Source organism: Novosphingobium aerophilum (assembly GCF_014230305.1).
GTDB classification, from domain to species: Bacteria; Pseudomonadota; Alphaproteobacteria; order Sphingomonadales; family Sphingomonadaceae; genus Novosphingobium; species Novosphingobium aerophilum.
Genome location: NZ_JACLAU010000004.1, coordinates 1 through 112708, shown reverse-complemented (window position 1 = coordinate 112708; position 112708 = coordinate 1). Strand labels below are relative to the sequence as shown.

108 protein-coding genes and 2 tRNA genes are annotated in these 112708 nt (G+C 69.2%); 42 read left to right on the top strand and 68 right to left on the bottom strand.

The features are described 5' to 3' along the window. The first annotated feature begins 46 nt into the window (after positions 1-46). Positions 47-220, top strand: a complete 174-nt coding sequence (locus tag H7F49_RS04920) for a hypothetical protein (RefSeq protein ID WP_185682458.1) — start codon at positions 47-49, stop codon at positions 218-220. A gap of 66 nt (positions 221-286) precedes the next feature. Here the strand turns inward: H7F49_RS04920 and der are convergent, their stop codons facing one another. Next, the gene (gene der, locus H7F49_RS04915; RefSeq protein ID WP_185682457.1) at positions 287-1666 is read right to left on the bottom strand and encodes a ribosome biogenesis GTPase Der; all 1380 of its coding nucleotides are present in this window, start codon (positions 1664-1666) and stop codon (positions 287-289) included. Between the two features lie 151 nt (positions 1667-1817). Between der and H7F49_RS04910 the strand changes: the two genes are divergently transcribed. Beyond that, complete coding sequence (locus tag H7F49_RS04910; RefSeq protein WP_185682456.1) at positions 1818-2468, top strand: CHAP domain-containing protein; 651 nt, start codon at positions 1818-1820, stop codon at positions 2466-2468. 194 nt (positions 2469-2662) lie between these two features. Here H7F49_RS04910 and H7F49_RS04905 read toward each other — a convergent pair whose 3' ends face one another. Further along, on the bottom strand, positions 2663-2950 hold the full coding sequence (locus H7F49_RS04905) for a DUF3297 family protein (RefSeq protein ID WP_185682455.1): 288 nt from the start codon (positions 2948-2950) through the stop codon (positions 2663-2665). Positions 2951-3027: 77 nt separating this feature from the next. Between H7F49_RS04905 and H7F49_RS04900 the strand changes: the two genes are divergently transcribed. Further along, positions 3028-3102: transfer RNA gene (locus H7F49_RS04900), tRNA-Val, on the top strand. Between the two features lie 52 nt (positions 3103-3154). Here the strand turns inward: H7F49_RS04900 and H7F49_RS04895 are convergent. Next, complete coding sequence (locus H7F49_RS04895) at positions 3155-3532, bottom strand: DUF1428 domain-containing protein (protein WP_185682454.1); 378 nt, start codon at positions 3530-3532, stop codon at positions 3155-3157. 201 nt (positions 3533-3733) lie between these two features. On the opposite strand from H7F49_RS04895, the gene serS reads away from it, so the two are divergent. From serS to H7F49_RS04880, 3 genes are read left to right on the top strand one after another with little or no spacing between them, the layout of a single operon-like run. Then, positions 3734-5014 (top strand): serine--tRNA ligase, encoded by a 1281-nt coding sequence (serS, locus tag H7F49_RS04890; RefSeq protein WP_185682453.1) that lies wholly within the window; start codon positions 3734-3736, stop codon positions 5012-5014. Positions 5015-5029: 15 nt separating this feature from the next. Then, positions 5030-5791, top strand: coding sequence for a 5'/3'-nucleotidase SurE (gene surE, locus H7F49_RS04885; RefSeq protein WP_185682452.1), 762 nt, complete (start codon positions 5030-5032; stop codon positions 5789-5791). After that, positions 5791-6789: a peptidoglycan DD-metalloendopeptidase family protein gene (locus H7F49_RS04880; protein WP_185682451.1), complete on the top strand. Its 999-nt coding sequence runs from the start codon at positions 5791-5793 to the stop codon at positions 6787-6789. Before surE ends, H7F49_RS04880 begins: the two co-directional genes overlap by 1 nt. A 226-nt stretch (positions 6790-7015) precedes the next feature. Here H7F49_RS04880 and H7F49_RS04875 read toward each other — a convergent pair whose 3' ends face one another. Together H7F49_RS04875 and H7F49_RS04870 are read right to left on the bottom strand one after the other, a co-directional pair. After that, entirely contained in the window at positions 7016-7426 is a 411-nt protein-coding gene (locus H7F49_RS04875) for a DUF1761 domain-containing protein (RefSeq protein ID WP_185682450.1), read from the bottom strand. Between the two features lie 3 nt (positions 7427-7429). Then, complete coding sequence (locus H7F49_RS04870) at positions 7430-7981, bottom strand: hypothetical protein (RefSeq protein WP_185682449.1); 552 nt, start codon at positions 7979-7981, stop codon at positions 7430-7432. Positions 7982-8004: 23 nt separating this feature from the next. Between H7F49_RS04870 and rimO the strand changes: the two genes are divergently transcribed. After that, on the top strand, positions 8005-9384 hold the full coding sequence (gene rimO / locus H7F49_RS04865) for a 30S ribosomal protein S12 methylthiotransferase RimO (RefSeq protein ID WP_185682448.1): 1380 nt from the start codon (positions 8005-8007) through the stop codon (positions 9382-9384). 265 nt (positions 9385-9649) lie between these two features. Here the strand turns inward: rimO and H7F49_RS04860 are convergent, their stop codons facing one another. The 3 genes from H7F49_RS04860 to H7F49_RS04850 form a co-directional block, all read right to left on the bottom strand. Further along, positions 9650-10285, bottom strand: coding sequence for a DJ-1/PfpI family protein (locus H7F49_RS04860; protein ID WP_185682447.1), 636 nt, complete (start codon positions 10283-10285; stop codon positions 9650-9652). Positions 10286-10309: 24 nt separating this feature from the next. Continuing rightward, positions 10310-12088: a cation:proton antiporter domain-containing protein gene (locus tag H7F49_RS04855; RefSeq protein WP_235981851.1), complete on the bottom strand. Its 1779-nt coding sequence runs from the start codon at positions 12086-12088 to the stop codon at positions 10310-10312. A gap of 130 nt (positions 12089-12218) precedes the next feature. Further along, a complete protein-coding gene (locus tag H7F49_RS04850; RefSeq protein WP_185682445.1) occupies positions 12219-13193 on the bottom strand; it encodes a magnesium and cobalt transport protein CorA in 975 nt (324 codons plus the stop codon). 106 nt (positions 13194-13299) lie between these two features. On the opposite strand from H7F49_RS04850, the gene H7F49_RS04845 reads away from it, so the two are divergent. Both H7F49_RS04845 and H7F49_RS04840 read left to right on the top strand, forming a co-directional pair. Beyond that, a complete protein-coding gene (locus tag H7F49_RS04845; RefSeq protein ID WP_185682444.1) occupies positions 13300-14073 on the top strand; it encodes a competence/damage-inducible protein A in 774 nt (257 codons plus the stop codon). A gap of 25 nt (positions 14074-14098) precedes the next feature. Further along, a complete protein-coding gene (locus H7F49_RS04840; protein WP_185682443.1) occupies positions 14099-14641 on the top strand; it encodes a chorismate--pyruvate lyase family protein in 543 nt (180 codons plus the stop codon). Positions 14642-14692: 51 nt separating this feature from the next. On the opposite strand, the gene H7F49_RS04835 is transcribed toward H7F49_RS04840, so the two are convergent. Both H7F49_RS04835 and H7F49_RS04830 read right to left on the bottom strand, forming a co-directional pair. Continuing rightward, positions 14693-17680 carry a M16 family metallopeptidase gene (locus H7F49_RS04835; protein ID WP_185682442.1) on the bottom strand — a complete coding sequence of 996 codons (2988 nt, stop codon included), beginning with the start codon at positions 17678-17680 and terminating at the stop codon, positions 14693-14695. Between the two features lie 160 nt (positions 17681-17840). Continuing rightward, complete coding sequence (locus H7F49_RS04830) at positions 17841-18368, bottom strand: FKBP-type peptidyl-prolyl cis-trans isomerase (RefSeq protein ID WP_185682441.1); 528 nt, start codon at positions 18366-18368, stop codon at positions 17841-17843. A gap of 243 nt (positions 18369-18611) precedes the next feature. On the opposite strand from H7F49_RS04830, the gene H7F49_RS04825 reads away from it, so the two are divergent. The 6 genes from H7F49_RS04825 to H7F49_RS04800 all read left to right on the top strand — a co-directional run bounded on the left by H7F49_RS04825 (position 18612) and on the right by H7F49_RS04800 (position 22498). After that, positions 18612-19190, top strand: a complete 579-nt coding sequence (locus tag H7F49_RS04825) for a NifU family protein (RefSeq protein ID WP_185682440.1) — start codon at positions 18612-18614, stop codon at positions 19188-19190. Positions 19191-19198: 8 nt separating this feature from the next. Beyond that, positions 19199-19897 carry a tRNA (adenosine(37)-N6)-threonylcarbamoyltransferase complex dimerization subunit type 1 TsaB gene (gene tsaB / locus H7F49_RS04820; RefSeq protein ID WP_328806521.1) on the top strand — a complete coding sequence of 233 codons (699 nt, stop codon included), beginning with the start codon at positions 19199-19201 and terminating at the stop codon, positions 19895-19897. Then, positions 19894-20373 carry a GNAT family N-acetyltransferase gene (locus H7F49_RS04815; RefSeq protein ID WP_185682439.1) on the top strand — a complete coding sequence of 160 codons (480 nt, stop codon included), beginning with the start codon at positions 19894-19896 and terminating at the stop codon, positions 20371-20373. The genes tsaB and H7F49_RS04815 overlap by 4 nt, the downstream gene beginning before the upstream one ends. A gap of 171 nt (positions 20374-20544) precedes the next feature. After that, positions 20545-20985, top strand: a complete 441-nt coding sequence (locus tag H7F49_RS04810) for a MucR family transcriptional regulator (protein WP_185682438.1) — start codon at positions 20545-20547, stop codon at positions 20983-20985. Between the two features lie 164 nt (positions 20986-21149). Beyond that, positions 21150-21605, top strand: coding sequence for a Fur family transcriptional regulator (locus H7F49_RS04805; protein WP_185682437.1), 456 nt, complete (start codon positions 21150-21152; stop codon positions 21603-21605). Further along, positions 21605-22498: a lysophospholipid acyltransferase family protein gene (locus tag H7F49_RS04800; RefSeq protein WP_185682436.1), complete on the top strand. Its 894-nt coding sequence runs from the start codon at positions 21605-21607 to the stop codon at positions 22496-22498. The genes H7F49_RS04805 and H7F49_RS04800 overlap by 1 nt, the downstream gene beginning before the upstream one ends. 24 nt (positions 22499-22522) lie before the next feature. Here H7F49_RS04800 and queF read toward each other — a convergent pair whose 3' ends face one another. Continuing rightward, entirely contained in the window at positions 22523-22981 is a 459-nt protein-coding gene (gene queF, locus H7F49_RS04795; protein WP_185682435.1) for a preQ(1) synthase, read from the bottom strand. Positions 22982-23269: 288 nt separating this feature from the next. Between queF and sseA the strand changes: the two genes are divergently transcribed. The 7 genes from sseA to H7F49_RS04760 all read left to right on the top strand — a co-directional run bounded on the left by sseA (position 23270) and on the right by H7F49_RS04760 (position 29947). After that, positions 23270-24136, top strand: coding sequence for a 3-mercaptopyruvate sulfurtransferase (gene sseA / locus H7F49_RS04790; protein ID WP_185682434.1), 867 nt, complete (start codon positions 23270-23272; stop codon positions 24134-24136). 49 nt (positions 24137-24185) lie between these two features. Beyond that, entirely contained in the window at positions 24186-25421 is a 1236-nt protein-coding gene (gene metC, locus H7F49_RS04785) for a cystathionine beta-lyase (protein WP_185682433.1), read from the top strand. A gap of 456 nt (positions 25422-25877) precedes the next feature. Beyond that, entirely contained in the window at positions 25878-26663 is a 786-nt protein-coding gene (cobA, locus tag H7F49_RS04780; RefSeq protein WP_185682432.1) for a uroporphyrinogen-III C-methyltransferase, read from the top strand. Positions 26664-26681: 18 nt separating this feature from the next. Beyond that, on the top strand, positions 26682-26978 hold the full coding sequence (locus H7F49_RS04775; RefSeq protein WP_185682431.1) for a DUF2849 domain-containing protein: 297 nt from the start codon (positions 26682-26684) through the stop codon (positions 26976-26978). A 92-nt stretch (positions 26979-27070) separates the two neighbouring features. Next, a complete protein-coding gene (locus H7F49_RS04770) occupies positions 27071-28711 on the top strand; it encodes a nitrite/sulfite reductase (protein ID WP_185682430.1) in 1641 nt (546 codons plus the stop codon). Then, positions 28711-29145, top strand: a complete 435-nt coding sequence (locus H7F49_RS04765) for a DUF934 domain-containing protein (RefSeq protein WP_185682429.1) — start codon at positions 28711-28713, stop codon at positions 29143-29145. Before H7F49_RS04770 ends, H7F49_RS04765 begins: the two co-directional genes overlap by 1 nt. A 13-nt stretch (positions 29146-29158) precedes the next feature. After that, positions 29159-29947: a phosphoadenylyl-sulfate reductase gene (locus H7F49_RS04760; protein WP_185682428.1), complete on the top strand. Its 789-nt coding sequence runs from the start codon at positions 29159-29161 to the stop codon at positions 29945-29947. A 221-nt stretch (positions 29948-30168) separates the two neighbouring features. Here H7F49_RS04760 and H7F49_RS04755 read toward each other — a convergent pair whose 3' ends face one another. The 30 genes from H7F49_RS04755 to H7F49_RS04610 form a co-directional block, all read right to left on the bottom strand. Further along, on the bottom strand, positions 30169-31083 hold the full coding sequence (locus H7F49_RS04755; protein WP_185682427.1) for an NAD-dependent epimerase/dehydratase family protein: 915 nt from the start codon (positions 31081-31083) through the stop codon (positions 30169-30171). A gap of 24 nt (positions 31084-31107) precedes the next feature. Then, complete coding sequence (gene proB / locus H7F49_RS04750) at positions 31108-32238, bottom strand: glutamate 5-kinase (RefSeq protein WP_185682426.1); 1131 nt, start codon at positions 32236-32238, stop codon at positions 31108-31110. A 294-nt stretch (positions 32239-32532) separates the two neighbouring features. Further along, positions 32533-33588, bottom strand: a complete 1056-nt coding sequence (obgE, locus tag H7F49_RS04745; RefSeq protein ID WP_185682425.1) for a GTPase ObgE — start codon at positions 33586-33588, stop codon at positions 32533-32535. A gap of 226 nt (positions 33589-33814) precedes the next feature. Next, a tRNA-Ala gene (locus H7F49_RS04740) sits at positions 33815-33890 on the bottom strand. Positions 33891-34288: 398 nt separating this feature from the next. After that, the gene (locus tag H7F49_RS04735) at positions 34289-35029 is read right to left on the bottom strand and encodes a hypothetical protein (protein ID WP_185682424.1); all 741 of its coding nucleotides are present in this window, start codon (positions 35027-35029) and stop codon (positions 34289-34291) included. A gap of 174 nt (positions 35030-35203) precedes the next feature. Further along, positions 35204-35944 carry a Bax inhibitor-1/YccA family protein gene (locus H7F49_RS04730; protein WP_185682423.1) on the bottom strand — a complete coding sequence of 247 codons (741 nt, stop codon included), beginning with the start codon at positions 35942-35944 and terminating at the stop codon, positions 35204-35206. A gap of 122 nt (positions 35945-36066) precedes the next feature. After that, positions 36067-36867 (bottom strand): pyrroline-5-carboxylate reductase family protein, encoded by an 801-nt coding sequence (locus H7F49_RS04725; protein ID WP_185682422.1) that lies wholly within the window; start codon positions 36865-36867, stop codon positions 36067-36069. A gap of 5 nt (positions 36868-36872) precedes the next feature. Then, positions 36873-37361, bottom strand: coding sequence for a type III secretion system chaperone family protein (locus tag H7F49_RS04720; RefSeq protein ID WP_185682525.1), 489 nt, complete (start codon positions 37359-37361; stop codon positions 36873-36875). A gap of 212 nt (positions 37362-37573) precedes the next feature. Next, a complete protein-coding gene (locus H7F49_RS04715) occupies positions 37574-39625 on the bottom strand; it encodes an SPOR domain-containing protein (protein ID WP_185682421.1) in 2052 nt (683 codons plus the stop codon). 140 nt (positions 39626-39765) lie between these two features. Beyond that, positions 39766-41340, bottom strand: coding sequence for a cell division protein FtsZ (ftsZ, locus tag H7F49_RS04710; protein ID WP_185682420.1), 1575 nt, complete (start codon positions 41338-41340; stop codon positions 39766-39768). A gap of 144 nt (positions 41341-41484) precedes the next feature. Then, positions 41485-42765 (bottom strand): cell division protein FtsA, encoded by a 1281-nt coding sequence (ftsA, locus tag H7F49_RS04705; RefSeq protein ID WP_185682419.1) that lies wholly within the window; start codon positions 42763-42765, stop codon positions 41485-41487. A 16-nt stretch (positions 42766-42781) separates the two neighbouring features. Continuing rightward, positions 42782-43846 carry a cell division protein FtsQ/DivIB gene (locus tag H7F49_RS04700; protein WP_185682418.1) on the bottom strand — a complete coding sequence of 355 codons (1065 nt, stop codon included), beginning with the start codon at positions 43844-43846 and terminating at the stop codon, positions 42782-42784. Then, positions 43843-44811 (bottom strand): D-alanine--D-alanine ligase, encoded by a 969-nt coding sequence (locus H7F49_RS04695; RefSeq protein ID WP_185682417.1) that lies wholly within the window; start codon positions 44809-44811, stop codon positions 43843-43845. Before H7F49_RS04695 ends, H7F49_RS04700 begins: the two co-directional genes overlap by 4 nt. Beyond that, positions 44808-45290 (bottom strand): DUF4262 domain-containing protein, encoded by a 483-nt coding sequence (locus tag H7F49_RS04690; protein WP_185682416.1) that lies wholly within the window; start codon positions 45288-45290, stop codon positions 44808-44810. Before H7F49_RS04690 ends, H7F49_RS04695 begins: the two co-directional genes overlap by 4 nt. Before the next feature lie 23 nt (positions 45291-45313). Then, positions 45314-46210, bottom strand: coding sequence for a UDP-N-acetylmuramate dehydrogenase (gene murB / locus H7F49_RS04685; protein WP_185682524.1), 897 nt, complete (start codon positions 46208-46210; stop codon positions 45314-45316). Next, positions 46204-46437 (bottom strand): hypothetical protein, encoded by a 234-nt coding sequence (locus tag H7F49_RS04680; protein ID WP_185682415.1) that lies wholly within the window; start codon positions 46435-46437, stop codon positions 46204-46206. The genes murB and H7F49_RS04680 overlap by 7 nt, the downstream gene beginning before the upstream one ends. Before the next feature lie 12 nt (positions 46438-46449). Beyond that, on the bottom strand, positions 46450-47868 hold the full coding sequence (murC, locus tag H7F49_RS04675; RefSeq protein ID WP_185682414.1) for a UDP-N-acetylmuramate--L-alanine ligase: 1419 nt from the start codon (positions 47866-47868) through the stop codon (positions 46450-46452). Positions 47869-48013: 145 nt separating this feature from the next. Further along, on the bottom strand, positions 48014-49261 hold the full coding sequence (gene murG, locus H7F49_RS04670; protein WP_185682413.1) for an undecaprenyldiphospho-muramoylpentapeptide beta-N-acetylglucosaminyltransferase: 1248 nt from the start codon (positions 49259-49261) through the stop codon (positions 48014-48016). Then, on the bottom strand, positions 49258-50520 hold the full coding sequence (locus H7F49_RS04665; RefSeq protein ID WP_185682412.1) for an FtsW/RodA/SpoVE family cell cycle protein: 1263 nt from the start codon (positions 50518-50520) through the stop codon (positions 49258-49260). Before H7F49_RS04665 ends, murG begins: the two co-directional genes overlap by 4 nt. Continuing rightward, positions 50517-51869: a UDP-N-acetylmuramoyl-L-alanine--D-glutamate ligase gene (gene murD / locus H7F49_RS04660; RefSeq protein ID WP_185682411.1), complete on the bottom strand. Its 1353-nt coding sequence runs from the start codon at positions 51867-51869 to the stop codon at positions 50517-50519. The genes H7F49_RS04665 and murD overlap by 4 nt, the downstream gene beginning before the upstream one ends. Positions 51870-51879: 10 nt before the next feature. Further along, a complete protein-coding gene (gene mraY / locus H7F49_RS04655; RefSeq protein ID WP_185682410.1) occupies positions 51880-52950 on the bottom strand; it encodes a phospho-N-acetylmuramoyl-pentapeptide-transferase in 1071 nt (356 codons plus the stop codon). Positions 52951-52962: 12 nt separating this feature from the next. Then, positions 52963-54426 carry a UDP-N-acetylmuramoyl-tripeptide--D-alanyl-D-alanine ligase gene (locus tag H7F49_RS04650; RefSeq protein WP_185682409.1) on the bottom strand — a complete coding sequence of 488 codons (1464 nt, stop codon included), beginning with the start codon at positions 54424-54426 and terminating at the stop codon, positions 52963-52965. Further along, positions 54423-55874, bottom strand: a complete 1452-nt coding sequence (locus tag H7F49_RS04645) for a UDP-N-acetylmuramoyl-L-alanyl-D-glutamate--2,6-diaminopimelate ligase (RefSeq protein WP_185682408.1) — start codon at positions 55872-55874, stop codon at positions 54423-54425. The genes H7F49_RS04650 and H7F49_RS04645 overlap by 4 nt, the downstream gene beginning before the upstream one ends. Further along, positions 55871-57601, bottom strand: a complete 1731-nt coding sequence (locus H7F49_RS04640) for a peptidoglycan D,D-transpeptidase FtsI family protein (RefSeq protein WP_185682407.1) — start codon at positions 57599-57601, stop codon at positions 55871-55873. The genes H7F49_RS04645 and H7F49_RS04640 overlap by 4 nt, the downstream gene beginning before the upstream one ends. Further along, positions 57598-58134: a hypothetical protein gene (locus tag H7F49_RS04635; protein WP_235981842.1), complete on the bottom strand. Its 537-nt coding sequence runs from the start codon at positions 58132-58134 to the stop codon at positions 57598-57600. The genes H7F49_RS04640 and H7F49_RS04635 overlap by 4 nt, the downstream gene beginning before the upstream one ends. A 38-nt stretch (positions 58135-58172) precedes the next feature. Further along, the gene (gene rsmH, locus H7F49_RS04630) at positions 58173-59123 is read right to left on the bottom strand and encodes a 16S rRNA (cytosine(1402)-N(4))-methyltransferase RsmH (RefSeq protein WP_185682405.1); all 951 of its coding nucleotides are present in this window, start codon (positions 59121-59123) and stop codon (positions 58173-58175) included. Continuing rightward, on the bottom strand, positions 59120-59620 hold the full coding sequence (locus H7F49_RS04625; protein WP_328806516.1) for a division/cell wall cluster transcriptional repressor MraZ: 501 nt from the start codon (positions 59618-59620) through the stop codon (positions 59120-59122). Before H7F49_RS04625 ends, rsmH begins: the two co-directional genes overlap by 4 nt. Positions 59621-60019: 399 nt before the next feature. Next, entirely contained in the window at positions 60020-60364 is a 345-nt protein-coding gene (locus H7F49_RS04620; protein WP_235981841.1) for a hypothetical protein, read from the bottom strand. Between the two features lie 737 nt (positions 60365-61101). Next, positions 61102-62115, bottom strand: a complete 1014-nt coding sequence (locus H7F49_RS04615) for a cysteine synthase A (RefSeq protein ID WP_185682404.1) — start codon at positions 62113-62115, stop codon at positions 61102-61104. Between the two features lie 31 nt (positions 62116-62146). Further along, on the bottom strand, positions 62147-62464 hold the full coding sequence (locus H7F49_RS04610) for a 2Fe-2S iron-sulfur cluster-binding protein (RefSeq protein WP_185682403.1): 318 nt from the start codon (positions 62462-62464) through the stop codon (positions 62147-62149). 111 nt (positions 62465-62575) lie between these two features. Between H7F49_RS04610 and H7F49_RS04605 the strand changes: the two genes are divergently transcribed. Together H7F49_RS04605 and purT are read left to right on the top strand one after the other, a co-directional pair. Further along, complete coding sequence (locus H7F49_RS04605; protein ID WP_185682402.1) at positions 62576-63193, top strand: DNA-3-methyladenine glycosylase family protein; 618 nt, start codon at positions 62576-62578, stop codon at positions 63191-63193. Between the two features lie 591 nt (positions 63194-63784). After that, complete coding sequence (gene purT / locus H7F49_RS04600; protein ID WP_185682401.1) at positions 63785-64963, top strand: formate-dependent phosphoribosylglycinamide formyltransferase; 1179 nt, start codon at positions 63785-63787, stop codon at positions 64961-64963. On the opposite strand, the gene H7F49_RS04595 is transcribed toward purT, so the two are convergent. Next, the gene (locus tag H7F49_RS04595; RefSeq protein ID WP_185682400.1) at positions 64954-65907 is read right to left on the bottom strand and encodes a M48 family metallopeptidase; all 954 of its coding nucleotides are present in this window, start codon (positions 65905-65907) and stop codon (positions 64954-64956) included. The genes purT and H7F49_RS04595 overlap by 10 nt on opposite strands. Before the next feature lie 104 nt (positions 65908-66011). On the opposite strand from H7F49_RS04595, the gene ccmA reads away from it, so the two are divergent. Next, the gene (gene ccmA / locus H7F49_RS04590) at positions 66012-66590 is read left to right on the top strand and encodes a heme ABC exporter ATP-binding protein CcmA (protein WP_185682399.1); all 579 of its coding nucleotides are present in this window, start codon (positions 66012-66014) and stop codon (positions 66588-66590) included. Beyond that, entirely contained in the window at positions 66587-67273 is a 687-nt protein-coding gene (locus tag H7F49_RS04585; protein ID WP_185682398.1) for a heme exporter protein CcmB, read from the top strand. Before ccmA ends, H7F49_RS04585 begins: the two co-directional genes overlap by 4 nt. Before the next feature lie 197 nt (positions 67274-67470). Here the strand turns inward: H7F49_RS04585 and map are convergent, their stop codons facing one another. Next, positions 67471-68295, bottom strand: coding sequence for a type I methionyl aminopeptidase (gene map / locus H7F49_RS04580; RefSeq protein WP_185682521.1), 825 nt, complete (start codon positions 68293-68295; stop codon positions 67471-67473). A 106-nt stretch (positions 68296-68401) separates the two neighbouring features. Between map and H7F49_RS04575 the strand changes: the two genes are divergently transcribed. From H7F49_RS04575 to H7F49_RS04550, 6 genes are all read left to right on the top strand, one after another. Then, a complete protein-coding gene (locus H7F49_RS04575) occupies positions 68402-69787 on the top strand; it encodes a leucyl aminopeptidase family protein (protein ID WP_185682397.1) in 1386 nt (461 codons plus the stop codon). A gap of 148 nt (positions 69788-69935) precedes the next feature. Continuing rightward, positions 69936-70277, top strand: a complete 342-nt coding sequence (locus tag H7F49_RS04570) for an SH3 domain-containing protein (RefSeq protein WP_185682396.1) — start codon at positions 69936-69938, stop codon at positions 70275-70277. 11 nt (positions 70278-70288) lie between these two features. Beyond that, positions 70289-71212: an N-acetyl-gamma-glutamyl-phosphate reductase gene (argC, locus tag H7F49_RS04565; RefSeq protein WP_185682395.1), complete on the top strand. Its 924-nt coding sequence runs from the start codon at positions 70289-70291 to the stop codon at positions 71210-71212. A gap of 269 nt (positions 71213-71481) precedes the next feature. Then, on the top strand, positions 71482-71820 hold the full coding sequence (locus H7F49_RS04560; RefSeq protein WP_185678187.1) for a P-II family nitrogen regulator: 339 nt from the start codon (positions 71482-71484) through the stop codon (positions 71818-71820). Between the two features lie 104 nt (positions 71821-71924). Then, positions 71925-73334, top strand: a complete 1410-nt coding sequence (gene glnA, locus H7F49_RS04555; RefSeq protein ID WP_185682394.1) for a type I glutamate--ammonia ligase — start codon at positions 71925-71927, stop codon at positions 73332-73334. Positions 73335-73671: 337 nt separating this feature from the next. Next, positions 73672-74172 carry a CHAP domain-containing protein gene (locus H7F49_RS04550; RefSeq protein WP_185682393.1) on the top strand — a complete coding sequence of 167 codons (501 nt, stop codon included), beginning with the start codon at positions 73672-73674 and terminating at the stop codon, positions 74170-74172. Between the two features lie 7 nt (positions 74173-74179). Here the strand turns inward: H7F49_RS04550 and H7F49_RS04545 are convergent, their stop codons facing one another. From H7F49_RS04545 to H7F49_RS04520, 6 genes are all read right to left on the bottom strand, one after another. After that, positions 74180-76441 (bottom strand): putative bifunctional diguanylate cyclase/phosphodiesterase, encoded by a 2262-nt coding sequence (locus H7F49_RS04545; RefSeq protein WP_185682392.1) that lies wholly within the window; start codon positions 76439-76441, stop codon positions 74180-74182. A 168-nt stretch (positions 76442-76609) separates the two neighbouring features. Next, positions 76610-80800, bottom strand: coding sequence for a translocation/assembly module TamB domain-containing protein (locus H7F49_RS04540; RefSeq protein ID WP_185682391.1), 4191 nt, complete (start codon positions 80798-80800; stop codon positions 76610-76612). Further along, positions 80800-83052 carry an autotransporter assembly complex protein TamA gene (locus H7F49_RS04535; RefSeq protein ID WP_185682390.1) on the bottom strand — a complete coding sequence of 751 codons (2253 nt, stop codon included), beginning with the start codon at positions 83050-83052 and terminating at the stop codon, positions 80800-80802. Before H7F49_RS04535 ends, H7F49_RS04540 begins: the two co-directional genes overlap by 1 nt. Before the next feature lie 16 nt (positions 83053-83068). Next, a complete protein-coding gene (locus H7F49_RS04530) occupies positions 83069-83908 on the bottom strand; it encodes an arginyltransferase (RefSeq protein ID WP_185682389.1) in 840 nt (279 codons plus the stop codon). Positions 83909-84077: 169 nt separating this feature from the next. Continuing rightward, positions 84078-85331 carry a threonine ammonia-lyase gene (locus H7F49_RS04525; protein ID WP_185682388.1) on the bottom strand — a complete coding sequence of 418 codons (1254 nt, stop codon included), beginning with the start codon at positions 85329-85331 and terminating at the stop codon, positions 84078-84080. 43 nt (positions 85332-85374) lie between these two features. Beyond that, positions 85375-85767 (bottom strand): VanZ family protein, encoded by a 393-nt coding sequence (locus H7F49_RS04520; RefSeq protein WP_185682387.1) that lies wholly within the window; start codon positions 85765-85767, stop codon positions 85375-85377. Positions 85768-85854: 87 nt separating this feature from the next. On the opposite strand from H7F49_RS04520, the gene H7F49_RS04515 reads away from it, so the two are divergent. Then, positions 85855-86754, top strand: coding sequence for an NAD(P)-dependent oxidoreductase (locus tag H7F49_RS04515; RefSeq protein WP_185682386.1), 900 nt, complete (start codon positions 85855-85857; stop codon positions 86752-86754). Between the two features lie 56 nt (positions 86755-86810). After that, positions 86811-88502: an amidohydrolase gene (locus H7F49_RS04510; RefSeq protein ID WP_185682385.1), complete on the top strand. Its 1692-nt coding sequence runs from the start codon at positions 86811-86813 to the stop codon at positions 88500-88502. A 33-nt stretch (positions 88503-88535) separates the two neighbouring features. Here H7F49_RS04510 and tatC read toward each other — a convergent pair whose 3' ends face one another. From tatC to H7F49_RS04460, 10 genes are all read right to left on the bottom strand, one after another. Next, on the bottom strand, positions 88536-89351 hold the full coding sequence (gene tatC / locus H7F49_RS04505; protein WP_185682384.1) for a twin-arginine translocase subunit TatC: 816 nt from the start codon (positions 89349-89351) through the stop codon (positions 88536-88538). Between the two features lie 2 nt (positions 89352-89353). Beyond that, entirely contained in the window at positions 89354-89776 is a 423-nt protein-coding gene (tatB, locus tag H7F49_RS04500; protein ID WP_185682383.1) for a Sec-independent protein translocase protein TatB, read from the bottom strand. A 21-nt stretch (positions 89777-89797) separates the two neighbouring features. Further along, positions 89798-90031, bottom strand: coding sequence for a twin-arginine translocase TatA/TatE family subunit (locus H7F49_RS04495; RefSeq protein WP_214647657.1), 234 nt, complete (start codon positions 90029-90031; stop codon positions 89798-89800). A gap of 80 nt (positions 90032-90111) precedes the next feature. Next, entirely contained in the window at positions 90112-90798 is a 687-nt protein-coding gene (gene scpB / locus H7F49_RS04490) for an SMC-Scp complex subunit ScpB (protein ID WP_185682381.1), read from the bottom strand. After that, positions 90795-91547 (bottom strand): segregation and condensation protein A, encoded by a 753-nt coding sequence (locus tag H7F49_RS04485; protein WP_185682380.1) that lies wholly within the window; start codon positions 91545-91547, stop codon positions 90795-90797. The genes scpB and H7F49_RS04485 overlap by 4 nt, the downstream gene beginning before the upstream one ends. After that, positions 91544-92557 carry a beta-N-acetylhexosaminidase gene (nagZ, locus tag H7F49_RS04480; RefSeq protein ID WP_185682379.1) on the bottom strand — a complete coding sequence of 338 codons (1014 nt, stop codon included), beginning with the start codon at positions 92555-92557 and terminating at the stop codon, positions 91544-91546. Before nagZ ends, H7F49_RS04485 begins: the two co-directional genes overlap by 4 nt. A 78-nt stretch (positions 92558-92635) precedes the next feature. Then, positions 92636-93148: a DUF922 domain-containing protein gene (locus tag H7F49_RS04475; protein WP_185682378.1), complete on the bottom strand. Its 513-nt coding sequence runs from the start codon at positions 93146-93148 to the stop codon at positions 92636-92638. Positions 93149-93212: 64 nt separating this feature from the next. After that, a complete protein-coding gene (locus tag H7F49_RS04470; protein ID WP_235981839.1) occupies positions 93213-93968 on the bottom strand; it encodes an SPOR domain-containing protein in 756 nt (251 codons plus the stop codon). Between the two features lie 45 nt (positions 93969-94013). After that, positions 94014-95774: an arginine--tRNA ligase gene (gene argS / locus H7F49_RS04465; protein ID WP_185682377.1), complete on the bottom strand. Its 1761-nt coding sequence runs from the start codon at positions 95772-95774 to the stop codon at positions 94014-94016. Positions 95775-95873: 99 nt separating this feature from the next. Next, on the bottom strand, positions 95874-96539 hold the full coding sequence (locus tag H7F49_RS04460) for a hypothetical protein (RefSeq protein WP_185682376.1): 666 nt from the start codon (positions 96537-96539) through the stop codon (positions 95874-95876). A 66-nt stretch (positions 96540-96605) separates the two neighbouring features. Here H7F49_RS04460 and ispH point away from each other — a divergent pair, with 66 nt between their 5' ends. From ispH to H7F49_RS04440, 4 genes are read left to right on the top strand one after another with little or no spacing between them, the layout of a single operon-like run. After that, the gene (gene ispH, locus H7F49_RS04455; RefSeq protein WP_185682375.1) at positions 96606-97583 is read left to right on the top strand and encodes a 4-hydroxy-3-methylbut-2-enyl diphosphate reductase; all 978 of its coding nucleotides are present in this window, start codon (positions 96606-96608) and stop codon (positions 97581-97583) included. A gap of 21 nt (positions 97584-97604) precedes the next feature. Then, positions 97605-98576, top strand: a complete 972-nt coding sequence (gene thrB, locus H7F49_RS04450) for a homoserine kinase (RefSeq protein WP_185682374.1) — start codon at positions 97605-97607, stop codon at positions 98574-98576. Then, on the top strand, positions 98573-99040 hold the full coding sequence (gene rnhA / locus H7F49_RS04445; RefSeq protein ID WP_185682373.1) for a ribonuclease HI: 468 nt from the start codon (positions 98573-98575) through the stop codon (positions 99038-99040). Before thrB ends, rnhA begins: the two co-directional genes overlap by 4 nt. A gap of 52 nt (positions 99041-99092) precedes the next feature. After that, the gene (locus tag H7F49_RS04440; RefSeq protein WP_185682372.1) at positions 99093-99857 is read left to right on the top strand and encodes a sterol desaturase family protein; all 765 of its coding nucleotides are present in this window, start codon (positions 99093-99095) and stop codon (positions 99855-99857) included. Between the two features lie 7 nt (positions 99858-99864). Here H7F49_RS04440 and H7F49_RS04435 read toward each other — a convergent pair whose 3' ends face one another. The 9 genes from H7F49_RS04435 to rplO form a co-directional block, all read right to left on the bottom strand. Further along, positions 99865-101976, bottom strand: a complete 2112-nt coding sequence (locus H7F49_RS04435; RefSeq protein ID WP_235981832.1) for a prolyl oligopeptidase family serine peptidase — start codon at positions 101974-101976, stop codon at positions 99865-99867. 267 nt (positions 101977-102243) lie between these two features. Further along, on the bottom strand, positions 102244-102663 hold the full coding sequence (gene rplQ / locus H7F49_RS04430) for a 50S ribosomal protein L17 (protein ID WP_185682370.1): 420 nt from the start codon (positions 102661-102663) through the stop codon (positions 102244-102246). Positions 102664-102868: 205 nt separating this feature from the next. Further along, positions 102869-103927: a DNA-directed RNA polymerase subunit alpha gene (locus tag H7F49_RS04425; RefSeq protein WP_185682369.1), complete on the bottom strand. Its 1059-nt coding sequence runs from the start codon at positions 103925-103927 to the stop codon at positions 102869-102871. A gap of 103 nt (positions 103928-104030) precedes the next feature. Further along, positions 104031-104420, bottom strand: a complete 390-nt coding sequence (rpsK, locus tag H7F49_RS04420; protein ID WP_007011846.1) for a 30S ribosomal protein S11 — start codon at positions 104418-104420, stop codon at positions 104031-104033. 63 nt (positions 104421-104483) lie between these two features. Then, a complete protein-coding gene (gene rpsM, locus H7F49_RS04415; RefSeq protein ID WP_185682368.1) occupies positions 104484-104852 on the bottom strand; it encodes a 30S ribosomal protein S13 in 369 nt (122 codons plus the stop codon). Between the two features lie 278 nt (positions 104853-105130). Beyond that, entirely contained in the window at positions 105131-105736 is a 606-nt protein-coding gene (locus tag H7F49_RS04410; RefSeq protein WP_185682367.1) for an SRPBCC family protein, read from the bottom strand. A gap of 80 nt (positions 105737-105816) precedes the next feature. Further along, positions 105817-106464 carry an adenylate kinase gene (locus H7F49_RS04405; RefSeq protein WP_185682366.1) on the bottom strand — a complete coding sequence of 216 codons (648 nt, stop codon included), beginning with the start codon at positions 106462-106464 and terminating at the stop codon, positions 105817-105819. Positions 106465-106585: 121 nt separating this feature from the next. Then, on the bottom strand, positions 106586-107953 hold the full coding sequence (gene secY / locus H7F49_RS04400) for a preprotein translocase subunit SecY (RefSeq protein WP_185682365.1): 1368 nt from the start codon (positions 107951-107953) through the stop codon (positions 106586-106588). Between the two features lie 131 nt (positions 107954-108084). Then, entirely contained in the window at positions 108085-108555 is a 471-nt protein-coding gene (gene rplO, locus H7F49_RS04395) for a 50S ribosomal protein L15 (RefSeq protein ID WP_185682364.1), read from the bottom strand. A gap of 158 nt (positions 108556-108713) precedes the next feature. Here rplO and H7F49_RS04390 point away from each other — a divergent pair, with 158 nt between their 5' ends. The 4 genes from H7F49_RS04390 (at position 108714) to H7F49_RS04375 (ending at position 112546) form a co-directional block, all read left to right on the top strand. Then, entirely contained in the window at positions 108714-109130 is a 417-nt protein-coding gene (locus H7F49_RS04390; protein ID WP_185682363.1) for a GtrA family protein, read from the top strand. A gap of 61 nt (positions 109131-109191) precedes the next feature. Further along, positions 109192-110295 carry a glycosyltransferase gene (locus H7F49_RS04385; RefSeq protein ID WP_235981831.1) on the top strand — a complete coding sequence of 368 codons (1104 nt, stop codon included), beginning with the start codon at positions 109192-109194 and terminating at the stop codon, positions 110293-110295. Continuing rightward, the gene (locus H7F49_RS04380) at positions 110292-110930 is read left to right on the top strand and encodes a methyltransferase domain-containing protein (protein WP_185682362.1); all 639 of its coding nucleotides are present in this window, start codon (positions 110292-110294) and stop codon (positions 110928-110930) included. Before H7F49_RS04385 ends, H7F49_RS04380 begins: the two co-directional genes overlap by 4 nt. Next, positions 110927-112546 carry an ArnT family glycosyltransferase gene (locus H7F49_RS04375; protein WP_214647654.1) on the top strand — a complete coding sequence of 540 codons (1620 nt, stop codon included), beginning with the start codon at positions 110927-110929 and terminating at the stop codon, positions 112544-112546. The genes H7F49_RS04380 and H7F49_RS04375 overlap by 4 nt, the downstream gene beginning before the upstream one ends. Positions 112547-112708: the final 162 nt, after the last annotated feature.

Below are 112708 nucleotides of genomic sequence, written 5' to 3'. Positions count from 1 at the left end.
CCACGCGACCAACGCGCGATTCGTGTTTTCCTGAAGGAAACGAAGCATGGCGCGCACCTCATCTCCCCGCCGCAAGGCGTCCCCCCGGTCCTATCGCAGCGGCACGATCGCCTTGCCCCATTCCTCGTGGCGGCGGGCGGTCGAGGGAAAGGCCGGCACCGGCTCTCCGCGCGTGCTCAGCGCCGCGGAGTTCTGGGCCGCGCTGGGGCTGGAACCGTGAACGGGCGCGACGAGCCGGAACGCTGGCGAACGGCCTCCCGCCCCGCCGGGTCGGAGCCTGCGCTGTTCAGTCCTTGGCGAAGGGATTCTTCGGGCTGCGCAGGGTAAGCCGGATCGGCACCGCATCGAAGCCCAGTTCGCGCCGGATCCCGTTGATCAGGTAGCGACGATAGCTTTCCGGCAGCATGTCGAGCCGGGTGCCGAACATGACGAAGCTGGGCGGACGCGTCTTGGCCTGGGTGATGTAGCGCAGCTTGATCCGCTTGCCGCCCGGCGCCGGCGGCGGGTTGGCCGACAGGGCATCGTCGAACCAGCGGTTGAGCGCGGCGGTCGGCACGCGCTTGGACCAGGCATCGCGGATCGAGAAGGCCGCGCCGATCAGCGCATCGAGCCCCTTGCCGGTGCGCGCCGAGACCGAGAGCAGCGGCACGCCGCGAACCTGCGCGAGGCCTTCGTCCAGCGCCGCGCGGATCCCGTTGAATAGGCCCGAGGCGTTCTCCGCCACGTCCCACTTGTTGATCGCGATGATCAGCGCGCGGCCCTCTTCCAGCACCAGCGAGGCGATCTTGAGGTCCTGATGCTCAAGCCCGCGCGTGGCGTCGAGCAGCAGCACGACCACCTCGGCGAAGTCGATCGCCCGGCGGGCATCGGCGACCGAGAGCCTTTCGAGCTTTTCGACCACCTGGGCCTTTTTGCGCATCCCCGCGGTGTCGATCAGCCGCACCGGCCGCTCCTCGCCGCTTGCCGGATCGGTCCAGGCCCAGTCGACCGCGATCGAATCGCGGGTGATCCCGGCTTCGGGCCCGGTCAGCAGGCGGTCCTCGCGCAGCATCGCATTGATCAGGGTGGACTTGCCCGCATTCGGCCGGCCGACGATGGCCAGCTTGAGCACGGCCTTGGGATCGTAGTCTTCCTCGTCGGCGCTCGCCTCGTCCGCGGGATCGGGCTGCTTGTCCTCGATCAGCGGGAGCAGCGCTTCGAACAGGTCGCCCAGCCCCTGGCCATGCTCGGCCGAAAACGCGATGGGCTCGCCGAAGCCCAGCGAGAAGGCGTCGTAGAGCCCCCCATCGCCCTGGCGCCCCTCGGCCTTGTTGGCGAGCAGGACGATCGGCACGCTTTGTTCGCGCAGCCAGCGGGCGATCTCCTCGTCGAGCGGGGTCAGCCCCGCGCGCGCGTCGATCACGAACAGGGCGACGTCGGCCCCCTCGAGCGCGGCCTCGGTCTGGGCGCGCATGCGGCCGGGCAGGCTGGCAGGATCATCGTCCTCCCACCCGGCGGTGTCGACCACGGTGAAATCGAGCCCGAGCAGGTGAGCCTCGCCGAAGCGGCGGTCCCGCGTGACCCCCGGCTGATCGTCGACCAGCGCCAGCTTCTTGCCGACCAACCGGTTGAACAGGGTCGACTTGCCGACGTTGGGACGCCCGATGATGATGACCTGGGGGAGCATGGAAGCGCCGCCCTGCCGCTTTTCCGCGCCGGGCGCAAGCACGACCGGCCGCGGGCGGGTTGCCCCGGCATTCCCCTTATTGCATTGCAAGGATCGCGTTAACCATTTTCCGCGACCCTCGCTTAACCACAAACCGCGCAAGAGCCGGACGATGCGAACTGCCCATCCGCGCCTTTCTGCCCTGCTGGGCGCCTGCGCTCTCCTTGCCGCGACCGCCCCGGTCCACGCCGAATCGGCCATCGATGTCGAGCGCGCGCGGGGCGACCGCCACGACGACGACGAGCGGGACAGCGTGTCTGGCGGCGGCGGCAGCGAACTTCCGCCCTACCTGCAGTGCGTGCCTTACGCCCGGCAGGTCAGCGGCATCCAGATCCGCGGCGATGCCTGGACCTGGTGGAGCCAGGCCGAGGGCCGCTATGCCCGGGGCAACCGGCCGCGGGTCGGTGCGGTGATGACGTTCCAGCCCTATGGTCGCATGGAACTGGGCCATGTCGCTGCGGTCAGCCGGATCGTCGATTCGCGCACCGTGCTGCTGCGCCATGCCAACTGGAGCCCGATCAACGGACGCCGCGGCCAGATCGAGGACAATGTCCGCGCGGTCGATGTTTCGCCCGACAATGATTGGAGCCAGGTGCGCGTGTGGTTCGCCCCGATCCAGAACCTGGGGTCCACCGCCTGGCCGGTGCAGGGCTTCATCTATCCCAAGCGGATCGACCAGACCCCCAGGGGCACCCGCGTGATCGATTCGGTGTCCGATCCGATCGGCGCCATCATCGCCGCGCGGCTGGCGGTGAAGCGCTGAGCCCGGTGCTGCGCCAGCGCGTGGGCTTCGACAAGCTCAGCCTGAGCGGATCTTGTGCCGGCGGACGACGGCAGGCGCCTGTTCCCCGGTCACCGCAACCCACTCCGCCAAGGCGGAGGGACCGCACCATTCAGCAAGGCCCGCTCGGCCTGAGCCTGTCGAAGGCCATGCGCCAGGCTTGGCCCCAGCCGCTCTCAGGCCTTGGCGACTGGCGCGTTCGCGCCCAGATCCTCGAACCAGGCCTCGACCGGGCCGCTGAGCTTGATCGTCAACGGCTGCCCCTTGCGATCCAGCGTCTTGCCCGCCTGGACGCGCACCCAGCCTTCGGAAATGCAGTATTCCTCGACATTGGTGCGCACCACGCCCTTGAAGCGGATGCCCACGCCGCGCTGGAGCTTGTCCGCGTCGAAAAAGGGGCTGCGCGGATTGATCGCGAGGCGATCGGGCGGGGTGTCCGGACCGGAGGAGGTTTCTTCGCTCATGGCCAAGCGCCTCTAGGCTCCATTCCCCGCTTGTCAATTCGTGCGGAGGCCTCTATGGGCGCTGCTCCCGGCGGAATGGGCGCGTAGCTCAGCGGTAGAGCACACCCTTCACACGGGTGGGGTCACAGGTTCAATCCCTGTCGCGCCCACCATTCCCTCCGGGCTTTCCCCAAGGATCGTTGCGACAGGGCTGGCATGCGCCGGTCAGCGGTCGAGCACCAGCACCGGCTCGAAACCGCCGAACACCAGCCGCTTGCCGTCGAAGGGCATGTCCGGCTGGCTCCCCGCCGTCTCGGCCCATTCGCCGGAGGCCATCTTCTCGGCGAAGCGCGCGTGGGCCGCATCGCGGGTGGCGCGATCGGGCCATTCGACCCAACTGAAGCACACCGCCTCATCCTCGCGCGCATCGACCGCGCGGCGGAAATCGGTGTGCTGGCCCGCCTGCACATCGACCCCCCAGCATTCGACCACGCGCAAGGCGCCCTCGGCCATCAGCATCTCGTCGAAGTGGCGGGCATGCTCCACGAACTGTTCCTTGTTGGCATGCGGCACGGCAATCACGAACCCATCGACAAACGACATGGCCTCTCTCCTCTCCCGACTACCCTCTCCCGGCTACGATGCCGCAGCTGGGCCTTCGTTCCGAGCCCTATTCGCCGAGTGGTGGCGGACTCGCGGCGGCGACCGGGCTCCGGCCGGGTCATCGCCCCTTCCCCACAAGTGAGCGCCCCATGGACCCCGCCCCGGCTTGCGCCTGCGCGGCGGCTGCGGCATGGCGCGGCCATGCATGACATCAAGCTGATCCGCGACAATCCCGAGGCCTTCGACGCAGGCCTCGCCCGGCGCGGGGTTGAGCCGCAAGCTGCCGCGATCCTCGCGCTGGATGCCGAACGCCGGGCCGTGGCGACCCGCATGCAGGAGGTGCAGAGCCGCCGCAACGAGGCCTCCAAGGCGATCGGTGCGGCCATGGGCAAGGGCGACAAGGACGAGGCCGAGCGGCTGAAGGCCGAAGTGGCTGAACTGAAAGATGTTCTGCCGAAGCTGGAAACCGAGGAGCGCGACCTGACCGCCCGGCTGCAGGACGAGCTGGCCCGCTGGCCCAACCTGCCCGATGCCGCCGTGCCCGAGGGCGAGGACGAGGCCGGCAATGTCGAGGTCAGCCGCTGGGGCACCCCACGCAGCTTCGCCTTCGCGCCGAAGGAGCATGCCGACCTGGGTCCGGCGCTGGGCCTGGACTTCGAGACCGGGGCGCTGATCTCGGGCGCGCGGTTCACCTTCCTGCGCGGCCAGATGGCCCGGCTGCAGCGCGCGCTGGGGCAGTACATGCTCGATACACAGACCCTGCAAGCGGGCTACACCGAGTGTGCAACCCCGCTGCTGGTGCGGGACGAGGCCGCCTTCGGCACCGGCCAGCTCCCCAAGTTCGCCGAGGACCTGTTCCGCACCACCGACGGCCGCTGGCTGATCCCCACCGCCGAGGTCTCGCTGACCAACTCGGTGCGCGAGCAGATCCTCGCCGAGGCGGACCTGCCGCTGCGGCTGACCGCGCTGACCCCCTGCTTCCGCTCCGAGGCGGGCGCGGCGGGGCGGGATACGCGCGGCTATATCCGCCAGCACCAGTTCGAGAAGGTCGAGCTCGTCACCATCTGCAAGCCGGAGGACTCGCCCGCCGAGCACGAGCGGATGACCGCCGCCGCCGAGGCGATCCTGCAGGGGCTGGACCTGCCCTATCGCAAGATGCTGCTGTGTTCGGGCGACATGGGCTTCACCGCGCGCAAGACCTACGATCTGGAAGTCTGGCTGCCGGGGCAGGACGCCTATCGCGAGATTTCTTCGTGTTCCAACTGCGGCGATTTCCAGGCGCGGCGGATGAACGCGCGGTTCCGCCCGGAAGGCCAGAAGGGGACCGAGTTCGTCCACACGCTCAACGGATCGGGCCTGGCGGTGGGTCGCACGCTGGTGGCCGTGCTGGAGAATTACCAGGAGGCGGACGGCTCCGTCACGATTCCCGCCGCCCTGCTCCCCTACATGGGCGGGATCACCCGCCTGACCCCCGCCAACTGATCGGACCCTCACCCCTTGCGCATTCTCCTGACCAACGATGACGGCATCAACGCTCCCGGGCTGACCGTGCTGGAGCGGATCGCCCGGCAGTTTTCCGACGATGTCTGGATCTGCGCCCCGGCCGAGGAGCAGTCGGGCGCGGGCCATTCGCTCACCCTGACCAAGCCGGTGCGGCTGCGCCAGCATGCCGAACGGCGCTTTTCGGTGTCGGGAACGCCGACCGACGCGGTCACCATGGCGCTGCGCAAGGTCATGCCGCAGGCGCCCGACCTGATCCTGTCGGGGGTGAACCGCGGGGCCAACCTGGGCGACGACGTGACCTATTCGGGCACGGTCGCGGCGGCGATGGAAGGGACGCTAGCGGGCATCCCCTCGATCGCGCTGAGCCAAGTCTACACCAAGGAAGGCGTGGGCAACAACGTGCGGTTCGATGCTGCCGAGGACTGGGGCGCCAGGGCCATTGCCCCGCTGCTGGAAACCCCGTTCGCCGCGCGCACCCTGATCAACATCAACTTCCCGCCCCTGCCCGCGGCCGAGGTGCGCGGCATCAAGGCGGTGCGCCAGGGCTTCCACGACTACGCCCGCGGCTCGCTGGTCGAGGCGGTCGATCCGCGCGGCTTCCCCTACTTCTGGTTCGGACTGCACGGGATCGAGCACACCCCCGGTCACGACACCGATCTGGAAGCGATCGCGGAAGGCTTCGTCACGGTGACCCCGCTCCAGCTCGACCTGACCCACGAGGGTTCGCTGACCGGGCTCAAGGCCCGCTACGCCTGATGCGCCGGGGCCTGATGCGCCGGGCGGGTCGCCTGATCGCGGGACTGGCGCTGGCCGCGGCGCTGCCCGCACTGGCGGCGACCGACAAGCCGACCAGGTCCCAGGCCAAGGCTAAGCCCAAGGCCCCTTCCAAGGCCGCCCCCAAGACCCCCGCCAAGGCTGCCCCCGCCGCCGACACCGATCCCACCACCGAGACCCGCCACAAGGTCCTCGCCGGCGAGACCCTGGGCGGGATCGCGGGCCGGGCCGAGGTGCCGCGCATCCTGATCATCGAGGCCAACGGGCTGAAGCCGCCCTATGCCGTGCGCGAAGGCCAGGTGCTGGTGATCCCGCGCCGCCGCAGCCACACGGTCAAGGAGGGCGAGACCGGCTTTGCCATCGCCATGGACTATGGCGTGTCGTGGAGCGCGATCGCCGTGGCCAACGGGATCGACCCCAAGGGCCGGGTGCGCGCCGGGCAGACCCTGGTGATCCCGACCCTCACCAAGGCCCCGCCCCCCGTTGCCGCTCCCGCCACCCCGGACAGCGACGACGAAGCCGACGAGACCAGGTCCGCCGCCCGCGCCGACCAGCCGGCGGCGCTGCGCTTCGCCTGGCCCGCGCCGGGCAAGGTCCGCCGCGGCTTCGTCCTGCGCGCCAAGGGGGTGAGCAGCAGCGAAAGCCGCGCCCGCCGCAGCAAGACCAGCCCGCACGACGGGATCGACATCGCCGGGGCCAAGGGCGACCCGGTCCGCGCCGCCGCGCCGGGGCTGGTGTGGTTCGCCGGCAAGGAACCCAACCTCTATGGCAACGTGGTGATCATCGATCACGGCCGGGGTTGGTTCTCGGCCTATGCCAAGCTGTCCAGGGTCACCGTGAAAAAGGGCGAACTGGTCCGCGCCGGCGAGCGGGTCGGGCTGATCGGCAACACCGGATCGACCAGCACCACCGAACTCCACTTCGAAATCCGCCGCAACACCGTACCCCGCGATCCCGAGGCGCTGCTGCCGAAGCGGTGAGGGTTGCGAGCGAGCGTTTCACAAGTGCGGTGGCCTGACGTCTCGTCATCCTGAACTTGTTTCAGGATCCATCGTGCCATGAAGGCAGGTCCGGCTGCGATACGCCACCGAGGCCAATGACTTCCACGATGGCTCCGCGCCACAGGAGAGATCGATCCTGAAACAAGTTCAGGATGACGAAGACAATCGGAGGATCAATCCTCGTCTCGGCTGCCCTTTGGCACCCTTACCCCAGCGTCCAGAACACCGTGCCCATGGCGAGGTAGGCCACCAGCCAGAAGCCGGCGTCGACCAGCGCCTCGCGCAGGGTCACGCCGTGGCGGGCCTGGTTGATCCACACCGCCGGGATCACGAAGAACAGCGCCACGCCGCCCGACTGCATCCAGTAGAGCCACGGCTTGACCGCCAGGGTCTCGGCCCCGATCCGGGCCAGGCTGTGCCCCAGCATCAGCGCGGGAAAGGCCAGCAGGAACAGGCCCGCGATGGCATCGCGCACCGGGCCGGCGTCCGGGCGCCGGTCGGTCTGCATGAAGGCGAAGGGGGGAAGGCCGCCGAACAGCGGGCCATACCAGACCCGGCCGATCGCGGCGGCCAGTCCGGGGGCCAGCAACACGGCCAGCCAGTTGATCGCACCCATGGCTCAGTCTCCCTCGCGCCATTCGATGGTTTCGCCATGCCCGGGCGCAGCGGGCAGCCACCGGGCCGAAAACCCGCGGATCTGGTCCCGCACCGCCGCCACGTCGGCCGGGCCGAACGTGGGCAGCGGCACGAACGAATCGGCGCAGGCCGTGGCGGCCACGGCAATCAGCAGCGCCGGATCGCCCTTCCCGCCCGACCACAGGTCGGCCTCGAAGCATTCCACGATCCGTTCGGCCTGGAGCAGTTCGACGATATGCGCTTGGGGCACCTGGGCGCGGCTGGCGCTGGCGTGGCCGGCGGCATGGGCGATCGCGGCGATCTCTTCCGGGTGATAGCCCCCGGCGACCATGCCCCAGAAGGCCCCGCGCAGGCCCAGTTCCTGTTCGACGAACAGGTGCACGGCATCGTGCGGCAGCGGCCCTTTCTTGGGGAAGCGGGTGGCGAAACGGCTGCCATCATCGCGAATCCCGGCGATCCCGTCGTCGGCCTGCCCCTTGGTGATGGTGATGCGCATGATCGCCGCTTCATACGCGGCAATCGACGCGGGCGCCAACTGCGTGTAGGGGCGCGCGGCATATGGCACTGGAAATCCCCTCTCCGCGCAAGGTCGGCATGGTCAGCCTGGGCTGTCCCAAGGCGCTGGTCGACAGCGAGCGCATTCTCACCCGGCTGCGCGCCGACGGCTATGCGATGAGCGCGGACTATGCCGGCGCCGACGTGGTGCTGGTCAACACCTGCGGCTTCCTCGATTCGGCCAAGGAGGAAAGCCTGAGCGCGATCGGCGAGGCGATTGCCGAGAACGGCCGGGTCATCGTGACCGGCTGCATGGGGAACGAGGCCGAGCTGATCCGCGCTAGGTTCCCCGACGTGCTGGCCGTCACCGGAGCGCACCAGTACGAGGCCGTGGTCGAAGCGGTGCATCAGGCGGCCCCGGCCAGCCTGGGCCCCTATATCGACCTGATCCCGCAGGCCGATCCCGGCGAAGTGAAGCTGACCCCGCGGCACTACGGCTATCTCAAGATTTCCGAGGGCTGCAATCACGCCTGCTCGTTCTGCATCATCCCGCAACTGCGCGGCAAGCTGGCCAGCCGGCGGATCGATGCCGTGCTGCGCGAGGCGGAAAAGCTGGTCGCTGCGGGCACGCGCGAGCTGCTGGTGATCAGCCAGGACACCTCGGCCTATGGCGTCGACGTGCGCCACGAGGAGCGGACCTGGAAGGACCGCGCCGTGCGCACCCACATGACCGACCTGGCCCGGGAACTGGGCCAGCTCCGCAGCCCGGACGGGCAGACGCCCTGGGTGCGGCTGCACTACGTCTACCCCTACCCCCATGTCGACGCGGTGATCCCGCTGATGGCCGAGGGGCTGCTGACGCCTTATCTGGACATCCCGTTCCAGCACGCCGCGCCCTCGGTGCTGAAGGCGATGAAGCGTCCGGCGAACGAGGCCAAGGTGCTGGAGCGGCTGCGCCAGTGGCGCGCAATCTGCCCGGACATCGCGATCCGATCGTCCTTCGTGGTCGGCTTCCCCGGCGAGACCGAGGCCGACTTCCAGTACCTGCTCGACTGGCTGGACGAGGCCCAGCTCGACCGCGTCGGCGGCTTCCGCTTCGAACCTGTCGCCGGGGCCAGCGCCAATGACCTGCCCGGGGCCGTGCCCGAAGCGGTCAAGGAAGAGCGCTATGCCCGGCTGATGGAAAAGACCGAGGCGATCAGCGCCGCGCGGCTGGCCGCCAAGGTCGGTCGCACCCTGCCGGTGATCATCGACGAGGTGGGCGAACCCGACGAGGACGGCGATGTTGGTGCCACCGGCCGCAGCCAGGCCGACGCCCCGGAGATCGACGGCGCGGTCTACCTGCGCCAGGTGCCCGCCACGTTGCAGCCGGGTGACATCGTCCAGGTCACCGTGGAAGAGGCCGATGCCCACGATCTCTACGGCTTTGTTGCAGGATCATGACGCCGCAGTTGCGTTTCATGCAATCGTGTACGCACTATTCGCACTTGCAGCAAAACCGAGTCGGGCCCACATAGGGGGTGCCTTTCAGGCATCCTCTCCCAAAACTTCCAAAGGCCCGGTCGGCAACGACCGGGCCCTTTTTTTGGTCATCGTCATCCCGGGCTCGACCCAGGACCGCGGGCCGGATCGGACCGGCCTCGCGTCGATGAGGCCAGCGGTCCTGGGTCGAGCCCGGGATGACGGCAGCCACACGCCATCGCCGCGCTCACCCTGCTTCCGGACGCCAGTCGTACTGCATCTGCCGCGCGGTCAGCCGGGCGAGCTCCGGGCTGACCAGCCGACCGACCAGATGGAGACTCATCCCGATCCCGGCCGAGATCCCGGCCGAGGTCACCACGGCGCCTTCGTCCACGTAAGGGACACCCCCGATCACGCTGACCCGGGGATAGGCGGCGCGCAGATCTGCGAGATCCTCCCAATGGGTGGTGGCGCGCCGGCCATCGAGCAGGCCGAGCTCGGCCAGCAGGAAGGCGCCGGTGCAGACCGAGGCAGTCAGGCCCGCGGTGGCGGCGGTCTGGCGCAGCCAGTCCAGCGTGGTGCGGCAGCCCAGCGGCTGGTCGACCACCCCGCCCGGAACGATCAGCACGTCGATCGGTGGCGCATCGGCGAAGCCGTGGCCGGGCACGACGATCAGCCCGTGGCGTGCGCAGACCGGCTGCGCATCGCGAGCGACCGTGAACACCGCAAAAGGCGGCGTGGGCAGCCCGAGCAGGCGCGGGGCAATCCGCGCGGCGACCGAAAAGACCTCGAACGGGCCGGCAAAGTCGAGCACCTCAACCTCCGGAAAGAGCAGGATTCCCACCGAGCGGACGGCCGAAGGGGATGACGCGGACAGGTTCATCGTGGCGGCCTCCCGGCGCGGTCGTTAGCCCCCACCGCTCTCGCGCACAGGCTGGGTGATGATCTTGTCCCGCGCAACCCGCATGTCGCCGGTTTCGATCTGCAGGCGCAGCCGTTCGCGGTCGCGGGCGCGGAACATCGATTCGGCGCGGTCGATCTCGGCCAGGGCAACCCCGCTGTCCTCCAGCGCGCGGCGGGCCATGACGATCGCCGATTCGAGCACCTCGCGCACGATCCGCCGGGCCGGGCTGCCCTTGAGCCGCACCACCGCCCGCCGATCGTAGGCGCGGACATAGATCGCGGCATTGGGAAAGGCTTCGTGGACGGCCTCGAGGAATTCGGCGCTGAGCTGGTCCCCGTCGATGCAGAACAGGATCAGTTCGGCCTCCTCGGCCCCGGCCTGGCGCAGCAGGTCCAGCCGGGTGCCGTCCCCGAAATAGACCTTGGCGCCGAAGGTCCCGGCGACATCGATCATCTCGATGTCCGAATCGATCAGCGTCACCGGCACGTCGCTGGCGATCAGCATCTGCGCCACGGTCTGGCCGAAGCGGCCATAGCCGACCACCAGCGCGTTGGCGCCATCGGCCTGGGGCCCTTCCCGCTCCTCGGTGCCGGCGGTGACCGGTTCGTCCCGGATGCGGCGGGTGACGGTCATCAGGAAGGGGGTGGTCGCCATCGACAGGGTCACCACCGCGCCGAACAGGCTGGCGGCCTCGGGCGAGATCAGCAGCGCGTTCTGTGCCTGGGCGAACAGGACGAAGCCGAACTCGCCGCCCTGGCTGAGCAGCAGGCCAAGGCCCAGCGCGGCCCGGCTGGTCATGCCGAAGACCCGCGCGATGGCGAAGATCACCAGGGTCTTGGCGGCGATCAGCGCCAGCGCCATGCCGGCGACGAACAGCGGCCGCTCGGCGATGGCGTGGAGGTTGAGCATCATGCCCACGGCCAGGAAGAACAGGCCGAGCAGGATCGAGCGGAACGGCTCGACATCGGCCTCCAGCTCGTGCCGGTACGGCGAATCGGCGAGCATCACGCCCGCGATGAAGGCCCCGAGCGCAGTGGACAGCCCCAGCAGCTCCATCACCGCGGCCGAGGCCATCACGGTGAACAGGGCCGCGGTGACGAACATCTCGCGCTCGCCCAGGTTGCCGATCAGGCGGAACAGCGGGCGCAGCAGGTAACGGCCGGCCAGGATCAGCCCCAGGATCGCGCCGATCGTGGAGAGCCCCAGCAGCCAGCCCGGCGGACCACCGGCATCGGCCGGATTGCGGCTGAGCGCGGTGATGATCGTGATCATCGGGATGATCGACAGGTCCTGGAACAGCAGGATGGCAAAGGCGCGCTCGCCAAAGGGGGTGCGCAGCCGGCCGGAAGACTGGAGCATCGGCAGGACCTGCGCGGTCGACGACAGTGCCAGCGGCAGCCCCAGGGCCAGCGCGGCGGCCGGGGTGAAGCCGACGCCGAGCGCGACGATCGCCGCGATGGCGATGCCGCAGGCGGTGACCTGCAGCAGGCCCAGCCCGAAGATCTCGCGCCGCAGCCGCCACAGCCGCGCGGGGTTCAGCTCCAGCCCGACGATGAACAGCAGCAGGGTGATGCCCAGCTCGGCGATGCCCAGCTTGCCCTCGGGATCGCCCACCAGATGCAGCGCTTGCGGTCCGACGACGGCGCCGGCCAGCAGGTAGCCCAGCGTCGCCCCCAGGCCGAGCCGGCGGAACACCAGCACGAAGGCCAGGGCGAAGCCGAGCAGCAGGAACCCGTCGCGGACGAGCGAGACGTGGCCTTCGGCGCCGCTCATTGCGGCCATAGCGATGCGATGGGCATGGCACGCAGTCTAGAGGATCGCGGGGACTAGCCAAGCCCCGACGGCAGCCCGGCCGGCACCCTTCCCGCATCCGGCACCGCCGGCAGCGGAGGCCGCCGCCATGGCTTCGCCGTTACAGCCAGCCGATGCGCCGGAACCGCCACCACAGCCCGGTGCAGACCGAGACGATCAGCCCCAGCGCCATGAAGTAGCCGTAGCGCCACTTCAGCTCGGGCATGAAGCTGAAGTTCATCCCATAGATCCCGGCGATCGCGGTGGGCACGGCGAGGATCGCCGCCCAGGCGGCGAGCTGGCGGGTCATTTCGCCCTGGCGGTGCTGTTCGAGCAGGCTGGCGGTCTCGACGATCGAGGCCAGCGTCTCCTTGAGCCCGCGCATGCGCGCCAGCGCGCGGCGCGAATGGTCGAGCACGTCGCGGAACCAGATCCGCGCCCCGGGATCGATCACCGGCAGGTCGGTGGTGGCCAGCCGTTCGCAGACCTCCTCCATCGGCCCGGCGATCCGTTCGAAGCGGCGGATCTGGCGGCGCAGGCGGAAGATGCGGCGGATGGTCGAGGGCTGCGGGAAGGTGTCGATCGCCCGCTCCTCCATGACCTGGACCGCCTCCTCGAACCGGTCGATGATCGGCTGGAACCCGTCGACGATGAAGTCGAGGATGGCGTGGGCGACATAGTCCACCCCTTCGGCCATGCGCTCGGCATTGGCCTCGAGCCGATCGCGCACGGGGTTGTGCGCGCGGGACGAGCCGAACCGGACGGTGACCAGGTAATCGCGGCCCAGGAACAGCGCGGTCTGGCCATAGGCGATCTTCTCGCCCTCCTCGAGCTCGGCCGTGCGCGCGACGATGAACAGGCTCTGGCCATAGATCTCGACCTTGGGCATCTGCGTCGGGTTGAGCGCGTCCTCGACCGCCAGCGGGTGAAGATCGAACTGGCGGCGCGCCTGCTCCATCTCGGCCGTGGTCGGCTCGCACAGCCCGATCCAGTCGAAGCTGTCAGGCGGCAGCGGCACGCGGGGCTGCCCATCCAGCGCGAGCGCGTGGTCTTCGGTGCATCCGGCGGAATAACGGCGCGCGGCGATGATCGGCATGGCGCAGGGTGTGGCAAAGTCGATGCGCTCTGGCAATCACCGCGCGGCGCCGACCTGTCCCCTCAGCGCGCTTGCCCGCAGGCCCGGGCTGACCTAACCAGCCGCCATGTCCGACCAGAGCGCCACCCCCGCCCGCATCTTCACCGCCGCGCTGATCGTGATCGGTGACGAAATCCTGTCCGGCCGCACGCATGACAAGAACATCGCGCAGGTCGCCACCTGGCTGCAGGTCCAGGGGATCCGCCTGAAGGAGGTCCGCGTCGTCGCCGACGAGGAGCCCGCGATCATCGAGGCGGTCAACGCCCTGCGGGCGCGGAACGATTATCTGTTCACCACCGGCGGAATCGGCCCGACCCATGACGACATCACCGTGGACGCGATCGCCGCCGCGCTGGGTGTGGCGGTCGAGGTCCATCCCGAGGCGCGGGCCATCCTGGAAGACTATTACACCACCCGCGGCGGGCTGACCGAGGCCCGCCTGCGCATGGCGCGCGTGCCTGCCGGGGCCGATCTGATCCCCAACCGCTTCACCGGCGCTCCCGGCATCCGCTGGGGCAACATCTTCATCATGGCCGGCGTCCCCTCGATCACCGCCGGCATGCTCGAGGCCCTGACCGGCACGCTGGAGGGCGGCGCCCCGCTGCTGAGCGAGACGATCGGCTGCTGGGTGGGCGAGAGCGAAGTGGCCGACCTGCTGCGCCAGACCGAGAAGAGCCACGAGGGGTGCCAGATCGGCTCCTACCCGTTCTGGCGCGAGGGACGCACCGGGGCGAACTTCGTGGTCCGCTCAACCGACGCAGACCGGCTCGCGGCCTGTTGCGCGGCCCTGTCGCTCGGGCTGGAAGCGACCGGCCGGGCTGCGGTCCCCGGGGGCATCTGAGCCGGTGATGCCTGGCCGGTGCCGGATGGCCCTGCTGGGCCTTGCCGCCGCGCTCCATGGCTGTGCCGGAACCCCGGACCCACGCCTGGCCCCCTTTGCCGCGACGCTGGCCGCCAACGACAGCGCCACCACCGCGCTGGAGCAATGGTGCGCGGCCCGGCACATCGCCGATCCGGCCCGGGTTACCGCCAGCGTGCTGAACTCGGCGCCCGCGACGGCACCGGCCGATGCCCGCCACCTGCTGGACCTGCCGGACACCGAGCGGCTCGGCTATCGCCACGTGCGCCTCGCCTGCGGCGGCACCGTGCTGTCCGAAGCGCACAACTGGTACGTGCCGGCGCGCCTCACCGCGGAGATGAACCGCACGCTGGACACCAGCTCGGTGCCCTTCGGCAAGGTTGCCGCCCCGCTCGGCTTCCGGCGCGAGCGGCTCGGCACCCTGCCGCGCGGCCACCGCGATTGCCCGCGCGGCACGATCCTGGCGCACCGTGCCCTGCTCCGCCTGCCCGACGGCCGCCCGCTGGCGCTGCTGGTGGAATGCTACACGCGGGCGAATCTCGCCCCGTAGCCCAAGGGATGGACGACCGCGGCGAGCAGACGGGTCAACGGGCTCCCGTCATCACCCCCGCGGCTGCGGCACGATCTGGGCCCGCCAGGCGCGGTCCTTGACGAGGAACTGCTTGGCCAGCTCCTGCATGATCGCGGGCGTGGTCACGGTGTAGTCCGGGATGATCGTGCGGATGCCGACAAAGCGGGTGGGATCGCGGGTCGCACCTTCGAGCAGGTTCATGAAGAAGGCGCTGCTGGTCGCGGCGCGGGTGACCTGCTGCTTGAGCGGCTCGGTCACCCGGGCCAGCTCATCGGCGGTCGGCGGATTGGCCACCAGATCGGCCGCGATCTCGTCGGCGGTCTGGAAGAACACCGGGACATCGCGCGGCTGCAGCTGGGCCACGGCGGTGATCGATCCCCCCGCGTCGAGGTCCATCGGCCAGCTGGAGAAGACCTGCGGCGCATAGCTGGCCCCCAGCTTCTCACGCAGGCGATCGAGCAGGCGGTTCGACAGCAGATTGGTGAGGATCTCCAGCTGGCGCGAGACGCGCACCCCGGCCGATCCGCCTCCGGTCGGCCACGAGACCAGCACCGCCGCCTGGTTGGCATCGCCATGATGGGGAATCACGATCGGCGCGCCGCCGCCGCGCGGGACCAGCCCGGTCATCGAAGCCTTGAGCCCCGGCGCCTCGTCCCGCGGCGCCAGGGCGCCGAAGGTCCGCACCAGGGCCTCGACCGTGCTGTCGCGGTTGATGTCGCCGAACACCTGCACCTCGATCGGACCCGAGGCGAGGATCGGGGCCCAGACCTGGCGGAAGCCGGCGGGAGTGGCCGCGTCGAGATCGGCCGGCGCCGGGGTGCGATAGCGGGGATCGCCATTGTGCTGCAGCAGTTTCAGATCGCGTTGAAGCACGCCCTGCGGCGAGGTGGCCAGGCCATCGTACTGCAATCGTGCGGCCGCCCGGGCGCGCAGCACCGGGGCCTCGTCCCAGCGCGGCAGCGCCAGCTTGGCGGCGAAGAGGTAGAGCTGGTCGGCCAGATCGGCCTGGCGGGTGTCGGCGCTGAAGGTGAAATCGGCATCGTCGATGCGGAAATCGAACCCCATCTTGCGCCCGGTGGAGATGCGGTCGAGCTCTTCCTGGCCCAGCGTCGCCTCGCCCGAGCCGACCAGTGCCATCTGGCCCAACTGGATATAGGCCGCATCACCCGGGGCAAAAGCGCGATAGCCCGCGCCGAAGCGGACTTTCACGGTCACCCGGCCCGGCTCGTCGTTGCTCGGCCAGATCAGCGCCTTGACCCCGTTGGCGAGTTCGATCTGCTCGATCTGCCCGATCCCGGTCGGGATCGCCGCGACAACCCGACCGGGCGTGCCGATCGGCGGCAACTGGTCGAACGAGATCGACTTGTTGGCCAGCCGCGCCTTGCCGTCGGCGATCACCGGGGCGGCCAGGGCCTGGCGCAGGGTGACGGCGGTGCCGTCGCTCGCCCGCGGGGTGACCAGCGCGGCGCGGGTGACCGTGCCGTTGAACAGTTGGCGGGTGTGCTGCAGCACGGCCTGGGGGGTGATCAGCGGGACCGACTGGCGGAAGATGCGCAGCACGGCTTCCGGATTGGCCACGGTCTCGCGAATGTCGACCGCCTGGACAATGTCGTCAGCCAGGCGCGAACCGGGCTGCAGGGTCTGCTGCTCCTGCGCGCTGGCGAAGGCCACGTCGAGCTCGGCCACTTCGCGGGCGATCTCCTCGGCGGTGGGCGGAATGGCCATGGCGTCGGCGATCACGGCGCGCACGTCCTTGACCGCCGCCTGCCAGTCCTCGCCCAGCGGGGTGACGCTGACGAAGGTGGCGTCGGTCGAGCGCGACACGTCCTGCTGGTTGACCTGCGCGATCAGGAAGCTGCCCCCGGCCCGCGCCCGCGCCTCGAGCCGGCGGTTGATCACCGCCTGGGCAACCTGATCGATCATCAGTCCCTGGTTGTAGGCGATCGTGTCGTTCACCTGGCGCCACGGCCGCAGCGTGGCCCAGGTCACGTTGCGCGGCAGGTCGGGCTCGACGATCACGCGGGTCTGGCCGAGCAGCCCACCAATCCCCGCGGCCCGCACGGCCCCCGGAGGCGCGACGGGATCGCCGAAGCTGGGCGCGGGAACATGGGCGCCGGAGGGATTCCACCGCGCGAACCACTTGCGCACCAGCGCCTCCAGCTCGGCCGTGGGGCGATCCCCGGCGAGCACGACCACGGTGTTCTCGGGCCGGTACCAGCGCGCGTGGAACGCCCGGACCGATGCCTGGGTGGCGGCCTTCAGCGTTTCCTCGGTGCCGATCGGCGAACGCAGGGCCAGCGGCTGCCCGGCATAGAGCACTTCGCGCAGGGCATCCTGCACCCGCGCGGCCGCTCCACCCCGCTCGCGCTTTTCGGCGAGCACGATCGGCAGATCGGTCTGGATGTTCTTGTCGCTGAGAGTCGGCGCGATGACCATGCCCGACAGGTACTTCATCGATTCGTCGAGCCCGGCGTCGGTCGCCTCGGGCAGGTCGATCGAATAGGTCGTCCCGGTGGGGGTGGTCTCGGCATTGGTGTCGCTGCCGAACGAGGCGCCCAGCCGCTGCCAGGCGTGGATCGCCTCGCCCTCGGCCAGATGCTCGGACTGGCGGAACACCAGATGCTCGATGAAGTGGGCATAGCCACGCTCGTCGTCCCGCTCGTTCAGCGAGCCGACATCGACGCGCACCCGGATCGAGACCTGCCCCGGGGGCACGCCATTGGTCCGCACCGCATAGCGCAGGCCGTTGGGCAGCTCGCCGAAGACCCAGGCGGGATCCTGCGGCACGTCGCTGCCGCGGTAGAGCCAGGGACCGGTGTAGGGCTTGGCTGCCGGCGCGACGGCTGGTCGGGCTGGAGCGGCTGGTCGGGCCGGGGCGGCGGCGGCCGGAGCGGGCTTGCCCCGGGCCGGACGGGCCGCGACCGCGCCCGGCAGCGAGCCGAGCGAGAGGATTGTTGCGACCGTGGCGATCGACAGGGCGGACAGCAGGGCTCGGGCGGCGCGGGACGTCTGGTTCATCACCGCCGGTATAGGAGGACGAACGGTGAAGGACCAGTGAATAGGCCAACCCGGTCCGGGCGTCGCCCCAACGGGAGCAGACCGGTCAGCGCGGGCCGCGCCGGCGCGACCGCCCCGCTGGCCCCGTTTCCTCTGTCCGGTCCCCCGGACTGGTCCCTGGTCAGGGCTTCGCCGGCTCGGCCGGGGCGGCGGCGGCGCTGCCCTGGCGCATCGCCTCGACCTCGGCGGCGGTGCGCGAATCCAGCAGTTCCACCTGGAACACCAGATTGGCGTCGGCCGGGATCGGGCCGGCCCCCTGCTTGCCATAGCCCAACGCCGCCGGGATGCAGAACCGGTAGACGCCGCCGCGCGGGATCATCTGCAGGCCCTCGCTGAAGCCGGGGATCACCCCATCGGCCTTCATCGGGGTGCGGGTGTTCTGGTCGAACACCTTCCCGTCCGCCGCCAGATAGCCGATGTAATCGATCAGCACGTAATCCGATGCACCCGCCTTCGGACCGGTGCCCGGACGCAGTTCGGTATAGCCCAGGCCCGACGGGGTCAGCTTGGCGCAGGTGCGCTTGTCGGCCTCGACCACCGGCTGCAGCGGCAGGGGAATGATCCCGGTCAGATTCTGGCCGATCGCGACGGCTGCGGTGGTGGCGGCGGCCAGCCCGACCAGAACGAACGCGGCGGTGGTCTTCTTCATCGGTTGTCCTTTTCTGGTCCCAGCGGGTCTGATCCGCCCGGGCAGTCTGCCCCGGTCACCCGATGCACCGATCAGGCCGCCGCCGCTTAGGCCAGCCGGCGACAGGCAGCAAGCCGGGTCATCGATCCGCTGGCTGGCCGCTCTGGACAGGTTCTCCAAGACGGTTCTCTGGGCCCATTCTGCGGAGCCTCGCACGAAGTGCCCCTTGACCGGCCGACCCGCGCGCCTACATGCGCGAGGGCCATGTACATCGAAACCGAACCCACGCCGAACCCGGCCACGCTCAAGTTCCTTCCCGGTCAGCCGGTGATGGCCGCGGGCACGCGCGAGTTCACCTCACCCGAGGATGCCGCCGCCTCGCCGCTGGCCGAAGCCTTGTTCGATCTGGGCGAGGTGACCGGGGTGTTCTTCGGCCGCGATTTCGTGTCGGTCACCGCGGCCCCCGGGGTGAGCTGGGCGACGCTGAAGCCGCAGGTCGTGGCCATGCTGCTCGACCATTTCGTGTCGGGCGCCCCGCTGTTCACCGGGGGCGATGCGGCCGGGATCGCCGTTCCGGCCGACGATGACGAAACCTGGGGTCACGATCCCGCCGACGCCGATATCGTCGAACAGATCAAGGACCTGATCGAAACACGGGTCCGTCCCGCCGTCGCCAACGATGGTGGCGACATCATCTATCGCGGGTTCCGCGAGGGCGTGGTCTTCCTGACGATGCAGGGCGCCTGCGCCGGCTGCCCGTCCAGCTCGGCCACGCTGAAGCACGGCATCGAGTCGCTGCTCAAGCACTACGTGCCTGAGGTCAGCGAGGTCCGCGCGGCCTGACCGGCCCGGTGCCCGATACGCTCGTCATCGACGCTGCCACGGAAGCCTGTTCGGTCGCGCTGATCCGCGCGGGCGCGGTGATCGCCGCCGACTTCCGCCTGCTCGGCCGGGGCCATGCCGAACAGCTCGTGCCGATGATCGCCGCCCTGCCCGGCCGCGGGCGCGCCCCGCGCATCGCGGTGGCCCGTGGCCCCGGGAGCTTCACCGGACTGCGCGTTGGCCTGGCAGCGGCCCGCGCCCTTGCCCTGGCCTGGGGTGCCGAACTGGTGGGCTACCCCACCCTCGCGCTGATCGCGGCCCAGGCTCGGGCCCAGGCCCAAGCTGGTGCGGCCATGGCGGGTGGAGGACGGTCCGGTGAAGCGCCGGACGCCGCCGCCCGGGCGGTCTGCGTGGCCACGACCGGCGGGCACGGCGAATGGTTCGTGCAGGAGTTCGATGAACAGGGCCAGGCCCTGGGCGAACTGGTGTCGGCGACCCCGGCCGCCGCGGCCGCGCTGGCGCAGGCCGGCCTGGTGGCCGGCAGCCAGGCCGAGGCCCTGGTCGAACGCCGCGGGTACGGCCAGGCGCTGGCCTGCTGGCCCGATGCCCGGGCCTTTCCCCTGCTTCCGGCCCACCTGCTGACCGGCGACACCACGCCGTTGTACGGCCGCGCGCCCGATGCACGGCTGCCCGCCGCAGCGCGCGGGGGAGAGGTTGCCGCGCGATGACGCCCGAGGCCGACGACATCGACCGGATCATGGCGGTGATGGACTGCGCCTTCGATCCGGAGTTCGGCGAGGCCTGGACCCGGCGTCAGGTGGAGGATGCCCTGATCCTGGGACAGTGCCACTATCTGCTGGCCGGTCCGGACGGGGAACCGCTGGCCGCCGAAGCGCCGGTCGGGACGGCCGCCGGCTTCGCCCTCAGCCGCAGCAATCCCGACGAAGAAGAACTGCTGCTGTTCGGAGTGGTCCCGCAGTCACGCCGCCGCGGAATTGGTGATCGTCTGTTGTCGCGCTTTGCCTCCGAGGCGCGCGAGCGCGGGGCCAATCGCCTGCTGCTCGAGATGCGGCGTGGTAATGCTGCAGAATCCCTTTATCGCCGCCACGGCTTTGTACCGATGGGCGTGCGGTCAAATTATTACCGGACGTTAAGCGGTCCCAGACTTGATGCGATCACGTTCGTCCGCATCTTGGGCGATTGAACGGCCGCTTCGGCGCGAATAGGCCTTTCACCTCCATTTTGGTAGGCATTTCATCTTTTTCTACTTGTGCTTAGCCCAATGTGGGTTCAGGAGAAACTTTCTCCGCAGTTGACCCTTTATAGGTTTATCGGCCGGAGCAATCATAAGGTCGTACACTTCGAGGATTTCACCATGGACAGCCCACAAAGCGATTTGAGCGAAACGCTCATCACCCTCACTTCCGACATTGTGGCCGCGCATGTCAGCAACAACAGCGTGTCGGTGGGTGATCTCCCGACGCTGATCAGCAACGTGTACAATGCTCTCTCCGGTCTTGGTCAGGCTGCCCCGGTGGTGGAAACCCCGCCCGAGCCGGCCGTGTCGATCCGTTCGTCGGTCAAGCCCGACCACATCGTGTGCCTGGAAGACGGCAAGAAGCTGAAGATGCTGAAGCGTCACCTGATGACGCACTACAACATGACCCCGGAACAGTATCGCGCGCGCTGGAACCTGCCCGCCGACTATCCGATGGTCGCGCCGGACTATGCCGAAAAGCGGCGTGAACTGGCGAAGAAGATCGGGCTGGGCCGCAAGCCCGGCGCCAAGGCCACGCGCGGACGCGCCAAGGGCTGATCCTGACGCCCGTTTCGCCCGGCACGGGCGATGCGGGCGGCTGGCAACGGTTGCAGAACGGCCTCGCCCGGTCCATATCGGGCGAGGCCGTTTCGTCGGTGTGATGACCGCGCGCAAACGATCCCGCCCAGCCGACCCGCCCAGCCGACCAGGACAGATCCACCGTGCACCAGCCGATCGACATCGAAGCGCTCTGCAATGAACGCGGGCTGCGGATCACCGAACAGCGCCGGGTGATCGCCAAGGTCCTGTCGGAAAGCCAGGACCACCCCGACGTCGACAAGCTCTATGAGCGGGCCTCGGCGCTCGATCCGGGGATCTCGATCGCGACGGTCTACCGCACTGTCCGCCTGTTCGAAGAGGCCGGGATTCTCGACCGCCACGATTTCGGCGACGGGCGCGCCCGGTACGAGGCCGCGCCGGAAGCGCATCATGATCACATGATCGATGTGGAGACCGGCAAGGTGATCGAATTCGTCGATCCCGAACTCGAAGCCCTCCAGCGCCAGATCGCCGAGCGGCTGGGCTATCGCCTGGTCGATCACCGGATGGAGCTCTATGGCGTGCGGATCGACCGCGAAGGGGCGCCGATCGCGCCGATGGGTCCGCGCAGGCGCTGATGGTGCCGCCCCTCGTGGCCGCGCAGGACTACCCGGCCGCTCCTTCCACCCCTCCGCTCGTGCTTGGCCCGATCGCGATCATCCGCATCGGCCTGCGCCTGGCCATGATCGCGCTGGCGCTGCTGGTCTGCGTGCCGCTGCACTACGCTTACCGCGTGGTGGCTTACGGCTCGCCACTGCCCAAGCTGTTCCTGTTCCTGACCACCCGGATCGTCGGGGCCCGGCTGAAGGTGTTCGGCACACCGCTGCGGCGGGACGTGTTCTTCATCGCCAACCACATGTCCTGGGTCGACATCCCTGCCCTCGCCGGCAGCAGCGGCACGGCCTTCGTCGCCAAGGCGGAGATCGCCAAGGCCCCGATCCTGGGCTGGCTCTGCCGGCTCAACCGCACGGTCTTCGTCCAGCGCGAGGCGCGGCTCAACGTGGCCGAGCAGATCAACTCCGTGCGCGAGGCGCTGGCCGACAACTGGTCGATCACGGTCTTCCCCGAAGGAACGACCACCGATGGCTGGTCGTTGCTGCCGTTCAAGTCGTCGATCCTCAAGGTGCTCGACCCGCCACCCGCCGGGATCCTGGTCCAGCCGGTGGTGCTCGACTATGGCCCGGCCAGCGAATGGATCGCCTGGGTCGGGGTCGAACCGGGCCTCCACAACGCGCTGCGCATCCTCTCGCACCCCGGCTCGTTCGAACTGCGGGTGCACTACCTGGAACCCTTCGCCCCGCAGGAGATCGGCGGACGCAAGGCCATCGCGGCCGAGGCGCGGCGCCGGATCGAAGCCGCGCTGGTGACGATCCGCGGCCTGCCGCTGCGCCCCTTCGCGCTGGACGTGGAAGCCGTCCGCTATGCCGCGCCGGCGGCCTCCGGAGAGCCGGACCCGGTCGATCCGGCCTGACCGGACCGGCCCCCGCGGAGCAGCTCAGCCGCGTCCGCGATAGGGTGCCACGCCCTGATCGGGCACCCACAGCCCGGCCGGCGCAGCGCCGCTCTGCCAGAACACGTCGATCGGTATGCCGCCGCGGGGATACCAGTATCCGCCGATCCGTAGCCAGGCCGGGGCCATCTCCGCGAACAGCCGCTGGCCGATCCCCACGGTCACGTCCTCATGGAACCCGGCATGGTTGCGGAACGAGCCGAGGAACAGCTTGAGCGACTTCGATTCGACGATCGTCTGGCCCGGGGCATAGTCGATCACCAGATGCGCGAAATCGGGCTGACCGGTGACCGGGCAGAGCGAGGTGAATTCCGGCGCGGCGAAGCGGATGCAGTACAGCGCGCCGGGGCGCGGGTTGGGCACATAGTCGAGCACGGCCGCCTCGGGCGAGGCGGGCAGATCGCTCTGGCGGCCGAGGTGCAGCGGTTGGGGAGAGTCGGTCATGGCCGCGCCATGCCCGCGCCGCACGGTCCGCACAAGCCGCCTCTGTGGTCAGGGCCCCGCAGGGGACAACCGCGCGCGTCGTGGATGGCCTCCCGGTTGCCCCACAGGTCACCTCGCCCATCGGTTCGCGCGAGCGGGCCGATCGCAGCCGCAGGCCGGACATCGGCTGCAACAGTTCCCCTGCATCTCTGCAATCGAACGCAATTTCAGCGCAATAGGCCTCGACTGCGGAGCGCGGTGAGGCTAGTCCTGTTCGCAGGCGCAGCGAATGAGGGAGGTCGCGCGGCAATGGAGAGTCTGGTCTCGACCGACTGGCTGGCCAACGAAATGGGCGCCAGCGACCTGCGAATCGTCGATGCGAGCAAGCACCTGCCCGAGGCCGGGCGGGATGCCGCAGCCGAGTATCTGGCCGGACACATTCCCGGTGCGGTGTTCCTCAACCTCGACGATCTGGTCGATCAGGGCGCTCCGGTCGAGAACACCTTGCCCTCCGCCGAGAAGTTCGCCAGCCGGATGCAATCGCTGGGCCTGGGCGACGGCAGCCGTATCGTGCTCTACGACGATTCGGCGATCCGCACCGCGGCGCGGGCCTGGTTCATGCTGCGCATGTTCGGCGCCACCAATGTCGCGATCCTCGACGGCGGCATCGCCAAGTGGCGCGCCGAGGGCCGCCCGCTCGAAACCGGTCAGCGCACCCTGCGGCATCGCCACTACACCCCGTGGCGCGACGAGGGCCAGGTGCGCGACAAGGTGCAGATGCTGGCCAATATCGCCAGCGAGGCCGAGCAGGTGATCGACGCCCGCGGTGCCGGGCGCTTCACCGGCGAAGTGGCGGAAACGCGTCCGGGCCTGGCCAGTGGCCATATCCCCGGATCGCGCAACGTGCCCTACACCGGGCTGTTCCAGGTGGACGGGACCTTCAAGGACCGGGCGAGCCTGCGGCGGGTGTTCCTGGACGCCGGGATCGATCTGTCACGGCCGGTGGTGACCAGTTGCGGCAGCGGCGTGACCGCCTGTGTGGTGGCCTTCGCCCTCCACCTGATCGGCAAGGACGATGTGGCGCTGTACGACGGCAGCTGGGCCGAATGGGGCGCCGATCCGGCGACGCCGAAGGCGCAGGGTCCGGCCGGGCCGCGCCCCACCGTCGGGGCCTGACCTCACCTCGCGGCTTGCCGCCATGCCGCGCGCTGGCTAGCACCCGGACATGGTCAAGACCCCGTCCCGTCCGCTCGCCCCCGCCACCCGCCTGGTCACCGGAGGGCGCCGGGCCGAATGGACCGGAACCGCGGACCAGCCGGGCGCGGTGGTCAATCCTCCGGTCTATCGCGCCAGCACGCACCTCTACCCCGATACGGCCTCGCTGAAGACCGGCCCGGCGAAGAACGAGGACGGCCGGTTCTACTATGGCCGGCGCGGCGCTCCAACGCAGTGGGCCCTGGCCGAGGCGCTGACCGAGCTGGAACCCGGCGCGGCCGGGACGATGCTTTATCCCTCGGGCGTGGCCGCCATCTTCGGCGCACTGCTGGCCGCGCTGCGCCCGGGCGACGTGCTGCTGATGACCGACAACGCCTACGAACCCAGCCGCACCCTTGGCCGGCAGTGGCTGCACGAATTCGGCATCGAGACCCGCTGGTTCGATCCGCAGGACCCGGGCGCCTTCGCCGCGGCACTCTGCCCGCGCAGCAAGGCGGTGCTGCTGGAAAGCCCGGGCAGCCTGACCATGGAGGTGCAGGACGTGCCCGGCTTGGCTGCCACCGCGCACGAGCATGGTCTGTGCGTGATCGTCGACAACACCTGGGCCGGACCGCTGGGCTTTCCGGCGCTCGAAAAGGGCGCCGACATCACGGTGATGAGCCTGACCAAGCACGTCGGCGGCCACAGCGACCTGATGATGGGCAGTGCCTCCGCCGGGCCCGAGTGGTACGGGAAGCTGCGCCGGATGGCCCAGCTCACCGGGCAGGTCGTGTCGCCCGACGATGCCGCGCTGGCCCTGCGCGGGCTGCGCACGATGGGGCTCAGGCTCCAGCAGGAAACCGCCAGTGCCCTGGCCCTGGCCGAATGGCTGGGGACCCGTGACGAGGTGGCCCGGGTGCTCTGCCCGATGCTGCCGGGATCGCCCGGGCATGACTTGTGGCGCCGCGATTTCTCCGGCGGCTGCGGGCTGTTCAGCGTGGTGCTGCGCGGCAAGGACGCGGCAGCGCGCAACGCCCTGATCGACGCGCTGGAACTGTTCGGGATCGGCTATTCGTGGGGCGGGTTCGAAAGCCTGGTCACTCCGCTCGACCCCGCCGGCACCCGCAGCGCCACTCCCTGGCCCCTGCCCGACATGGACCCGGCCGACCGCTTCGGTGTGCGTCTGTCGATCGGGCTCGAGGCGTTGGAGGACCTGCAAGCCGATCTGGAACGCGGCCTCGCGGCCTGGCGGGGGGCGACCGGGTAGATCAGAACAACCTTTCCCCCCGATTCCCGTCATGCCAGCGCAGGCTGGCATCTCTTGCGGCTCGGCTCCCGCGGCATGTGCGTTCTGGACGCGGCGCGATCCGGTGAGAGATCCCAGCCTTCGCTGGGATGACAGCGCAGGATGCGGGGTGGATCTGGCTCAATGACCGCTGGCGCCCGAAGTCGGACGATTGCTCTCTCCCCTTCAGGGGAGAGATACGCAGGCTTGCCACGCAGTGGCTAGCCGGAGTTGAGAGGGGCTTGGTGCCGGCGACGTCGCGCCTGCCCCTCTCCCAACCCTCTCCCCTGAAGGGGAGAGGGCTTTGGCAGCTCCCCACCCATTCCCGCCACCGCCCGGCGGCTCCCCCGTCAGCGTCCCCTCCCCCCAAGCTTTCCTTCACCCCCCGCAACCCATTCTCGCTGGCAAGTCGTGCCATTCGCGACCATCTGCGCCGGCATGAGCAATATTGCCCCCCCTGCCGGTAAGGTCTGGCTGGTCGGCGCCGGTCCCGGTGATCCCGACCTGCTGACGCTGCGCGCCGCGCGGCTGCTGATGAACGCGCGGGTGATCGTCCACGACGGGTTGGTCGAACCCGCGATCCTCGAACTCGCCCCCAAGGGTGCGCGCTTCGTCTCCGTCGCCAAGAGCCGGTCGCGCCACACCCTCCAGCAGCACGAGATCAACGCCCTGCTGGTGCGCGAGGCGCTGGCCGGGAACGAGGTGATCCGGCTGAAGGGCGGCGATCCCTTCGTGTTCGGACGCGGTGGCGAGGAGGCCGAGGCCTGCCGCGCCGCCGGGGTGCCGGTGGAAGTCGTCCCCGGGATCAGCGCCGCGCTGGGCGCGGCGGCGGCGGCCCAGATCCCGCTGACTCACCGCGATGCGGCCAGCATGGTCACCTTCGTGGCCGGGCAGTGCAAGGGCCTGACCGAGCAGGACTGGTCGGGGCTGGCTGGCAAGGGCCGGACCCTGGTGATCTACATGGGCGTCGCCACCGCCGAGCCGATCGCCGAGAAGCTGATCGCCGATGGTCTGGCCCCGGACATGCCGCTGGCGGTGATCGAGAACGCGACGCGGCCGTCGATGCGCGTGCTGCGCGGGCCGATCGCGGGCCTGGCCGATCTGGTGCAGCGCCACCGCGTCAAGAGCCCCGCGCTGATCGTGATCGGCGAGGTCGCCGCGCGCGAGGATAACGCACTGCGCGCCCTGGCGCGGGAACAGGCCCCCCTGGGGCACGCATTCTGAGGGAGCGGGTCGGACGCAATGAAGATTCTGACGGGAAATGATCTGAAGACCGGGGCCGTGACCTGGTGGACCGGCGAAGGCTGGTCGCTGCACGTCGCCGAGGCCACCGACGTCGGCGAGCATGGCGACGAGATCGCCGCGCGCGAGAACGCCGCGCGCCGCGTGGTCGCGCCTTACGTGATCGATGGCGAGAACGGCCCGGACGGCCCCCGCCCCGCCCACATCAAGGATCGCATCCGCGCCCTTGGTCCGACCGTGCGGCTGGACCTGTCGGTCAAGCCGGCCGATCCGGATGCGGGCAGCTACGTGATCTGAGGGTTCCACAGCAGCCGTTCGTGTCGAGCGCAGTCGAGACACGCCGCGCAACGCCTCGCCACATCTGTCGAGGCGAACGGGGTAAGGGTTAGATGTACAAGTACGATTCCTATGATCAGGCCATGGTCGACGCCCGCGTCGCCGAGTTCCGCGACCAGGTCCGCCGCCGGCTGGATGGCAGCCTGGCCGAGGAGCAGTTCCGCCCGCTGCGGCTGATGAACGGGCTGTACCTGCAATTGCACGCCTACATGCTGCGCGTCGCCGTGCCCTATGGCACGCTGAACTCGGCCCAGATGACCATGCTGGGCGACATCGCCGACAAGTACGATCGCGGCTATGGCCACTTCACCACCCGGCAGAACATCCAGTACAACTGGATCAAGCTGGAAGAGGCACCCGACATCCTGGCCGATCTGGCCAAGGTGGAGATGCATGCCATCCAGACCAGCGGCAACTGCATCCGCAACACCACCAGCGACCAGTATGCCGGGGCGATCGCCGACGAGGTGGTGGACCCCCGGCCCTATGCCGAACTGATCCGGCAGTGGTCCACCTTCCACCCGGAATTCAGCTTCCTGCCGCGCAAGTTCAAGATGGCGGTGATCGCCAGCGACACCGACCGGGCGGCGATGCGGCTGCATGACATCGGCATCCAGATCGTGCGCAACGATGCGGGCGAGCTGGGCGCGGCCTTCTATGTCGGTGGCGGCATGGGCCGCACCCCGATGATCGCGCCCTGCATCAACGCCTTCGTGCCGATCGACCAGATGATCACCTATTCGGAGGCCTGCCTGCGGGTGTACAACCGCCATGGCCGGCGCGACAACAAGTACAAGGCGCGGATCAAAATCCTGGTCCATGAGCTGGGCAAGGACGAATACACCCGCCAGGTCGAAGCCGAGTTCGCGCACCTGCTCACCCAGAACATCGAACCTCCGCTGGCCGAGCTGGAGCGGATCAAGGCGCAGTTCGCCGATCCTCCGTTCGAGATCGCGCTGGATGAGACAGTGGACCGCAGCGACCCCGATTTCGCCGTCTGGCTGGACAACAACGTCCAGGTCCACAAGGCGCCCGGCTATGCGATCGTCACAATCAGTCTGAAGCCGGTCGGCGGCATTCCGGGCGACGCCTCGGCCGACCAGATCCGCCTGATGGCGCGACTGGCCAAGCGGTACTCGTTCGACGAACTGCGCGTGACTCACGCCCAGAACATCGTGCTGCCGCATGTCCGCAAGGCCGATCTCCACGCCGTCTGGCAGCAGCTCGACGAAGCGGGCCTGGGCACGCCCAACCTCGACAAGATCGGCGACATCATCGCCTGTCCGGGGCTCGACTACTGCTCGCTCGCCAACGCGCGGTCGATCCCGGTGGCGCAGAAGATCAGCGAGCGCTTCGCCGGGCGCGAGCAGGAGATCGGCGAGCTCAAGCTCAAGATCTCGGGCTGCATCAACGCCTGCGGGCACCACCACGCCGGCCACATCGGCATCCTCGGCGTCGACCGCAAGGGCGTCGAGAACTACCAGTTGCTGCTCGGCGGCAGCGAGGGGGCGGACACCTCGCTCGGCACGATCACCGGGCCCGGCTTCAACGAGGAGGGCATTGTCGACGCGGTCGAGAAGGCCACGTCGGTCTATCTCGCCAACCGGCAGGACGGCGAGCGCTTCCTCGACACCTATCGCCGGATCGGCATGGCGCCGTTCAAGGACGCCATCTACGCAAAGGACGCCGTGTAATGGTCGAGACCCAGCTTCGCTTCCGCGATGACGAGCCGGCCGGCGATCCGGCGGTGACGGTCGATTCCTTCGGCGAGCAGACCAATGCCTCGGCCGTGCGCATCGAACCGGGCGACGATGCCCGCGTGCTGCTGCCGCATCTGGACCGGATCCGGCTGGTCGAGGTCAACTTCCCGGTCTTCGGGGATGGCCGCGGCTATTCCGCCGCCCGCATCCTGCGCGAGGCCGGCTACGCCGGCGAATTGCGCGCCGTGGGGGACGTGCTGATCGATCAGCTCGCTTTCCTGCGCCGCTGCGGGTTCGACAGCTTCGCGCCGGAGCATCCGCTCAACGCCGCCGATGCCGAGGCCGCCCTGGCGCGCTATCCCGAGGTCTATTCGCCGACCGTCGACGGGCGCCCGGCGATCTGGGCCAAGCGGCACGGCCTCGCCTGAACGGCACACGGCGATGACCGCCCCGATCCGCAAGGTCGATCTGCTCGACACCGGCCCGCGCTTTACTGCGGCTGACGCCGCGCGGCTCAATGCGCGGTTCGCCGGAGCGGCGACTGCGGACTGGCTGGCCACGGTCCTGCGTGAAGGGCTGGTCGGGCGCGCGGCCGCGGTGTCCAGCTTCGGGGCGGAAAGCGCGGTGCTGCTGCATCTGCTCGCGCAGATCGATCCCGGCACGGCCGTGCTATTCCTCGACACCGGCAAGCATTTTGCCGAAACGCTGGCCTATCGCGACCGACTGGTGGCGCAGCTGGGGTTGACCAACCTGCAGGTGCTGGTCCCCGATCCCGAAACGATGGCCCGGCGCGATGCCAACGGGCTGCGCTGGTCCTATGATCCCGACGGCTGCTGCGAAATCCGCAAGGTCGCGCCGCTGGCCGGGGCGATGGCCGGGTTCGATGCCTCGATCACCGGGCGCAAGGCCTTCCAGGCGGCGACCCGCGCCAACCTGCCGCGCTTCGAAATCGACACCACCGACGCGGCCGGGCGGCTCAAGGTCAATCCCCTGATCGACTGGACGGCCGAGGACGTGGCCGCGTACTTCCGCGCGCACGACCTGCCGGCCCATCCGCTGGTGGCCCAGGGCTATCCCTCGATCGGCTGCTCGCCCTGCACCAGCAAGGTCGCCCCGGGCGAGGACCCGCGGTCGGGCCGGTGGAAGGGCTGGGACAAGACCGAATGCGGCATCCATGTGCCGGGTGCCGCCGACGGCGAACTGCCGCCGGGGTTCGATCCGGTGTTCTGAGGCCATCGGCCCTTCCGGCTATGGCCTCCTGAGTTCGCGCAAAGGCGCAAAGGCGCGAAAAGGGGCGTTCCCGATCGCCGCGCAAGCGGCTCACAACTGAATTGGCTGCGTATCGGAAGGCCCGACTGGCAGGGTGACGTCGTCGCGAGTTCGGCACCTTCGCGCCTTTGCGCCTTTGCGCGAACCCATGAATCTCCGCGCCACTGCGCGAAGCAAGACCCTCAGAGCCAACCCTGCGCGCGATACCAGTCCGCCGTGCTGCACAGCCCCTGGCGGGTTTCGATCCGCGCGGTCCACAGGCGCTTGGGCGGGCGGGCGCGTTCGCGCACGACCCAGTCGGGGTGGACCATGTAGCCGACCCGGTCAGCGGTGAGCTTGGCCTTGGCCCCGCGCAGCGCCACGTCCAGGCGCGAGGCCCAGCCCAGCACCCGCGGCGCGAGGTGCAGCACCCAGGGCCGGCGGCCGACCGCCCAGCCGATCGCCCGGGCCATCTCGTAATGGCTCCAGCCACCGGGCCGGCCATCGTCGGGTTCGAAGGTCTTGTGCACCACGGTGGCCAGCGGCGGCACCAGGGCGAGCAGCAGCCGCGCCAGATCGTCGACATGGATCACCGATGTCCGGCCGACCTTGGGCGGCATCGGCACGACGTGCCACTTCGCCGCCTTGAACATGTCGAGCGTCTCGCGGTCGCCGGGTCCGTAGATCCATGGTGGCCGCACCACCGTCCAGTCGAGCCCGCTGGCCTTGAGCAGCTTTTCCGCCTTGGCCTTGGATGCGCCATAGGCGGACAGCTTCGGCTCACGCGCCGAGAGCGACGAGACGAAGATGAAGCGGTCCACCCCGGCCTGCTTGGCCGCCTCGACCACATTGAGCGTTCCGGCGACGTTGCCCGCCTCGAACCCGGCCGGATCGGCCGCGTTGACGACCCCGGCGACATGGATCACCGCCTCGGTCCCGCGCACCAGCCGGGCGAGCGCGGCGGGGTCCTCCAGATCGCCCCGAACCCAGGTCAGGTTCGGACGCGCGGGCTGCTCGCGCCGGGTCAGGGCGCGCACGGCGTAGCCTTCGGCGAGGGCGCGGTCGAGCAGGGCCTGGCCGACGAAGCCGGTGGCACCGGTGATGGCGACAAGGGTCATCGGGCCAGAATCATCGTGGGAGCGTCACAGCAGCACGAGCTGGTCGCGGTGGACCACGGCCGAGCGCGGGGCATAGCCGAGCAGACCGGCCTGTTCGCTGGTGTGGGTCCCGATCAGGCGCAGGCACTCTGCGGCGTCGTATTCCGACAGGCCGTTGGCCAGCGCCGCGCCATCGGGGCCGAGAATCGCCACGGCATCGCCGCGGACGAAATCGCCGGTTACCGCGGTTATCCCCTTGGCCAGCAGGCTGGCGCCGCCGGCCAGGGCCCGTGCCGCTCCGGCATCGACCGCCAGCGTGCCTTTCAGCCGCAATCGCCCGCCCAGCCAGGCCTTGCGCGCGGCCGCCTTGCGGCGGGGCAGGAACAGCGTGCCCACGCCCTGTTCGATCACCCGGGCGACCGGCGCGTCATGGGTTCCGTTGCCGATCACCAGCGCGATCCCGGCGCGCTCGGCGATCTCGGCGGCCTGGAGCTTGGAGGTCATCCCGCCGGACCCCAGCCCCGAGGCGGAGCCGCCATCGGCCATCGCGCGGATCTCGGCGGTCACCCCGTGGACCACCGGCAGGCGCACCGCCGCCGGATCGGCCGGGTTGCGATCATAGAGCCCGTCGACGTCGGACAGGAGCAGCACCGCGCTCGCCCGCGCCGCCTGGGCGACCCGCGCGGCCAGGCGATCGTTGTCGCCGAAGCGGATCTCCTCGGTGGCGACCGAATCGTTCTCGTTGATCACCGGCACGGCCCCGGCATCCAGCAGCCGCCCGAGCGTGGCGGTGGCGTTGAGGTAGCGGCGGCGATCCTCCAGGTCCTCGAGCGTGAGCAGCAGCTGCGCCGCGGTCAGGCCATGTGCGCCGAGCAATTCGGCCCACAGCCCCGACAGGGCGATCTGGCCCACGGCGGCGGCGGCCTGGGCATCGGCCAGACTGCCGCGCCCGCCCTTGTCGAGCCCCAGCGTGCGCGCGCCCAGCGCGATCGCGCCCGAGCTGACCACGATCACGTCCTGCCCGCGCGCCCGCGCCGCGGCGAGTTCGCCGACCAGCGCCTCGATCCACGCCCGCCGCGGCCCGTCACGCGCGACCAGCAGCGCCGAGCCCACCTTGACCACAAGGCGCGGGCAGCGGGCCGGATCGGCCAGATCGGAGAGCGTCGTGATCTTCATCGGCCCCGGCGCTTAGCGGGTGCAGCGCGGCATGGCAAAGGGGGGTTGAGACAGGTGACGGGATTCGGGGGTCGATTGACAGGACAACGTTGCACAGGTCGCCGCATGTGAGCCCATGTCATCCTGAACTAGTTTCATGTCATCCTGAACTTGTTTCAGGATCCATTCTGCCGCCAGGCAAGGAGCTATCCGGACTCGCCGCTCGGCCGCGTCGCCTGATCGAACGGTTCGCGCGCGAGGATGGATGGATCCTGAAACAAGTTCAGGATGACGAACGCCAAAGCGATGAGACCCTCAGATCGGCGACCAGGGCGTCTCGTCGGTCTCCTCGCGCTCACCGGCGGGACGTTCGGTCACGGTGGCGGCGGGCAGATAGGCGCTCACCGCATCGAGCAGCGCATCGATCCCCTTGCCGGTCGCGCCCGAAATCGGGAAGACCTCGGCCGCGCCGGCCTCGATCAGCTCGGCGCTGAACGCCTGGACCAGTTCGGCATCGACCAGATCGATCTTGTTAAGCGCGATCAGCCGCGGCTTGTCGTCGAGCCCGGCACCATAGGCGGCAAGCTCTTCCTCGACGATCTCCATCGCCTCGACCGGATCGGTGCCCTGCACGTCGATCAGATGGATCAGCACCCGGCACCGCTCGATATGGCCCAGGAACCGGTCACCCACCCCGGCACCGTCGGCGGCGCCGGCGATCAGGCCCGGGATATCGGCCAGCACGAACTCGCGGTCGCGGTGGCGCACCACGCCCAACTGCGGGCGCAGGGTGGTGAAGGCATAGTCACCCACCTTGGCCTTGGTGTTGGTGATCTGGTTGATGAAGGTCGACTTGCCGGCATTGGGCAGCCCGACCAGACCGGTGTCGGCGAGCAGCTTGAGCCGCAGCCAGACCCACAGCTCCTCACCGGGAATGCCCGGCTGATGCTGGCGCGGGGCGCGGTTGGTGCTGGTCTTGTAGCTGGCATTGCCGCGCCCGCCCATCCCGCCTTCAAGCAGGACCACGCGCTGCCCGGCTTCGGTCAGGTCGGCCAGAACGGTCTCGCGGTCCTCGTCCGAGATGATCTGCGTGCCCACCGGAACCCGGATCACCAGATCCTCGCCGGCGGCCCCGGTCCGGTTCTGGCCCTGGCCATGCCCACCGCGGGGGGCCTTGAAATGCTGGGTATAGCGGAAGTCGATCAGCGTATTGAGCCCGGCCACAGCCTCGAAGACGACATCGCCCCCCTTGCCGCCATTGCCGCCGTTGGGTCCGCCATACTGCACGTACTTCTCGCGCCGGAACGCCACGGCTCCCGGGCCACCGGAGCCCGCGCGGATGTAGATCTTGGCCTGGTCGAGAAAATGCATGGGATCAATCTAACCTGTTCAGCCGCAAGTGTCGCGCGTGGCCTTCGACAAGCTCAGGCTGAGCGGGTTTGGCGTCCGGAGGAGCGCCAGTGCGTTGAGAATTTCGTCAGGCCGAGCCGAGAAGGGCTGGCTTCGAGAACCGGCGTGCAGCGACCACAAGGTCGTGAGCACCGGAAGCGCAGAAGACGGCTCTTCGCAGGCCGGGCTGGCGGAATTATCAATGCACTGGTGGAGCCGAGGGGGATCGAACCCCTGACCTCGTCATTGCGAACGACGCGCTCTCCCAGCTGAGCTACGGCCCCGTTCCAGTGCGAGTGCGGACTGGCGGCAAGCCCCCGGTCCGCGGGAGCGGCCCCCTTAGCGAAGCGGGCCGCGGAAGAAAAGTCCTAAGTTGCCCCACCGACACGCCCCTGCCCCCGCCATCCGGTGAGGACCAATCCGGTGGTGGCACCGCCCGGGGATCATGGAACGGCGTTATCGGGTGGGGAGCTGCCTTAGCCCTCTCCCCTTCAGGGGAGAGGGTTGGGAGAGGGGCCAGCGCGCATCACTGCCCAAATCCCCTCTCAACTTCGGCTAGTCCCTTTGGGACAAGCCTCCGTATCTCTCCCCTGAAAGGGAGAGAGCAAAAGTCCGCAACCCGCCAGAACCGGCCATACGGACCGAAGCCCCGGCGAAGCGCAGCGCCGTGCGCCCGTGCCGGTCAGCGCGATCCGCTGGCGGCCGGCACCGTGACGGGCAGCATCACCCCGGGCGACGGGGCGGTGGTCGGCGCGGGCTGGCCATAGCGGGCGTACCAATCGGCCAGCGCGGTGCGATAGGCATCGTAGCGGCGGTAGAAATCGTCGAAGACCACCTCGATCGAAGGCAGACTGCGCTGGGCAAAGGCCTCCAGCTCGGCCGGCTTCAGCGTCAGGCCGTCGCGGCTGACCGCCAGCACCGCGGTGCAGAATTCGGTCATCGTCGGCGGCAGGGCGAAGTGGTTGTAGACCTCGGTCATGTAGCGTTCGCGCGGGACGATGAAGCCCGCGCCGTACTTGCCCTTGAACTCGGCATCGACCGTCCGGTTGGCCTTGGCCAGGCCCTTGTCGTGAGCCTTCAGGAAGGCGCGGTAATTGGGGACGATCTCGGCATGTTCGGGCGCGCGGCAGTTCAGTGCGGCGACGTTGTAGGCCGACCGCAGGTTCCACACCGTCTGCGCCGGAGTGATGTTGCGGTTGACGCTCACCCTCAGGCCGGTGGCGTCGGTCTGCGGCACCGTCAGATCGGGGGAAGCCTGGTTGGGCGGGGTCGGCTTGGGCGGGATCACCACCACGACCGGCGGCGGGGGTGGCGGCGGCAGGGGCCTGGGCGGCGGCGCCTTTTCACCGCAACCAGCGACCAGCAGGGTCGCGCCCGTGGCGGTCGCGATCAGCCACCGGGTCTGGGCTGGGGATCGGATCATCGTCGCACTTTCTCTGGTCGCCGCGGCCGAGGCCGCTGAATCAAGGGATGAGGCAGGACGGCGGCCTTATCCCGCGTCGCCGCAAATGAAAATGCCCGGCGCGCAAGGTGGCGCGCCGGGCAGTGGTTTTTGTGCGTCCGGTCAGCGCTTTGGGCGCCGGACCGATGGTCTCCGTCAGCGGCGATCGCCGAGCAACTGCAGCAGGAACGTGAACATATTGATGAAGTCGAGGTAGAGGCTCAGAGCCCCCATGATCGCCGCCTTGCCGGCGAACTCGGTGCCCGCGACATACTGGTACATGCCCTTGATCTTCTGCGTGTCATAAGCCGTCAGGCCCGCGAATATCAGCACGCCGAGCAGCGAGATGGCGAGACCCAGCCCCTGCGACGGCCAGATCATGTTGATGATCATCGCCGCCAGCAGGCCCCACACGCCCATGATCAGGAAGCTGCCGAAGCCCGACAGGTCCTTCTTGGTGGTGTAGCCAACCAGGCTCAGCCCGGCGAAGGCCGCCGCCGTGGCGAAGAAGGTCGAGGCGATCGACGGGCCGGTGTAGACGAAGAAGATCGACGACAGCGACAGGCCCATCGCCACGCTGAACGCCCAGAAGCAGGCCTTGAGCGTTGCCGTGGTCATGCGGTTCAGGCCGAAGCTCATCGCCATGATGAAGCCCAGCGGGGCGAGCGCGATCAGCCAGCGCAGCGGGGTGGCGAAGACCGCCTCGGCCGCGCCCGAGCGCGCGAAGACCAGGGCGACGATGCCCGACAGCAGCACGCCCGAGGCCATGTAATTGTAGATCGACAGCATGTACCGGCGCAGACCCATGTCATAGGTCGCGCTGCGGCCGGCCGGATTCAGGCTCGGGGACGCGCCAAAGCCCGTCCGGGTGGGCTGGGGGTCGTTCCAGTTTGCCATGTCAGCTCTTGCTCCAATTCCGGCCCGGAAGTGGGCCGATGAAGGGAATATCGCCCTTCACCCCTAACGATTCAAGAACAACCGGCGAAGCCATTTGTGACAAAATGTGTCGGAGGCCGGCCCTACCCGGCCGCGCGCGCCTCTTCGGCCATCTCGATGTTGCGATCGCGCGCCGCACGCAAGGTGTCGGTCATCAGCGCCAGCATCCGATTCTCGGCGTCCAGCACGTTCATCCCGGCGCGGGTGACCCCGCCCGGGCTCGCGACCCGGTCAGCCAGCTCGCCCGGCGAATGCTCGGATGCGGCGGCCAGCGCGGCGGCGCCCTCGACCATCGACAGGGCAAGCCGGTCCGCCTGATCACGCGGCAGGCCCAGGGCGGCGGCCCCGGCAGCCAGGGCATCGATCATCCGGTAGACGAAGGCCGGGCCCGAGCCGGCGAGCGCGGTGACCAGATGCATGGTCTCCTCGTCGACCAGCCATTCGGCCTGGCCAAGCGGCGCCATGAGCCGGTCCACCGCGGCGCGATCCGCCTCGTCCACCTCGCCGACCAGCCCGATCGGCGACTTGCCGAGGGCCGCGGCCAGGTTGGGCATGACCCGCACGATCCCGCGCGCACGGGGAAAGCGCGCGCGCAGGGTCGCCAGCTCGACCCCGGCAAGGACCGACAGCACCACCGTCCCCTCGCCGGCCAACGGCTCGAGCCCGGGCGCGATCTGGGTGAACTGCTGCGGCTTGAACCCCAGCAGCAGCATGTCGAACGGCGCCTCGCCGCTTGGCGCCTGACGCAGCAGTCGCACCCCCGGGGGGGCCTCGGCCAGAACCGGATCGACCACGGTAAAGCCATCCGCCGCCATCCCGCCCGCCAGCCATCCGGCCAGCATGGCGCCGCCCATGTTGCCGCAGCCGATCTGGAGCATCCGCATGACGACTAGGCCTCGCCGGCCGCGTCGACCAATGCGCTGGCCAGGGCCTCGGCCGGGGTCTTGTCCCCCCACAGGATGAACTGGAAGGCGGGATAGAAGCGGTCACACTCGTCCACCGCCGCCTCGACCGCGGTCTGCGCCTGGGCGATCGACAGCAAGCCGTCATCGCCCAGCATCAGGGCATGGCGGTAAAGCAGGACCATGCCGTTGGACCAGACGTCGAAATGGCCCAGCCACATCTGCTCGTTGACCAGGGCCAGCACCTCGAACATGGCTTGGCGCTTGTCATCGGGCACGCGGATGTCGGGCAGGCACAGCAGCTGGAGGACGTGATCCTCGCGCCGCCAGATGCCACGGACCTGGTACTTGGCCCAGGACCCCTGGACCTCGCCGGTCAGCTCGTCGTCACCCACATATTCGTGGGGCCAGCCCCGGGCCTCGAACAGCGAGGCCAGCATGTCGACAGGGGCAGCATCGTCATCGTCGCGTTCCATGTCGTTCTGAACGGTCCTCACATCAACTCCTGTCGGCACCCGGCCAGTCTGTTGCCACCGCGGCGCTTGCGACCGGGCCAGCGATGGATGCGTCCTCGGGACGTTCAGCGACAATCCACCCCCTGCGCTTGCCTGCGCAAAACTCCATAACCCTGTTTACAAGGTGTGGAAAAGCTGGGGGTTCCCGCAGCCGCTCCGGACAGGCCGGGGCCCTAGAGATCGTCCACCACCTGGCCTGCTGGGCTGAGCCACAGGAAGGCGTCCAATCCGGCCTTTTTCAGTTTGGAAAGAAAGGCTTCCGCCTGAGCCTCAGTGCCGAACGGGCCGGTCAGCAGGCGGTTGGTGCGCCCCCAGTCGGTGGTCAGGGCCGACTTGCCACGGAACAGGTCGGGGTTGTCCTTGACCAGGCCCTTCCAGGTGAAGGCCAGCGCCGACAGGTTGCGCCCGGTCCCGACCTGAACCCAGATCCGGCTGGGATGGACCGGCTTGGGCGGTTCGACCGGCTTGGGCTTGGCGGCCGCGATCTTGCGCACGTCGACCGCGCCGGGTGCGGGGGCTGCGGGGCCCTGGGGCACAGCCAGGTCGGCGAAGGCGTCAGCCAGGGCGCGCCGCGCCGGCTGCGGTCGCGGCGCCGGGGGGACGGCCGGAGTTGGCGCCGGAGCCGGAAGCGGACTGGCCGCCGCCCCGGCGACGCCAGCAGGACCGGTTCCCGCCGGCGGGGTGACCCGCGGCCCTTCGCCCAGGGTTGCCGGCACCGACGGAGCCACCCCGGCCGCAGGCGGCGGACTGGCCAGAGCCAGGCTGGGCGGAACCGCCGTGGCCGGTGCGGGCGGGACCGGGGCTGGCTGGACCGGGGCTGGCTGGACCGGGGCTGGCTGGACCGGGACTGGCGAGACGGGCGCCGGTTGGCCTTGAGCCGCAGGGGCGATCGCCGTGGCGGGAGGCGGTGGCGCAACCTGAGCCGGTGCAGAGCCAGGGGACCGGGTCGCGTCGAGGCGTGCCAGGTCGAACCCGCCCCCGGGCACCAGCGCGGCCCGGCCAGGACCCGTCTGGCCGGACGCGGTCTGGCCCGACGCGGTCTGGCCCGGTGTCGCACTGCGCTGGGCGGAGGGTGCAGCTGCGGACGGGGCGAGCGCCACTTGCGGCGGAGGGGCCGCCGCGGCGGGCGTTGCGGGTTGCGGCGCCGCACTCGCCCGGCCGCTGCGGGTGGACGACACCGGCGGAGGCGGCGTGCTGACCGCCAGGGCCGGAGCCGGAGCAACCTCCCGCGTGGGCATGGGATCGGGCGGGGCACTGCGCGGCGCGGCCAAAGCGGCGAGGACGGGCGGCTCGGCAGGCTTGGCCCTGCCCCGCCGATCGTCACGCCGATCTTCCCGCGCCGGCTTGCTGCGCCCCAGCGGCTGCCCCGACGGCACCAGCGCCTCGGCCACCGCCACCCGCTTGGGCGGGGCATAAAGCGCGACGCGGGGATCGTCGCGACCGATCTCCGCGGCCCGGGGGAAGCGTCCGAAATTGGCCGCCGCCGCCTGCTGGGCCGGGGTCAGGCGCGGCATGTAGCGCAGATAGGGCGCGATGCTCTGCGCCATCTCGTCGGGCATGGTCTGATCGGCGATGGCGATCGCCTCTTCGGGCTTCTGCAGGATCGCGAGCGCGAAGGCCCGGGTCCGCCACGCCGCCTTGTCCTGGCGCTGCAGCAGGGGGGCCAGGGTCAGCTCCATCCCGGCGCGATCCCCGGCGATTGCCTGGCTCAGCGCGAGGCGCCGGATCGTATCGTCATTCGGCTGGGCGTTGAGCGAGTCGCGGTAGTAGCGCTGCGCCGTGGCATTGTCGCCGACCAGGTCATAGGCCAGGCCGCGATCGGCGATCAGCATCGGATCGAGCGAGCCGGCCCGGTCCGCCTCGGCGAACAGGGGGATCGCGTCATAGGGGTTTTCGCTGCGGACGAGCGCCCCGGCGAGCCCGCCCTTGACCCGCATGTTGTCGGGCGAAAGCTGGTCGGCGCGGGCGAAGAAGCCGATCGCGGCATCGATATCGCCCATGCCCAGCGCGGCCTTGCCGGCATCGATCAGCGCATCGAGATCCTTGGGATCACGCCCCAGCCGCGCCAGGGCCGCATTCAGCGCCTGGCTGGCGGAGACCCGGGGCAGCGGCTGGACCACCGGCTGGGCCTGCGCCGGACCGCCCGGCCAGACACCGGGCATCGCCGTGGCGCCGGAGAGCAGCATGGCCGCCAGCAGCAGCCGCTTGCCACCGATCATCGTCATCGCCGCGTCTTCAACCCCGCGTCTTCCACAAGTTCACCATGGTCCCTGCCGTGCCGACGCTTGCCGGTCGACGCCTGAACCGGCGCGGAACGGGCCCGGGACGGGAACGACCTGCAGGTCGCAGCCCGCCCCGTCAGGCCTTACTGGTTGTTCTGGCGCCCGAGAAAGCGCGGGATCGAGATCGACTGGCCTTCGCCCGTCTCTTCTCCGCCCTCCTCCTCCAGGTCGGGACGTGCGGCGCCCCGGCTGAGGTTGGCCATGCGCTCGAACAGGGTGCTGCCCCCCCCCGACAACCGCGGCGCACGGTCCTCCTGTTCGGACACCAGCGGCCGCCGGCGCGCGACCAGCGGGGATGCCGGATCGTCGGAGACCGGAATCCCGCCGCTCATGCCATAATCCTCACCCTCGACCGCGGGAGCCGGCGGGCTCTGCGGCATGGGCGGGGCGAAAGCCGCGCCGCCGAGCGACGGGGCCGGCGTGGCGCCGTCCGGTTCGGCCATGTCGTCGAGTTCGAGCTCCAGCGGCTCAGCCGACATCTGCTCGGGACCAAGCTCAAGCGGCTCGGGCTCGGCATAAGCCTCGGCCTGCGGGGGCGGCGGAGCAGGCTCGGCCGGGGCAGCGAAAGGCGCGGGCTCGGCCGCCGGAGCCGGAGCCGGAGCCGCCTCGACCTGCGGACCAGGACGGGCGATACCGCCACGGGTGCCACCGAGCGGGAAGCCGGTGCGGGCAATGTCCTGCTGCTGCTGCGCGGTCTGCTCGATCCCCGTGGCAACCACCGAGACGCGGATCTTGCCCTGCAGATCGGGATTGAAGGCCGAACCCCAGATGATGTTGGCGTTGGGATCGACCAGATCGCGGATATGGTTCGCGGCCTCGTCCACTTCCAGCAGCTTCATGTCGTCGCCGCCGATGATCGAGATGATCACGCCCTTGGCGCCCTGCATCGATACGCCGTCGAGCAGCGGGTTCGAAATTGCCTGCTCGGCCGCTTCCAGCGCGCGATTGGCCCCGGCGCTCTCGCCCGTGCCCATCATCGCCTTGCCCATCTCGCCCATGACCGAGCGGACGTCAGCAAAGTCGAGGTTGATCAGGCCCGGCATGACCATCAGGTCGGTGATCGAGCGGACGCCCTGCTGCAGCACCTCGTCGGCGAGCATGAAGGCTTCCTTGAAGGTCGTTTCCGCCTTGGCCACCAGGAACAGGTTCTGGTTGGGGATAACGATCAGGGTGTCGACGTGCTTCTGCAGCTCCTCGATCCCCGCCTCGGCCGAGCGCATCCGGCGGGTGCCCTCGAACAGGAAGGGCTTGGTCACCACGCCCACGGTCAGCACGCCCTTGTCGCGCGCGATCTTGGCGATGACCGGCGCGGCGCCGGTCCCCGTGCCGCCGCCCATGCCGGCCGCAATGAAGACCATGTGCACGCCTTCCAGCGCCCGTTCGATCTCGGCCAGGGTTTCCTCGGCCGCGGCCCGGCCCACTTCGGGCCGCGATCCGGCGCCAAGGCCCTGAGTGATGTCAGGGCCAAGCTGGATGCGATGCTCGGCGATCGAGGCGTTGAGCGCCTGGGCATCGGTGTTGGCCACGATGAAGTCGACGCCCTCGATCTGGGCTTCGATCATGTTCGCGATGGCATTGCCGCCGGCCCCACCAACGCCGATCACCGTGATCCGCGGACGGAGCTCTTCGACAGCCGGAGGTCCGATATTGATGCTCATCTTGCTCTCCACGCAGGGCCTGCCGCGCGCAGCCTGCCGATCCTTCGCCAATTACAGACAATTGCACGCTTCGAATCGGTGGACCAAGGGGGTCAAAGGCTTTGTCCACAATCCCAAGCCCAGGCGCGGGCCCGGGATGGGGCATCAGAAATACTCCAGAATGGCATGATATATCCGGCCAACCAGGCCGGACCACCCGTTACCGTCGGCCGCCTGGCCCGGCGGCCCGATCTTGCGGATGTCGACCGGCTCGCTGGCGGCGTGCAGCACCAACCCGACCAGCGTGGCGAAGCCCGGCTTGGCATGGGTTTCGGGCAGGCCACGCAGCTGTGGCGGGCGCCCGATCCGCACCGGCTTGCCCAGGGCCGACTGGGCGAAATCGGCCAGCCCGACCAGCTCGGCCCCGCCGCCGGTGAACACCACCTGCTGCCCGCGCTGACCGGTGAAGCCCAGCCCCTTCAGCGCACGGTTGATCTCCTCCATGATCCGCCCGAGCTGCCCCGTGATCACTGAGACCAGTTCGGCCCGCGGGATGCGCCCCGCATCGTCGGCATGGCGCGCGGGCGGACCGGACGGCTCTTCGCCGGGGCCATGGACCGGGATCATCTCGCGATGGTCGGACGGACTGGCGAGGGCCGATCCGTTCACGCACTTCAGCCGCTCGGCCTGGAAGCGGCGGATGCCGAAGGCCGAGGCGATCGCGTCGGTGATGTCGCCCGAACCCAGCGGGATCGAGGCGAGGCCGAGCAGCATGCCCCCGGCGTAGACCGCGACATTGGTCACGTCTCCGCCGAACTCCACCAGGGCCACGCCCAGATCGCGCTCCTCGGCGTTGAGGCAGGCATGGCCCGCTGCGACCGGCGAGCCGACCACCGCCTCCACCTTGAGATGGGCGTTCTGCACCGCCTCGGTCAGATTGCGGACCGGGGCACCGTCGGCCAGCATGATGTGGATGTCGACCCCGAGACGCTCGGCATGGAGGCCGCGCGGATTGGCCACCCCATGCGCGCCGTCGAGCGTGTAATGGGTGGGCTGGGCATGGAGCACCAGCCGCCCGTCCGGCTGGATCACGTCGCGCCCGGCCAAGAGCAGGTGATCGATGTCGTCCTGTTCGATCCGCCGCCCGGACACGTCGATCTCGACATGGGCAACCTGGCTGGCGAGCCCTGCCCCGGCCGTGCCGATCAGCACGGTGTCGACGCTGGTCTGGGCAATCTTCTCGGCCCGTTCGATCGCGTCGCGCACGGCATAGGTCGCCGCGGTCATGTCGGTGACGAAGCCGCGCTTGAGACCCTGGGCGGCGCGATGGGCCGATCCCAGGACGATCAGCTCGCCGGTCTCGGTGATCCCCGCAAGCATGGCCGAGACGCGGAATGAACCGAGGTTCACCGCGCCGATGACGCGGTCGATCCGGGGGCCGGTCATGAACGGTCACCAGGCATCAGGTGTTGTCCCGCTGGCCTGCCCTGCCCGAGGCGGCCGCCTTCTCGGGCTTGGTCGCCTTGCCCGTCCCGGCCCCATCGCTGCCAACTCCGTCGCTGCTAACCCCGTCGCTGCCAGCATCGGCCCGCTCGGCCGCGGCCTGGGCCTTGGCCGCGGCGGCGGCGCCGGCGGCGCGGGCCTCCTCGTCGGTGCGGCCGGGAACGCGCAGATAGATCCGGTCAGGCGCGCGCATGTCGAAGGCGGCAACCTTGCCGCCCAGCAGGCGGTTGACCCCGTCGAGCCGGGCGAAGGCGATCAGCGCCCCGGCCGACTGCTTCTCGCCCTCGGGCAGGGCCAGCACCTGGCCAGTGCCGAACTTCAGGTTCCAGCGCCGGTTGCCGACCCATTCCGCCTCGGCCACCTGCGGCTTGAGCGCGGGCGCGGCATCGAGCAGCGCGGTCAGGTCCTCCACCCGCGCGCCCGCGCCGGGCCCCGAGATCACCAGCCGATCACGTGCCGCGCGGGAGGACACCGGCTCCAGCTCATGACCCTGGGCATCGATCAGCACCAGGCGATCCGGCTTGCGCAGTACTGCGTGGGGCTTGCGCTCGACGATATCGATCACCAGCGTGTCGGGCAGTTGGCGCGAGACGCGGGCGTCCTCGACCCAGGACAACTGCAACAGCTCGGCCCGCAGCCGCTCGAGATCGACCTGCGGCATGGCCGCGTCGCGCTCGGCCAGAGCCTTTTCGTAAACCTTCAGCTCGTTGAGGTGATTGACCCCGCGCACGTCGACCCGGTGCACGGCGAAGCCTGCGTCGGCGGCCACCGCCGCGAACTGCTGGCTGGCCAGCGCGGGCAGCCCGGCCATGCTCGCGACAATCCACGCGGCGATGGCCGCCAGCGCCAGGATCGTCGCCACGAAGATGCGGTGAAGCTGCTCGTCGCTGAAGGGCAGGGCCTCGAGCACGGCATCGAAGGCGGAGCCGGTGCGGGCGCGGGCCGCGTTGACCTTGCGGGCCTTGCCCTGCCGCGCCGCCGCCTTGCGCGCCCCGGAGGCCTTGCGCCGGATCGTCTGGCTCATGCCGGGACCCCTTCCGTCTGCGGCGCGCGGGCCGCGGCATCGGCCAGAGCCTCGGCGACGATCGCCTCGACCAGATCCTCATAGCTCATCCCGCAATGCCGCGCCTGTTCGGGCACGAGGCTGAGCGGCGTCATGCCGGGCTGGGTGTTGACCTCGAGCAGGAACAGCCCTTCCACCCCGCGTTCGTCATCCCAGCGGAAATCGGACCGGCTCGTCCCCTTGCAGCCGAGCAGACGGTGCGCGCGCAGGGCGATGTCCTTGCAGGCCTCCATCACCGCGTCCGGGATCTCGGCCGGGCAGATGTGGTCGGTCATGCCATCGGTGTACTTGGCATCGAAATCGTAGAACTCGGTCTTGGGCTTCAGCTCGGTGGTGGTCAGGGCGCGGTCGCCGATCACCGCGGTGGTCAGCTCCTTGCCGCGGATGAAGGGTTCGGCCAGCAGCGTCTCGAAGCGCTGCCACGGCCCGGCGACGTCGCGCCCGATCGGATTGCCGTAATTGCCCCCCTCGGTGACGATCGCCACGCCGACCGAGGACCCCTCGTTGACCGGCTTCAGCACATAGGGGCGCGGCAGCGGATCGCGCTGGAACAGCTCGTCGCGGTGGACCATGCGCCCGCCGGGCATCGGGATGCCGTGCGGGACCAGCGCCTGCTTGGTCAGCTCCTTGTCGATCGCGATGACCGAGGTGGCGAGGCCCGAATGGGTGTAGGTCAGCCCCATCAGGTCCATCAGCCCCTGCACCGTGCCGTCCTCGCCCGGCGCGCCGTGGAGCGCGTTGAACACCACATCGGGAGCGGCCTCGGCCAGCTTCAGCGCGACATCGCGGCCCATGTCGATCCGCGTGACCCTGTGGCCCCGCGCCTCGAGCGCCTTGGCCACGCCCTCGCCGCTCATCAGCGAGACCGGCCGCTCGGATGACCAGCCACCCATGAGAACCGCGACATGGAGCTTGGGGAGGGTCATGAATTCAGTCTCGGCTGGTAGAGGGCGGGCTGGAGGGCGATCACGTCGGGGTGGCAGCCGGAATCCCACGGGAAGAGGCCGGTGGCAGCGGAAGGCCAGACCAGCTGATAGACTTCGGTCAGAGGCTGATGGCACATGAACAGACTGCACCACATCGCGAATCTTAGATGATCGGTGTGGATGTTGCTCACATGAACCTTGCGGGCAATGACATCGAAGCCCTGCAGCAGCCCGTCTATGCGGACGCCATCGGTCAGGCGCAGCCCCGCACCCTGGCATTTGGCAAAGACCTCGCAAATCATGTGGCGGTGCACGTCATCGGACAGACCGAACACGATAACCTCGCCCTGACCGAGCGACTTCGGAAATCCGACCGAATAGCCCCAATCTGGCTCATCGCTGTCCGGATCTGATATCAGCATCGCGCAGTAGCCGTGCTCTGTAACCAGATCTAACACCTGACCATGACGCTCGGTCATCGGTTCACCAAATGGGTGGTCTATCATGGCCGCCCCACTCTCTGAATTTCCCACTCCAGCTCCACGCCGGACTGCGCCTTCACCCGCCGCCGCACCTCGTCGCCCAGCGCCTCGATCTCGGCGCTGGTCGCTTCGCCGGTGTTGATCAGGAAGTTGGTGTGCTTCTCGCTGACCTGCGCCCCGCCCAGTTGCAGCCCGCGACAGCCGGCGCGGTCGACCAGTTCCCAGGCCTTTTCGCCGGGCGGGTTCTTGAAGGTGCTACCGCCGGTCTTGCTGCGCAGCGGCTGGCTGGCCTCGCGGCTGGCGGAGATGCGGTCCATCTCGGCCTGGATCGCCGCGGGCTCGCCCGGACGGCCGCGGAACCGGGCGGCGACCACGATCGCCTGCTCGGGCAGTTCGGAATGGCGGTAGGTGTAATGCAGGTCCGCCACCGGCAGGGTGACCGGCTCACCCGAGCGGAGGATCACGTCGCAGTCGATCAGCACGTCCTTGACCTCGCCGCCATAGGCGCCGCCGTTCATGCGGACGAAGCCGCCGACCGTGCCGGGGATCGAGCGGAGGAACTCCAGCCCGGCGATCCCCGCGTCCCGCGCGGTGGAGGAGACCAGGATGCCGCTGGCCCCGCCGCCGCAGTCGAGCGTGAGGGGATCAACCGCCGCGACCTTCGCGAAAGCCTTGCCCAGCCGCACCACCACCCCCGGCACGCCGCCGTCGCGGACGATCAGGTTCGATCCCAGCCCCAGCGCCATGACCGGCACCGCCGGATCGAGCCCGCGCAGGAAGGCGGACAGATCGTCGGCATCCTGCGGTTCGAACAGCCACTGCGCCGCGCCGCCCGCCTTGAACCAGACGAGCGGAGCCAGCGGCGCATCGGCGGTCAACTTGCCGCGCACCTGGGGAAGCGGGGGCGCGGTCAGCATCGCCAGAAGCTGAGCCACTCGATCTGGGCGCGGGCCAGGGCCTCGGCGGCGTCGAGCGCCTGCTTGCCAGCCTCCTCCAGCTTGCGCGCGGCTTCGTCGGCCTTGCTCGGATCGAGCATCGCGGCCCCGGCGTCGACCATGGTCTTGGTCACGTCGATCTGCGCCTGCTGCGCATCGACCAGCAGGCGCATCCAGTCGGCCGGATTGGGGAACATGCCTTTCGTCATGCCTGTCTCCTGTCATGCCCTCCGGGCGCGGATCGCGTCGGCCAGGCCGGCGGCCCACTTGGTGATGTCGCCCGCACCCAGGCACACCACCATATCACCTTCCTGCAGGCTTGGCGCCAGGCTGTCGGCCAGCGCGGCCGGTCCATCGATGACGAAGGCGGCGCGATGCCCACGGGCCTTGACGCCGTCGATCAGGGTGGCGGAATCGATCCCCTCGATCGGCGGCTCGCCGGCCGGATAGACCGGCGCGGCGTAGACCACGTCGGCATCGTTGAAGGCGCCCTGGAAATCGGCCAGGTGATCGCGCAGCCGGGTGAAGCGGTGCGGCTGGACCACCGCGATGACCCGCCCCCGTGCCCCTTCCCGCGCGGCCGAAAGCACGGCGCGGATTTCCACCGGGTGATGGCCATAGTCGTCGATCACCACCGCGCTGCCCGCGCCGACGGCCACCTCGCCCACCTTGGTGAAGCGCCGCTTGACCCCGCCGAACTTGCCGAAGCCGGTGCGGATCAGATCGTCCGACACCCCCATCTCCACCGCCACGGCCACCGCGGCGAGCGCGTTCTGGACGTTGTGCCGCCCGGGCATGGGCAATTCGATGTCCTCGATCCGGCGGAACAAGCCGTCGCGCTGGCGCAGCACGGCGGTGAAGCGGTTGCCGCCGGGATAAGGCGTCACCCCTTCCCCGCGCACGTCGGCCTGGGCCGAGAAGCCGTAGGTCACCACGCGGCGATCACGCACCTTGGGGATGATCGCCTGGACCTCCGGGTGATCGATGCACAGCACCGCCGCGCCATAGAACGGCACGTTCTCGATGAACTCGACAAAGCAGTCCTTGACCCGGTCGAACGACCCGTAATGGTCGAGATGCTCGGGATCGATGTTGGTCACCACGGCGATCGTGCCGTCGAGCCGCAGGAACGAACCGTCGCTCTCGTCGGCCTCGACCACCATCCAGTCCGAGGCGCCGAGCCGGGCGTTCGAGCCGTAGGAATTGATGATCCCGCCGTTGATCACCGTGGGATCGACCCCGCCCGCGTCGAGCAGGCAGGCGACCATCGAGGTGGTGGTGGTCTTGCCGTGGGTCCCGGCCACGGCGACCGTGTTCTTGAGCCGCATCAGCTCGGCCAGCATCTCGGCCCGGCGCACCACCGGAATGCGGTTCTCCAGCGCGGCGACCACCTCGGGGTTGTCGCGCTTCACCGCGGTCGAGGTGACCACGACGGCGGCATCGCCCAGGTTCTCCGCCGCATGGCCGATCATCACCTTGATCCCCCGGCTGCGCAGCCCCTCGACCACATAGCCCTCGGCGATGTCCGATCCCTGCACCGTATAGCCCAGGTTGTTCATCACCTCGGCGATCCCGGACATGCCGATCCCGCCGATGCCGACGAAGTGGATCGTGCCGATTTCGGTGCCGACGCCTTTCACTGGTTTGCTCCGGTGGCTGCTGGGCTGGTGTGGTGCGTGGCCTTCGACAAGCTCAGGCCGAGCGGATGTTGAGAAGAGACTAGGAACCAAGCCCGCTCAGCCTGAGCCTGTCGAAGGCTGCACGCGATCATCAGCCCCATGCGCATCACGCCGTCGCCTCCCGCCCGGCCGCGGCCGGGGCAGCGCCCCCCATCCGGATCACGTCCATCAGCGGAGCGGCGCCGAAGCTCTCGACCAGATCGGCCAGGTCGCTGGTGGCATTGGGATAGCCGCAGTTCCACGCGGCATGAGCGGCATTGCCCAGGCTGTGGGGATCCTGCGCGATCGCCTGGATCTGCCGGCAGATGTCCTTTGCCATGTCGTGGAACAGTCCGGCCTGCTGGCGCAGCATCTGGTTCCGTCGGTCACCGTCATAATTGGCCGGATTGGGCACCGTCGCCATGGGCTGCCGGATCGCCCGCGCGCCGCCGGCCTCGACCATCTCGCGCGTGTTGGCGGCCTGGTGGTCGTCGGTGGCGATCGGCAGCGGGATCAGGATCGCGGGGCGGCCCACCGCGGTCAGTTCGGCGATGGTCGAGGCGCCCGAGCGGCCGATGAACAGATGGGCATCGGCCAGACGTTCGGCCATGTCCTCGAAATAGGTGGCCAGCTCGGCCGGGATGCCATGGCTGGCATAGCGCTGCCGCACCGCGTCGATATCCTCGGCGCGGCATTGCTGGGTCACCTGCAGACGGGTGCGCAGCGCGGGCTGGAGCATGGCCAGGCCATCGGGCACGACCTCGGACAGGACGCGCGCGCCCTGGCTGCCGCCGGTCACCAGCACGCGCAGCAGGCCGTCCTCGGTGAACGGCGGATAAGGCTGCTCACGCAGGGCCAGCACGTCCTCGCGCACCGGGTTGCCGACCAGGTGGACCTTGCCCTCGTGCTTCGGATCGAGCCGCGCGATCTCGCGATAGGCCGTGGCAATCGCGTCGACCTTGTCGGCGAGGAACCGGTTGACCCGCCCGAGCACGGCGTTCTGTTCATGGATGATCGTCGGCAGGCCGGCCTTGTGCGCGGCGATCACCGCCGGAAAGGCGGGATAGCCGCCGAAACCGATCACCGCGCTGGGCTGAAAGCTTTCGAACAGGCGCAGCGCCATGCGCCGCCCTTCCATGATCGCGCGCAGTCCGCGCAGCCAGTTCAGGGGGTTCTTGCCGCCCAGCCGCCCGGCGGGGATGACGTGGGCGGGCAGGAAATCGGGCTTGCCGGGAATCGCGGCGCCGCGGCTGTCGGTCACCAGCGCGACATGATGGCCGCGCTTCACCAGTTCGGTGGCCAGCGCGAAGGCGGGGATCAGGTGCCCGCCGGTCCCTCCGGCCGCAAGGACATAGTGGCGGCTGACGACGGTCATCGGGAAAACACTCCGGCGTCCCGCCCTACATCCCTCAGGGTCAGACGCTCGCGCTGGATGAACGGATTGCGGCGGGTGATGGCCAGCAGGAACCCCACCCCCAGGCACAGGGCGATGGTGGACGAGCCGCCGTAGGAGATCAGCGGCAGGGTCATGCCCTTGGACGGGAACAGCCGCAGGTTGACCAGGATGTTGATGAAGGCCTGGCCCCCCAACTGGGCGGTGAGGCCCGTCGCGGCGAGCACGGTGAAAAGGTCCTCCTCGTCGGTCAGACGCAGCAGCACCCGCACCACCAGGGCCATGTAGAGCACCACGATCAGCGCGCAGATCAGCAGCCCGAACTCCTCGCCGATGACCGAGAAGATGTAGTCGGTGTGAGCTTCGGGCAAGGCCAGCTTGCGCGTGCCGAGCCACAGACCCGACCCGGTCCAGCCCCCGGCATTGAGCGTGCGCGAGGCCAGGTCGACCTGGTCGTAAGCGGTGCCGCCGCCCAGGAAGCTGTCGATCCGGTGGCGGGCGTTGTCATAGAGGAAGTAGGTCGCGACGATCCCCGCGATCCCGCCGCCACAGGCCATCGCGATGCGCTTCATCGGCAGGCCGGACAGCAGCACCAGCACGAACCAGACCCCGACGTAAAGCACGGTCGAGCCGAAATCGGGCTGCATCATCAGCAGCGCCGCGACCAGCAGGGTGATGGTCCCGGTGATGGCGACGACCGGCAGCTTCGGATCACGCACCCGCCAGGACAGGACCCAGGCCATGGCGATGGCATAGGCCGGCTTGAGGAATTCCGACGGCTGCAGCGACACGCCGAGGTTGAGCCAGCGCTTGGCCCCGTTGACGTTGGTGCCAATCACCGGGACCAGCATCAAAGCGAAGATCATGCCGAAGCCAAGCAGGATCCCGGCCCGCCGCGCCGTCTCCCGCGGGAGCGCCGAGGCCACGACCATCGCCACCAGGCCGACGAACTGCCAGCGCAGGTGGATCACGAAAAAGTGCAGATCGTCCAGCCGGACCGCCGCTGTCGACAGGCGCCGGGCGCTGGCCGGCGAGGAAGCGGCCACGGCAGCGGCGCCGATCGCCATCAGCGACAGCACCAGCAGCAGCAGGACCCGGTCGATCTCGCGCCACCACACGCCGATATCGTGCCGCCGGTTGCGCCGCCGCCGCAACCCGGTGACGCTGCCGGTGCCGGGCACGAAGGGGGTCTGCGCGGCCAGCGGGGCCAGAGGGCTGAGGGTGGACCCGGGGGTGGTCATGGCGTGCCGTCCCCTTCCAGCAAGGCGGCCACGATCTGGCGGAAGGCATCGCCGCGGGCCTCGTAGTCGCGGAACTGGTCAAAGCTGGCGCAGGCCGGAGAAAGCAGCACCACGTCGCCGGGCCGCGCCGCGGCGATGGCATGGCGGATGGCCTCGGCCATCATTTCGGCGCGATGGACCGGCATGTACGGATCGAGCAGCTCGGCAAAGCGCGGGCCCGCGTCGCCGATGGTGTAGGCAGCGGCAATGTTGCCGAACCACGGGGCGCATTCGTCCAGATCGTCGCCCTTGGGCAGGCCGCCCAGGATCCAGTAGATGCGGCGATGATCGGGCGCCTCGGGCAAGGGCGGAAAGGCCGCCAGGGCCGGTGCGGTCGAGGCCGGGTTGGTCGCCTTGCTGTCGTTGATGAACAGCACGCCATTGGCCTCGGCCACCCGCTCCATCCGGTGCGGCAGGCCCCGGAAAGTGGCCAGCCCGGCCCGCCACTGCGCCTCGTCCAGGCCCAGCGCCTCGACGATGGCCACGGCCGCGGCGGCATTCTGCAGGTTGTGCGGCCCCTGCAGCGATGGCCACTCGGCCTGGAAGGCGGCGATCCGCGTCCCGTCGACCCGGTGGATCCCGTCCTTGCCGCGGCGCAGCTCCTCGACGATCGCCACGTCCAGGGTTTCCTGATCGGTCACGCCGAACACGGCCTGCTGGCCGGGCTCCTGCATCGCGAACAGCCGCGCCTTGGCCGCGGCATAGGCCGGGAAGGTGCCATAGCGATCGAGGTGATCCGGCGTGATGTTGAGCAGGGCAGCCACGTCGCAGGCCAGGCTGTGGGTCAGGTCGATCTGGTAGCTCGACAGCTCCAGCACATAGACCCCCCCTTCGGGCAGGGGCGCCTCGCCCAGGATCGGCAGGCCGATGTTGCCGCCCATCAGGCTCTTGACCCCGGCGCTCTGCAGCAGGTGATAGACCAGCGCCGTGGTGGTGGACTTGCCGTTGGTGCCGGTGATGCCGACCACACGATGCGCCGGCAGGGCAGCACGCGCCTGGGCGAACAGCTCGATATCGCCGATCAGCGGCACGCCATAGCGGACCGCGGCTTCCCCGATCGGGTGGCGATTGATCGGCACCCCGGGCGACACCACGATGCCGTGATAGCCCGACAGGTCGGCCGAAACCGGATCCGCCAGCTCCACCCGGTCCCCGAAGGCATTGGCCAGGGTCTGACGCGGCTCGTCCCGGCTATCCCAGGCGGTAACCTGCGCCCCGCTGGCCAGCAGCGCGCGGACCACCGCCAGCCCGGTCCGGGCCAGGCCAAGCACCGCATAGCGCCGTCCGGCAAAAAGGGGCGAGCAGATCATCGCGGCCCGGTCACCGCAGCTTCAGCGTCGACAGGCCGATCATCGCCAGAATGATCGAGACGATCCAGAAGCGGATCACCACCGTCGATTCCGCCCAGCCGAGCTTTTCGAAGTGGTGATGGATCGGCGCCATAAGGAACACCCGCTTGCCGGTGCGCTTGTAGACGAAGACCTGGATGATCACCGATACGGCCTCCATCACGAACAGCCCGCCGACGATGGCCAGCACGATCTCGTGGTGCGCGGCCACGGCGATGGCCCCCAGGGCGCCACCCAGCGCCAGGCTGCCGGTATCGCCCATGAACACGGCGGCCGGTGGGGCGTTGAACCATAGGAACGCCAATCCCGCGCCCATGATCCCGGCGCACAGGATCGCCAGCTCCCCCGCGCGCGGCACATAGGGAATGCCCAGGTAATGGGCATAGTCGATGCGGCCGGCCAGGTAGGCGATGATCGCGAAGGTGCCGGCCGCGATGATCACGGGCATGATCGCCAGCCCGTCAAGCCCGTCGGTCAGGTTCACCGCGTTGCCCGCGCCGACGATCACCACCGCGGCGAACACATAGTAAAGCGGGCCCAGCGGGATGTAGCGGCCCGACAGGAACGGAATGTACAGGTTGGTGCTGATCTGGCTGACGATGATCCAGGCGGCGATCCCGGCAACGACGAATTCCATCATCAGCCGCACCCGCCCGGGCACGCCCTTGTGGCTGTACTTCGTCACCTTGTCGAAATCGTCCATGAAGCCGATCGCGCCGAAGCCGACCGTCACCGCCAGGCACGCCCAGACGAAGGGGTTCCTGAGGTCCATCCACAGCAGCATCGACAGGACCAGCGCGATCAGGATCATCAGCCCGCCCATCGTCGGCGTGCCGCGCTTGGCGAGGTGGCTCTGCGGCCCGTCGTCGCGGATCGGCTGACCCTTGCCCTGCCGCACCCGCAGCATGCTGATGAAGCGCGGGCCGATGATCATGCCGATGACCAGGGCGGTCATCAGTGTCGCGCCGGCGCGGAAGGACTGGTAGCGGATCAGGTTCGCGATGCCGGGGAAATGCATCCATTCGGCCATGAGGTAGAGCATCGGTGCGCGAACCTAACCTTGTTGCGTGGTGAGCGCTTCGACGACCCGGCCCAGCCCCACCGAATTCGATCCCTTGACCAGCACGACGTCGCCATCGTTCAGGCCCAGCGCGGCGAGGATGTCGAGAGCCTCGGCCGCTGTCCGGCAATGGGCGAAGGGCATGGCTTTGCCAAGCGCGTTATCGCCCGATTTCCCCAGTTGCTCGGCCAGCGCGGCCATCTCCTCGCCGACCAGCACCGCCTGATCGACCCTGGCGGCAATCAGCGGCGCGGCCAGTTCGGCATGGAAGCGCGGACCATGCTCGCCCAGTTCCTTCATCGCCCCCAGCACCGCGATGCGCCGCCGCGCCGGGCTGTTGCCGAGCTGGGCCAGCGTGGCCTCCATCGAGGCCGGGTTCGCGTTGTAGCTTTCGTCGATGACCAGCGCGGTCCCGCCGGCGACGGGGACCACGTGCCGCGCGCCGCGCCCCTTCAGGCCCTCCAGCTCGGCCAGGGCCAGGCCCGCCGCACCCAGATCGCCCCCGACAGCGCGCACCGCAGCCATCACGGCCAGCGAATTGACCACCCAGTGATCTCCCGGCGAGGCGATGGTGTAGCACAGCCGGCGATCACCCATGTCGGCGGTCACCAGCGAACCGCCACCCGGGGCAGGCACGGCATCGAGCAGCCGAACGTCGGCCTCTGCCGACCGGCCGAACGACACCACCTGCGCCCGGACCAGCAGCGCCGCAGCGCGCAGCCGGGCGAAATGGGGGCTGTCGGCCGGAAGGATCGCCACGCCGCCAGGTTCGAGCCCGCGGACGATCTCGGCCTTGGCATCGGCAATCGCCTCGATCGAACCGAGGTTTTCGATATGCGCCGGAGCGATGGCGGTGATCATGGCGACGTTGGGCCGCACCTGCACCGTCAAGGCGGCGATTTCGCCGGCGTGGTTCATGCCCATCTCGTAAACGCCGAAAGTGCTGCCGGCCGGGGTGCGGGCCAGGCTGAGCGGAACGCCGACATGGTTGTTGTAGCTCTTGACCGAGCGGTGGGCCCGGCCGTGGCTCGCCCGGTCGAGCGCGGCGAACAGCGCTTCCTTGACGCTGGTCTTGCCGACCGATCCGGTCACCCCGATCACCCGGGCATCGGGCGCCAGGCGTGCGCGCGCCGCCGCACCCAGCGCCTCGAGCGCGCGGGTGGTATCGGCGACCAGCACGTGCGGCCAGGGCACCGGGCGATCGACCACGGCCGCCGCCGCCCCTTTGGCGAAGGCCCCCTCGAGGAAGCGGTGGCCGTCGGTGGTCTCGCCCTTCAGCGCGAAGAACAGATCCCCCTCGCGCACGTCGCGGCTGTCGATCTCGACTCCCGAAACCTGAAAGTCGCCGCTGGCCTGGCCGCCCGTTGCGGCGGCGATCTCGGCCGAAGTCCACAGGGCCAGCGGATAGGATTCGAAGGCCTCGACCGGCCAGTCGATCAGGGCTGCATGGGCATTCATGGCTGCGCGCACTCCCGTGCTACGGTGACGTCGTCGAAGGGCAGGACCCGCATCGCCTCGCCGCGGCCGATGATCTGGCCCTGTTCGTGCCCCTTGCCCGCGATCAGGACGATGTCGTCGCGGCCGGCCTCGGCCACGGCCGCGGCGATCGCCTCGCGCCGGCCCGCGATCTCGCGGGCACCGGGCGCGGCCGCCAGGATCGCGGCGCGGATCGCGGCCGGGTCCTCGCCGCGCGGATTGTCGTCCGTGACGATCGCCAGATCGGCCTGGTCGGCCGCGACCTTGCCCATCTCCGGGCGCTTGCCGGTATCGCGGTCGCCGCCTGCTCCGAACACCACGATCAGCCGCCCGCGGACGTGGGGGCGCAGGGCCGCAATGGCGGCGACGAGCCCGTCGGGCGTGTGGGCATAGTCGACATAGATCGGCGCGCCGGTGCGGGTTATCGCCGCCCGTTCGAGCCGTCCGCGCACCGGCTGGAGGCGCGACAGGCTTTCGAAGGTCCGCGCCGGATCGCCGCCCGTGGCCAGGACCAGCCCGGCCGCGACCAGCACGTTGGCGGCCTGATAGGCCCCGATCAGCGGCAGCTCGACCTTGAACGTGCGGTCCGCGCAGGCGATCTGGAGCGTCTGTCCGAGGTTGCCGGGAACCCGCGAGACCAGCCGGATGCCATCCCCCTTCTCGCCAACGCCCAGAACCCGCAGCCCGCGCGCCCGGGCCGTCGCCATGGCGCGATCGGACCACTCGTCGTCGGTCCAGATCACGGCCGTGCCATCGGCTGCGACCACTTCGGTGAACAGCCGCATCTTGGCCGCGAAATAGGCCTCCATCGTCCCGTGATAGTCGAGGTGGTCGCGGCTCAGGTTGGTGAAGGCCGCGGCCGCGACCCGCAGGCCCTCGTTGCGATACTGCGACAGGCCGTGGCTCGACGCCTCATAGGCGACGTGGCTCACGCCCTCGCGGGCGAGGCCGGCCATGTTGGCCAGGAAGGTGACGATGTCCGGGGTGGTCAGCCCGGTCGAGACGCTCTCGTCCGGGGTGGTGACGCCCAGGGTGCCGATCGACGCGGCGCGGTGCCCGGCCATGCGCCACAGCTGGCGGGTCATCTCGACGGTCGAGGTCTTGCCGTTGGTCCCGGTCACCGCGACGATGGTGTCCGGAATCGGGGTGAAGAACCCGGCCGCGAGGCGGGCGAAGGTCTGACGGGGCTGGTCGGACGCGATGTGGACCGCGCCATCGACCCGCGCCTCGGGCCGGGCGACCACGGCCACGGCCCCGCTGGCGACGGCGGCGGGAATGAAGTCCTCGCCGTTCACCGCCGAGCCCTGGAACGCGCCGAACACGGTGCCGGGAGCGACCTTGCGATGATCGATGGCGAAACCGGTGACGTTCTGCTCGGCCGCACCCGGCAGCCCGATCCCGGCCTCTGCGGCAAGGACACCCAGTTTCATTCACCTTCTCCGTTCGCGACCAGGGGGGACAGATCGGAGATGTCGATATCACGGGTCGCATCGGGCATCACCCCCAGCAGCGGCCCGATCCGGGGGACAACGCGGCCGACGATCGGGGCGGTGTTCCAGGCGGCGGTGCGCTGGCCCGAAGTGGCCTGGGTGCCCTGCGGCTCGTCGAGCATGGCGATCACCACGTAGCGCGGACGGTCCATCGGGAAAGCCGCGGCGAAGGTCGCGATCAGCGAGGTCTTGCGATAGCCGCCGGCCCCCGGCTTTTCGGCCGATCCGGTTTTCCCGCCGACGCGGTAGCCTGCCGCGTCGGCCTTCTTGCCGGTGCCGTCGACCACGATCATCCGCAGCAACTGGCGCATCCGCGCGCTGGTCGCGGCCTTGAACACGCGACGGCCCGCCGGAATCTGGTTCGGGGCAAGCTTGTGCAGCGTCGCGGGACGCCAGATCCCGCCGTTGACCAGCGCGGCATAGGCCGAGGCCAGGTGCAGCGGGGTGACGGCCAGGCCGTGCCCGTAGGACACGGTCATGGTGGTGATCCGCGCCCATTGCCCCTTCTCGCCGCGCGGCCACAGCGGGAAGCCCTTGGCCGGCAGTTCGATCTGCGGCCGGGCGTTCATCCCCAGCGATTCCATCACCGCCTTGAGCCGCAGCCCGCCGAGCTGGTCGGCGATCTGGGCGGTGACGATGTTGGACGAATGGATCAGCGCCTCCGGTACGTTGAGCGAGGCCCCGAAATTGTGGCTGTCGTGGATCTCGTACCCGCCGATCTTGAGCGGTGCGCCCGAGGGGTAGCGCCGCGACATGTCGGCGATCACCCCGGCGTCGATCGCGGCGGCGACGGTGATCGGCTTGAAGGTGGAGCCCAGTTCGTAGACCTGGTTGGTCACGCGGTTGAAGATGTTGCCGACATTGGCCTGGTCGATCAGGTTGGGATTGAACGAGGGCAGCGAGGCCAGGGCGACGATCTCGCCGCTGTCGACGTCGAGCACGATCCCGGCCGCGCCCTTGGCCGCGGACATCTGGATGCCGCGCATCAGCTCGTCCTCGAGCGCGCCCTGCACGCGGGTGTCGAGCGACAGCACCGCCGGATTGCCCCGGGTCGCGGGATCGGTCAGCGCCTTGTCGTAGACCTGCTCCATCCCGACATGGCCGCGCCCATCGGCCGAGACATAGCCGAGCACGTGCGCCGCCATCGAACCCTGCGGATAGTACCGCTCGTTCTCGCGCGGGAATTCGAGCGCGGGCTCCCCCAGGGCGTGGATGCGGTTGGCGTCCTCCGGCATGATCCGGCGGCGCAGGTATTGCGGCTTGCCCGAGGCCAGCTTGGCGGTCAGGGCGGCCAGGTCCTCGTCGGGGAAGATCCGCAGCAGGGCCGCGGCGACTTCGGCGGGCGACTTGACCAGGGCCGGACCATCGCCCAGCGCCCTGGGATTGAACCACAGCGAATAGGCGGGAAAGGCGCGGGCCAGCGGCACGCCGTTGCGATCGACGATCTCGCCGCGCGGCACCTGTCCATCGAACTCGGCCGTGCGGTCCGCGCCCTCTCCGGCCAGACCCAGCCAGGCGATCCGGCACAGCGCGACCACCCCGATGAAGGTGAACAGGGCGGCGACCAGGTAGACCCGCAGCTTGGCCACCAGCAGCGACCGCTGCCGGACGTTGACGAGCTGGACCCGTCCGGTCGAAATCGCGGTCGAGACGGTGATCGAGGTCATTCTTCCAGGGCCACCCGCGTGCTGCGGCCGGCAGCCTTCGCCGCCTTGGCCGGCTTTTCCACGTGCGACAGGCGCTCAACCGTCGCGGCCGGGCCGGCGATCGGCGTAACCCGCGCGATCCGCTGCGGACCCTGGCCCTTTTCCCCTTCGGCCCGGTGCGGGGTCTCGGCGGCCATGGCCTTGCCGGTCAGCGGATTGACCATGGCCGGAAAGCCGCTGTCCTCGGCCGGCGGCTCGGCCGCGGCGACCCGGATCATGTCGGGTGCGCCGGGGCCACGCGGCTTGCCCAGGGCAGCCAGCTGGCGTTCGCTCTCCAGATATTGCCCGGCGGTCGGCGCCTGATAGCCAAATTCCACATCGTTCAGCGCGGTCAGCTGCTGCTGGTTGGCGCGCGTCTCGAATTCGGTCTCGAGCAGGGTCTTCTCCTGCTTCAGCGCGGCGATCCGGCGCTCGGTCAGCCTGACCTGGCTCTTCACCGCATTGACCTTGAAGGTCAGGGCGATGGTCAGGGCAAAGCACACGACCAGGATCATGGCCCAACCGATCGACCTTGCGCGTGAGCGGGATAGCATCAGGCGGCCCTCCTGGCGGGTGCGGCGGTCCGCACGGCGGCACGCAGCGTGGCCGAACGGGAGCGCGGGTTGGCGGAGACTTCGTGGTCGGACGGACGGATCGCCTTGCTGACTGCCGCGAAGGTCGGCGCGAAAGCGGCGCGAGCGGCCGGGAGGTGGCGCGATCCGGTCGCGGTCGCCCCGCTCGCCTCGCGCAGGAACTGCTTGACGATGCGGTCTTCCAGGCTGTGGAAGCTGACCACCGCCAGGCGTCCGCCCTCGCCCAGCAGCGTTTCGGCCGCGGCCAGACCGGCGTGCAGCTCGTCCAGTTCGGCATTGACGTGGATCCGGATCGCCTGGAACGACCGGGTCGCCGGATCCTTCGGCGCGCCCGGCTTGTGGCCCAGGGCGCGGCGCACCACCGCGGCAAGCTGCCCGGTGGTGGTCAGCGGCCGCGCGGCGACAATCGCCCGGGCGACCCGACGCGACTGGCGCTCCTCGCCGTACTGATACAGCACGTCGGCGATCGCGCCCTCGGCGGCGGTGTTGAGGAAGTCAGCGGCGCTCTCGCCGTCCTGACCCATCCGCATGTCGAGCGGGCCGTCCGCGGCAAAGGCGAAGCCGCGCTGCGGCTGGTCGAGCTGCATCGAGGACACCCCGATGTCCATCACCACGCCATCGACCCGCGCCACGCCGGCCTCGGCCAGGCTGGCGACCATGTCCGAGAAGCGGCGCGGGTGCAGCACCAGGCGCGGCGGGTCCTCGCGCGTTTCCGGCCAGAGCGTGCCCGCGGCGATCGCGTCGGGATCGCGGTCGAAGGCATGGACCGTGGCCCCGGCGGCGAGCAGGCGGCGGGTGTAGCCCCCGGCGCCGAAGGTGGCGTCGACGATCACGTCACCCGGCTGCGGATTGAGCGCGGCAACCACCTCGTCGAGCAGCACGGGAATGTGAGCAGCCCCGACCGCGCTCATCGCTTGGCCTTTGCCAGGGCGTCTTCGGCCAGGTCCTCGCAGGCCAGTTGCGCGTGACGCCAGTCGGTCGGGTCGAGCGTCATCAGCTCGTCCGGATTGAAGATCAGGAACTCCGGCCCGGCCCCCTGAAAGTACAGGCGATCGGTGATGCGCGCGCCCTTGACGAAGCGCGCGGGGAGCACGAAGCGGCCGCTGTCGTCGAACGGCACCTTGAGGAAGCCGAACAACTGGGATGACCGCAACTGGCGATTGAACGGCTCGCCGCGGCGCAGCGCGTTCTCCTCCTCGCGGTCGAGCTGGAGATCGAGCTCGGCCTCGCGGCTGAGCCCGAAGGCGACCAGGCAGGTCAGCGTGGGGTGAAGCTGCAGGCACAGCTCCTTGCGACCGTCGCCCGATTCCTTGAGCGCCTTGCGGAAGTCCGGCGGCAGCACGAAGCGGTCCTTCTCGCCCTTCAGCGAGAAGCCCTGCCCGTTGTATCTGACGCGCCTGGTCTCCACCAGCCCCTGCCCCCACCCAGGGTTGATCCGAACACGGCCTCAAAAAGGAGCCTCACGCCGACGTGCGCTGGGACGCTGCCGGCCGTGCCGCCCGCCGAAACGGGCTCCTTCCTGTCCGATGGACCATATCCATAACCCGCATGCCGCGGGGTGGGAAGGTGTTTTTGCGGGAAAACGCGGGAAAACGCGTTCGAGTGATGGCTTATCAAGGATTTCCGTCACTTGCGTAGGGCACACGGCCGCTGCGACGCCACCGCACCGCCCAGAATAATCTTCGATATTTCTGATATTTAGCCGATACGGAAAACCCGATCCCGCATTTTCCCCGAATCTCCGCGCGGACGCGACGAGACCCGGCGCCCAGGCCGGGGAACGGAGAATCGGGGGCTCAGCGGGGAATCAGCGGACCGGAGTCGGCGTGCCGGATTCGGTGGGGCGGGCCGCCTCGGGCGAGGGCACCACACCGATGTCGGCCAAGGGATCGCCCTTGGCCGCGGGACTGGGTGCGCGGGCGCCCGGCGCCGGGACGACAGCCCCCTCGGCCATGCGGGCGCGATCCATGATGATGTTGGCCAATCCGACCAGCAGCAGCATCAGGCAGAGCCCCAGCAGGCCCACCTGCAGCCGGTGAATGGCCTGGGCGCGCAGCTCACGCGCGGTCGGCGGCATGAACACCTGCGGTCCGCTGCTGCCCGGGACCGAACCCTGGGGCTCGCGGGAAGGGCTGTTGGGCTTGGAGGCCATCGGGGCCAAGAGATAGTCGCAGTGGCGACGATCTGCAACCGGGGCGCACCGGGCCGTCGCGGCCGCGGGGTTCCAGGCCAGATCCGGGCCGGCCGCTCAGGGTGGGGAGCGGATGTTCTTCGATCCTCCCCCAGCGGGGGAGGGGGACCACCGAAGGTGGTGGAGGGGCACCCCGCCTTGACCAACTGCCGCGCCCCAAGGAGAGTGCCCCTCCACCATCCTGCGGATGGTCCCCCTCCCCGTGCCGGGGAGGAAGCAAAGGGCCGTTGAGCGCAATCGGTCGTTGAAATCTGTCCACGCAGCACACCCCTCGTCGTCCCGGGCTTGCCTGCCCTGACGCAGGTCAGGGACCCGGGACAGGGCTGTTCTTTCCCCACTGTCGCCACGCCAGCACTGCCCCGGGTCAAGGCCGGGGTGACGAGGGAGGGGGTATGCGTGATGGCCGTGTGAGGTGGGGAGCTGCCGTTCATCGATCCTCCCCTGTTTCATCCGCAGGATGCAACGGGGGAGGTGTCAGACGGCGAATGCCGGCTGACGGAGGGGGCCGGTTGCGGTCCCCCTCCACCCCGCTGCCTGCGGCAGCGCGGTCCCCCTCCCCCGTTGTGCTGCGCAAAACGGGGGAGGATCGGAATGCCCGCAACCGGGCGCCACCCGTCCTCGGCTGCCGCCCCGGCCCTACCCCTCACAGACGCCCTGTCCTTTTCGGCGCGTTGGGGGCAGCCGGTTACGCGAACGCTTCACCCGGCCGGGGCCGCGCTCCCGCTGAGCCAGGGAAACACCGGCAGGCCCTTCGCCCGCAGCCAGTCAGGATTGTAGAGCGTGGAAAGATAGCGGAAGCCGGTGTCGCAGAGGATCGTGGCGACGCGGCTGCCCTTCCCGAGCTGCCGGCCGAGCGCGACCGCGCCGGCCACGTTGATCCCGGACGACAGGCCCAGGCAGAGCCCTTCCTCCTGCAGCAGGCGGGTGACCCATTCCAGTCCTTCCTCGTCCGAGATGCGGAACTGGGTGTCGACCGGCGCGCCTTCCAGGTTGGCGGTGATCCGGCCCTGGCCGATCCCTTCGGCGACCGAACTGCCCTCGGCGCTCAGCTCGCCATGGGCGAAGTAGTTGTACAGCGCGGCACCGTGCGGATCGGTCAGCGCGATCGTGACATTGGGATCGAAGGCCTTCAGCCCCATCCCCACCCCGGCGAGCGTCCCGCCGGTGCCCGCCGCGCAGGTGAACCCGTCGATGCGGCCTTCGAGCTGGGCCCAGAGCTCGGGCGCGGTGCCTTCGATATGGGCCTTGCGGTTGGCGATGTTGTCGAACTGGTTGGCCCAGATCGCGCCCTCGGTCTCCTCGGCCAGGCGGCGCGAGGTGTGGACGAAGTGCCCGGGGTTGGAAAACGGCGCGGCCGGAACCAGGACAAGCTCGGCCCGCAGCGCGCGCAGCGTGTCCATCTTCTCGCGCGACTGGGTCTCGGGCATGACGATGATCGTCCTGTACCCGCGCGCATTGGCGACCAGGGCCAGGCCGATGCCGGTGTTGCCGGCCGTGCCTTCGACAATGGTCCCGCCGGGCTGCAGCGCGCCCCGCGCCTCGGCATCGCGGACGATCCACAGGGCAGCCCGGTCCTTGACCGAGGCGCCGGGATTGGCGAACTCGCACTTGCCCCAGATCTCGCACCCGGCGGCCTCGCTGGGGCCGCGCAGGAGGACAAGGGGGGTGTTGCCGATAAGGTCGAGGGTCGAGCGAACCGCAGGATTGGTCATGCAGCAGACCTAGGCGGCCCCGCCCGGAATCTCAATCCTCGGGCGCGATCGTCACGCGCAGCCCGTCGAGCGCGGGGCTCACGGTGACCTGGCACGACAGGCGCGAGGTTTCGTTGCGATGGTCCGAGCTGTCGAGCAGGTCGTCCTCGTCGGGGCTGATCGCCGGAAGGCTGCCAGCCATCGCCGGATCGACGTAGACGTGGCAGGTGGCGCACGAACAGCAACCGCCGCAAAGCGCCAGCAGTTCGTCAAAGCCGTTGTCGCGGATCGCTTCCATCACCGACACGCCGTCGGCAACCTCGATTTCCTTCTCGTTGCCGCTGCGGTCAACGATCACCAGCTTCGTCATTCGACAACTCCCACTCGATCCGGCGCAGGCCCAGAATTCCAGGCGCGGGTTTCGGAGCGGGCTGCTAATCCCTATGCAGGGGCTTGGCAAGCCGCAGGAGCGCGACCAAGCATGGGACTTTCCGCCGATCAGTTGCGCGATGGGCTTGACGCCCTCGCCGCCCGCGAACCGCGCCTGGGCGCAGCCCTGGAACGGGTCGGCTACCCCGAGCCGCGCATCCGCCCGCCCGGCTGGCAGACCATGCTGCGCACGATCGTCGGCCAGCAGGTTAGCGTGGCCGCCGCCGCCTCGATGTGGCGCAAGCTGGAGGCGGCGCTGGGCGAGACCTTCGAACCCGAACACCTGCTCAGCAAGGATTTCGACGAATTGCGCGCCTGCGGCCTGTCGCGCCAGAAGCAGGCCTATGCCCGCAGCCTGTGCGAGCTGACGGTCAGCGGGGAGCTGTGCTTCGCCAGCCTGCCCGCGGACGACGAGGAGGCCATCGCCCAACTGACCCGGATCAAGGGCATCGGGCGCTGGTCCGCCGAGATCTATCTGCTGTTCGCCGAAGGCCGTCCGGACATCTGGCCGGCCGGCGACCTCGCCGTCCAGGCCGGCCTGCACCGCATCCTGGGCCTGGACGAGCGGCCATCGGAGAAGGAGACCCGAGCCCTGGCGGAAGCCTGGCGCCCCCACCGCGGGGCGGCGGCGATCTTCACCTGGCACTGCTACAACAACGCGGCGCTGTAGGCCGGGTTGATGAATGGCTGGAGCGGGTTGGGAGAGGACATAGCCCTCTCCCCTTCAGGGGAGAGGGTTGGGAGAGGGGCCGGCGCGCATCACCGGCCCAAGACCAATTCGCACGCCCGCACATTGGCGCATCGCTAAAGCCATCGTCGCCCCGGGCTTGCCTGCCCTGACGCCGGTCAGGGACCCGGGACAAAGCGGTTCTTGCCCAGCCATCGCCACGCAAGCCCTGCCCCGGATCAAGTCCGGGACGACGATCAGGGGTGAGGTGATGTCCGTGCAGGGTGGGAAGCGGACGCTTTTCGATCCTCCCCTGTTTCATCCGCAGGATGCAACGGGGGAGGTGTCGGACGGCGAATGCCGGCTGACGGAGGGGGCCGGTTGCTGTCCCCCTCCACCCCGCTGCCTGCGGCAGCGCGGTCCCCCTCCCCCGTTGTGCTGCGCAAAACGGGGGAGGATCGGAAGGTCCATTCCCGGCCGCAATCGGCCGTTCGAAAGTGTCCTCCCGGCTCCGCCCTCCGCGCCCCGTTGACCCGCCCCGCCCGGCGCTCCATCGCTCCGTGCTGCTTATCCCGCGGATCGAGGGCCCCTGCCATGACCACCCCCGCCGGCCATACCGCGACCATCCTGCTGCTCGGCTCGGGCGAGCTGGGGCGGGAGTTCGTCATTTCGGCCAAGCGGCTGGGCGCGCGGGTGATTGCCTGCGATGCCTATGCCAACGCCCCGGCCATGCAGGTGGCCGATGCCTGCGAGGTCTTCTCCATGCTGGACGGCGAGGCCCTGGCGGCCGCGATCCGCCAGCACGCGCCGGACTTCGTCGTGCCCGAGGTCGAGGCCATCCGCACCGAGGTGCTGGCCGAGTTCGAGGCGGCCGGGACCAACGTGGTCCCCTCGGCCCGCGCGACGATCATGACGATGAACCGCGACCGCATCCGCGAGGTGGCGGCGGTCGAGCTGGGGCTGCGCACCTCGCGCTACCGCTATGCCGAGAGCCTGGCCGAGGTGGAGGCGGCGGTCGCCCACACCGGGCTGCCCTGCGTGATCAAGCCGGTGATGAGCTCGTCCGGCAAGGGCCAGTCGACCGTGCGCGAGGCGGGTGCGGTCGAGGCGGCCTGGGACTATGCCGTGGCCAACATGCGCGGCGACCGCGCCCGGGTGATCGTCGAGGAGTTCATTCCCTTCGACTACGAGATCACCCTGCTGACCGTGCGCAGCCGCGAGGGCGTGACCTTCTGCCCGCCGATCGGCCATCGCCAGGAGCGCGGTGACTACCAGGAATCCTGGCAGCCCGCGGCCATGTCCGCCCAGGCCCTGGCCGACGCCCAGGCCATGGCGCGCAAGGTGGTGGACAACCTGGGCGGCTATGGCCTGTTCGGGGTCGAGTTCTTCGTGCGGGGCGAGGACGTGATCTTTTCCGAGCTGTCCCCGCGCCCGCACGACACCGGCATGGTCACGCTGATTTCGCAGAACCTGACCGAGTTCGATCTGCACGCCCGCGCCGTGCTGGGCCTGCCGGTGCCGGCGGTGGAGCTGTACGGCCCGGCGGCCTCGGCGGTGATCCTGGCTGACCGCGACAGCTCGGCCTTCGGCTTTTCGGGCCAGGCCGATGCGCTGGCCACTCCGGGCGGGGCGGTGGACCTGCGGATCTTCGCCAAGCCGACCACCCGGCCCTATCGTCGCATGGGGGTCGCGCTGGCCCGCGCCGGGGATACGGACGAAGCGCGGCGGATTGCCGCCGAGGCGGCGGGCAAGGTGCGGATCGACTACCGCTGAGCCGCAGCGGCTCCGGCCGCCTGTTCGGCCTGCCGTTCCTGCCGCGCCGCGATCGCCTCTTCCAGCAGGAAGCTCTTGCGCTGCGGGGTGGGCATGTGATCGCCATAAAGGCCCAGCAGCCGCGAGATCGGCCCGCGCGCGCGCGCGCCGATCACCTCGATCGCCCGGGCCGCGGCATTGGGATCGAACCCGGCCCGCAGCGAGAGCCTGACCCCCAGCGCATCGGCATCGCGTTCCATCCGCGCACGCGTGGTGGAATCCGTGTTTTCCTTGCTGTGGCCCAGAATGACGTGCGCCATTTCATGGGCGATCACCGAGGCCAGTTGATCGTCCTGCGGCAGGGCCTCTTCCAGCCCGCTGTTGATGAAGGCCATGCCGGATGAGGCGCTGGCGTTGGGCTTGACCTGCGCCACCAGGCGCACCGGGATGGCGCAGCCCATGTCGCCGGTCAGGGTCACGGTCAGCGGGGTGCCATTGCGATCGATGCGCAATTCCAGCCGGTTGAGCTCGGGCTGGGCCTGCTCCGCCCGCAGGAAGGTGGTGGCGAACCCGGGACCGGTCCAGTCGTGGCCGTTGACCGCCATGATCCGGTCCTGCACGCGCAGCCCGGCCCGGCCGGCCGGACTGACGGGGACGACCTGGGTCACGCCGAAGCCGTCGGGCTCGACCGGCTGCCCCGACGGGAGCGGGGGAGCCCCGGGGGCACGCTTGCGATAAGCGGTCAGGCCGAAGTCCCAGCGCCGGCGGGGGCACTTGTCGGCATTGGCCACCAGCAATTGCCGGGCCAGCCGGGCGACGCGGGCGGATGGCGCCTCGCCGTCCGAACCGGCGGTGGCTGCGGTCGGGGCGGCGGCGCCATCCGCCTGGGCGGCGCGGGCCGATGACAGGGGCACCAGCGCCGCGATGCAGCCACAGACCGGCAGGACAAGCCGCAAGACAACCATGATTTCTCCCGTCGGACCCGTGGGCGTTCTTGCCAGGGGCTACTGTATGGCGGCTTAACCGCGCCTTCTTGGCAGCCCCGGGAGGATCGCCTAAGCCGCCCTTCATGCCTGTTTGCCACCTTTCCGCCACCGCGCTGGCCTGCCGCCGGGGGGATCGCGTGCTGTTCCGGGGGCTCGACCTGACGCTGCAGGCCGGACAGGCCTGCCAGGTGGCCGGAGCGAACGGGATCGGCAAGTCCAGCCTGATCCGCCTGCTCGCCGGCCTGGCCGAGCCCTTCGCCGGCACGGTCGAGCGGCACGGCGAGGCCGGCCTGGTGGACGAGCGGCCCGGGCTCGACCCCCACCTCCCGCTGGGCCGTGCCCTGGCCTTCTGGGAGCGGTTCGACGGGCGCAGCGCCGAGGCGGTCGGCCGGCTCGGACTGGGCGACCTGGCCGACGTGCCGGTGCGGTTCCTGTCGACCGGCCAGAAGAAGCGCGCCGCCCTGGCCCGGCTGATCGCGCAAGGCGCGCCGGTCTGGCTGCTCGACGAGCCGCTCAACGGGCTCGACGTCGATGCCGTCGCGCTGGTCGAGACGATCGTGGCCGAGCATTGCGCGGCGGGGGGGCTGGCGGTGGTCGCCTCGCACCAGCCGATCGCCCTGCCCGGCGCGCAGCGGATCGAACTGCGGGATTTCGCGGCATGAGCGCGCCGTCGTCGGCACCCACACTGGCCCGACGCCTCGCCGCCTTGCTGCGCCGCGATCTGGCGCTGCTGCTGCTGGGCGGGCGACGTGGCGGGGCCATGCTGCCGCTGTTGTTCTTCGTCGCCGTCGCCATGCTGTTCCCCTTCGCGGTCGGTCCCGACGCGCAGGTGCTCGCCCGCACCGGCGGCGGGGTGATCTGGGTTGCCGCGCTGCTCGCCGCGATCCTCCCGCTCGACCGCCTGGTCGAGCCCGATCTGGAGCTCGGCCTGTTCGATCAGTGGGCGCTGCGCGGCCTGGCCGAGGAATGGATCATGGCGGTGCGCGTGATCGCCCACTGGCTGAGCTTCGGCCCCCCGCTGATGCTGGCCGCCCTGCCCGCCTCGGCGCTGCTGGGGATCGGTGCCGAGACGCTGCGCACGGTCGAGCTGGGCTTGCTGGTCGGCACGCCCGGGCTGGCGGCAATCGGCGTGATGGTCGCGGCCCTCACCGCCGGGCTGCGCGGCGGCGCGGCCCTGGCGGGGCTGCTGGTGATCCCGCTCGCCGTGCCGCTGCTGGTGTTCGGGGCGGGCAGCCTGGCCCCCGGCGGCGAGACCGGCATCGCCCTGACCGCGGCGGTCAGCCTGGTCCTGCTGGCGATCGCCCCGTTCGCCGGAGGTGCTGCGGTGCGGGCGGCAAGGGCCTGAGGGTTCGCGCCAAGTTTTCAGAGCGTTTAGAGGTTTCTTTTGGTTCGCGCAGAGGCGCAGAGGCGCGGAGTGGTAGCGCCTGACCTCCGCGAAGCGGCTTCAATGGGCCTTTCCGCCTGGGGTGGTCACTGACTTGCAAGCGACTTCGTCGCGGGGGCTACATCTCCGCGCCTCTGCGCCTCTGCGCGAACCGAAAATCAGTAAGGCGGCTTGTGCAGGCCCGTCGGGCTGAGCGTGAAGATCTCGCAGCCGTCCTCGGTGATGCCGATCGAATGCTCGAACTGCGCCGAGAGCGAGCGGTCGCGGGTCACCGCGGTCCAGCCGTCGTCGAGCATCTTCACCCCCGGCTTGCCCAGGTTGATCATCGGTTCGATGGTGAAGAACATGCCCGGGACCAGCTCCGGCCCGGTGCCGGCGCGGGCGGCGTGGACCACCTCGGGTGCATCGTGGAACAGACGGCCCAGTCCATGCCCGCAAAACTCGCGCACCACGCCATAGCGGTGCGCCTCGGCATGCCGCTGGATCACGGCGCCGATGTCACCCAGGCGCTTGCCGGGCTTGGCCTGTTCGATCCCCAGCATCAGGCACTCGTAAGTCACCTCGACCAACCGGCGGGCCTTCAGCGGCACGTCGCCGACCAGGTACATGCGGCTGGAATCCCCGTGCCAGCCATCCAGCAGCGGGGTGACGTCGATGTTGACGATGTCCCCGTCGCGCAGAACCTTGTCCCCGGGAATGCCGTGGCAGATCACGTTGTTGATCGACGTGCAGCACGAATGGGCATAACCCCGGTAGCCCAGCGTGGCGGGGATCGCCCCGCCATCGAGCGTCATCTGCCGGACGAAGTCATCGATCGCGCCGGTGGTCACCCCGGGCTGGACGAACGGCACCAGCGCATCGAGGATCTCGGCCGCCAGCCGGCCGGCGCGGCGCATGCCCTCGAAGGCCTCCGGGCCATGCAGCTTGATCGTGCCGTCGCGCAGGACGGTCTCATCGGCGGTGACGGTCTGGTACTGGGTCATCCCCGGCATCTAGCGCTTCCCGGCCCGATTTGCGAGACGTTCTCAAGGGTTGCCTCGCGTTTTTCCTCTCGCATCGCCGATCGGGCTGGGCCAAGGTGCCGCGCGCATGACCGACAAGCACGATCTGATCCAGCCCGACCGCGGCCAGCCGGCCACGGCCCTCCACCTCGTCAGCAAGGATGGCTTCGCCGATTGGGCCAAGCGCCTCAACGCCGGCCAGCGCGCGGCCCTGGCTGCGCAGAAGTTCGAGGGTGCGGGCTACGAGACCGCGATCGTGCCCGATGGCGACGGCTGGTTCGCGGTGGGCGGCGTGGCCAACCCGGGCGCGCTGTCGAGCTGGTGCCTGGCCAGGCTGGCCGAAGTCCTGCCGGCGGGAACCTATCGGCTGGAGGAGGATGCCCCGGGACCGGCGCTGCTCGGCTGGGTCACGGCGCAGTATCGCTTCGACCGCTACCGCAGCGAGGCGCCGGACGAGGCGCCCCGGGTGCTGGTGACCAAGGAGGTCAAGGCGATCGCGCCCGCGCTGGCCGAGGCCGCCGCCACCGAACTGGTCCGCGATCTGGTCAACACGCCGGCCGAGGACATGGGCCCGGCCGAGCTCGAGGCCGTCGCCACGGCGCTGGCCAAGGCCCACCGGGCCGAACTCCACGTGACCAAGGGCGATCTGCTGGAGCGCGACTATCCGATGGTCCACATGGTCGGCCGCGCCGCCGGCCGGGCCCATGCGCCGCGCCTGATCGAGCTGGAATGGGGCGATCCGACCCATCCCCGCGTGGCGGTGATCGGCAAGGGGGTCTGTTTCGATTCGGGCGGGCTGGACATCAAGCCCAGCTCGGCGATGCTGCTGATGAAGAAGGACATGGGCGGCGCCGCCCATGCCCTGGCCCTGGCCCAGTTGATCATGCAGGCGGCCCTGCCGATCCGCCTGCACCTGCTGATCCCGGCGGTGGAGAATGCGATCTCCGGCAATGCCTTCCGCCCCGGCGACGTGCTGCGCAGCCGGGCCGGCCTGTCGGTGGAGATCGGCAACACCGATGCCGAGGGCCGGCTGGTCCTGGGCGACGCGCTGGCCCGCGCGGGGGAACTCAAGCCCGCGCTGGTGATCGATTTCGCCACCCTGACCGGTGCGGCCAGGGTCGCCCTCGGGCCGGACCTGCCCGCCATGTTCGCCCGCCAGGACGCCACGGCCGAAGCCCTGCTGGCGGCCGGCACCGCCTGCGACGATCCGTGCTGGCGGCTGCCGCTGTGGTCCGGCTATCGCGATTACCTGAAATCCGACGTGGCCGATCTGAACAATTCGCCCAGCAACGGCTTCGCCGGGACCATCGCGGCGGCCCTGTTCCTTGACCGGTTCGTGCCGGACGGGGTCGACTGGGCCCATTTCGACACCTTCGCCTGGCGCCCGGTGGCCAAGCCCGGCCGGCCCAAGGGGGGCGAGGCCCTGGGCCTGCGCGCCGCCTGGCATATGCTGCGGGGCCGCTTTGGGGCCTGAGCGGAGCCATCGGCCGGGTTCGGCGCCCTTCCTCCTGCGCCGCACGGGGATGACTGCGGGCGTCAACTTGCCTGAAAGCCTGCTATTGTATAAGCGCCCCGGTTCGCATGCGAGAGGGGCCCCGGAAGGTTTGACCGACATTGCCGCCATGACCACGCCCGGAATCAGCTACTCGCTGTCCGGGCCCAGCGAGAAGCACGATCCCGCCCACCTGCCGGTGCGGGGCGATCTTGCCCATATCCGCCTCGCCGGAAAGGTGTTCGTGCCGCACTACGTCGTCCCCCTGCCCCACCGGGTCAACGGCGCCGGCACCCAGGTGCTGAGCGCGGCCCGCGCCGATGCCGAGGTGCTGGCGGTCCTGCCCACGGGCACCGGCTTCCAGGTGCTGGACCTGGCCGGAACCTGGGCCTGGGGCCAGGTGGGCGAAGCCGATGCCGAGGATGGCCTGGTCGGCTATGTCCCGGCCGAGGCCCTGCACGCGGTCGAATAACGGGGAGCGGAATGACCCGGACCGTCTTCATCGATGGCGCGGTCGGCACGACCGGGCTGGAAATCGCCGAGCGCCTGGCGGGGCGCCCTGAATTCCACCTGATCACCCTGCCCGAGGCGCGCCGCAAGGACGATGCCGCCCGGGCCGAGGCGCTCAACGCGGCCGATTTCGTCATTCTCTGCCTGCCCGACGATGCCGCGCGGGCTGCCGTGGCGATGATCGCCAACGACACCACCCGGGTGATCGACGCCTCGACCGCGCACCGTGTCGCGCCCGGCTGGACCTATGGCTTTCCCGAGGTGGTCGGGCGCGAGGCGATCGCCGCGGCAGCGCGGGTCGCCAACCCGGGCTGCTATCCGACCGGCTTCATCGGCCTGCTCGCCCCGCTGGTCCGCGCCGGCCTGCTCCCGGCGGACTGGCCCTACACGGTCAATGCCGTGTCCGGCTATTCCGGCGGCGGCAAGGCGCTGATCGAACGCTTCGAGGCCGATCCGGATATCGCCTTCCGCGACTATGGGCTGGCCCTGGGGCACAAGCACATCGGCGAGATGCAGCGACTCTGCGGTCTGGCGCACCCGCCGGTCTTCGCCCCCGCGGTGATCCCCGCCCATCGCGGCATGGTGGTCGAAATCCCGCTGCCGCTCGCGGCGATGCCCGGCGCCGCCGGCCCGGATGCGCTGCGCGACGCCCTGGCTTCGTTCTATGCCGATTCGCCGCTGGTCCGGGTCGTGGCCGATCCGGCCGATGAACTGCTGCTGCGCCGCTCGGCCAGCCCGTGGGACGGGCTCGAGCTGCGCGTGTTCGGCGCGGCCGATGGCACCCAGGCGCGCCTGATCGCCGTGCTCGACAACCTGGGCAAGGGCGCCAGCGGCGCCGCCGTGCAGAATCTCAACCTGATGGCCGGCCTGCCCGAAACGTCGGGACTGCACGGCTGACGATCTGCCTGTTTTTAAGGCAGGGCGCGCACAATTTTTGGGCATCATTCCCCACGATTGCCTGACAGGTAATTTCGCCGTCGTTGGCCTGCCAGACGCGAATCTTGCGAATCCACTCTTTTCGATCCGTCGCCCTTGGCCTAGGGCTGACGAAGGTCTCTGGCACGATTCTTGATACCAACGGCCCGAGACAAGGGACATCCGGTCCGGTCAACATGACCGCCAGGGCGGACATGGGCGATCGGACCACGCGCAGGGGTCTACGTGACGTGAAAAAGATCGAAGCGATCATCAAGCCGTTCAAGCTCGACGAGGTGAAGGAGGCGCTGCACGAAATCGGCGTGTCCGGCATCACCGTCACCGAGGCCAAGGGCTTCGGCCGCCAGAAGGGGCACACCGAGCTGTACCGCGGCGCCGAGTACGTCGTCGACTTCCTGCCCAAGGTGAAGCTCGAAGTGGTCGTGCCCGACGAACTGGCCGAGCGCACCGTCGAGGCGATCGCCGCCGCAGCCCAGACCGGGCGGATCGGCGACGGCAAGATTTTCGTCATCCCGATCGAAAGCGCGCTGCGCATCCGTACGGGTGAACGGGACGACGCGGCGATCTGATCCGTCCGGACAGGTCAAGGCGTCACAGGGGTAGACATCATCACCGGTTTCCATCGTCCCGGCCCATCCGGGGCGAAGGAAAGAATACAACAAAGGGATCACGAATGACCAAGGCTAGCGACGTCCTCCAGCGCATCAAGGACGAGGAAATCCAGTGGGTTGACCTGCGGTTCACCGACCCGAAGGGCAAGTGGCAGCACCTGACGATGGTCGCCTCGGTGCTTGGCGAAGGCGAGCTGGAAGACGGGCTGATGTTCGACGGTTCGTCGATCGAGGGCTGGAAGGCCATCAACGAGTCCGACATGATCCTGAAGCCCGATCTGGACTCGGTCTATGTCGATCCGTTCTCGGCCACGCCGATGCTGATCATCAACTGCGACATCGTCGAGCCCTCGACCGGTGACCTCTACGCCCGCGACCCGCGCTCGACCGCCAAGCGCGCCGAGGCCTACGTCAAGGCCACCGGCATCGGCGACACCGTCTATGTCGGTCCGGAAGCCGAATTCTTCGTGTTCGACGACGTCCGCTTCTATGACGGCTACAACGGCAACGGCTTCTCGATCGACGACATCGAGCTGCCGACCAACTCGAACAAGGAATACGAAGGCGGCAACCTCGCCCACCGTCCGCGCGCCAAGGGCGGCTACTTCCCGGTCGCCCCGGTCGACAGCCTGGTCGACATCCGCGGCGAGATGGTCTCGACCATGATCGAGATGGGCCTGCCCTGCGACAAGCACCACCACGAGGTCGCCTCGGCGCAGCACGAGCTGGGTCTGACCTTCGGCACCCTGGTGCAGACCGCCGACCGCATGCAGGTCTACAAGTACGTCGTGCACCAGGTCGCCCAGGCCTATGGCAAGACCGCCACGTTCATGCCCAAGCCGATCATGAAGGACAACGGATCGGGCATGCACACGCACATCTCGATCTGGAAGGAAGGCAACCCGCTGTTCGCCGGCAACGGCTATGCCGGTCTGTCGGACATGTGCCTGTACTTCATCGGCGGCGTCATCAAGCACGCCAAGGCGCTGAACGCCTTCACCAACCCGACCACCAACAGCTACAAGCGCCTGGTGCCGGGCTATGAAGCCCCCGTGCTGCTGGCCTATTCGGCCCGCAACCGTTCGGCCTCGTGCCGCATCCCCTATGGCGCCGGCGCCAAGGCGAAGCGCGTGGAGTTCCGCTTCCCCGACGCGATGGCCAACCCCTACCTCGCCTACTCGGCGCTGCTGATGGCCGGTCTCGACGGGATCAAGAACAAGATCCACCCGGGCGAAGCCATGGACAAGAACCTGTACGACCTGCCCCCGGCCGAGCTGGCCGAGGTCCCGACCGTCTGCGGTTCGCTGCGTGAGGCGCTGGAATCGCTCGAGGCCGATCACGACTTCCTGCTGGAAGGCGGCGTGTTCACCAAGGACCAGATCGAAGCCTATATCGAACTGAAGTGGCCGGAAGTGCTGCGCTGGGAAACCACGCCGTCGGCGGTCGAGTTCGACATGTACTATTCGGCCTGATCCCTTCGGATCACCGAGACAGGAAGGGCGCTCCGGGCAACCGGGGCGCCTTTTCCGTTGGGGCCGCGCGCGGGCACCAGCCGGCCGCGCTGTCCTACTCGCCGCGCCCATGCCACACTGCGCGCGGTTCTTTGCATCGTTGTCTTGCCGCACCGGGCAAACTTCCCTTTGCCGGTCGCACCAGGGTGAACTTCACGAAGTTCGCGCGGCTCCGACGCAGATCCCCGCAGCCTTTTCCACAAGCCGCGCGGACTCGGGACCAACCGTTTGCAACGCCCGACGAACCGCAGACTGGGCAGGTTTCCGAATCTCTCCCCGTGGGCCAGACCGGCCCGCGATGACGGGACGGGTTCTTGGTGCGATCACGGCAGCGCTGGTGCTGCTCGCCACGCCGGTGGAGGCGCAGGCGCGCATCCAGTGCGTGGCCTTTGCCCGGGCCCATTCGCTGATCCAGTTGGCCGGCAACGCGCGCGACTGGTGGGCCAGGGCGCTGGGCATCTACCAGCGCGGCCAGACCCCCCGCGCCGGATCGGTCCTGGCCTTTCGCGCCACCGGATCGATGCCGATGGGTCATGTCGCGGTGGTCAGCAAGGTGATCGACGATCGTCACGTGCTGCTGGATCACGCCAACTGGTCGCGCCCCGGGCAGGTCGAACGCGGCGTCATGGCGGTCGACGTGTCGGCCGGGGGAGACTGGAGTGCGGTGCGGGTGTGGCATGCGCCCTCGCGGTCGCTCGGTGTGCGCGTCAGCCCGGCCTTCGGGTTCATCTATCCCGCCGCCGAAGCCACTCTGGCAACCGCGCGGGCCGCAGGCGCGGCGTTGGGCCTGAAGCGCTGACCGGCGCTCACACCGCCAGGCGGTAGGACCTGACCTTGTCGGTGGCGAGCAGGCCGATCACCTGCTCCGGCGTCAGGGCGCGCCAGTAGAGATAGCCCTGAACGTACTGGCAGCCCGCCGCATGGACCAGTTGCTGCTGGAGCAGTGTCTCGACCCCTTCGGCCACGACCTTCATCCGCAAGGTGCGGCCCAGCGCCACGATCGCGCGGAGGATCGACTGGGCGTCGATGTCGCTTTCGATCCCCTGCACGAAGCTGCGGTCGATCTTGATCCGGTCGAACTGGAAGGTGCGCAGATAGGCGAGCGAGGAATAGCCGGTCCCGAAATCGTCCAACGCGACGCGGAAGCCCATGTCCTGCAGTTCGGCGAGCAGATCCAGCACGCGTTGTGACCGGTCGAGCAGGACGCCCTCGGTGATCTCGAAGCTGAAGCGGCTGGGATCGACGCATTCCTCGCCGATCAGGCGTCGCAGGGTGCCGACGAAGTCGCGCGTGACCAGCTGGAGCGGGGACAGGTTGATCGAGATCTCGGCCAGCCCGAAATCGTGGCTGTCGGCAAAGACCCGGCGAAGCACCCATTCGCCCAGTTCGGGCATCAATCCGGACTGTTCCGCCACCGGCACGAAGGTACCCGGGCTGATGTCCCCGCGTTCCGGGTGGTGCCAGCGCACCAGCGCCTCGAACCCCGCAATCGAGCCATCGGCCAGGTTGATGATTGGCTGATAGGCCATGGCAAGGTGATCGCAGGCGATCGCGCGGCGCAGCTCGCCTTCGATGTCGCGCCGCCAGCGGATGGTCGCGTCGAGCTCGGCCGTGAAGCGGCGATAGCGGGCGCGGCCCTTGGCCTTGGCTTCGAACAGCGCCACGTCGGCGTTCCGCAGCACCGCCTTGGCATCGGCCGCCTGCTCCGGACCCCACGAAATGCCGCAGGACACGGTGATCGCCACGGTCTGCCCGAACACCATGAAGGGTTCGGCGAACAGGGCCATCAGTTCGGCCCCCAGCTCGTCGGCGCAGGTCCGTCCATCGGCGCCGCGGCGGACCAGCACGAACTCGTCGCTGGCAAGCCGCCCCAGCACGTCGCCGGGACGCAGGGTCCGGCGCAGGCGCTCGGCGACCTGGACCAGCACGTCGTCACCGACATGATGGCCCACGGTTTCGTTGATCGCCTTGAACCGGTCGAGGTCGAAGTAGGCCAGCACCACCTGCTCGCCACTGTCCCGGCATTCCTCGAGCAGCGCAGTCAGGCGCTGCATCACATGGGTGCGGTTGGGCAAGCCGAGCAGGGAATCGTGCAGCGCGATATGCTGGGCCCGCGCCTCACTGGCGGCCAGTTCGCGCGAAACGCGGATGGCTTCGCGAATCCCGACCGCGCCAATCGCGAGGACCAGACAGTAAAACAGGATGTAGCCGGCCAGCAGCGGCGCCGTGCGCACCAACAGCAGTGGGCCGACCACGTGGGGTTGCCAGGTGAGCCAGCCCAGTTCGCGGTCGTTTCCGTCCACCATGGCCATCGCATTGCGCCGGGTCGAGGCCGGTGGGCCGCGTTCCAGCCGCAAGTCCGTCAACAGGGTCGCCCCGCCGATGCGGGCCAGCAGAGCCGGGTCGATGTCGCGCACGGTCACCAGCAGGTTGGGCCGTTGTCGCAGCAGCTCGAAATGGGAGTCGGGCAGGACGGTGATGACCGTCATCAGGGCCGGGCGGCCATGATGATCGATCAGGCCGCCGTATCGCCGCCGCAAGGGACGTCCATCGGCACCGAACGGCCAGCGGGCATCGGTCAACTGGCGATAGGTCACCGGGCGGCCGCTGAGCGATGTGTCGCTGTCGACGATCCGCAGCGCCGCGCGGACTTGCGGAACCAGGGCCCGATAGCGAGATGGGCGGCCCGAATTGCCCCCCTCCCAACTGCGCAGCAGCTCTCCCTGCGGGTCGATCAGGTAGATCGCGTTGGCCCCCAGCGTCTCGGTCAGGAACGTGCCGAAGTAGGTGTCGGTCCAGGTCGGGTCGATGCGATGGCCCTGTCCGGCGTTGCGCATGGCATCGTCCCAGGTCACCTGCAGCGTCTGGGTGTCCATCAACCCGCGAACGGTGACCTCGATCTGGTTCTCGAGCAACTGGCGTTCACCGGCGCGGATCGCCTCGTCGGCGGTGCGGGTGGCGTGGAAGAAACCCCCGACCAGTGCTGCGGTGAAGGTGGCCAGCGCAACGAAGATGACCAGCATCGCCCGGCGCATGCCGGCTTCCGCGCGCACGAGACCGCGGAACATCTGACCAAGCTTGTCCCTGGACGCCATGGCATCGGCTATGACCGCCCGACCCGAAAATCTGGTTAATCTGGCCCCAACAATTCAGCGGAAGAACACCGATCCGGCCTAGACCCTTTGGCAAGACCTGACCTGCCGGAAAGCCGCACAAAGGCGTGGGTTCAAACGATCTCAGTAATCCTTGCTGACCCGGGCATCGATCCCCTGCCGACCCAGGCTGGAAACGCTCGCCAGGATCGAGAGCCAGCGGGTCACCCGGTACTCCAACTGGGTGGCGTTGTAGCCCCGTCCGTCGGTGACGATCTCGGCATAGAACCGCCGACCCAGGTTCTTGCCGACCGCCACCGACGTGCCGCGTCCGGTGGTCGCGTCGGCGCCCATGATGCGCAACCGGTCCAGCCCGATCGCGGTGCGCAGCTTGTTGATCGGATCAAGGCCCCCGCCTCCGCGCAGCGACGCCAGGGCCGCCCCGATCTGGACCGCCTCAGGGGTGGACAACTGGGTGATCGAGCTGCCGAACAGCAGGCGCGAAAGCAACTCCTCCTCGGGCAGGGAGGGCACCGAGCTGAACCGGATCTCTGGCTTGCCTGCCGTACCCTGGACCGCCACCGTGGCGGTCAGGTTGGTCACCTCGGCGGTGGCGGCGATGTCCAGGCGGGGATCGGGCGGGCTGTTGCCATCGAAGCGGATCACCCCCTTGGTCAGTTCGAAGCGCTTGCCGGCAAAGTCGTACCCGCCCCGCACCAGTTGCGCCTGGCCCTGGATGGCGGGGGCATCCGTCGTTCCGCGCAGGCGGATGTCGGCCCCCCATTCGCTGTCGAGCCCGAGGCCACGCACATCGATCCGGCCATCCCCGTGAGCGTCGATCAGGTAGCGCCACGGCGCTGCCGGAGCGCGGGTCGGGGCCATGTCGGCACGCGGATTGATCTCGCGGGTACGGACATTGGGCAGTTCGGCCGTGACCGAGGCCCGGCCGAGATTCCAGCGCGCGGCGCCGATCGTCACCCGCCCGGCGATCGTCCCGCCGACCCCGTTGGAGACGATCCGCAAGGGCCCGCTGATCGTCGCGGCCATGTCGTCACGTGCGATCAGCTCGGCGTCGCGGGCCGCCAGCCGCAGGTCGATCGCCGGGCCATGTCCTACGCCCAGGCCCGACAGGTCGACCATGCCGCTGCCGCTGACCTGGCCGCCGTTGCGGGCCGTGCCGCTGAACGCCGCCAGTTGCAGGCGCGATCCGGCGAAGGTGCCGCGCGCCGACACATTGCGCATGTCGGTTCCGGTCAGGGCGCTCTGCAGGCGCAGGCCGCTGCTGGCGAGCGAACCGTTGATGACCGGGTCCTTCAGCGCCCCGGTGATATCGGCCGCCACGTCGATCGGACCGTTCAGATCGAAGGTCTCCAGCGCGGCCAGCCGCCACAGCGCGTCAGCAGGGCCCGAATAGCGCAATTGCCCGAACAGGGCGCCGGCCTGCAGCCGCTCGATCAGGGTGCCGGCCGCGGGCAGACGATCGATCCGCCCCTGCAACCGTCCCCGCACCGCCCCGCCTTCGCGCACCACGGCGCGGGTTTCGAGGCTATCGGCGGCCAGCCGGGCAACGATGGCGAGATCGATCGGGCGCGAGCTGAGCACCAGGCCCGAGCGGGTCAATCCCCGCACGTCGAGCCGCGCCTCGGCGGTCGGCACGCCCTCCGCCGAAGCCCGCCAGGCCACCGTGCCGGACGCCTTGCCGCCCAGCCCGAGATCGGCCGTCACGATGTCGATCAGGTCCAGCGGCATGTCCGCCATGGCCAGATCGAGCCGGGTCTCGCCATCGAACCGGCCCGAGGCGATCAGCCGCCCCCCGGCGAAATCGATCTGGCTGGGGGCCAGCTCCCACCCGTCCCCTGCCCGGGTCAATACCGCCCGGCGCGGCATGGCGATGCGCTGCCCGGCATAGTCGCCCTGAGCCAGCAGACGGTACTGGTCGGGGCTGATGTCGGCCAGGACCTGCAGCGCGAACCGGCTGCCGCGAGGCCCGGAGAGCGAGGCGTTGACCTTGCCGACCCCGTCCTTCAGCGCGGCGTTGGCGGCGATCCGCCCGATGAACAGGCTGCCCTGCTGCACCCCTTCGGCGAACAGGTTGCCGCTGACCGTGGAGTGCCCGTCGATCAGGCTGCCGCTGGCGCTGACCCGAGCCAGGGCGATGCCCAGGGGGGTGGTCCCGCCGAACCTCGCATTCTCGGCCGTCAGCGCCAGGTCAAAGCCCTGGCCGCCATCGCGCGGGGCGAGGCGGATCGTTCCGTCGAGCCCGCCTCCGGCCAGGGCGAGCGCTCCGGTCGCGGCCGTCTGACCCAGCGTAAGCTCACCGGTCACGGCCGTCTGCCAGACCTTCATCTCTTCCACCACGATGCGGGTGTCGCCTCCCGGGGGCGAATGGAGCCCGAGGCGCCCCTCGAACGGCCCAAGCCGCGATTGCCCGGCGGTCTCGATCCGGAAGCCTTGCGCGATCGGCGCCAGGGCCACCCGAACGTCGCGCAGGCCCGCCGCCGGCAGGGGGTCGGCCAGAACCAGCACTGCATGCGGCCCATCCTTTGCGACCGAAGCCTGCAGCGTGAACCGGCCGTACTGGACGTGCTTGCCCGTGCCGGACAGCGTGGTCACGCCGCCGGGCAGGTTGCGGCCGCTCAGCGCCACCGCCAGCTTGCTGCCGTCGATCGCGAAGCGCTGGAACAGCAGGGGCTGGGCGCCGCCCACCCGGACCCCGCCGGCAAAGCGGATACCGGTGCCGGCCAGCGTGGTCAGGGTCGCGTTGCGGACCTGGGTCATCCGCCCGCGCACGGCCGCGTCGACCAGCAACGGCCGCCGCCCGAACCGGGCGTCGAGCCGGAGATCGGCGTTGGCCAGGCCCAGATTGGCGAGGACAACGTCACGCGCGGCGACCGGTCCGGTCAGGCGGTACTCGCCCTGCGCGGTGTCCCCGGCCAGGGTGAGCGAGGCCCCCAGGCCCGGCGCACCGACCACAAGATCGCCCGAGGACAGGCGCGTCCCGCCGAGCCGGATCGTTCCCCGCGCCCGGCCGCTGGTCAGGCGGGGATCGACCATGGCATTGCCGGTCACGATCCGGCCGGTGGTCAGGTCGACCGGCAGCGACCAGCCCTTGGCGCTGCGCAGGATCTTACCCTGCTGAACCACGTTCGCCGCCGCGAAGCCAACATAGACGATCCGTGCCGCGGTGAAGCGGTGATCCACGGCAAGCTCGCGCAAGGGGCCGTCGAGTGTGGCCGCGAAGCGCGCCTGCTCAATCCGGGTGCCGGGGCCGAGCAGTGCCGCATCGCGGCTGCGAGCGACCAGATGGACCCCACGCAGGGCGTTACGGGCCAGGTCGGCCGTCCCGTCGATGGCCAGATCCAGCCCGCGCGCCACGGCTTCCGCCTGTCCGGACAGGACCGAATCGACCAGGGTTCCCTCGGCCCGCACCTGCACGGTTTCGCCGGTCGCCCGGGCCAGCACGCCGCTGACCCAGGGGCCAGGATGCACCGGTCCGACCAGGCTGTATCGTCCGCCCCTGTTGCCCAGCGCCAGATCGGCCACCCGCGCCGTACCCTGCTCCAGCACCGCTCGGCCGCGCCAATCGGCATATCTTCCCGCCCCGTTGACCCGCAGCGCCAGGCTGCCGCGCGCGCCGACCAAGGCGGCCAGCACGCCGCCGCGCGGGGCCTGATAATCGATCCGGACCTGGAACCGGTCGGCCTTGGGTTCGCTGTCGAGAAAGGCGTGGAGCCGGTCACGCCCGCCCAGTTCGGCATCGGTCCGCAGATAGACCCGGCCCTTGCGAATCCGGGTCTGTGCCACCAGGTCGATGCGCCGGGCGGCGCCGGTCAGGGCCTTGTCGACGGTCAGCCGGTCCAGCTCGAAGCGATCGATCCGGATGTCGAAATCGGGCAGGATCGGGGCATCGGGATCGCCGGGGTTCAGCTGCGGGGCGCGGTGCAGCAGTCCGCGGCGCAGGACCAGCTTGCGCACGTCGAGCCCCGAGGTGAACCAGTGCAGCGGCCGCCAGTCGAGTTCGACCACAGGCACATCGAGGAATGGCCCCTGCGGGTCGGAGAAGCGCACGTCGTGGAGCGTGGCCGCGCCCATCAGCGATCCGTCGATCCGCCCCACCTCCACCCGCAGCCCCGACGCCGGGGCATAACGGGCGATCCGGTCAACCACGAAGCGGTGGCCGATCGGGCTTTCCAGCACCACCAGACCGATCACCACCAGTCCGACCAGCGCGAGCAGTCCGGCCAGCAGCCAGCGTGGCCAGCCGCGCAGGCCGCGGCTCCGCTGCCGGACTTCCTCCTGCGCCGAGGGTTCGGGGAAGTCTACCGCCCCGGGCATCAGAACGCCTGCCCCAGGGCGACGCTGACGGTCACCCGGCTGTCGCCCGGTCGCGGATTAAGCGGTGTGCCCACGTCGAGGCGGATCGGGCCGAACCCGGTCTTGTAGCGCAGGCCCAGACCCGCACCGTAACGCAGCCCGGACAGGGTTGGGGTGATCGATTCAGCCACGGTGCCGGCATCGACGAACGGCACCAGCTCGACCGCGCCGTCCAGCAGCCCGGTGGCTATGCGCGCCTCGGCGCTGAGTTCGACCAGCGAACGCCCGCCGGATGGATCGCCTGCGTTGTTGCGGGGGCCGATCTCCTGGAAGCCATAGCCGCGCACCGATCCGCCGCCGCCGGCATAGAACCGGCGGGACGGGGCGATGTTAGCGAGATCGGTGCCGGGAATCGTGCCGATGCGGGCGCGGGCCGCCAGAACCACCCGCGAACCGGCCGACTTGTAGGCCGACAGATCGAACTGGACGCGGGCATACTCCACGCTTCGGCCGTTCTGCTGCTTGGAAATCTCGGGCGAGACGCGCAACCCGGCCCGCCAGCCCCGGGTCGGGTCAAGCAGGTTGTCCGAATAGTCGAGCGCACCGCGCAGCGGCAGGGCGGCGATGAAGAAGGTGTTGCGCGGCACCGACTGACCACCCACGGCGCTTTCCCGCTCCTGCGTGGCGAGGATTTCCAGCCCCGCAGCCCAGATCCAAGGCTTCTGGAACAGGAGCGTGGTCAGCTTCTCGAAGCTCGCGCCAAAGGCGATGGTCCGCGCGGTGTAGGCATCGCGCTGCACCGTGTTGGCATAGAGGTCCAGGGTCAGCACCTGATCGCGGCCATGCCAGTTGTTCCAGCGCACCGTGGTGCCGGCCAGTTGCTCAAGCGTGCCGGCCACACCGCGCAGCCGCAGCATGCCCTCTGGCGGGAAGAAATTGCGGTGTTCCCAGCTCCCCTCCAGGCGGAAGCCGTTGCCGGTCTCGTAACCCACCGAACTGGCAATCGTGCGCAGCGGCCCTGGTGTCATCGCCACGTCCATGGCCACTGTCCCGGGCTGCCCCGGTGCGGGCGGCGGCGCGGTCTCGCGCGGGGTCACCGTCACACTGGCAACCAGCCCTGTGGCCAGGATCGCCCGGCGCAGATCCTCTTGCTGGGACCGCTTGTAGAGCTGGCCCGGCTTGAACCGCGCGATGTCCGCCAGGTGCCCGGACGAGAGGAAGCGCGGTTGCTGGCTGATCACCGGACCATAGGCATATATGCCGCCCGGCTCGACCGGCAGGGTGAGGTCCCCTTCCAGGCGCTTGTGATCGACCACCAGAGCAGGATCGCCCACCTTGGCGAAGGTGTGTCCGCCCTCCCCCAGTGCGACATCGAGCGCGCCGCGCTGGGCCACGACGCGATCGTTGTCGAGCGGATCGCCCGGGGCGATGGCGAAGGTCCGCCGCAGGGCCGCGGCATCGGGACCGGCCTGATCGAGCTGACCCAGATCGATCGTGCCGAAGCGGAAGCGGGTACCGGGCTCGATGTCGAACCGCACCGCCACGTCGGCCCGCGCCTCTGGGCCACCGGGCCCGGTCGCGGTCGCCCCACCCTTCCCCACGGTCTGGGTCACCAGCGCGTCATAGTACCCGTAGATCCGCAGCAACTGGGCGATCAGGTCACGATCGGCCCGGGCCCGGGCCGAGACCTGGGCGAAGGTCGCATCCCGGCTGTCATAGCGTTCCAGGGCCGACAGCTTGGCGAAGCGGTCAAGGAAGGCGGGGCGTTCCGGAAAGGTCTGCAGACGGGCGGGAAAGACCAGCGACAGGTGGTCCGAGACGCGGACCTCGTCCCCTGCGGTCAGCACCTGGGGCTGGCCATCGGCGGGCTGGCCGGCGAGCGCCGTCACTTCGGGATCTGGCGGCAGCGAGGCCAGCGCCGGCTTGTCCGCCGTGGTATCGGGCCAGGGCACGGTCATCCCCGGCAATTCGGCGAGCGGGGCGGCGGGATCGACCGGCCCGGCCGCAGGCGTGGCTGGCAAGACCAGGGTGGGCTCGCCCGGCGGAACCGGCGCACTTTTCGCCCAAGCCTCGGGATCGGCCAGGGCGGCATCGGGAATCAGATCGTGCAGATCCGCGTCGGACGGGGGCACGGGCGCGGGCAGGACCACCGCCGGCGGAACTGGCGCAGCCTGGACGGTTGCGGGATCGACCGTTGCGGGCTCTAGCGTTGCGGGCTGGGCCAGGGCCGGCGCCGCACAACCGGCCGCGAGCCCTGCGGCAAGCCAGGGCATCAAATGGCGCGTCAGGCTAGAGGCGATCGTTATCGGCGGCCGGCGATAGACCGTCTGCGACAGGCTGCCCGTCGGCCGGGTCGGGCGTGCGCGCCACGGACTGGATAAGTCGATCCTGCTCGGCATCGCTCAGGCGTTCCCAACCGTCGCGCCCGAGCCGTTCGAGCGGCCGGTAGCGCACCTTGTACTGCATCCGCTCCGAGCCCTCGACCCAATAGCCGAGATAGACATAAGGCAGACCCATGCGTGCCGCGCGGCGGATGTGATCGAGAATTATGAAGTTGCCAAGCCCTGCGCGCGCCTCATGAGCGGGATCGTAGAAGCTGTAGATCATCGACAGGCCATCGCCCTGCCGGTCGGTGAGGCAGGCCCCGACCAGGCGACCCGGCGTGCCCCCGTCTCCAGGTTCCCGATACTCCATGACAAAACTCGTCACCGGGGTATGTTCCACCATGTCGGCGAAATCGACCTCGTCCATCTGCGCCATGCCGCCGTCGGGATGGCGGGTACCAAGGTAGGCGCGGAGCAGTTCGAACTGCTCGGGCGTGGCCCACGGCTTGCACTCGGTCACCACCAGATCGAGGTTGCGCTTGAGGTTACGGCGCTGGGTGGAGGACGGGCGGAACTCGGTAGCGCAGACCCGCACCGAGACGCAGGCGCTGCAATCGCCGCAGGACGGGCGGTAAGCGACGGTCTGGCTGCGGCGGAAGCCGATCCGGCTCAGCGCATCGTTGAGCGCGTCGGCATGCGGCCCCTTGAGCTCGGTGAACACCTTGCGCTCCATCCGCCCAGCCAGATACGGACAGGGCGCCGGGCTGGTGACAAAGAACCTGGGAAAACGGACAGGTGCAGTCACTGCGCCGGTGATCCTCGATCCATTCGGGCCCCACCAGGGAGCGGCGCACGAAAGGCTCGTGCGCTTCGATGGCACGACTATGCGGCGAGTGGCCGCGAGAGGAAAGTGCTTTAACCATCATTAACCCACAATAAGGGTTAATGCGTAAAAAAGCTGACCTCCGCCCCGATCAGTTCACATCCACCTGACTGACGTCGTAGCCCTTGGCGCGCAGCGCGGCGACCAGCGCTTCCAGCTGGTCACGGTCGCGCGCCTCGCATTCGATGTCGGTGATCAGGCCCTTGGCCGGCAGGTGCGTGAAGATGCGCTGGTGCCAGATCTCGATGATGTTGATGTTATGGCGGTTGAACTCTTCCATCACCTTGAACAGGGCACCGGGGCGGTCCTGAAGGGTCAGCCGCAGGCGGGCGAGACGGCCGGAGCGCGCCAGGTCGCGCAGCAGCACGTTGGCCAGCAGGCGGGTGTCGATGTTGCCACCAGTCAGCACGATGCCCACCTTGCGTCCGGCGAACAGCTCGCGGTTGGCCATCACCGCGGCCAACCCGGCCGCGCCGGCGCCTTCGACTACGGTCTTCTCGATCTGCAGCAGCAGCGCCACTGCCGCTTCCATCGCCGGTTCCGACACGAGCAGGAATTCGTCGAGCAACTGGGCCAGGACCCTGCTGGTGAACTGCCCCGGTTCCTTCACCGCGATGCCTTCGGCCAGGGTATCGCCCCCGGTCGGGTACTGGGTGCCCTTGAGCTTGTTGTACATCGACGGGAACAGCTCGGCCTCGACCCCGACCAACCCGATGCCGGGCTTCAACCCGCGCGCGGCCGTGCCCATCCCGGTGGCCAGCCCGCCGCCGCCGACCGGGATCACCAGCATGTCGAGCTCGGGCACGTCCGCGAGCATCTCGAGCGCGACGGTGCCCTGCCCGGCGGCCACGGCCGGCTCGTCGAACGGGTGGACGAAGGCCAGCCCCAGTTCCTGCTCCAGCCGCCGGGCATGGGCATAAGCCTCGTCGAAGGTCTCACCCTCCAGCACGACCTTGCCGCCGACCGCCTCGGTCTGCATCACCTTCACCGTCGGGGTGGTGCGCGGCATCACGATGGTCACCGGCACGCCCAGGCGGGTGCCGTGATAGCTCAGCCCCTGGGCATGGTTGCCCGCCGAGGCCGCGATCACCCCGCGCGCGCGCTGCTCGTCGGTCAGCAGCAGCAGCGCATTCAGCGCGCCGCGCTCCTTGTAAGCGGCGGTGAACTGCAGGTTTTCGAACTTCAGCCAGATGTCGCAGCCGGCAATCTCGCTCAGGGTCCGGCTGTGCTCGGTGGTCGTGCGCACAACCTTGCCGGCAATCCGCATCGCGGCTGCCTGCACGTCGGTCAGGGTCAGCAGCGCCGGTTCGGGCGCCTCGGCGGAGAGCGGTGCAAGCGTCGACATAGTGGGCCGGGCCCTAGGATATTCCGCGCGGCTTGTCGAACCGCTAATCGCCGCAATCTTGTTGCGCGACCACGCCATTCCGGCCCCTGGTGAGCACGGCCGCGATCCCGGTGACCACCATGATCGCCACGGTATCGGCCACCCAGTCGCGGATGTCGCAATCGCGATGCAACGCCGGGATCGCCTGGACCACCTCGATCAGCGCGCCCAGGAAGGACAGCCGCTCGATCGTGCGCCAGCGCGACGCCCGGGGCCAGCCGAGCGCGGCCAGCGTGCTCAGCGCCGCGAAGGCCAGGATATGGTGGAACTTGTCGCCCAGGGCGTCGGTCGGCAGCTGCAGCGGTTTGGGGAGGATCGCCATGATCACCGCGAAGACCAGTGCGGCGCAGAACAGCACCCGGGCGGCGGTCGAGAACAGCGGCTGGGGTATTGGCATAGCCTGCGCCTTAGCCGCTCATCGCGGGCGAACCAAGCACGCTCTTTGGGCTGGCGGCGCCGCGATTTGCGGCTAAACAGGCGGACGATGACCACCCCTTGCAACGTCAGTTTCATTGGCCTCGGCGTGATGGGCGGCCCGCTCGCGCGCCACCTCGGCCAGGCTGGCCACCGCCTGACCGTGTTCAACCGTTCCCCCACCCGGCGCGACGCCTGGCTGGCGGCCAATCCGGGGCTGGCGGTGCGGGTCGCAACCAGCCCGGCCGATGCCGCTGACGGGGCCGATGTGGTCCTGACCTGCGTGGGCAACGACGATGACCTGTCGGATGTCGTGCTGGCGCCCAACGGCGTTTTCTCCACCCTGCGCCGGGGCGGCCTGTTCATCGATCACACCACGGCCTCGGCGCGGATCGCCCGGCAGATCGCGGTCGAGGCACGCGACAAGGAGGTGCTCTGCGTCGACGCGCCGATGACCGGCAGCCAGATCGGCGCGGAAAAGGGAACACTCACCCTGATGTGCGGCGGTCGGCCCGAAGCGATCGCGGCGGCCCAGCCGATCTTCGCCGCCTACACTCAGCGCGTGGTCCATATCGGTAAATCCGGCTATGGTCAGCTCGCCAAAATGGTGAACCAGATCTGCATCGCCGGGGTCGTGTCGGGCCTGTCCGAAGCGATGCGCTTCGCCCAGGCCAGCCGGCTCGACACCGACAAGGTCTATGAGGCGATATCCGGCGGGGCGGCGCAGTCGTGGCAGATGGACAACCGCTGGAAAACCATGGCCGCCGACGAGTTCGACTTCGGCTTCGCGGTGGACTGGATGCGCAAGGACCTGGGCCTGGCCATGGACGAAGGCCGTGCCCTGGGCGTCTCGCTGCCGATCACTGCGCTGGTCAACCAGTTCTATGCCGAGGTCCAGGCGCTGGGCGGCGGGCGCGAGGACACCAGCGCACTGGTCCGCCGCCTGCCGCTGCCGGGTCGGAAGCGGTAGCGGCGGCAACAAGCCCGTTGGGTTCATCCGCGGCACCAGCAGGACGTTCAGGAGCCATGACAATCAGCCTTCCCCGCAACCACCCGATCATCCTTGCGACTTCGCTGCTGATCGCGGCGGGCAGTGCCCCCGCCCTTGCCGATACCCTGATCGACCATGTCGACGGTTTCACCCTGACCGAGGACGGCAAGGTCGAACGGCTCGACGGGCTGCTGATCGGCAACGACGGCAAGGTGCTGCGGGTGCTCCACCGCGGTGACAAGCGGCCGGCCAAGGTGGACTACCTGCTGGACGGCAAGGGCCGCGTGCTGATGCCGGGGCTGATCGATGCCCACGTCCACGTCATGGAGGTGGGGCTCGGCGCGCTGACGCTGGACCTGTCGACCACGCGCAGCCTAGCCGAGGCGCAGGAGAAGATTGCCGCCTATGCCGCCGCCCATCCCGATCATCCGTGGATCCTGGGGCGCGGCTGGAACCAGGAGGTCTGGGGCCTCGGCCGCTTCCCCACCGCCGCCGAACTCGACGCCGTGGTCAAGGACCGTCCGGTCTGGCTGTCGCGCGCCGATGGTCACGCCGGATGGGCCAACAGCGCGGCGCTGGCGGCGGCCGGGGTCAGCGCGGCGACCCAGCCCCCGGTGGGCGGCCGGATCGAGCGTGTCGGTGCCAACCAGCAGCCCGCCGGGGTGCTGGTCGACGCGGCGCAGGAGCTGGTCGGCCGGGTTGTCCCCCAGCCCCGCCCCGAGGACCGCGACCTGGCCTTTGCCAAGGCGCAGGAGCTGTTCCTGAAGCGCGGTCTGACCGCCGTGGCCGACATGGGCGCGTCGATCGAGGACTGGCAGGCGTTCCGCCGTTCCGGTGACCTTGGCGCGCTGCGCATTCGGATCATGGCCTATGCGGCCGGGACCGAGGCGATGACCCTGATCGCCGGATCGCAGCCGAGCCCCTGGCTCTATGACGACAAGTTGCGGCTCGGCGGCGTCAAGCTCTACCTCGATGGCGCGCTCGGCTCGCGCGGGGCCCTGCTCAAGGCGCCCTATGCCGATGCCCCGGGCCAGTCGGGCCTGCCACTGCTGAATGAGGCCCAACTACGCAACCTGATGAGCCGCGCCGCGCTCGACAAGTTCCAGGTCGCGGTCCACGCGATCGGCGACAAGGCCAATGCCCGCGTGCTGGACGCGATTGCCGAGCTGTCCGAAACCTACAAGGGTGATCGCCGCTGGCGGATCGAGCATGCCCAGGTGATCGATCCGGTCGACCTGCCCCGGCTCGGCCAGCACGGCACGATTGCCTCGATGCAGCCGGTTCACCAGACCTCGGACCGGCTGATGGCCGAAGCACGGCTGGGACCAGCCCGCCTGAACGGGGCCTATGCCTGGGCTTCGGCGCTCAAGGCCGGCGGCCGGCTGGCCTTCGGCTCGGACGCGCCGGTGGAACTGCCCGATCCCTGGGCCGGCCTCGCCGCGGCGATCACCCGGCAGGACGAGAATGGCCAGCCCTATGGCGGCTGGCAGCCGCAGGAGCGTGTCACCCGCGAGGATGCCCTCGCCGCTTACACCACCGGCGCGGCCTATGCCGGCTTTGCCGAGACCCGCTTCGGCCGCCTCGCCCCCGGGCTGCGCGCCGACTTCATTCTGGTCGACCGCGATCCGCTGATGGTCTCGTCCAGCGAACTGCGCGCGACGCGGGTGCTTGAAACCTGGGTGGGCGGGCAGAAGGTGTGGTCGGCGGAGACGGCCTCTACGCCGTGAGGGTGGAATGCCCGGCTTCGGCCGGGAAGCGGCTCAGTTCTCTGAACTCGTGGTCGCAGGCAGCCCCGCCTCCGCTGCCTGCGCTTCGGTGGCCTTCTCCTGCTCCGCCTTGCGCTCGGTGAACAGCATGAACAGCAGCGAGCCCTCGAACAGGAACAGCAGCGGGATGGCGAGCATCAGTTGCGACAGCACATCGGGCGGGGTGATGACCGCCGCGATCGCCGTGATCGCCACGATCACATAGCGGCGCGCACCGGCCAGCTGCTGGCGCGAGACGATTCCAGCGCGGTTGAGCAGCAGCAGCAGGACCGGCAGCAGGAAGCTGATCCCGAAGGCCAGGATGAACTGCATGACCAGGCCGAGATAGTCCTCGGAATTTGGCAGGGCCTCGATCTTGACCCCGCCATGGCTGCCCTGGAAGCCCAGCATCCAGCCGAAGGCCTTGGGCATGACGACATAGTACGCCAATGCCGCGCCACCGGTGAACAGCACCGGAGTGGCGATGAGAAACGGCAGGAAGGCCTTCTTTTCGCGGGCATAGAGCCCGGGCGCGATGAAGGCCCAGATCTGGTTCGAGATGATCGGGAACGAGACGAAGAAGGCGGCGAACAGCGCCACCTTCAACTCGACGAAGAACTGCCCATAGAGCTTGGTGTAGATCAGCGTCCCCTGCCCGGCCTCGGCCAGCGGACGGAGCAGGAAGGACAGGATGTCCCCCGCGAAATAGAGGCACACCCCGAAAGCGAGGGCGAGCGCGATGATGCTGCGGACCAGCCGGGTGCGCAGCTCGAGCAGGTGATCGAGCAGCGGGGCCTGGGTCTCGTCGATGTCATCGATGCGGAAGGCCATGGTCAGTCCCCCGCGTGCCCGGCGGCCACGCCATCAGCCGAGGCCGCGGTTCCGGGGACTGCGTCCGGCGTGCCCGGGGTTGCGGCAATGGGTGCCTCGGCGGTCACGGGATGATGCTCAAGCGCGGGGACATGGCCCTCGGCCGCGGCAGCGGCGGCCGCCGAATCGATGTCGGGATCGGCGGTGACGGTCGGATGGGCGGCCATGATCGCGGCGTTGCGCGCCTTCCATTCGCGCTCCATCTCCTCCAGCTCCGCCTCGCGCACCATGTTCTCGAAGCCGGCGCGGAAGGCGTTGGACATCTTGCGCATCTTGGCGACCCAACGGCCGGTCACGCGCATGGCGCGCGGCAGGTCCTTGGGGCCGATCACCACGATGGCGACAACCGCCGTAAGCAGCAGTTCGTCGGCGCCGATATCGAACATGGGAGGGGAATCCGCCGCGGCTTAGCGCGGGAGCTGATCGCCCGAGGGCTGCTGCGCGGCTTCGGTCGGGGCGGCAGCCGGCGGGATTTGCGCCGGCGGCGGAGCCGGCCGCGCCGTCTCGTCGTCGGCCATGCCCTGCTTGAAGCTCTTGATGCCCTTGCCGAAGTCACCCATCATCTCGGAAATCCGGCCGCGGCCGAACAGCACGAGCACGACCAGCGCGACGATCAGCAGGTGGGGAAGCGAAAGACCCATCAAAGCAACTCCTGAGACAAGGGCGGCGGTCCCAGCGGGGCCACCCGGTCAGCGTATCGCCCATAGGGCTCGCCGTCTTGCTAATCTAGGGCGTTTTCCGGCGTATTGCCAGTATCCCCGCCCTGCGGACGCGGCGACTGGTCGGAATACCGGGCATCGGCAGGTCCGGGAAAGCGATCAGGGGCCATGCCCATCGCCTCGGCCAGCACATCGTCGACCGGATCGAGTAGCCCGGCCGCGCGCAGCTCATCCAGTCCGGGCAGGTCGCGCCGGGATTCGAGTCCGAAGTGGGAGAGGAACGCCTGGGTGGTCGCATAGATCACCGGTCGGCCCGGCACCTCGCGGCGGCCCGCAGCCCGGACCCAGCCGGCTTCGAGCAGCACGTCGAGCGTGCCGCGCGCGGTCTGCACCCCGCGGATCGCTTCGATCTCGGCCCGGCTGACCGGCTCATGATAGGCGATGATCGCCAGCACCTCGGTCGCCGCGCGCGACAGGCGGCGCACCTCTTCCCGCTCGCGCCGGAGCAGGTGGGCCAGGTCGGCGGCGGTCTGGAAATGCCAGCATCCGCCGCGTTCGACCAATGTGATGCCGCGACCGGCATAGTGCCCAGCCAGCTCGGTCAGGGCCGGCCCGACCTCCGCCCCGCCGAGGTGGGCCGAGATGGCGGCCGGGCTCATCGGTTCGGTCGCCGCGAACAGCGTCGCCTCGACCGCGCGAACCAGATCGTCGGGCGCCCGCCCGAGGTCAGGGCCGATCGCTTCGCTCATCCCCGCACCCCGCGCAATTGCAGCGGCCCGAACACCTCGCTCTGGGCCAGTTCGGCCTTGCCCAGCCGGGCCAGCTCGAGCGCGGCGACGAAGCTGGAGGCCAGGGCCGAGCGGCGCAGGCGCGGCTCGGCCTGGGGCGGCAGGAAATCGCGGAGCTCGATCCAGTCGAGCGAAACCCCCAGCATGACCGAGACCCGGGCCAGTGCGGATTCGAGCGTGACCACCATCCGGTCGCGCACCATATGGACCACCGGCGCGCTGCGCGCCTTCACCTGGGCATAGGCCTGGACCAGATCGAACCAGTCGCAGGCCCACTGGTTGCGCCGATCGACCGCCAGCCCTTCGGGATTGCCGCGCGGGAACACGTCGCGCCCCAGCCGATCCCGGGCCAGCAGCCGCGCCGCCGCCTCACGCATGGCGCCCAGCCGCTGCAGCCGCAGTTGCAACCGCAGCGCCAACTCTTCGGGACTGGGCTCTTCCTGCTCCTCGCGCGGGAGCAGCAGCCCGCTTTTCAGATAGGCCAGCCAGGCCGCCGTCACGAGGTAGTCGGCCGCCAGTTCCAGCCGCAGGGCGCGGGCGCGTTCGATGTATTCCAGATACTGGTCGACCAGGTCGAGGATCGCGATCCGCCGCAGGTCGACCTTCTGGCGGCGCGCCAGATCGAGCAGCAGGTCGAGCGGTCCTTCCCACCCGTCGAGCGAGACGACGAGCGCCTCGGCCTCCACCGTGTCGGCCGTCTCGGCGTTCACGCGTGCAGCGCCAGCAGGCTGTCGCGCTTGGCCGCCAGCGCCGCACCGCGGGACGGATCGGCCACCAGCGGACCCGTGCCGGCGAGTGCGACCGCGAGCCGCGCGGCACTGTCGGTGCGGATGACCGGGCAAGCGGCCGCGATGCCGATCATGTCGTCCATCTTCGCCCAGCAGTTAAGCGCGATGTCGCAGCCAGCCGCCAGCGCCCGCGCCGCGCGCTCGGGCACGGGCCCGGCAAGCGCCTCCATGTCCAGATCGTCGGTCAGCAGCAGACCGCCGAAACCGATCCGCTGGCGAATGATCTGCTCGATCACGAAGGGCGACTGGGTGGCCGGATGCTCGGCATCCCAGGCGGTGAAGCGGATATGCCCGGTCATCGCCACGGGAGCATGGGCGAGCGCGCGGAAGGGGGCCAGGTCGCGCTCCAGCGCGGTCTCGTCGGCGGTTACGGTGGGCAGCTCCTTGTGACTGTCTGCCAGAGCCCGGCCGTGCCCGGGCATGTGCTTGACCACGCCGACCACCCCGGCCCGCGCCAGCCCGTCCAGGATGGCCCGCCCCAGTGCAGCGACGCGGAGCGGCTCGGTACCCAGGGCGCGATCGCCGATCACGTCGTGGGCACCGGGTTCGCGCACGTCGAGCACCGGCCAGCAATCGCACGAGATTCCGACCTCGGCCAGCTCCAGCCCCAGCGCCTCGGCATTGCAGCGCGCTGCCTCGATCGCGCTGGCCGGCGCCACATCATAGAGCCGATCGAAGGCCTCGCCGGTCGGAAAGGCTGGCCACACCGGCGGCTTCATCCGCGCGACCCGGCCGCCTTCCTGATCGATCGTGACCAGCAGCCGCTCCCGCCCGTGGATCGCGCGCAGCTCATCGGTCAGGGCGCGGACCTGCTCGCGGCTTTCCACATTGCGGCCGAACAGGATGTAGCCCGCCGGATCGGCATCGGCGAAGAACGCCCGTTCGTCAGCGGTGAGCCGGGGCCCGGAGAGCCCGAAAATCGCGGGGATCATGCCCGGGGAATCGCAGCAAAACCGGGCCTTCGCAAGGCCGCAGTCCCCTGCCGGTGTGGAAAGTGGCAGGGCGCTGGATCAGCCAGGGAAGCGCACCCCGGAGGCAAGGCCATGGCGGGTTTCGGCATCGAAGGCCCGGTCGCGGGCGCGAATCCGTTCCAGCACGGCCTCACCCCGGGCATTGGCGGTTTCGCAAGTGGCGGTGCGGACAGCCCGATCGATCTCGGGCAAGCGCTCCATGGCATGGCGCACATGCTGCAACTCATGCTCGCGCAGGCCGCGGACGAACCGGTTCCATTCGGCGAGGACGGTCGGGGGAACGCCGGCGGGATCGAGCCGCGGGAAGGTGATCGTGGCCGAAAAGATCACCCGGGTGGTGCCCAGATCGCACTGGCCACGGCCATTGCCGTCCCACCGCCAGTCGATCCGCCACGAGGTCAGTGCATCGTAAGGCTGGCCATCGGCCGGATCGATCGGCCGCAACCGGTCCATCGCGGCACGAATGGCCTCCGCGTCGCGTCCGGCCACATCGTAGTAGACGAAGGTGACCCGATCATCCTGCTCCGGCGGCAGCGCCGCACGGCCTGCCACAGACGTGAGCAGGCCGAGCGCCAGGACGGACCGCAACGCGCCCCGTACCGTCAGAGCCGTTCTCTCAGCGCTTGACCTGGCAGGCAACGCCGGCAGCCTTCAGGCTGGAGCACAGCGCATTGGCCGAAGCGAGATCGGCGGTGACCGCCTGGAGCCGGTAGACGGTCCCGATATCGGCCGAGCCTTCCACGATCCGGTGCTTGACCCCCTTCAGGACATCATGGCTCGACGACAGCCGCGACCAGCCGGCCTCGGCGGTCGCCTGCGAGGAATAGGCCCCGACCTGCACCCCGACCCCGCCGGTAGCAGGAGCAGCAGAGGGGGGAGGAACCGCGCCGGCGGGTCTCGCGGCAGGCGCCGGAGGGGTGATGGCGATGCTGGGCGAAGCGGCGGCCACCGGGGTTTCGGTCCCTGCCAGCTTGGCTGACGGGTTCTTGCCCTCGGACACGGCGAACGCCGAATCGCCCGTGCCGGCAAAGGTCTTGCCGCCCTTGTCGGCGGGTTCGCTCTTGTAGGGTTCGGCCGGAGCGGCAATCACGCCGCCTTCGGCCACCTGGGCCTCGCCCGCCCCGCGGTGATTGAGATACCAGATGCCGCCGACGATCAGGGCCAGCAAGACCACGCCGAAGGCGGCGAAGCGCACAATCCGCCCGGTATCGACTGCGCCGACATCGTCATCGTCGTCGGCCGATTCGAGCCAGGGCAGCCGCTCGTCGTCATCCAGGGCCAGCGCCGGCTGGGGCGCCGCGCCAGAGAGGACCTCGTTGCCGGGAAAGTCCATGTCGTCGTCCATGCGGCCTTCGTTGTTATTGTCGTTCATCGAGCCCCTGCCCCGTTCCTGTCGACCCCAATGCGCCGTGCAGCCTTACAGCTCCTCGACAGCGTCGACGCCGAGTAGTGCCAACCCATTACGAACCAGTTGCCCGATTTGCGCGGCGAGGAAAAGCCTCGCGCCCGTCAGCGCGGCATCGCCAGGGATGATGAAGCGCTTGTCCGGACGATCGTTGCCCAGGTTCCAGTACGCGTGGAACGCCGCCGCCAGATCACCCAGGAAGAAGGCGATACGGTGCGGCTCGCGCGCCACGGCGGCCGCTTCGACCAGCCGGGGGAACTGCGCCGCCAGCTTGACCAGGGCCAGCTCCTCCTGGCCCAGCCGATCGAGCGCGGCATCGGCCGGGGCGAAGCCTTCGGCCGCTGCCTTGCGCAGGGTCGAACAGATTCGCGCATGGGCATACTGGACGTAGAACACCGGATTGTCCTTCGACGCCTCGACCACCTTGGCGAAGTCGAAGTCCATCTGCGCCTCGGGCTTGCGGGTCAGCATGGTGAAGCGCACCACGTCCTTGCCCACTTCGCGCACCACGTCGGCCAGGGTAACAAAGGTCCCGGCGCGCTTCGACATCTTCACCGGTTCGCCATCACGCAGCAACTGGACCATCTGGACCAGCTTGACCTCGAACGGGGTGGCCTGCCCGCCCTTGTCCGAACTGGCCGCCCCGGTCATCGCGGCGACGGCGGCCTTGATCCGCTTGACCGTGCCGGCGTGATCGGCGCCCCAGATATCGACCAGCGCGTCGGCACCCTGGGCCTTCTGGAAGTGATAGGCCAGGTCCGCGCCGAAATAGGTCCAGCTGCCGTCCGACTTGCGGATCGGCCGGTCCTGATCATCGCCGAACCGGGTCGAGCGGAACAGCGGCAGGGCCACCGGCTCCCAGTCCTCGGGCGTCTTGCCCTTGGGCGCCTCGAGCTCGCCGTCATAGACCAGATCGTGCGCGCGCAGCCAGGCTTCGGCCTCGGCCGGCTTGCCCGCCGCCTGCAGCTCGGCCTCGGACGAGAACAGGTCATGGTGGATGCCGAGCAGGGCAAGATCGTCCTTGATCATCACCAGCATGGCGGCAACCGCGCGCTCCCGGAACAGGTCGAGCCATTCGCTCTCGGGAGCGGCGGCGTAGCGGTCACCGAACTCGGCGGCGAGCGCCTGGCCGACCGGGACCAGATAGTCCCCCGGATAGAGCCCCTCGGGGATCTCGCCGACGGCCTCGCCCAGCGCCTCGCGGTAGCGCACGTGGGCGGAGCGGGCGAGCACCTGGACCTGGGCCCCGGCGTCGTTGACGTAGTATTCGCGCACCACCTTGTGCCCGGCGAATTCCAGCAGGGCGGCCAGGGCATCGCCCACCACCGCGCCGCGGCAATGGCCCATGTGCATCGGCCCGGTCGGGTTGGCCGAGACGTACTCGACATTGACCGTGGTCCCTGCGCCCATGGTCGAGCGGCCATAGTCGGCCCCGAGGGTGGCGATCGCGCGCAATTCCTCCAGCCAGGCCGCGGCATCGACCCGCAGGTTGATGAAGCCCGGGCCAGCGATCTCGGCGGCGCTGACCAGCGGCAGCTTGACCAGTTCGGCCACCAGCGCCTCGGCCAGGACGCGCGGGTTGGTGCCGGCCGGCTTGGCCAGGACCATCGCGGCGTTGGTCGCCAGATCGCCATGGGCGGCATCGCGCGGCGGTTCTACCGTGACGGCGGCGCGGTTCAGCCCCTCCGGCAGGGTGCCGGCGGACTGGAGCGCGTCGAGCGCGCGGGCGATGTGGCCGACAAAGGCGGCGTGCAGGGTCTGGTCAGCGGACATGATGCGGGCGGTTAGCCCGTTTGCGCGCGCTTGGGAACACCTGCCGCGCGCGCTGTGGCGTCAACGGCCAAGATCAACGGCCCCCATCAACGGCCAAGATCAACGGGTAGCGTTGTAGCCGAGCTGCTTCTCGCTGAGCTGGAAGCCGACCAGCACCTCGAAGGTGGCGCGGGCCACCGCGGCGCGCACGTCGGGCTGGGCCAGCGGATCGATCGCGGCGTCGGCATCGCCAGCCTTGCGCTTGCGGGTCAGGCGGTTGCGCACCTCGGGCGGAAGCGTGGCTTCGACGCGATCGACAGTGGCGCTGCCGGTCGCATGGGCCTGGGCGCGGTCCTGGCCGTCGGCGAAGCTGACCGTCACCGTGCCGAGCCGCTTGGCGATCACCGCCCGACCGGCGCGCAGGACGGTGACGAAATAGGGCAGCTGGACCGTGCGGGCCCCGCGCGTGTCGGTGCGGCGGGCCAGCACATCGAACCCGACCTGGGTCAGCACCTTCTCTCCGCCATTGGCCTCGTCGCAGGTCGACCGCAGGTTGGTCAGGGCGGCGGTGACATCGATCGATCCGGCATCGGTGGCACCGGGGGTGCGGAACAGCGTGATGTCGCCGGTATAGTCCGGCACGCCGACCGCCGGGCAGACCCCGCGCACGGCGGAAATGCCGACACCTTCGTCGACCACGATATCGCCCTTGGTCTTGCAGCCCGACAGGGCAAGCAGGGACGCAGCCAGACCGGCGGCGGCGAAAAGGCGGGTGCGATTGGTCATCCTGCGATCCTCGGTATCCGTTTGCTGCCCTAGCGGTGCGCGCCGGGAAGCGCTAGGGGCCAAGACATGAACGCGCCATTTCCGGAATCGCCGAGTCCCGCCCCCCAGGGCGAGCCCTTGCATCTGCTGATCGCCGCGCCGCGCGGCTTTTGTGCCGGGGTCGACCGGGCGATCGAGATCGTCGAGCGGGCGCTCGCCCGCTATGGCGCGCCGGTCTACGTCCGCCATGAAATTGTGCATAACAAGTATGTGGTCGATGGCCTGCGGGCCAAGGGCGCGGTCTTCGTGGAAGAACTGGACGAAGTGCCCGATGGCGCCCCGGTGATCTTCAGCGCGCACGGCGTGCCCAAGTCGGTCCCGGCCGAGGCCACCGCGCGCGGGCTCGACTGGCTCGATGCCACCTGCCCGCTGGTCAGCAAGGTGCATCGCCAGGCCGAACGCCAGATCGAGGCCGGCCGCCACATCCTGTTCATCGGCCATCGCGGCCACCCCGAGGTGATCGGCACGCTGGGCCAGGTTCCCGAAGGATCGGTCACCCTGGTCGAAACCGAGGAGGACGTTGCCCGGCTCGATTTCGCCCCCGGCACCGACCTCGCCTTCCTGACCCAGACCACATTGTCGGTCGACGATACGGCCAGCATCATCGCCGCGCTCAAGGCCCGTTATCCCGAGATCAACGCACCGCGGGCGGAGGACATCTGCTATGCGACCTCCAACCGCCAGGCGGCGGTCAAGGCGATCGCCGGCGACTGCGAACTGGTGCTGGTGATCGGCGCGCCGAACAGCTCCAACTCGCTCCGCCTGGTCGAGGTGGCCCAGCGCTGCGGCGCCCGCGCACAACTGATCCAGCGCGCTGACGAGATCGACCCGGCCTGGCTGACCGACATCGGCACGCTTGGCCTCACCGCGGGCGCCTCGGCTCCCGAGGAGCTGGTGCGCGAGGTGGTCGCCCTGATCGCCACGATCCGTCCGATCCGCGAGGAAACCGTGGTGACGACCGAGGAGAAGATGGTGTTCAAGCTGCCCCGCCAGCTTATGGACTGATCTGGCGGACGGGGGACGACAATGGCGGTCTACACGCACCTCGGCGCCGAGCAGTTGGCCGGGCTGATCGGCGAGTTCGACGTCGGCGCCCTGCGCAGCGCCAAGGGCATTGCCGAGGGGGTCCAGAATAGCAACTGGCTGATCGAGACGACCGGGCACGACGGCGCCGGGGCGCGCTTTATCCTGACCATGTACGAAGAGCGGACCGAGGTGAGCGAGCTGCCGTTCTTCCTCGGCCTGATGGACCATCTCTCCGCGCGCGGATGCCCGGTTCCCGCCACGATCCATGATCGCGCCGGGGCGGCCTTCCGCCGGCTGGACGGCAAGCCGGTGGCGCTGATCGAATTCCTGTCGGGGGTGTCGGTGAGCGAGCCCACTGCGGGCCAGGCGCGGGCCGTGGGCGAGGCCCTGGCGCGGGTGCACCTGGCCGGGCAGGACTTTGCCATGCGCCGCGCCAACAATCTGGGGCCCGAAGGCTGGCGGCGGCTGATCGACGGTTGCGGGCCGGGCGGGCTGGACGGCATCGATCCTGCGCTGGGCGCGCTGGTCGGTGCGGAACTGGCCGACCTGCTGGCGCAGTGGCCGGCCGACCTGCCCGGTTCGGTGATCCACGCCGATCTGTTTCCCGACAACGTGCTGATGATCGACGACACGGTCTGCGGGCTGATCGACTTCTACTTCGCCTGTACCGACATCATCGCTTACGATCTGGCGGTGACTCACGCCGCGTGGTGCTTCGATGCCACCGGCACCCGCTTCGCGCCCGACCTGTCGGCAGCGCTGCTGGCCGGCTACGAAGCGGTCCGGCTGCTGTCGCCGGCCGAACGTTCCGCCCTGCCCCTGCTGGCGCGCGGGGCGGCGATGCGCTTTCTGGCGAGCCGCGCCTACGACTGGCTCCACACCCCGTCCGATGCCTTCGTCACCCGCAAGGACCCGCTGGCCTTCGCCCGGCGCCTGAGCTTCTATCGCGACAATCCCGGCGTGTTCGCGTGAAGGCCGTCACGATCTTCACCGACGGGGCATGCAAGGGCAATCCCGGACCCGGCGGCTGGGGCGCGATCCTGCGGATGGGCGAGCACGAGAAGGAATTGTCCGGCGGCGATCCGGAAACGACCAACAACCGCATGGAGCTGATGGGCGCGATCATGGCCCTGCGTGCGCTGAAGCAACCCTGCGAGGTGACCCTGCACACCGACAGCAAGTACGTGATCGACGGGATCACCGGCTGGGTGTTCGGCTGGCAGCGCAACGGCTGGGTCAATGCCGCCAAGAAGCCGGTCGCCAATGCCGATCTGTGGCAGGATCTGATCGCAGCGGCGCGGCCGCACCGGATCGCCTGGCAATGGGTCAAGGGCCATGCCGGCCACGCCGACAACGAACGCGCCGACCGGCTGGCGAGCGCCGCGGCGGAGGCCGCACGGGCGCTGCGCCCGCCGGTGCGCAGCAACCTGTCCTGAGCCCGGGCACGGGAACCGAACCTTAACCCGGCAGAGGCTAAGGCCTGGCACCATGCAGATAGTCCTGTTCCTTGCCGCCTCCGTTCTCGTGATCTGCGTGATCACCGTGTTCGAGCGGATCCGCCACCCCGGGCCCACCGACTGGTGGCGCAACCTCCAGGCCTGGGCCTTGCAAATGGGCATCGGCATGGTGGTGATGCGGGTCTGGCCGGACTGGCACGGTGGTTCGCTGATCGACGTGCGGACCATGCCGTTCTGGCTGGCCCTGCCGATCTTCATCCTGGTGCGTGATTTCCTGGAATTCTTCTACCACTACGCCCAGCACCGCATCCCGGCGCTGTGGGCGATGCATTCGCTGCACCACTCCGACCCCGAAATGACCGCGCTGACGACCAATCGCCATTTCTGGGGAGACCAGTTGATCAAGGGCCTGACGATCTGGTCGGCCACCTCGATGATCACCACCTCCACCTTCCCGCTGATGGCGACCTATGCCTGGATGAGCCTGTACAACTACTTCATCCACGCGAACCTCAAGGTCGACTTCGGACGCTGGTCCTGGGTGCTCAACTGCCCGGCCTATCACCGCCGCCACCACTCGCGGCTGCCCGAACACTACGATACCAACTTCGCGGCGCTCTTTCCGATCTGGGACGTGCTGTTCCGCACCTATCGCCGGCCCGACGGCTGGCCGCCCTGCGGGCTGGACGAAGGCGCCCCGCAATCGCTGGGCGATCTCTTTGCCTGGCCGCTGCGCTGGTCCCCCGCGCGCGAGCCCGACACCGCACCCACCGCGCAGCGCCCCAGCGAGGCCTGACCCGGCCTCAGGGCAGCTTGAGCCCGGTCCACTCCGCCATGAAGGCGAGGATATCGGCGCTTTCCTCGATCGCCTTGTCGGTCGGCTTGCCCGATCCGTGACCGGCGCGCGTCTCGATCCGGATAAGGTGCGGCCGTGATCCGATCTGGGCAGCCTGCAGCGCGGCGGCGTACTTGAAGCTGTGCCCCGGGACCACCCGGTCGTCGGTGTCGGCCGTGGTCACGAGGATCGCCGGATAGTCCTGCCCGGCGCGGATGTTATGGTAGGGCGAATAGCCGCGCAGGACCCGGAAATCGGGCTCGCGGTCGGGCCGACCATAGTCGTCCACCCAGTATCGCCCGGCGGTGAAGCGATCGAACCGCAGCATGTCCATCACGCCGACCGCGGGGTTGGCCGCGGCGAACAGGTCGGGCCGCTGGTTGACCACGGCACCGACCAGCAGGCCGCCGTTCGATCCGCCCTGGATGGCCAACTGGCCCTTGCCCGTGATCCCCTCGGCGATCAGGTATTCGCCCGCGGCGATGAAATCGTCGAAGCTGTTCTGCTTGTTGGCGAGGCGCCCGGCATCGTGCCACGCCTTGCCGTATTCTCCCCCGCCACGGATGTTGGCCAGCGCGAAGGCCCCGCCCGCCTCAAGCCAGGCCATGCGCGAGGCGGCGAAGCCCGGGGTCAGCGAAATGTCGAACCCGCCGTAGCCGTACAGCAGTGTCGGAACGGCCCGGCCGGCCGCCGCCACGGCCTTGCTGCGCACCAGGAACATCGGCACCCGCGTGCCGTCCTTCGACGCGAAGAACCTCTGCTCCACCACATAGCGCGCCGGATCGAAGGTCAGCTCGGGCTGGGCGAAGGGGGTCACCTCCCCGCTCGCCATATCGAGCCGATAGACGGTCGACGGCCGGTTGAAGCTGCTGAAGCTGTAGAAGGTCTCGGAATCGCCGGGTCGCCCGATGAACCCGCTTGCCGTGCCGATATCGCCGATCGTCAGCTCGCGCGCGGGTTTGCCGGCCAGATCGACCACCACCGCCCGGCTGGTCGCATCCTGGAGGTAGTTGAGCACCAGCTTGCGCCCGACGATCGAGGCATGCTCAAGCTTGTTGGGCCCTTCCGGCACCACGTCACGCCAGTTGGCGCCGGACCGGTCCAGATCGAGCGAGACCAGCCGGTAAAGCGGGGCGTCACGGTTGGTCAGGAACCACATGCGGTTGCCCAACGCCTCGACCAGTTGCCAGTCGTGATCGAGCCCGCCAACCAGCTCGCGCGGCGTCCACCGGTCTCCCCCGGACCGGCGCAGGTCGAGCACGCGGATGGCATGGCGCGCGTCGGTGCCCGATGACGAGGTGATCACCGCCCAGCGACCATTGGCGGTCACCTGGGCGGCATGGCCCAGCTCGGGCCGGTCGGGCGTGGCATAGACCAGCTCGTCGGCCTCCTGCGGGGTGCCGATGCGGTGGAACCACAGCGCCTGATTGTACGAGGCCTGCTGGAAGGTCTGCCCCGGCTCGGGCGCCGGGAAGCGGGAATAGAGGAAGCCCTCGTGCCCGACCCAGGCGAGCTGGGTGAACTTGGCCCAGCGCACCGTATCGGTCAGCGGCTGCCCGGTGCGCACGTCGAGCACCTTCAGCACGCGCCAGTCGCTGCCGCCGTCCTGCACGCTGTAGAGCAGATAGCGCCCGTCCTGCGACGGCTTCCACGCATCGAGCGCCGTTGCCCCGTCGCTGGCCCAGGTGTTGGGGTCGAGCAGCAGGCGCGGTGTGCCCTTCAAGCCGTCGCGGACAAACAGCTGAGGCTGGTTGAGCAGCCCCGAGTTGCGCAGATAGAAGTAACGGTTTCCGGCCTTCACCGGCAGACCGAACCGCTCATAGTCGGTCAGCTCGCGGATACACTTGCGAAACCAGTCGCGCGCGGCCAGGCGATCGAGATAGGCCCCGGTCACCCGGTTCTGCTGCGCCACCCAGTCGGCCACGGCCGGATCGTTGCGCACGTCGGCTTCCAGCCAACGATAGGGATCGGCCACCGGCTCGCCGAAATGGGTTTCAACCAGCGGATCGCGCCGCGTTTCCGGATAGGCCGCAATCAGGCGGGCCGCGTTGGCGGGCGAGGTGGGTTCGGTACGGGTCATGGCGTCTCCGGCCTGCGCCGGTCCGGGCGCAAGCGGCAGCAGGAGCAGGGCCGCGAGAGCGGCGGGCGAGCGCAGGGGCATCCTCGGGTATCCCGTTGTGATGCGTCCCTTATTCGGCATTCGACCGCCAAAGCGCAACCGGTTGTCGGCCCCGATCCACCGGCCCTGCCCGCTCGGGCATGACCCGCAACCCTGGGCTCCACGCGAAAGGGGCGGCTGCGTTCCCGCAACCGCCCCTGTCGTTCTTGTCAGCCGTGGCCGAAGCGATCAGGCCGCTTCGAGCTCGTCGTCGCTCAGCACCGGGCCCGAATCCTGGCCCTTGGCCGAGGTGTCGCGATCGACCAGTTCGATCACGGCCATCGGCGCGGCGTCCGAAGCCCGGATGCCGGCCTTGATGATGCGGCTGTAGCCACCGTTGCGATCGGCGTAGCGCGCGGCGAGCACGTCGAACAGCTTCACCAGCTGCGCGTCGTCGAGCAGACGGGCGTGAGCCAGACGGCGGTTCGACAGGCCGCCACGCTTGGCCAGCGTGATCAGCTTTTCGATGTAGGGCCGAAGCTCCTTGGCCTTGGGCAGCGTGGTGGTGATCTGCTCGTGCTTGATCAGCGAGGCCGCCATGTTGCGCAGCATCGCGATCCGGTGGGCCGAGGTGCGGTTCAGTTTGCGGCCGCCAAGCTTGTGACGCATGGGTGTTCTCCGTTCGTAAGGGGGCCGTGCTAGGTACCCCGGTCCAGGTCAGATAGGGTCTGACCATCCCCGTGTTTCGCTCTCTCCCCGGCAGGAGAGAGATACGAAGGCTTGCCGCAGCGCGGCTAGCCGAAGTTGAGAGGGGAAAGGCCTCGCAAGGCCCCTCTCCCAACCCTCTCCCCCGCAGGGGTGAGGGCCAGAGGCCTCAGCCCAGCAGCTCCTGCTCGAGCTTCTTGGCCATTTCCTCGATGTTCTCCGGCGGCCAGCCGGGGATGTCCATGCCGAGGCGCAGGCCCATCGACGAGAGCACTTCCTTGATCTCGTTGAGCGACTTGCGGCCGAAGTTCGGCGTGCGGAGCATCTCGGCCTCGGTCTTCTGGACCAGGTCGCCGATGTAGATGATGTTGTCGTTCTTCAGGCAGTTGGCCGAACGCACCGACAGCTCGAGCTCGTCCACCTTCTTGAGCAGGTAGCGGTTGAGCTGGTTGGTGTCGCCCTCGTCGGTCGGAGCCGCGGCGACACCGATCATCGGCGAGGCGCCGACCGGGGCCACGTCCTCGAAGTGGACGAACAGCGAGAGCTGGTCCTGCAGGATGCGCGCGGCATAGGCCACGGCGTCCTCGGGGGTGACGGTGCCGTCGGTCTCGACCGTCAGGCTCAGCTTGTCGTAGTCAAGCTCCTGGCCGATACGGGCGTTGTCGACCTTGTAGCTGACCTGGCGAACCGGCGAGTAGAGCGAGTCGACCGGGATCAGGCCGATCGGCGCGTCGATCGGACGGTTCGACACGGCGGGGACATAGCCCTTGCCGGTGTCGGCGGTCAGCTCCATGTTCAGCGTGGCCCCCTCGTCGAGGTGGCAGATCACGAGATCCTTGTTCATGATCTCGATATCGCCGGTCACGGCAATGTCGCCCGCCTTGACCTCGGCCGGGCCGGTGGCGGAGAGCTGGAGGCGCTTCGGCCCCTCGCCCTGCATCTTGATGGCGATCTGCTTGACGTTCAGCACGATGTCGGTGACGTCCTCGCGCACGCCGGCGAGGCTCGAGAACTCGTGCAGGACGTTCTCGATCTTGATCGAGGTGATCGCGGCACCCTGAAGCGACGAGAGCAGGACGCGGCGCAGCGCGTTGCCCAGCGTCAGGCCGAAGCCACGCTCGAGCGGCTCGGCGACGAAGGTCGCTCGGCGCTTGGCGTCGGTCCCGGACTTGATCTCGAGGGTGTTGGGCTTCTTCAGTTCCTGCCAGTTCTTGATATTGACAGTCATGGACTTCCCCTAGGGTATGTTCTGGCGGGAAAAGCCGCGGGCCCTCCGGAGGGCCGCGGCTTCTCGAAACTGCGGCAACCCGAAGGTCACCGCGAAGGCACGATCAGACGCGGCGACGCTTGGACGGGCGCACGCCGTTGTGCGGGATCGGGGTCACGTCGCGGATCGAGGTGATGGTGAAGCCCACCGCCTGCAGGGCGCGCAGCGCGCTCTCGCGACCCGAACCCGGGCCCTTGACTTCGACCTCGAGGGTGCGGACGCCATGCTCGGCGGCCTTCTTGCCGGCATCGTCGGCGGCAACCTGGGCGGCATAGGGAGTCGACTTGCGGCTGCCCTTGAAGCCCATCATGCCGGCCGAAGACCACGAAATGGCATTGCCCTGGGCGTCGGTGATGGTGACCATCGTGTTGTTGAAGCTGGCATTCACGTGGGCAATGCCGCTGGTGATGTTCTTGCGCTCGCGGCGCTTAATGCGCTGGGGTTCGCGTGCCATGTGCTGAATTCCTGTCGAAAAGCGGAAAAGAAGGAAAAAGCCGATCCCTTGCGGGGTGCAGACTTACTTCTTCTTGCCGGCGATGGGCTTGGCCTTGCCCTTGCGGGTGCGGGCATTGGTGTGGGTGCGCTGGCCGCGGACCGGCAGGCCCTTGCGGTGACGCAGGCCGCGATAGCAGGCCAGGTCCATCAGACGCTTGATGTTCATCGCGGTTTCGCGACGAAGATCGCCCTCGACGGTGTATTCGGCGTCGATCGTCTCGCGGATGTGCAGGACTTCCTGATCGGTCAGGTCCTGGACGCGGCGGGTGTGATCGATACCCAGCTTGTCGGCGATGTCCTTGGCGGACTTCGGACCGATCCCGTGGATGTAGGTGAGCGCGATGATCACGCGCTTGTTGGTGGGGATATTGACCCCGGCAATACGAGCCACTGAATTCTCCATGCTCCACAGGGGCCGGCGATCCACCCGGAGCCGCCCCTATCTCAACGCGGTTTCACTGCGGCAAAACGGCAAAAGCCCGGACGGTGTCGCACGACAGGCGCTCACCTTCCGGACAACCGGTTCGATCGAGTGAAGCGCGCGCTTAGGCCGATTCGCCGCAGGTGTCAACGGTGGCGGGACGCAACCGGACGGCTGCGCAATACGCATCACCCCTCGCGGGTTTGCAAGGGTGGCTTAACCGTGATCGTTGGCGTGGTCAAACCGGCTCAGCGCGGGTTTTCCGAACCAGTATCGCGGGCCGGTGCGGAGCCGTGGGGCAGCGCGGCGAGGCGCGCCAGTTGGGCCGACAGCACGCCGTCCACCGCCGGGGCAATATCGCCACCCTTGATCGTCACCAGGCCGGACACCTTGTATTCGAACCGGATCCGGGTGCCCTCGCCGGCGAATTCGAGCGCGATGGTCAGGACGGCCCCGACCGGCTCGGACTGCAGCGGCCCCAGTCCGCCGGTCATCCGCAACAGGCGGCCTGGCAGCACGTGGACGATGTGGAGGTGCTCGACACTGCCGCGCGGCCTGCCCGGACCAACCAAGCCCGGATCAACCGAGCCCGGCTCACCCGACCCGAGCAGTTCGCAGAAACATCCTGTGGCCTGCGGATCGAGGTAGAGGTTGCTCGCTTTGCCCGACCAGGTGTGCTCCGGATCCCACCACTTGGCCGGGGCGACGAGATCGGCCCAGACCACGTCAGGGGCGACCGGTACGGATGCCGTGCTCTGAAGCGCGAAGCCGGAGTCGCTCGACGAGACCACCTCGGCCGCAGCCGGGGCGGACACAATGGCGGCGACAACCAGGATGACGGAGCGGTGAAGCATGGCAGGTCCCCTTTGGCGGGACCCTACCCTGCTCTCCGCCATGGGGACAGCGACAAAGCGGCTACGCCGCCGCGCCCGGATTACCCGGCGATGATCGCCTCGATCGCGGCGGTCACCGCATCCATTTCGGCCATGCCGTCGACCCGGGCAACGATCCCGCGGGCTTCGTAGATCGGCAGGATCGGCGCGGTCTTGGCGCGGTATTCGGCCATGCGGGTGCGCACCGTCTCTTCGTTGTCGTCGGGCCGGCGCTTGAACTCGGTGCTGCCGCACTTGTCGCAGACGCCCGGTTGCTTCGGCTGTTCGAAGGTGTCGTGGTAACCCTTGCCGCAACTGGCGCAGGTGAAGCGGCCGGTGATCCGTTCGACCAGCGCGTCCTCGTTCACCTCGAGCTCGATCACGTGATCGAGCGAACGGCCACGGCTCGACAGGATCGTATCCAGCGATTCGGCCTGCGCGGCGGTGCGCGGATAGCCGTCGAAGATCGCGCCCTGGCCCGGCTGCAGCGCGTCCAGCTCCTCGCCGATCAGCGCCGAGACGATCGCGTCCGAGACCAGCTCGCCCCGCTCCATGACCGCCTTGGCCTCGAGCCCGACCGGCGTGCCGGCCTTGACCGCAGCCCGCAGCATATCCCCGGTGGAGAGCTGGCGCATCCCATGACGTTCGACCAGCCGCTGCGCCTGGGTGCCCTTCCCCGCCCCCGGCGGGCCCAGCAGGATGATGTTCACTTCGGCAGCTCCCCTGATTGTCGCGCCACCCTTGCCCGGAGGGCCTCCGCCGGACAAGTCCGACTTTGGTCCCAACCGATCGGCTGAGGCCGGCCCGATCGGACCGGTCAGCCCGGACCGATCAGCGCATGCGGCCCTTCAGCTTGGCCTTCTTGATAAGGTCGCCGTACTGATGCGCCAGCAGGTGCGACTGGATCTGGGTGATGGTATCCACAGTCACGTTCACGACGATCAGCAGCGAGGTGCCCCCTGCGAAGAACAGTTGCACGCCGGTCTGGGCGATGACCCACTCCGGCACGACGCAGACGATCGTGATGTAGGCCGCGCCGATCACGGTGATGCGGGTCAGGACGTGGTCGAGGTAGGTCGCGGTGTTCTTGCCCGGGCGGATGCCGGGGATGAAGCCGCCGTTCTTCTTCAGGTTCTCGGCGGTTTCCTCGGGGTTGAACACCACCGCGGTGTAGAAGAACGAGAAGAAGATGATGCCCAGCGCGTAAAGCACCATGTACACCGGCTTGCCGTGGGCCAGGTACTGGTTCAGCGCGATCACGAAAGAGCCGAGCTTGGTGTCGGCCGAAACCGAGTTGCCGGCGAACTGGGTGATGGTGAGCGGCAGGAGCAGCAGCGACGAGGCGAAGATCGGCGGGATCACGCCGGCCGTGTTCAGCTTCAGCGGCAGGTGGCTGCGGTCCGCCTGCATCATGCCCTTCTGCGTCGCCCGCTTCGGATACTGGATCAGCAGCCGGCGCGTGGCGCGCTCGAAGAAGCAGATCCCCAGGATCAGGGCGACCAGCAGGGCAACCAGCCCGGCGATGGTGAACCCGCTGATCGAGCCCGACCGCCCGCCTTCGAACAGGTTGGCGATGAAGGTGGGCATCTGGGCGACAATGCCGGCCATGATGATCAGCGAGGTGCCGTTGCCGATCCCGCGCGAGGTGATCTGCTCACCCAGCCACAGCAGGAACATCGTCCCGCCGATCAACGAGATCACCGCGCTGATGCGGAACACCAGCCCGGGCATGACCACTGCCTGCAGCCCGCTGGACGCGCCATAGGCTTCCAGGCCCGAGGCGACGAACCAGCCCTGGATCGCGGTGAGCAGCACCGCGCCATAGCGGGTGTACTGGTTGAGCTTCTTGCGCCCGCTTTCGCCTTCCTTCTTGAGGCTGGCGAGCGCGGGGTGAAGCGAGGCGGCGAGCTGCACCACGATCGAGGCGGTGATGTAGGGCATCACGCCGAGCGCGATCAGGCTCATGCGCTGCAGGCCGCCACCCGAGAAGGTGTTGAACAGGTCGAGGATGCCGCCCTGGGTCTTGCTGTAGAGCGTCTCCAGGATCAGCGGATTGACGCCGGGCAGCGGCACGAAGCTGAGAAAGCGGAACACGATCAGCGCGCCGATCGTGAACCAGATGCGGTTCTTGAGCTCGGTCGCCTTCGAGAAGTTGGCGAGGCTCAGGTTGCTCGCGATATTGTCGGCGCGTGATGCCATGTCAGCTTGGTGCCTTGCTGGGGCGCGGTGCCGCACCGATCCCTATCGGCGCCCGTCTCCCCGGATTGGTTCAGGTCCATATAGGACGCGGGCGGGGATGCAAGAACCCCCGCCCGTCACTTTGTCCGCGATTACTCGGCGGCGGCAGCCGGAACGGTGACCGAGCCACCGGCGGCCTCGACCGCAGCCTTGGCACCGGCCGAGACGCCGGCGACCGCAAAGTTGGCCTTGGCCGAGAAGGTGCCCTTGCCCAGCAGGCGCACGCCGTCCTTGCCACCGCGTGCCAGGCCGGCGGCCTTCAGCGCGGCGTGGTCGATGGTCGCCTTGGTGTCCAGCTTGCCGGCGTCGATCGCCTTCTGCACCAGACCCAGGTTCACCTCGGCATAGTCCTTGGCGAAGACATTGTTGAAGCCGCGCTTCGGAATGCGCATGTGGAGCGGCATCTGACCGCCCTCGAACCCGGCGACGCTGACGCCCGAACGCGCCTTGGCGCCCTTCTGACCCCGGCCAGCGGTCTTGCCCTTGCCCGAGCCGATGCCCCGGCCGACGCGCATGCGGCCCTTGCGGGCGCCGGAATTGTCACGGATGTCATTCAGTTTCATAGGATGCACTCGCTTTCGCTTTGGTCGCGCTGATGGAAGCGGCGCCCTTAGGCGAGGCGGCGCGCAATGTCACCCCCCTTTTCAGGTGGCCGTTCGCCGCTACAACAGGGCACCGCCGCCCGATCCGGGTCCGCGGCAGAGGAACGGCAGGTTCGCAGGTGTTGGACAACAGGGGCCCGGAGCGCGGCCTGACGGGCGAGGCCCTGCGCTATGTCGTCAGCGGGGTGGGACTGGCGGCGCTCTATTCCGCGGTCTACTGGACCCTGGCCGCCCGCTTCGGCGTGCCGGTGCTGATCGCCAACACCGTGGCCTTCGCGGTCAACCTGATCGCCGGCTGGACGCTCCATTCGCGCTGGACCTTCGCCGGACGCCGCACCAACGGCCCGGCACCGGCCGCCTATGCCGGCTACTTCGCGATCAATGCCGCGTCCTACGGGCTCAACAGCCTGTGGGTCTGGACCATTGTCGATCATCTCCACGGCAGCGTGGCCCTGTCGATCATCCCGGTGGTGACGGTCACCCCGGTCCTGACCTTCCTGCTCAACCGCGCCTGGATTTTCCGGGCCAGGTTATGAATTCGTAAACCATGATTGCCTAATCCGATGCCCACCCCACGGGGAGCATGCGGAGAGAGTTTTGCGGAGCGAGCAGTTCAACACCGGCGATCCGATTGACCCGGCGGCGGTCCTGTCGGCCGAGGAACGCGCCCTGCTGGCCGTCGCGCCCGCCCCCCGAACCGCGTCGTCCCTGCGCCCCGCCCTGGCCCGGCATGCCCGGCTGCTGCCGTACGGCATGCTGATCGCCGTGGGCGGCCTCGCGATGTACCTGCTCGGCGTGGCCATGGTCGTGCCGCGCTATCTGCTGGCGCTCGACGGCCCGCTCAAGCCGGTCAGCGAATGGCTGGTGTGGTACAGCGGCCTGCCGCTGGTGCTGGGCACCAGCATGATCCTGTTCGACCTGCTCGTCCTGCTCGATCGCAAGCGCTCGACCGCGCCGCTGCGCTATGATCCCCCGGCCAACCGCCGCGTCACCGTGGCGCTGACCGCCTACAATGACGAGGATTCGATCTCGGCCGCCGTGGCGGACTTTCGTGCCCACCCCCTGGTCAGCCGGGTCATCGTGGTCAGCAACAACAGCACCGACGCCACCTATGCCCGGGCCGAGGCGGCCGGTGCGCTGACCTTCAACGAGACCGCCCCCGGCTATGGCCGCTGCGTCCATCGCTGCCTGACCGAAGCCTCGCGCTTCGACGATACCGATCTGGTGGTCCTGTGCGAAGGCGACCTGACCTTCCGCGCCTATGACATCGACAAGCTGCTGGCCTATGCCCCGCACGGCGATGTGATCAACGGCACCCGCACCTCGGAGCCGCTGCGCCAGTACACCACCCAGCTCACCACCTTCATGTATTACGGCAACATTTTCGTGGGCAAGCTGCTGGAGGCCAAACACCTGGGCCGCAGCACGATCACCGACGTGGGCACCACGTACAAGCTGTGCCGCCGCGATGCGCTGCAGCGGCTGCTGCCCAGCCTGACTCCGGCGGTCAATCTCGAGTTCAACGCCCACTTCCTCGATACTGCGCTGGACCAGGGGCTGACCCTGATCGAATGCCCGGTCACCTTCCATGCCAGGGTTGGCGAGAGCAAGGGCGGCAACGTCAACAACCTGCGCGGGTTCAAGGTGGGGCTGCGGATGATGGCCGGCATGCTGTTTGGCTGGCGGCGGCTCGCAGCATGAGCTCGGGCTATCACTCTTCGCGCCTGGTCCAGGACGCGCGCCGCGATGTCGTGTGGAAGGCGCTGTGGCGCCACCACTTCCGCCACCAGATCCGCCCGGATGACACCGTGCTCGATCTGGGCTGCGGCTATGGCGAGTTCATCAACAACGTCGTGGCGCGGCGCCGCATCGGGCTCGACCAGTGGGCCGGATCGGCCGACCATCTTGCCCCCGGGGTCGAATCGGTGGTCGCCCCGGTGACCGATCTCGGCGCGATCGCCGACGGCAGCATCGATTTCGCCTTCGCCAGCAATCTCTTCGAGCATATCCCGCAGGAGGCTTTCGCCCGCGTGCTCGAGCAACTGCGCGGCAAGCTGGCCAAGGGCGGGACGCTCAACATCCTGCAGCCCAACTATCGCTACGCCTATGCCGAGTATTTCGACGACTACACTCACGTCGCGATCTATTCCCATGTCAGCCTGGCTGACTTCCTCGCCGCCAACGGGTTCGAGGTGATTGACCTGCGCCCGCGGTTCCTGCCGCTGACGGTCAAGTCGCGCCTGCCGGTCTCGCCGACGCTGATCGGGCTTTACCTGGCCATGCCGTTCAAGCCGCTGGGCAAGCAGATGCTGGTCCGCGCCCGGCCGCGGGATTGAACCGCACCATGGCGCCGCTCGCCGGATCATCGCCGACCCGCGCCTGGCTGCGCCGGCTGCCCGGCTGGCTGGTGCTGATCGCCGCGGCACTGCTGCTGCTGCGCACCGGTCTCTACCTCACCATGGCCGCCGGGGCCGTGCGCTTTCCCTATCAGCTCGACTATGGCGAAGGCATCGTCTGGGAGCAGTTGCGCCGGATCGCCTCGGGTCGGGGCTATGCTCCGATCGAGGGGTTCCCCACGATCGTGTTCCACTATCCCCCGCTCTACCACGCCCTGACCGGTGCCCTGGTCCGCCTGACCGGGGCGGACGCCCTGCTGACCGGACGCGCCCTGTCGTTCGCCTGCACCCTGATCACTGCGGGGCTTGTTGCCCGGATTGCGGCGCTGCTCGCCCCGCGCGAGGTCGCCCGCTGGACGGTATGGAGCGGAAGCGGCATGGCCGCGCTGATCACGCTGGGCATGTTGCCCACCTCGCAGTGGTCCGTGCTGATGCGGGTCGACATGCTGTGCATGGCGCTGACCTTCGGCGGGCTGCTGTGCGGCATGCTGGCGCTGACCCGGCCGCGCGCCGTCTACCTTGCCGCCCTGCTGTTCGTGGCCGCCGTCTACACCAAGCAGACCGCGCTGGCCGCACCGGCCGCCGTCTTCGGCGTGCTGCTGATAACGCGACCGCGCACCGCCCTCGCCGGGATCGCGGCGACAATTGCCCTCGGCCTGGCCGCCCTGGCCGCGTTGACCGTCCAGACCGACGGTGGGTTCCTGCGGCACATCGTGCTGTACAACATCAACCGCGTCGATCTCACGTCGCTGCGCGGCATCCCCCAGAACATCGTCTGGCACTTCGGCTTCGTGCTGGCGGCCGTGGCCGGCGCGCTCGGCCTGTTCAACCGGCTGCGGGAAAGCCGCCTGCGGCTGCGGGCGCCGTCATGGCGCGCACACCTCGCCGCCGCGCCGGACGATGCCCGCGCGGCGGTCGCGCTGCTCCATCTCGCCCTGGCGACGCTGATGCTGGGGATGAAGGCCAAGTCCGGTGCGGCTGACAACTATCTGATCGAATGGGACTGCCTGCTGGCGCTGTGCGGCGGCCTGGCCCTGACCGATCTCCTCGCCCGGTCGTTCGGCAGTCCCCGGTCTGGCGGGCTCCCAGGCCTGCAGGGGCTGCTGGTGCCGGGTGCCCTGGTGTCGCAACTGATGATGCACCCGGTGCCCGACATCTGGCCGGAGGTTGCGCTGCGCGCCCACACCCCCGAAGCTGCCAGACTGGTGGCGATGATCAAGGCCGCACCCCGTCCGGTGATCTCGGACGACATGGTCGCCGTACTGCGGGCCGGCAAGCCGGTGCTCATCGAACCCGCGATCGTCACCGAACTGGCCGCCAAGGGCGTGTGGGACGAAAGCCCCTTCGTCGCCCAGCTCCGCGCCCGCCGCTTCGCCTTCGTCGTGACCACGGGCCTGCCCGGCTCGATGGACTTCGACAACCGCCACTCCCCCGCGGTGACGGCGGCGCTGGCCGAGGCTTACCCGGTCAGGATCGACGCCGGGAGCAATTACCTGAACTTCCCGGCCGGCCCTCTGCCCGATTACGTGCGGATGCAGGAGCGCGCGGCTCGCTGATTGCGGTTGATCCACCCCGCCTCTTTCCACGTCAGCCCGGGCTTGTGTGGACGAGATGTGCTTTATTGGTTGCATCGGCCGGGATGCGCATCCCGGCCGATGCGGGCAGGAGGCCGATGTATCGGACTGGTTGCACAGCCGAGGTCAAGCAAGGCCCTGTCC

Coding starts and splice junctions, on each gene's coding strand:
- tatB (WP_185682383.1), bottom strand. CDS start 89,776: ATGTTCGATATCGGCGCCGACGAACTGCTGCTTACGGCGGTTGTCGCC.
- H7F49_RS04460 (WP_185682376.1), bottom strand. CDS start 96,539: ATGACCAATCGCACCCGCCTTTTCGCCGCCGCCGGTCTGGCTGCGTCC.
- H7F49_RS04855 (WP_235981851.1), bottom strand. CDS start 12,088: ATGGCCGCAATGAGCGGCGCCGAAGGCCACGTCTCGCTCGTCCGCGAC.
- H7F49_RS04610 (WP_185682403.1), bottom strand. CDS start 62,464: ATGACGAAGCTGGTGATCGTTGACCGCAGCGGCAACGAGAAGGAAATC.
- H7F49_RS04730 (WP_185682423.1), bottom strand. CDS start 35,944: ATGGCAAACTGGAACGACCCCCAGCCCACCCGGACGGGCTTTGGCGCG.
- murD (WP_185682411.1), bottom strand. CDS start 51,869: ATGATCTGCTCGCCCCTTTTTGCCGGACGGCGCTATGCGGTGCTTGGC.
- H7F49_RS04645 (WP_185682408.1), bottom strand. CDS start 55,874: ATGAAACTGGGTGTCCTTGCCGCAGAGGCCGGGATCGGGCTGCCGGGT.
- ftsA (WP_185682419.1), bottom strand. CDS start 42,765: ATGACCGGCCCCCGGATCGACCGCGTCATCGGCGCGGTGAACCTCGGT.
- H7F49_RS04905 (WP_185682455.1), bottom strand. CDS start 2,950: ATGAGCGAAGAAACCTCCTCCGGTCCGGACACCCCGCCCGATCGCCTC.
- H7F49_RS04910 (WP_185682456.1), top strand. CDS start 1,818: ATGCGAACTGCCCATCCGCGCCTTTCTGCCCTGCTGGGCGCCTGCGCT.
- H7F49_RS04760 (WP_185682428.1), top strand. CDS start 29,159: ATGACCGCCCCGATCCGCAAGGTCGATCTGCTCGACACCGGCCCGCGC.
- H7F49_RS04665 (WP_185682412.1), bottom strand. CDS start 50,520: ATGACCACCCCCGGGTCCACCCTCAGCCCTCTGGCCCCGCTGGCCGCG.
- secY (WP_185682365.1), bottom strand. CDS start 107,953: ATGGCATCACGCGCCGACAATATCGCGAGCAACCTGAGCCTCGCCAAC.
- H7F49_RS04840 (WP_185682443.1), top strand. CDS start 14,099: ATGGCCCTGCTGGGCCTTGCCGCCGCGCTCCATGGCTGTGCCGGAACC.
- H7F49_RS04550 (WP_185682393.1), top strand. CDS start 73,672: ATGACGGGACGGGTTCTTGGTGCGATCACGGCAGCGCTGGTGCTGCTC.
- tatC (WP_185682384.1), bottom strand. CDS start 89,351: ATGGCCTTCCGCATCGATGACATCGACGAGACCCAGGCCCCGCTGCTC.
- rsmH (WP_185682405.1), bottom strand. CDS start 59,123: ATGAGCGCGGTCGGGGCTGCTCACATTCCCGTGCTGCTCGACGAGGTG.
- H7F49_RS04680 (WP_185682415.1), bottom strand. CDS start 46,437: ATGACGAAAGGCATGTTCCCCAATCCGGCCGACTGGATGCGCCTGCTG.
- H7F49_RS04620 (WP_235981841.1), bottom strand. CDS start 60,364: ATGGCCTCCAAGCCCAACAGCCCTTCCCGCGAGCCCCAGGGTTCGGTC.
- H7F49_RS04380 (WP_185682362.1), top strand. CDS start 110,292: ATGAGCTCGGGCTATCACTCTTCGCGCCTGGTCCAGGACGCGCGCCGC.
- H7F49_RS04845 (WP_185682444.1), top strand. CDS start 13,300: ATGTCCGACCAGAGCGCCACCCCCGCCCGCATCTTCACCGCCGCGCTG.
- H7F49_RS04770 (WP_185682430.1), top strand. CDS start 27,071: ATGTACAAGTACGATTCCTATGATCAGGCCATGGTCGACGCCCGCGTC.
- H7F49_RS04535 (WP_185682390.1), bottom strand. CDS start 83,052: ATGCCCTGGCTTGCCGCAGGGCTCGCGGCCGGTTGTGCGGCGCCGGCC.
- H7F49_RS04495 (WP_214647657.1), bottom strand. CDS start 90,031: ATGGGTCTTTCGCTTCCCCACCTGCTGATCGTCGCGCTGGTCGTGCTC.
- proB (WP_185682426.1), bottom strand. CDS start 32,238: ATGAAGATCACGACGCTCTCCGATCTGGCCGATCCGGCCCGCTGCCCG.
- H7F49_RS04575 (WP_185682397.1), top strand. CDS start 68,402: ATGACCGACAAGCACGATCTGATCCAGCCCGACCGCGGCCAGCCGGCC.
- H7F49_RS04545 (WP_185682392.1), bottom strand. CDS start 76,441: ATGTTCCGCGGTCTCGTGCGCGCGGAAGCCGGCATGCGCCGGGCGATG.
- H7F49_RS04640 (WP_185682407.1), bottom strand. CDS start 57,601: ATGACCTCGATCACCGTCTCGACCGCGATTTCGACCGGACGGGTCCAG.
- murB (WP_185682524.1), bottom strand. CDS start 46,210: ATGCTGACCGCGCCCCCGCTTCCCCAGGTGCGCGGCAAGTTGACCGCC.
- H7F49_RS04650 (WP_185682409.1), bottom strand. CDS start 54,426: ATGAATGCCCATGCAGCCCTGATCGACTGGCCGGTCGAGGCCTTCGAA.
- serS (WP_185682453.1), top strand. CDS start 3,734: ATGCATGACATCAAGCTGATCCGCGACAATCCCGAGGCCTTCGACGCA.
- H7F49_RS04860 (WP_185682447.1), bottom strand. CDS start 10,285: ATGAACCTGTCCGCGTCATCCCCTTCGGCCGTCCGCTCGGTGGGAATC.
- H7F49_RS04440 (WP_185682372.1), top strand. CDS start 99,093: ATGCAGATAGTCCTGTTCCTTGCCGCCTCCGTTCTCGTGATCTGCGTG.
- H7F49_RS04570 (WP_185682396.1), top strand. CDS start 69,936: ATGACCACGCCCGGAATCAGCTACTCGCTGTCCGGGCCCAGCGAGAAG.
- mraY (WP_185682410.1), bottom strand. CDS start 52,950: ATGCTCTACCTCATGGCCGAATGGATGCATTTCCCCGGCATCGCGAAC.
- H7F49_RS04775 (WP_185682431.1), top strand. CDS start 26,682: ATGAAGATTCTGACGGGAAATGATCTGAAGACCGGGGCCGTGACCTGG.
- scpB (WP_185682381.1), bottom strand. CDS start 90,798: ATGAGCGAAGCGATCGGCCCTGACCTCGGGCGGGCGCCCGACGATCTG.
- H7F49_RS04585 (WP_185682398.1), top strand. CDS start 66,587: ATGAGCGCGCCGTCGTCGGCACCCACACTGGCCCGACGCCTCGCCGCC.
- H7F49_RS04755 (WP_185682427.1), bottom strand. CDS start 31,083: ATGACCCTTGTCGCCATCACCGGTGCCACCGGCTTCGTCGGCCAGGCC.
- H7F49_RS04880 (WP_185682451.1), top strand. CDS start 5,791: ATGCGCCGGGGCCTGATGCGCCGGGCGGGTCGCCTGATCGCGGGACTG.
- H7F49_RS04920 (WP_185682458.1), top strand. CDS start 47: ATGGCGCGCACCTCATCTCCCCGCCGCAAGGCGTCCCCCCGGTCCTAT.
- H7F49_RS04595 (WP_185682400.1), bottom strand. CDS start 65,907: ATGGTTGTCTTGCGGCTTGTCCTGCCGGTCTGTGGCTGCATCGCGGCG.
- H7F49_RS04895 (WP_185682454.1), bottom strand. CDS start 3,532: ATGTCGTTTGTCGATGGGTTCGTGATTGCCGTGCCGCATGCCAACAAG.
- H7F49_RS04520 (WP_185682387.1), bottom strand. CDS start 85,767: ATGCCAATACCCCAGCCGCTGTTCTCGACCGCCGCCCGGGTGCTGTTC.
- rpsK (WP_007011846.1), bottom strand. CDS start 104,420: ATGGCACGCGAACCCCAGCGCATTAAGCGCCGCGAGCGCAAGAACATC.
- H7F49_RS04835 (WP_185682442.1), bottom strand. CDS start 17,680: ATGAACCAGACGTCCCGCGCCGCCCGAGCCCTGCTGTCCGCCCTGTCG.
- H7F49_RS04700 (WP_185682418.1), bottom strand. CDS start 43,846: ATGAGCCAGACGATCCGGCGCAAGGCCTCCGGGGCGCGCAAGGCGGCG.
- ccmA (WP_185682399.1), top strand. CDS start 66,012: ATGCCTGTTTGCCACCTTTCCGCCACCGCGCTGGCCTGCCGCCGGGGG.
- obgE (WP_185682425.1), bottom strand. CDS start 33,588: ATGCATTTTCTCGACCAGGCCAAGATCTACATCCGCGCGGGCTCCGGT.
- thrB (WP_185682374.1), top strand. CDS start 97,605: ATGGCGGTCTACACGCACCTCGGCGCCGAGCAGTTGGCCGGGCTGATC.
- ispH (WP_185682375.1), top strand. CDS start 96,606: ATGAACGCGCCATTTCCGGAATCGCCGAGTCCCGCCCCCCAGGGCGAG.
- H7F49_RS04515 (WP_185682386.1), top strand. CDS start 85,855: ATGACCACCCCTTGCAACGTCAGTTTCATTGGCCTCGGCGTGATGGGC.
- H7F49_RS04825 (WP_185682440.1), top strand. CDS start 18,612: ATGTACATCGAAACCGAACCCACGCCGAACCCGGCCACGCTCAAGTTC.
- metC (WP_185682433.1), top strand. CDS start 24,186: ATGGTCAAGACCCCGTCCCGTCCGCTCGCCCCCGCCACCCGCCTGGTC.
- der (WP_185682457.1), bottom strand. CDS start 1,666: ATGCTCCCCCAGGTCATCATCATCGGGCGTCCCAACGTCGGCAAGTCG.
- H7F49_RS04605 (WP_185682402.1), top strand. CDS start 62,576: ATGGGACTTTCCGCCGATCAGTTGCGCGATGGGCTTGACGCCCTCGCC.
- map (WP_185682521.1), bottom strand. CDS start 68,295: ATGACCCAGTACCAGACCGTCACCGCCGATGAGACCGTCCTGCGCGAC.
- H7F49_RS04540 (WP_185682391.1), bottom strand. CDS start 80,800: ATGCCCGGGGCGGTAGACTTCCCCGAACCCTCGGCGCAGGAGGAAGTC.
- sseA (WP_185682434.1), top strand. CDS start 23,270: ATGGAGAGTCTGGTCTCGACCGACTGGCTGGCCAACGAAATGGGCGCC.
- H7F49_RS04815 (WP_185682439.1), top strand. CDS start 19,894: ATGACGCCCGAGGCCGACGACATCGACCGGATCATGGCGGTGATGGAC.
- nagZ (WP_185682379.1), bottom strand. CDS start 92,557: ATGATCCCCGCGATTTTCGGGCTCTCCGGGCCCCGGCTCACCGCTGAC.
- rplQ (WP_185682370.1), bottom strand. CDS start 102,663: ATGCGTCACAAGCTTGGCGGCCGCAAACTGAACCGCACCTCGGCCCAC.
- H7F49_RS04875 (WP_185682450.1), bottom strand. CDS start 7,426: ATGGGTGCGATCAACTGGCTGGCCGTGTTGCTGGCCCCCGGACTGGCC.
- H7F49_RS04720 (WP_185682525.1), bottom strand. CDS start 37,361: ATGGAACGCGACGATGACGATGCTGCCCCTGTCGACATGCTGGCCTCG.
- H7F49_RS04510 (WP_185682385.1), top strand. CDS start 86,811: ATGACAATCAGCCTTCCCCGCAACCACCCGATCATCCTTGCGACTTCG.
- rplO (WP_185682364.1), bottom strand. CDS start 108,555: ATGAAACTGAATGACATCCGTGACAATTCCGGCGCCCGCAAGGGCCGC.
- H7F49_RS04850 (WP_185682445.1), bottom strand. CDS start 13,193: ATGCCGATCATCGCCGCGCGCCGTTATTCCGCCGGATGCACCGAAGAC.
- H7F49_RS04715 (WP_185682421.1), bottom strand. CDS start 39,625: ATGACGATGATCGGTGGCAAGCGGCTGCTGCTGGCGGCCATGCTGCTC.
- glnA (WP_185682394.1), top strand. CDS start 71,925: ATGACCAAGGCTAGCGACGTCCTCCAGCGCATCAAGGACGAGGAAATC.
- rimO (WP_185682448.1), top strand. CDS start 8,005: ATGGCACTGGAAATCCCCTCTCCGCGCAAGGTCGGCATGGTCAGCCTG.
- H7F49_RS04635 (WP_235981842.1), bottom strand. CDS start 58,134: ATGATCCTGGTCGTGTGCTTTGCCCTGACCATCGCCCTGACCTTCAAG.
- queF (WP_185682435.1), bottom strand. CDS start 22,981: ATGACCGACTCTCCCCAACCGCTGCACCTCGGCCGCCAGAGCGATCTG.
- H7F49_RS04810 (WP_185682438.1), top strand. CDS start 20,545: ATGGACAGCCCACAAAGCGATTTGAGCGAAACGCTCATCACCCTCACT.
- argC (WP_185682395.1), top strand. CDS start 70,289: ATGACCCGGACCGTCTTCATCGATGGCGCGGTCGGCACGACCGGGCTG.
- H7F49_RS04470 (WP_235981839.1), bottom strand. CDS start 93,968: ATGAACGACAATAACAACGAAGGCCGCATGGACGACGACATGGACTTT.
- H7F49_RS04725 (WP_185682422.1), bottom strand. CDS start 36,867: ATGCGGATGCTCCAGATCGGCTGCGGCAACATGGGCGGCGCCATGCTG.
- H7F49_RS04615 (WP_185682404.1), bottom strand. CDS start 62,115: ATGACCAATCCTGCGGTTCGCTCGACCCTCGACCTTATCGGCAACACC.
- purT (WP_185682401.1), top strand. CDS start 63,785: ATGACCACCCCCGCCGGCCATACCGCGACCATCCTGCTGCTCGGCTCG.
- H7F49_RS04525 (WP_185682388.1), bottom strand. CDS start 85,331: ATGTCGACGCTTGCACCGCTCTCCGCCGAGGCGCCCGAACCGGCGCTG.
- ftsZ (WP_185682420.1), bottom strand. CDS start 41,340: ATGAGCATCAATATCGGACCTCCGGCTGTCGAAGAGCTCCGTCCGCGG.
- H7F49_RS04765 (WP_185682429.1), top strand. CDS start 28,711: ATGGTCGAGACCCAGCTTCGCTTCCGCGATGACGAGCCGGCCGGCGAT.
- murG (WP_185682413.1), bottom strand. CDS start 49,261: ATGACCGTCGTCAGCCGCCACTATGTCCTTGCGGCCGGAGGGACCGGC.
- H7F49_RS04435 (WP_235981832.1), bottom strand. CDS start 101,976: ATGACCCGTACCGAACCCACCTCGCCCGCCAACGCGGCCCGCCTGATT.
- H7F49_RS04695 (WP_185682417.1), bottom strand. CDS start 44,811: ATGACCCTCCCCAAGCTCCATGTCGCGGTTCTCATGGGTGGCTGGTCA.
- cobA (WP_185682432.1), top strand. CDS start 25,878: ATGAGCAATATTGCCCCCCCTGCCGGTAAGGTCTGGCTGGTCGGCGCC.
- H7F49_RS04830 (WP_185682441.1), bottom strand. CDS start 18,368: ATGAAGAAGACCACCGCCGCGTTCGTTCTGGTCGGGCTGGCCGCCGCC.
- H7F49_RS04800 (WP_185682436.1), top strand. CDS start 21,605: ATGGTGCCGCCCCTCGTGGCCGCGCAGGACTACCCGGCCGCTCCTTCC.
- H7F49_RS04690 (WP_185682416.1), bottom strand. CDS start 45,290: ATGACCGAGCGTCATGGTCAGGTGTTAGATCTGGTTACAGAGCACGGC.
- H7F49_RS04425 (WP_185682369.1), bottom strand. CDS start 103,927: ATGACTGTCAATATCAAGAACTGGCAGGAACTGAAGAAGCCCAACACC.
- argS (WP_185682377.1), bottom strand. CDS start 95,774: ATGTCCGCTGACCAGACCCTGCACGCCGCCTTTGTCGGCCACATCGCC.
- H7F49_RS04410 (WP_185682367.1), bottom strand. CDS start 105,736: ATGCTTCACCGCTCCGTCATCCTGGTTGTCGCCGCCATTGTGTCCGCC.
- H7F49_RS04735 (WP_185682424.1), bottom strand. CDS start 35,029: ATGATCCGATCCCCAGCCCAGACCCGGTGGCTGATCGCGACCGCCACG.